The sequence below is a fragment of the Pseudomonas brassicacearum genome, from assembly GCF_000585995.1.
Taxonomy (GTDB): domain Bacteria; phylum Pseudomonadota; class Gammaproteobacteria; order Pseudomonadales; family Pseudomonadaceae; genus Aquipseudomonas; species Aquipseudomonas brassicacearum_A.
Genome location: NZ_CP007410.1, coordinates 5,806,552 through 5,921,894 on the forward strand (window position 1 = coordinate 5,806,552; position 115,343 = coordinate 5,921,894).

A 115,343-nucleotide genomic window follows, 5' to 3' on the forward strand; every position below is an offset into this window, starting at 1 on the left:
ATCGACTTGAACTCCGGCATCCAGCCGCCCAACGGTCGCGCATTATCCTGTCCCAGGAAACCCACCGGCGCTGGCACCACTTCAAACCCCGACCGCTCGAAACTCATCACCGCCCTCGGCATGTGCCACGCCTGGGTCACCACCACGACCCGCTTGATGCCTGCCGGCAGGAGGATTTCGGCGCTCATCCGGGCGTTTTCCCAGGTCGTGCGGCTGCGTTCCTCCTGCCAACGTACGGTGACACCGAAATCGTCCAGCATCGAATCGGCCATCAACTTCGCTTCACTGGGTGGAGTGCCGTAGTGCAAGCCGCCGGTGGTCAGCACGGGTAATCCCGACGCCTTGGCCAGTCGCGCCGCGTAACGCTGGCGCTCCAACCCGATGCCGGTGGGCTGGTCGGCGCCCCAGGCCAGGTCACCGCGCTCGCGACCAGAACCCAGCACCACGATGGCATCGGCCCGCTGGGCCAGGCTCGACCATTCGCTGCGAGACAGCGGCGGTTCGCGCTCCAAGGCCTTGGCGCTCCATTGCACCACCACGGGCAGGCTCATCAGCCAGAAGCCACCCAGCCCGAGGAAAAAACACAGGCGGGCCAGGCGCGGCCGAGAGTTGCGCCACCACCAGGCGAGCGCCAACAGCAGCAAAAGAAGGCCGGGCGGCAGTAACAGTTGTTTGATGAAATAGCGAAACGGCATCGGGCATCTCCATAGATGCCCGAAGCCTAGGTGGATTGACGCAAAGCGACAACAGATTCGAAAAAGCCCTGAATCAAAAAAAGCGACACGCGTGAATCCGGCTTTACTTGAACTGCCGCGACCGGATCTTTACAGCATCCTTGTCAGGTGTCCGGTCCTTGAGCCACACAACCTTGGCCGAACGGGGCACATCGAGACGCTTGAGTACCTGGGCCCCACTGCTGGGGGCTTGATGTCCGACCTGTTCGAGGTAAGCCTTGACCAGTTCGAACTCTGCGGGGCTCAAGCCGCGCAGTTCCAGCTCTGCCGGGCGCTCATCACGCAAACGACCGGCGGTTCTTGCGGCGTCAAGGGCTGCCCCGAGACGATCGATCAGTTTTTCGTACAACTCAGGCGTCGTTACTTTTCGTTGTGATTCAACCATCCCTCACCTCATTGAAGATAAGACTCACTCCCCATTGAGAAGCTTAGCTTCGCTGGGCAAACCGGCAGGGCGCCGCGACCAACGGCCCTGAACGCGGGCTGCGGCCGATGGCCGGCAATGGCTCGACAATACCTCGGCACGCAATCAGGGTTTCCCTCGGCAGAGCGCGGTCATGTATGCTACGGCGCTTCCTGTAACTCCACTTCCAGCTCGGCTGGGCATCGAAAACGCCGCATTCGGCGTCGTTCTGCGTCCAGCATGGCAACGAAGAGGATTGGGCCACCCCATTCAGTACAAAAGTAGCCATGCACGAACACTACCAGCCCCGTGAAATCGAAGCCGCCGCCCAGTCGTTCTGGGACGAGCACAAGTCCTTTGAAGTCAGTGAACAGCCAGGCAAGGAGACTTACTACTGCCTGTCGATGTTCCCTTACCCCAGCGGCAAGCTACACATGGGGCACGTGCGCAACTACACCATCGGCGACGTGATCTCCCGTTACCAGCGCATGCAAGGCAAGAACGTCCTGCAACCGATGGGTTGGGACGCCTTCGGCATGCCGGCGGAAAACGCCGCGATGAAGAACAACGTGGCCCCTGCCAAGTGGACCTACGAAAACATCGCCTACATGAAGAGCCAGCTGCGCAGCCTGGGCCTGGCGGTGGACTGGTCCCGCGAAGTCACCACCTGCAAGCCCGATTACTACCGCTGGGAACAATGGCTGTTCACCCGCCTGTTCGAAAAAGGCGTGATCTACCGCAAGAACGGTACCGTGAACTGGGACCCGGTGGACCAGACCGTACTGGCCAACGAGCAAGTGATCGACGGTCGCGGCTGGCGTTCCGGCGCACTGATCGAAAAACGCGAAATCCCGATGTACTACTTCAAGATCACCGCCTACGCGGATGAACTCCTGGAGAGTCTCGACGAACTGACTGGCTGGCCCGAGCAGGTCAAGACCATGCAGCGCAACTGGATCGGCAAGTCCCGGGGCATGGAAGTGCAGTTCCCGTACGACGTCGCCTCCATCGGCGAAGCCGGCGCACTGAAGGTTTTCACCACTCGTCCGGACACCCTGATGGGCGCCACCTACGTCGCCGTGGCCGCCGAACACCCGCTGGCGACCCTGGCCGCCCGGAACAATCCCGAGCTGCAGGCGTTCATTGCCGAATGCAAGGGCGGCAGCGTTGCCGAAGCCGACGTCGCCACCCAAGAGAAAAAAGGCCTGCCGACTTCGCTGTTCGTCGAACACCCGCTCACCGGCGAGAAACTCCCGGTGTGGGTGGCCAACTACGTCCTGATGCATTACGGCGACGGCGCTGTAATGGCCGTGCCGGCTCATGACGAGCGTGATTTCGAGTTCGCCCACAAGTACAACCTGCCGGTCAAGGCCGTCGTGCGCACCAGCGCCGGTGACCAGACCCCGGCGCCCTGGCAGGACGCCTACGGCGAGCATGGCGAACTGATCAACTCCGGCGTGTTCGACGGCCTGGATTTCGTCGGTGCGTTCGATGCCATCGAAGTGGCCCTGATCAAGAAGAACCTCGGCGCCTCCCGCACCCAGTTCCGCCTGCGGGACTGGGGCATCAGTCGCCAGCGCTACTGGGGCTGCCCGATCCCGATCGTGCATTGCGACGCCTGTGGCGACGTACCGGTCCCGGAAGATCAACTGCCCGTGGTCCTGCCGGAAGACGTCGTCCCCGATGGTGCCGGTTCGCCCCTGGCGCGCATGCCTGAGTTCTATGAGTGCAGCTGCCCGAAATGCGGTGCGCCGGCCAAGCGTGAAACCGACACCATGGACACCTTCGTCGAGTCCTCGTGGTACTACGCTCGCTACGCCTCGCCGCGCTACGAAGGTGGCCTGGTGGAAAAATCCGCGGCCGACCACTGGTTGCCGGTGGATCAGTACATCGGCGGCATCGAACACGCCATTCTCCACCTGCTTTACGCGCGCTTCTTCCACAAGCTGATGCGCGACGAAGGCCTGGTGAGTTCCAACGAACCGTTCAAGAACCTGCTGACCCAGGGCATGGTGGTCGCCGAGACTTACTATCGTCGCGAAGCCAACGGTGCCTACACCTGGTTCAACCCGGCTGACGTCGAACTCGAGCGCGACAGCAAAGCCAAGGTCATCAGCGCCAAGCTGATCGCCGACGGCCTGCCGGTGGAAATCGGCGGCACCGAGAAGATGGCCAAGTCGAAGAACAACGGCGTCGACCCACAGTCGATGATTGACCAGTTCGGCGCAGACACCTGCCGCCTGTTCATGATGTTCGCCTCGCCACCTGACATGAGCGCCGAATGGTCCGACTCGGGCGTCGAGGGCTCGCACCGTTTCCTCAAGCGCGTCTGGCGCCTGACACAGGCCCACGTCACCCAGGGCCTGCCGGGCAAACTGGACATCAGCCGCCTGAACGACGAGCAGAAAGCCGTTCGCCGCTCGATCCACCTGGCCATCAAGCAGGCCAGCCATGACGTCGGCCAGAACCACAAATTCAACACCGCCATCGCCCAGGTGATGACGTTGATGAATGTCCTGGAAAAAGCCGCGCAAGCCACCGAACAGGACCGCGCACTGGTTCACGAAGGCCTGGAAGCCGTGACGTTGCTGCTGGCTCCGATCACGCCGCACATCAGCCACGAGTTGTGGAATCAGCTGGGTCACGCCGACCCGGTGATTGACGCTGGCTGGCCGGTGGTGGACGAAAGCGCGCTGGTGCAGGACAGCCTGACCCTGGTCATCCAGGTCAACGGCAAACTGCGCGGCCAGATCGAAATGCCCGCCAGCGCCAGCCGCGAAGAAGTCGAAGCCGCCGCACGGGCCAATGAAAACGTGCTGCGCTTCGTCGACGGCCTGACGATCCGCAAAGTGATCGTCGTGCCCGGCAAACTGGTCAACATCGTCGCAAGCTAATTGGATCGGGCGCGAGGCTTGAGCCTGGCGCCGAATATAACCTGCGAGGCCGCACCGTCGGCCCATAGGGTTCAAGGGGAGCAACAAGATGATCAAACGTAATCTGCTGGTAATGGGCCTGGCGGTCCTGTTGAGCGCCTGCGGCTTCCAGCTGCGCGGCACCGGCACCACCGAGCTGGCCATCACAGAGCTGGACCTCAGCGCCCGGGACGCTTATGGCGACACCGTTAAAATGCTGCGCGACACCCTGGAAAACAGTGGGGTCCGGATCTACAGCGGCGCCCCCTACAAGCTGATATTGACCCGTGAACAGCAAAACCAGCGGAGCCTGAGCTATGCCGGCGCCGGTCGTTCGGCGGAGTACGAACTGACCAACGTGCTGAACTATGAGATCCGTGGTCGAAATAACCTGTCGCTGCTGGACGACAAGCTGCAAGTGCAGAAGGTCTACCTGCACGACGGCAACAACATCACCGGTTCCGACCAGGAGTCGAGCGAAGTGCGCGTTGAAATGCGCCGTGACCTCGTCCAGCGCATGATGCTGCGCCTGCAACAACTGAGCCCGGCCCAGTTGGAGCAGTTGCAACAGACCGCCGACGCTCGCGCCAAGGCCGAAGCCGACGCGCAGGAAGCGGCACGCAAGGCTGAGGCGGAAACCCCGCAGCAGTCGCCGATGCAAATCCCGGCTCAATAAGCCTTGCGGGGCGCTCCGGCGCCCCGCTCGCCCTCTCTTATGAAACTGCCCCCCGCCCAACTCGGCAAACACCTGCAAGGCGCCCTCGCGCCGGTCTACATCATCAGCGGCGATGACCCGCTGCTGTGCCAGGAAGCCGCCGACGCCATCCGCTCTGCCGCCCGCCAACAAGGCTTCGACGAACGCCAGGTGTTCGCCGCCGACGCCAGTTTCGACTGGGGTACGCTGCTGCAGGCCGGAGCGAGCATGTCGTTGTTCGCCGAAAAACGCTTGCTGGAGCTGCGCCTGCCGTCCGGCAAACCCGGCGACAAAGGCGCTGCCGCCCTGATCGAGTATTGCTCGCGGCCGGCCGAAGACACGGTGCTGCTCATCAGCCTGCCGAAACTCGACGGCAGTGCGCAGAAGACCAAATGGGGCAAAGCCCTGGTCGAAGGCCAGCAAACCCAGTTCGTGCAGATCTGGCCAGTGGACGTCAGCCAGTTGCCGAGCTGGATCCGCCAACGCCTGTCCCAGGCCGGCCTCTCGGCCAGCCAGGACGCGGTGGAGCTGATCGCTGCCCGGGTCGAAGGCAACCTGCTGGCCGCCGCCCAGGAGATCGAAAAGCTCAAGCTGATGGCCGAGGGCGGCCAGATCACCGTGGAAACGGTGCAGGCCGCCGTGGCCGACAGCGCGCGCTTCGATGTCTTCGGGCTGACCGATGCGATCCTCAACGGTGAAGCCGCCCATGCCCTGCGCATGCTCGAAGGCCTGCGGGGCGAAGGCGTCGAGCCGCCCGTGATCCTCTGGGCCCTGGCCCGGGAGTTGCGCCTGCTGGCCAACCTGTCGCTGCAATACAGCCAGGGCGTGCCGTTGGACAAAGCCTTCAGCCAGGCTCGTCCGCCAGTGTGGGACAAACGCAAGCCGCTGATGAGCAAGGCCCTGCAACGCTACTCGGCACCGCGCTGGGCGCAATTGCTCCTCGAAGCCCAGCGCATCGACGCGCAAATCAAGGGCCAGGCCGCCGGCTCGCCGTGGATGAGCCTCAGTCGGTTGTCGTTGTTGATGGCCGGTCAGCGGCTGACTCTGCCAGCAGAATAAACCCACCGTTTCAGGCCTGAGGGCGCTCTTGTGGCGAGGGAGCTTGCTCCCGCTCGGCTGCGGAGCAGTCGTCTGGATGTCTGGGACCGCTTCGCGGTCCAGCGGGAGCAAGCTCCCTCGCCACAAAAGTCTTTTTGCCGCAAATCCCCCACCATAAAACGACATTTCCTACTCGATACAGGACTGGACAGCCCCCCAACTCTGCCCCATGATTTGCCCCGCAAAACCACCCCAACGAGAGATCCCATCATGAGCAAAAAGCCATCCAAGCATGGCCCCAACAAGGCCAAGTCCATCATCGCCCAGCCCCTGTTCCGCAGTCGTCAGGAACGACCCAACAAGGGCAAAGGCAGCTACCGCCGCGAAGCCTTCCAGTCTGACAACTGGGAGGCTTCTTGCTTTGTGGCAGCTTGAAACACCCGGACAAGCCCTACACCCCTTTCGCATGATAAGGTCAGCACCTGATTTGTATTTCTGGACCCGTGCATGCCCTTTTGTCTTTCCCGTCGCTGGCCACTGCGCCAGATGATCGTTGCCGCAAGCGTCGCCCTGCTCGTCGCCTGCGCCGAAAAACCTACCGCCGCCGACGCCCAACCGCTCCAGACAGTCCCTGCCGTCACGGCTCCAGCCGTCGTGCCACCTGTGGTGCCGACCGGTGATGACCTGGCCATTGCGCCCACCCAGACCTTCGCCGAATGGCAGGCCGGGTTCCGCAAGGAAGCACTGGCCGCCGGGATCCGTGCCGACCTGTTCGACCGCGCCTTTATCGGCGTCAGCCCGGACATGAGCGTGATCAAGGCCGACCGCAGCCAGCCGGAATTCACCCGCCCCGTGTGGGAATACCTCGACGGCGCGTTGTCGCCGCTGCGGGTCCGCAAGGGCCAGGCCCTGATCGACCAACATGCGCAAATCCTGCAAAGCATCGAGCAGCGCTATGGCGTCGATCGCCAGGCCCTGGTGGCGGTGTGGGGCATGGAAAGCAACTTCGGTCAGTTCCAGGGCACCAAGTCGGTGATCAACTCCCTGGCGACCCTGGCCTATGAAGGACGGCGCCCGGGCTTTGCCCATGCGCAACTGATCGCCGCCCTGCAGATCCTGCAACAGGGCGATATCACGCCGGAAAAAATGCTCGGTTCGTGGGCCGGCGCCATGGGCCAGACCCAGTTCATCCCCACCACCTACAACACCCATGCGGTGGACTTCGACGGCGACGGTCGCCGCGACATCTGGGGCAGCGCAACCGATGCCCTGGCCTCGACCGCGCACTACCTGCAAAGCTCGGGCTGGCAACGCGGCCAGCCGTGGGGGTTCGAAGTGCGGCTCAAAGCGCGGTTCAACTACCCTCTCGCCGATGGCACGATCCGCAAGCCTGTCTCCGAATGGCTGCAATTGGGCGTCAGCCTGCCCAACGACGGTCAGGTTCCGGCCGGCTCCGAACACTTGTCGGCGTCCCTACTGCTGCCGGCCGGCTATCGTGGCCCGGCGTTCCTGGTGCTCGACAACTTCCGCGCGATCCTCAAGTACAACAACTCTTCGTCCTATGCATTGGCAGTCAGCCTGCTGTCCGAGCGCTTCGCCGGCGCCGGGTTGATCGACGGCCAATGGCCCAAGGACGACCTCCCCCTGAGCCGCAGCGAACGGATCGAATTGCAGACACTGCTCAGCAAGCATAACTACGACGCCGGCAACCCGGACGGCATCATCGGCGCCAACACCCGCAAGGCCATCCGCAGCGCCCAACAGTCGTTCGGCTGGCCGGCGGATGGGTATCCGACGCACCAATTGCTGGAAGGGCTGCGTAGCCGCTGATTCGCCTTATGGCGGCTGCCGCTATCGCGAGCAAGCTCGCTCCCACAATCGACCGCGTTCCTTCATTGGAAACCCGATCAAATGTGGGAGCGAGCTTGCTCGCGAAGGCTGACTTGCAGACGCTAGATGACTAGCGGCTGACGACCACATCCTGCTCCAACACCAACACCTTCTCCCCCGCATCCAGCTTCACCAGCGCCCCATGGGCAAGGTCAGGTTCGGATCGCAGTGCCCGCTACGCCAGCCGGACAACACTGGAATGCGCAACGGTTCGAAGGTTTGCTTGAGCAGCTGGTTCAACGCTTCAACATCGACCCCGGCCACATCCCCCACCAACACACCGCGCAGCTGTGCCAACGTGCCGGCCAGGCGCAGTTGGGTCAGCAGGCGGTCGATGCGATACAGGGGCTCGTTGATGTCTTCGATGAACAGGATTACCCCTTCGGCGTCGATCTGGTAAGGCGTGCCCATGGTCGCGGCAATCATCGACAGGTTGCCCCCCAGCAGACGACCGTGGGCGATGCCTGGTTCGACGGTGGTCAATGGGTATTCAGCGGGGTGGTTCAGCGTGCTGCCGGCCTTTAACTGGCCACGCAACAGGCTGAAAAATGAGGTGACGGTGGGGGGTTGCTTGTCGCCCAGCAGGTCGGCGTTGAGCAGCGGGCCGTGGAAGGTGACGAACCCGGCATAACGGCTGATGGCCAGGTGTAGGGCGGTGATGTCGCTGTAGCCTACGAATGGCTTGGGGTTGCGTTTGAGGAGTTCGAAGTCGATGCGGTCGAGTAGGCGTGGTGTGCCGTAGCCGCCGCGTAGGCAGATGATCGCTGCTACTTCAGGGTCGGCGAAGGCGGTGTGGAGGTCGTTGAGACGTACTTCGTCGCTGCCGGCGAGGTAGCCGGTCTTTTCGTAGACGCCTGGGAGTATTCGCAGCTCGTGGCCTTGGGCGCGCATCCATTGGATGGCTTTTTCCGTGTCCAGGGGGGCGGGGCCGGCGGGGGCGATCACGGCGATCACGCCCTTGGGTGGGAGTGCTGGGACGGGGTGATTTGGGGTTAGGTCCATGCGTTTCCCGCTTTGTCGGCTTGCTGTGTGTATATCCGTTTTTTGTGTAACGGCTGCTTATGGTTCCGCTCTTACAGCGGCTCACTTTTGAAAAGCGCAAAAGTAAGCAAAACGCTCTTGCCCCACCACTCGGTGCCTCGCCTAGGCTCGGCATGCCCGAACGCAGGCATTGCTCCGTGGGCCGCCGCGAAGGGCCATCCATGGCCCAGCGCGGCTATCCCGGCATCCATGCCGGGATGCCCACTGCGCAATGCCTGCGTTCGGCCAGCGTGGTTTAACGGGGCGCCTAGATCAAGATCAAGATCAAGATCCAAAGCAAAGCAAAGCAAAGCAAAGCAAAGCAAAGCAAAGCAAAGCAAAGCAAAGCAAAGCAAAGCAAAGCAAAGCAAAGCAAAGCAAAGCAAAGCAAAGCAAAGCAAAGCAAAGCAAAGCAAAGCAAAGCAAAGCAAAGCAACAGCGCGGCATATCCAGCATCTATGTAACTGAACCACCGCCATCGCGAGCAAGCTCGCTCCCACATGGCTTGGTGGCGCTCACAATATCTGGGTAGGTGCAAAACCTGTGGGAGCGGGCTTGCTCGCGAAGGCGTCGGCACATCCAACATCATCACAAACTGATACACCGCTTTCGCGAGCAAGCCCGCTCCCACATGGGGTTGCGGGTAATCACAACATCTGCACACGACACAAAAACCTGTGGGAGCGAGCTTGCTCGCGATGACTTAAGCACAGCCAACATCACCGCAAACTGATCCTCCGCTTTCGCGAGCAAGCTCGCTCCCACATGGCTTGGTGGCGCTCACAATATCTGGGTAGGTGCAAAACCTGTGGGAGCGGGCTTGCTCGCGAAGGCGTCGGCACATCCAACAACATCACAAACTGATACACCGCTTTCGCGAGCAAGCCCGCTCCCACATGGGGTTGCGGGTAATCACAACATCTGCACACGACACAAAAACCTGTGGGAGCGAGCTTGCTCGCGATGACGTCAGCACAGCCAACATCACCGCAAACTGATCCTCCGCTTTCGCGAGCAAGCTCGCTCCCACATGGGGTTGCGGGTAATCACAACATCTGCACACGACACAAAAACCTGTGGGAGCGAGCTTGCTCGCGATGACGTCAGCACAGCCAACATCACCGCAAACTGATCCTCCGCTTTCGCAAGCAAGCCCGCTCCCACATGGGTTACGGGTAATCACAGCATCTGCACACGACACAAAACCTTGTGGGAGCGAGCTTGCTCGCGATGACGTCAGCACAGCCAACATCACCGCAAACTGATCCTCCGCTTTCGCGAGCAAGCCCGCTCCCACATGGCTTGGCGGCGCTCACAATATCTGGGCAGGTGCAAAAACCTGTGGGAGCGGGCTTGCTCGCGAAGGCGTCGGCACATCCAACAACATCACAAACTGATACACCGCTTTCGCGAGCAAGCTCGCTCCCACATGGGGTTACGGGTAATCACAGCATCTGCACACAACACAAAACCTTGTGGGAGCGAGCTTGCTCGCGATGACGTCCGCACAGCCAACATCACCGCAAACTGATCCTCCGCTTTCGCGAGCAAGCCCGCTCCCACAGGAGGAACGCGTTCACTCTAAGCCAGGTCGGCTATAAGGCCGCCTCGCGGGTGCTTTTGATCTTAGGCGCCCCGTTAAACCACGCTGGCCGAACGCAGGTATTGCGCAGTGGGCACCTCGGCATGGATGCCGAGGTAGCCGCGCTGGGCCATGGATGGCCCTTCGCGGCGGGCCCACGGAGCAATGCCTGCGTTCGGGCACACCGAGCCTAGGCGAGGTGCCGAGTGGTGGGGCAAGAGCGTTTTGGTTACTTTTGCGCTCTTCAAAAGTGACCCGCTGTAAGAGCGGAACCCTAAGTAGCCGTTACCGCAGCAACGGATATTCACACCACCCAAAAAACCAACGCTAAATCAGGACCCCAAAAGCTCAGCCTTGACCAACTTAGCCTGCTCATCCGCATGATACGAAGACCGCACTAACGGCCCCGAAGCCACGTTCTTGAACCCCATCTTGTACCCTTCCTCAGCAAACCAGGCAAAGGTATCCGGATGCACAAAACGCTGCACCGGCAAGTGACTACGCGAAGGCTGCAAGTACTGCCCCAAGGTCAGCATATCAATGTCATGCTCACGCATACGCTGCATGACCTCGATGACTTCCTCATCGGTCTCACCCAAGCCCAGCATCAAGCCAGACTTGGTCGGGATATGCGGCATCATCTGCTTGAAGCGCTGCAGCAGCGTCAGCGACCACTGGTAATCCGAACCCGGACGCGCAGCCTTGTACAGGCGCGGTACGGTTTCCAGGTTGTGGTTGAACACATCCGGTGGCTCGGCGGCGGTGATTTCCAGGGCGATGTCCATGCGCCCACGGTAATCGGGCACCAGGGTCTCCAGCTGCACGTTCGGCGACAGCTTGCGGATTTCACGGATGCAGTCGGCGAAGTGCTGGGCACCGCCGTCACGCAGGTCGTCGCGGTCCACCGAGGTGATGACCACGTACTTGAGCTTCAGGTCGGCGATGGCGATGGCCAGGCTTTCTGGTTCGTTCACGTCCAATGGCTTCGGCCGACCGTGGCCGACGTCACAGAACGGACAGCGCCGGGTGCAGATGTCGCCCATGATCATGAACGTGGCGGTGCCGCCGGAGAAGCATTCGCCCAGGTTCGGGCAGGAAGCTTCTTCGCAGACGCTGTGCAGCTTGTGTTTGCGCAGCAGGGCCTTGATACGGTCGACTTCCGGAGACACCGGGATGCGTACGCGAATCCAGTCGGGTTTCTTCGGCAATTCGGTGGTCGGAATGATCTTCACCGGGATGCGTGCAACCTTTTCGGCGCCGCGCAGCTTGACGCCGGCCTCTACCTTGGCACGCGGGGCCGGACGCTCGGTAACATCCAGCGTCGGGATCATGGTTTGCACTGCATCAGTAGTCATATCAGTCGATTCCGCCCGTAAGGGTCGTCTGCTCAGCATAGTCGAGGTGTTTGACGAGCTGCGCGCGCAGCCGGGCACTTACCTCGGCAAATTCAATCGATCCTGTGTGATCGCGCAGCTGGGTCATTGCCAGCCCCGCGTAACCACAGGGATTAATCCGTCGAAACGGCGAAAGGTCCATGTCCACGTTCAACGCCAGGCCGTGAAACGAACAGCCGTGGCGGATCCGCAGGCCCAAGGAAGCGATTTTCGCCCCGTCGACGTAGACACCCGGCGCATCCGGCTTGGCTGCCGCGGTCACGCCATAGCTGGCCAGCAGCTCGATCAGGCATGTCTCCATGCGCGTGACCAGCTCACGTACGCCAAACCCCAGCTTGCGCACGTCCAGCAACAGGTAGGCGACCAATTGGCCAGGGCCATGGTAGGTCACCTGCCCGCCCCGGTCGACCTTCACCACCGGAATATCCCCCGGCAGCAACAGGTGCTCGGCCTTGCCGGCCTGGCCCTGGGTGAACACCGGAGGGTGTTCCACCAGCCAGACTTCATCGTCGGCGGTGTTGCCGCGCTCGTTGGTGAAGCGTTGCATGGCATGCCAGACCGGCTCGTAAGCCATCCGACCCAGCTCGCGAAAGCCCAGCGTGCACGACATCACAACACCATGTGCACGAAACCGGTCGCGCGCAACTCGCTGTTGATGTCGTACAGCTGTTCCTGGCCAGTGGCGATAATGTGCAACTGGATCGTCGTGTACTTGCCGTTGGTACTCTGGCGTTCGGCCAGGGTCTTGTGATCAACGGTGGCATGTTTTTCAAGGATCGCGATGATCCGGTCCTTGAAACCCACACCGGTGTCGCCGATTACCTTGATCGGATAATCCGCGCAGGGGAATTCGATTTTTGGCGCGTTTACTTCGGAGTCTGTCATGGCGTAACGGCCTCGTAAGCCGTGGTAACGAACATGGCCCCGCACCGGATAGGAACGGGGCCATGCAGGTCAACACTTAAATCAGTTGAACAAGCCGTAGAAGAATAGACGGATGCTATCCCACATGCGGCGGAAGATACCACCTTCCTCGACCGCGTCCAGAGCGATCAGGTCAGCGCTGTGCACCACTTTGTCGTCCAATTTGACTTCGACTTTACCGATCACATCGCCCTTGGCGATGGGGGCGGTCAGTTGCGGGTTCATGGTCATGCTGGCAGCGAGCTTCTTGAGCTGGCCTTTGGGCAGGGTCATGGTCAGGTCCTGGGCCAAGCCGGCCTTCACCTGGTTGGTGGTGCCTTTCCAGACCTGGGCCTGGGCCAGTTCGGTGCCCTTCTGGTAGAAGGTCTGTGTTTCGAAGAAGCGGAAACCGTAGGTCAGCAACTTCTGGGTCTCGGCGGCACGGGCCACTTCGCTGCTGGTGCCGAAGACGACCGCGATCAGGCGCATGCCGTCACGAACAGCCGAAGACACCATGCAATAGCCGGCTTCGTCGGTGTGACCGGTCTTCAGGCCATCGACGGTCTTGTCGCGCCACAGCAGCAGGTTGCGGTTAGGCTGCTTGATGCCGTTCCAGAAGAACTCTTTCTGGGAGTAAATGGCGTAGTGAGCCGGGTCTTCGTGGATGATCGCCCGCGCCAGGACCGCCATGTCGTGAGCCGACGAGTAATGCTCGGGGTTCGGCAGGCCGGTAGGGTTCATGAAGTGGCTGTTGGTCATGCCCAGGTCAGCGACGGTTTTGTTCATCATGTCGGCGAACGCATCTTCGCTGCCGGCAATGTGCTCGGCCAGGGCGACGCTGGCGTCGTTGCCGGACTGGATGATGATGCCGTGCAGCAGGTCGCTGACGGTCACTTGCGAACCGACCTTGATGAACATCCGCGAACCGCCGGTACGCCAGGCGTTTTCGCTGACGGTCACCGGATCGTTTTCACCGATCTGGCCGCGACGAATTTCCAGGGTCGCGATGTAGGCGGTCATCAGCTTGGTCAGGCTGGCCGGCGGCAGGCGCTGGTCACCGTTGTTCTCCACCAGCACCTCGCCGCTGCTGGCATCCATGAGTACAAAGGATTTGGCAGCCAGTTGAGGAGGAGCCGGCATCATCTCGGCCGCGAACGCGGCCGGTGAGAGAAGCAGCGGGACTAGCAGGCAAAGGCGTTTGGCAAAGGTGGTGATGTTCATCCGTCTCTCGAAATCGCTAATGGGACTGCCCGAAGGCAAAACTAAAACAGGCAGCTTTCTAACGAGCTGCCGCGTATTTAAGTTGCTCACTCACTGCCCTTGCCGGGCTTTTATTATGCGTGGAGCCAACAACCTGACCCGCTCCAACCGCAAGCGGGCCTCATTCAATTATTCAGCGGTGACCAGGCTCGGCGAACCGAGATTGGCCAGGCGCACACTGTTCTGCACTTGCTGGACTTCACCCGGAGAACCGATCGGCCCCAGGCGCACCCGATGCAGTGTCTGCTGGTTGCGCACGATCGAACTGATGAACACCGGGGCGCTCACCATCGAGCTGAGCTTCGACCTCAGCAGCTCGGCAGCGTCCGGGTTGGCGAACGCGCCCACTTGCAGATACTGGCCAGACGCTGTTGCAGAAGCGTTTTTTTTTGCGTCCAGCTGCATAGGCACCACGGCTGCGGCGTGTTGCTGCGGCGGTGGCGTCCATTGCTCGACCGTACCGGTGGACGCCGTCACGGTCGGCGCGGCATTTTGCGCCACTTTCGGCTCGTTGAGCATCAAAGGCGCCGGACGGCCGCGCTGGGCCCACCATTCCTGCGGGTCGATGCCTTCGACCTTGACCCGCGCGGTGCCGATTTCAGCGTAACCGAGTTTTTTCGCCGCCGCATACGACAAGTCGATGATGCGGTCGGAGTAGAACGGCCCACGGTCGTTGACCCGCAGGATCACGCTCTTGTTGTTGTCCAAGTTGGTCACCCGCACGTAGCTGGGCAGCGGCAAGGTCTTGTGGGCCGCGCTCATGCCATACAGGTCATACACCTCGCCATTGGCGGTGTTCTGGCCGTGGAACTTGGTGCCATACCAGGACGCCGTGCCCGAAGCGACGTAGCGCTTGGACTCGGACAACGGGAAATAGGTCTTGCCCAGCACCGTGTACGGGTTGGCCTTGTAGGGGCCGGTGTGCAGGGTTGGCGTCGCGTCGGGAATGCGCGAGACGTCCACGTCCCACCACGGCGCGCCGTCCTTGTGGGCACGGTTGATGTCCAGGCCCGGCGTGGCGCGCACGGCGGTGGTGTTTTTCTGGGCCGGGGCGCGGCTGGTCGAACAACTGACGACCAACAGCGACAGCGCGGCCAATGCCACGAGCTTCAGGGGTTGATAGGTAGGCAATGCCCGCATTATTTGACGCCCCGTGCTTTGACCAGCTCTTCAGACAGTTGATGTACGGCCATGGCGTACATCACGCTGCGGTTATAACGCGTAATCGCGTAGAAATTCTTCAGGCCCATCCAATATTCGGGGCCCTGCTCGCCTTCCAGGCGGATCGCGGTGACCGGCATGTCATCACGCAGCGCATCATGACTCGACCAGCCCAACGCCCGCAACTCCCCGACGGTTTTCGTCGGCTCCAGGCCTTCGGTCAGGCCCTCGTCGACGCGGTCGCCACGCACGTCGGCGCGGCTGACCACCGGCTGCCCGGCTTCCCAGCCGTGGCGCTTGAAATAGCTGGCAACACTGCCGATGGCGTCGGTCGGGTTGGTCCAGATATTAATGTGGCCGTCGCCATCGAAGTCCACCGCGTAGGCGCGGAAACTGCTGGGCATGAACTGCGGCAGGCCCATGGCCCCGGCGTAGGAACCCTTCAGCGTCAGCGGGTCGACCTGCTCTTCGCGGGCCAGCAGCAGGAATTCACGCAGTTCCTTGCGGAAGAACTCGGCGCGGGGTGGGAAATCGAAGCCCAGGGTCGACAGCGCGTCGATCACGCGGAAATTCCCGGTGTTGCGGCCAAAAAAGGTCTCGACGCCAATGATCGACACGATGACCTGGGCCGGCACGCCGTATTCCTGCTCGGCACGGGCCAGCGCGGCCTCGTGCTGGCGCCAGAAGTCCACGCCCCGGGCAACGCGGGCCTCGGTGATGAACATCGGCCGGTACTCGCTCCACTGCTTGACCCGCTCGGCGGGCCGGGAGATCGCATCGAGGATCGACTGCTTGCGTTCGGCCTCGCGGAACACCCCCATCAGCTGTTCACCGGCAAAACCGTAGTCGCGGGTCATTTCACCGACGAATTCGGCCACTTGGGGCGAGCCTTCGTAGTCGCCGGCCAAGGCCTGCGGCGCAGCGCCCAGGAAGCCGACCAGGCCAATCCACGGCGCATGCCGCGTCGACCAGCCACGCATTGCTTGCATTAAACTCTTCACCTTATTCAAACCTGCGCGATCCACTTACGATGGGTATGGATCGACATCAAAACCCCAAACGCTGACAGTAGCGTCACCAGCGAAGTTCCTCCGTAGCTAATGAATGGCAACGGCACCCCCACAACCGGCAACAGGCCACTGACCATACCGATGTTGACGAAAACATAAACAAAAAACGTCATGGTCAGGCTGCCCGCGAGCAACTTGCCGAACAATGTCTGGGCCTGGGCCGTGATCACCAGCCCGCGGCCGATCAGCAGCAGGTAGATCAACAGCAACACACAAATACCCACCAGGCCGAACTCCTCGCCCATCACCGCGATGATGAAGTCGGTGTGGCTTTCCGGCAGGAAGTCCAGGTGCGACTGGGTGCCCATCAGCCAGCCTTTGCCGAATACCCCGCCGGAACCGATGGCCGCCTTGGACTGAATGATGTTCCAACCGGTGCCCAGCGGATCGCTCTCGGGATCGAGGAAGGTCAGGACGCGCTGCTTCTGGTAGTCGTGCATCACGAAGTACCACATGGCCACCGACACCGGCACGGCGGCGGCGATCACGCTGAGAATCCAGCGCCAGCGCAACCCGCCCATGAACAACACGAAGGCACCGCCAGCCAGGATCAGCAGCGAGGTACCGAGGTCCGGCTGGCGCACGATCAGGATGAACGGGATGCCGATCAACAACAGGCTGATGCACACGTGCTTGAGCTGCGGCGGCAAGGAACGCTTGGACAGGTACCAGGCGATGGTCGCCGGCATGATGATCTTGAGGAATTCCGAAGGCTGGAAGCGGATCACCCCGGGGATGTTGATCCAGCGCGTAGCGCCCATGGCGTTGTGGCCCATCACGTCCACCACCACCAGCAGGCACACGCCCACCACGTAGGCCACCGGTACCCAGCGCGCCATGAACCGCGGCTCGAGCTGGGCGATGACGACCATCGACACCAGGCCGATACCGAACGAGGTGGCTTGCTTGGCCAGCAAATCCCAGCTCTTGCCGCTGGCCGAATACAGCACGAACAGGCTGCCGGCGGCCAGCGTCAGCAGCAGGATCAGCAACGGCCCATCGATGTGCATGCGCTGCAACAACGTGGCGCGACGGCGCATCACGTCTTCGCTGGAGAGGATCCGGTCGAAATTATTCTTCACGGGCCGTAGCCTCCGCAGTGGTGGGGCTTGCGTATTCAGGCTTGAGCTGGCCGTGCTCATCCAGCAGCCAGGCGTCCATGATCTGGCGCACCACGGGCGCGGCGACGCCGGAGCCCGACTCACCGTTCTCGACCATCACCGACACGACGATTTTCGGGTTGTCGGCCGGCGCGAAACCGACGAACAAGGCGTGGTCGCGGTGGCGTTCCTGGACCTTGGAGCGGTCGTACTTCTCGCCCTGCTTGATCGCGACGACCTGGGCCGTACCGCTCTTGCCGGCAATGCGGTACTGCGCGCCGATGGCCGCCTTGCGCGCGGTCCCCCGGGCGCCGTGCATCACCTGCTGCATACCGTTGTTGACCTTTTGCCAGTCCGACGGATTGCGCAGGATGATGTCCGGCATCGGGTTCGGATCCACCGGCTTCTGGCCTTCGATGGTCTTGGCCAGGTGCGGGCGATACCACTTGCCCTTGCTCGCCACCAGGGCCGTGGCCTGGGCCAGTTGCAGCGGCGTTGCCTGCATGTAGCCCTGGCCGATCCCCAGGATCAGGGTTTCGCCGGGGAACCAGGCCTGGCGCCGGGTCGCGCGCTTCCACTCCCGGGACGGCATCAGGCCGGGGGATTCTTCGAACATGTCCAGGGAGACTTTCTGGCCGATGCCGAACTTGCCCAGGTAGGACGACAGCCGATCGATCCCCAGCTTATGGGCCAGGTCATAGAAGTAGGTGTCGTTGGAGCGCATGATCGCCGTTTCCAGGTCCACGTAACCGTCGCCGGTGCGGTTCCAGTTGCGGTATTTGTGATCGTAGTTCGGCAGTTGGTAATAGCCGGGGTCGTAGACCCGGCTCGAGGCGTTCACCACGCCAGAGTCCAGCCCGGCAATCGCCACGGCGGGCTTGATGGTCGAGCCCGGCGGATACAGGCCGCGCAGCACGCGGTTGAACAAGGGCCGGTCGATGGAATCGCGCAGCTCGGAGTAGGCCTTGAAACTGATCCCGGTGACGAACAGGTTCGGGTCGAAACTCGGCTGGCTGACCATCGCCAGGACCTCGCCGGTGTTCGGGTCCAGCGCCACCACGGCGCCACGGCGCCCGCCCAGCGCCGCTTCGGCGGCTTCCTGCAGCTTGATGTCCAGGCTCAGGACGATGTCCTTGCCGGGAATCGGGTCGGTGCGCTTGAGCACCCGCAACACTCGGCCACGGGCGTTGGTCTCGACCTCTTCGTAACCCACCTGGCCATGCAGTTCAGGCTCGTAGAAGCGCTCGATGCCGGTCTTGCCGATATGGTGGGTGCCGCTGTAATTGACCGGATCGAGGGTCTTGAGCTCTTTCTCGTTGATCCGCCCCATGTAGCCGACCGAGTGGGCAAAGTGCGGCCCCTGGGGATAATGCCGCACCAACTGCGCCACCACCTCGACGCCGGGCAGGCGGAACTGGTTCACGGCGATCAGGGCGATCTGCTCTTCGGTCAGTTCGAACAGGATCGGCACCGGCTCGAACGGGCGCCGCCCCTGGCGCATGCGCTTTTCGAAAATCGCCCGGTCCTCGGGCGTCAGCTGCAGCACTTCGACGATCACGTCGAGCACATGCTGCCAATCGCCGGAGCGTTCACGGGTCATGCTCAGGCTGAAGCTGGGCCGGTTATCCGCCACCACCACGCCATTGCGGTCGAAAATCAGCCCGCGGGTCGGCGGAATCGGCTGCACATGCACGCGGTTGTTTTCCGACAGGGTCGAGTGGTACTCGTATTGAATCACCTGGAGGAAATACAGCCGCGCGATCAGCACGCAGATCAGCGTCACCACCGTAATGGCACCGAACACGACGCGGCCCCGCACCAGGCGGGCGTCTTTTTCGTGGTCCTTGATGCGGATCGGCTGAGGCATGAGGGCAGGGTTACTTGTGGTAAGGGTGCCCGGACAGGACTGTCCAGGCACGATACAACTGTTCGCCGATCAGAATCCGCACCAGTGGGTGCGGCAACGTCAACGGCGACAACGACCAACGTTGATCGGCCCGGGCACAGACTTCCGGCGCCAGCCCTTCCGGGCCACCGACCATGAAATTGACCGTGCGCGAGTCCAGCCGCCAGCGATCGAGTTCGACCGCCAGTTGCTCGGTGCTCCAGGGCTTGCCGTGGACTTCGAGGGTGACGATCCGCTCGTTCGGCCCGACCTTGGCCAGCATGGCTTCGCCTTCCTGGCGGATAAAGCGCGCCACGTCGGCATTCTTGCCACGGGTGTTGAGCGGAATTTCCACCAGTTCCAGGGCCAGCTCGGAAGGAAGACGCTTGGCATATTCATGCCAGCCTTCTTCCACCCACTTGGGCATGCGAGAACCGACGGCGATCAGGCGCAGTCGCACAGCGGTCCCTTATTGCTGGTCTTTGTTGAGCTTGGTGAAGTGCTCATGGCTGTTTTCCGGGCTGTGGTGCGCGGCGCTGGCCGAACGGCTCTGCTCGGCACCGGCCCACAGGCGTTCCAGGTCATAGAACTGGCGCGCCGAGGCGGTCATCATGTGCACGATGACATCGTCCATATCCAGCAGGACCCAGTCGCTGTCGCCCTTGCCTTCTTCACCCAGTGGCTTGACGCCCTGGGCCTTCACCGCTTCGCGGACCTTGTCCAGCATCGCGCCGATCTGGCGGTTGGAGGTACCGGTGGCGATGATCATGTAGTCCGTGATGCTCTGCTTTTCACGAACGTCGATCACCTGGATGTCCTGGGCCTTGACGTCTTCCAGGGCGGCCACGGCGACCTTGACCAGCTCTTCGCCCGCCAGGACCACGCCGGTATGCGCCTCTACGGGCAGCGGGGCGCTTTTGAACGTGCCTTTGCGCTTTACTTTGCTTACGTCTTTGTCAGTCATATAAAACTCGTTTTGCTCGTATGTTCGGGCGCTTCGCTACACGCATTCACGTGCCTTGAAGCGCGCCTTTTTCAGTTCGACGCACGGTACAGCCCGTGCGCATCGATGTAGGCCAGGACCGCGTCGGGCACCAGGAAACGTACCGACTTACCGCTGGCCAGCAGTTGACGGATCTGGGTGGCGGATACCGCGAGCGGCGTCTGCCAGACGAATGCAATCTGTCCGCTCGGCCCTTTCAGGGCCAGCGGGTCGCTCACCGAGCGGGCCGCCAGCAGGTTGCGCAAGGCATCCGGCGGCTCGCTGTCGGCATCCGGGCGTTGCAGCACCAGGATGTGGCAATGCTGGAGCAACTCTTCCCAGCGATGCCAAGTGGGCAGGCCGCAAAATGCGTCCCAGCCCAGAAGCAGAAAAACCTGGGCATCAGCGGCCAGCTCGGCGCGCATCAGCTCCAGGGTATCGATGGTGTAGGACGGTTTGTCCCGCTGCAATTCGCGGGCATCCACCACCAGCGGCGCCACACCGGCCACCGCGCACTCGACCATCGCCAGACGGTCTTGCGCCGACACCTGCGGCGTATCCCGGTGCGGCGGCCTGGCGCTGGGCGTCAGGCGTAGCTCATCGAGGGCCAAGGCATCGGCGACTTCCAGCGCACCGCGCAAATGGCCGATGTGCACCGGGTCGAACGTGCCGCCCAGGATACCGATGCGCCGGGGCGGGGTTGTCGTCACAGCGGCTGACGGGTCGAGGTCGCCCAAGTCAGACCGGCCCCTGTCCGCGCAACTGGCCGTCACCGACCACGATGTACTTCTCGCAGGTCAGGCCTTCGAGGCCCACCGGGCCGCGGGCGTGCAGCTTATCAGTAGAAATGCCGATCTCGGCACCCAATCCGTATTCGAAGCCGTCGGCGAAGCAGGTCGGGGTGTTGATCATCACCGACGCCGAGTCCACTTCGGCCACGAACCGCCGGGTTTCACCCAGGTTTTCACTGACGATGGCGTCGGTGTGGTGCGAGCCGTGGCGATTGATGTGCTCGATGGCCTGGTCCAACCCGTCGACCACGCGGATCGACAGGATCGGCGCCAGGTATTCGGTGTTCCAGTCTTCTTCAGTGGCGGCCGCCGCCTCGATGATCGCCCGGGTGCGCTCGCAACCGCGCAGCTCGACGCCTTTTTCGCGGAACTGGGCGGCCATCGACGGCAGGAAGTCCTGGGCAACGGCCTGGTCCACCAGCAAGGTTTCCATCGCGCCACAGATGCCATAACGGTAGGTCTTGGCGTTGAAGGCGATACGCTGGGCCTTTGGCAGCTCGGCGTGGGCGCTGACGTAGACGTGGCAGATGCCGTCCAGGTGCTTGATCACTGGCACGCGAGCATCACGGCTGACCCGTTCGATCAGGCCCTTGCCGCCGCGAGGCACGATGACGTCGACGAACTCGGGCATGGTGATCAGCGCACCGACGGCGGCGCGATCGGTGGTTTCCACCACTTGCACCACGGCGGCCGGCAAATCGGCTTCGGCCAGGCCGCGCTGGATGCAGGCGGCAATGGCACGGTTGGAATGAATGGCCTCGGAGCCGCCGCGCAGGATGGTCGCGTTGCCCGACTTCAGGCACAGGCTGGCGGCGTCGATGGTCACGTTCGGCCGCGACTCGTAGATGATCCCGACCACGCCCAGGGGCACGCGCATCTTGCCGACCTGGATGCCCGACGGCCGATAACTCATGTCGCGGATCGCCCCGACCGGGTCCGGCAGCGCCGCGACCTGACGCAGCCCGACGATCATGCCGTCGATGCGGGCCGGCGTCAGCGCCAGGCGCTCGAGCATGGCCGGCTCCAGGCCGTTGGCCCGACCGGCGGCCAGGTCCAGCTCATTGGCGGCGGACAACTCGGCGCGCGCAGCGTCCAGCGCATTGGCGGCGGCCTGCAGGGCGCGGTTTTTCTGCGCGGTGCTGGCACGGCCGATGATGCGCGACGCTTCGCGAGCGGCGCGACCCAGGCGGGTCATGTAGTCAAGAACGGACTCAGTCATGGTCTGTGTGGTCTTGGCAAAGAGGAAAGCGGCAGATTATAGCTGTCGTAACCCTCGACTAACAGCGTGGACTCACGGTGGTGACCGGCGGAGGAGCAAATCCTGCAGAAATTGTCAGTGTTCAGCGGTGATTAAGCTTTCCATTGCTATCATCGCGCTTCCTTTGGCCTCCCTTTGTTTATCGCCATGACCGATTCACCTCGTCCGCCAAACGCCCTGCCCCACGCTTTTTTTGACCGTGATGCCCAAGTGCTGGCCCAGGACCTGCTGGGCAAAGTCATTCGCCACAAGGTCGGCGACCTGTGGCTCAGTGCGCGGATCATCGAGACCGAAGCCTATTACTTCGCCGAAAAAGGCAGCCATGCCTCGTTGGGCTATACGGAAAAACGTAAGGCTTTGTTTCTGGATGGCGGGCACATCTATATGTACTACGCCCGGGGTGGCGACTCGCTGAACTTCAGCGCCCAGGGCCCCGGCAATGCGGTGTTGATCAAATCGGCCTACCCCTGGGTCGATACGGTCTCCGGCCCGGCGAGCCTGGCGCAGATGCTGCTGAACAACCCCGACGCCCAGGGCCGCCCGCGCGCGTCGCAGAAACTCTGTGCCGGCCAGACCTTGCTGTGCAAGGCCTTGGGGCTGAAAGTGCCGGACTGGGACGCCAAACGCTTCGACCCCGAGCGCTTGCTGGTGGAGGACGTGGGGGTGCCGACGGTCAACGTGATCCAGACCACCCGCCTGGGCATTCCCCTGGGCCGGGACGAACACTTGCTCTATCGCTTCGTCGACGCCGCCTACGCGCCGTGGTGCACCCGGAACCCGCTGCGTCGTGGGCAGGTCGAAGGGCGCGATTATTTTTTGCTTTGATGAAATACCGCAGCCCCCTGTGGGAGCGGGCTTGCTCGCGAATGCGGTGTGTCAGTTGACATTGATTTATCTGACACACCGCATTCGCGAGCAAGCCCGCTCCCACAGTTTGAATCTTCAGTAATCTTGAATTTTCATTCACAGCAGGCTCGCTCACACAGAAAACTGCATGCCAATCAATCTTCAATGGAGTTGTTTTTATGGGCCCATGGCTCGATAGCATCACCGGCTGGCTGACCGCCAACCCGCAATGGCTGGCGGTGGCGGTGTTTATCGTCGCCTGTGTGGAGTGCCTGGCCATCGCCGGGCTGATCGTGCCGGGCACCGTGTTGTTGTTTGCCATCGCGGTGCTGGCCGGCAGCGGGGCGTTGTCCCTCGGTGAAACGCTGTTGCTGGGCCTGCTCGGTGGGTTGCTGGGGGACTTGGTGTCGTATTTCCTCGGCCGGCATTTCCACCAGAACATCCGCCGCCTGCCTGGGCTGCGGCATCATCCGGAATGGATGAGCGCGGCGGAAAACTATTTCCAGCGCTACGGCATCGCCAGTTTGCTGGTGGGCCGTTTTATCGGCCCGCTGCGGCCGATGCTGCCGATGGTGGCCGGGATGTGCGACATGCCGTTCCCGCGCTTCGCCGCTGTCAGCCTGTTGGCCGCGACAGGCTGGACCGTGGCGTATCTGCTGCCAGGCTGGGCCACCGGGGCGGCGTTCCGCCTGCCATTGCCCGAAGGTTTCTGGCCACAGGCCGGCGTCGTCATCGGCAGCATCGCGGTGATGATCGGCTTGAGTGTCAACAGCAGCCTACGTCGCCATCGCCACGCCTCCGCGCTGATCGCCGGCATCGGCCTGGTGATCCTGATCGGGTTGTTCATCGGTTTTCGTTACCTGACGGCGTTCGACCAGGGGCTGGTGGCCCTGGTCCAGGAACACCGCAGCGCAACGCTGGACGAGATCGCCGTGACCTTCACGCTGATCGGCGAATTCCGCAACATGCTGATTTTCAGCGCCCTGCTGACCGGCCTGCTGCTGTTGGCGCGTCAATGGCGCCAGGCTATCTTTGCCGGTGGCACGATGTTGCTGACCTCCCTGGCCAATACCGGCAGCAAGCATTTCTTCGCCCGCGTGCGCCCGGAAATCCTCACCGACCCACTGACCAGCTACAGCATGCCCAGCGGCCATGCCTCCGGTGCATTCGCGCTGTTCCTGAGCCTCGCCATCCTGGCCGGTCGCGGACAACCACCGCGCATGCGCCTGACCTGGTTGTTGCTGGCCTGTCTGCCGGCGCTGGCCATTGCCCTGTCGCGGGTGTATCTGGGGGCCCATTGGCCGAGCGACGTCGTCGCCGGGGCCATGCTCGCCGCCTGCATCTGCGCCGCCGTGTTGTGGTTGAGCCAGCGCCAGACACCGCTGCCGGCCATGCCGCCGAAAATCTGGTGGTTGATTCTGCCGGCGATGGTGGCGATGTTCAGCTTCTTTGCGTTGCGGCACCTGCCCCATGCGATGTTGCGGTATGCCTATTGAGCGGCGGACCAATGAACACTGGAGATCCATGTGGGAGCGGGCTTGCTCGCGAATGCGGTGGGTCATTTAACACCTGTGTCGGATGACACTCCGCATTCGCGAGCAAGCCCGCTCCCACAAGGGATCAGTGTTATTCAGTGAAATATGAGTTGAGTCAGGCAAACAGCTCGCCCTGCAACTCATCGAGCAAAGCCTGGATCGCATCCAGGCGCTGCTGGGGGTCATCGAGTTGCAGCAGGTCGATCTTGTCCAGTTCATTGAACGGCAGCAGGTAGGCCAGTTGATTGGCCAGCGATTGCTGGCCGGTCGCTTCGGTGCCCATGTTCAGCGCCTCGACCATCGGGTGCTCGGCCAGGGCCTTGAGCAAGGCCACCAGGTCGGCATCTTCGTCCTGTAGCGGTTGTTCCGGTTCATCTTCGAGCCACTCGACTTCAGCGACCGTCAATTGATCCGGCTGGACGCTGCTGCCGTGCACGATAAAGCGCCGTCCACCCTGCACACGAATGCCCAGCAGGCCGTTGTCCTGCTGGGAGAAATCGGTGATGCGTGCTTCACAACCGACCCGCGCGTAACCGTCAGGCGCGATGCCGACTTCCTCGCCATCGAGGATGCACACCACCCCGAACCCTTCGCCCTTTTTCATGCAGCGACCGATCATGTCGAGGTAGCGCGCCTCGAAAATCTGCAAATCGAGGATGCAACCGGGGAACAGTACGGTGTTCAACGGGAAAAGCGGCAAGCTCATAAACAGTTCCTTAGACCGTCATCGACACCACCAACGGCAGCAACACCGCCGTGGCCACGCCCATCAGACTCATCGCCAGCGCCGCAAAGGCACCGGCCTCTTCGCTTTCCTGCAACGCCACCGACGTGCCCACCGCATGGGCCGTCAGCCCCAGGGCCATCCCCCGGGCCTCCGGGCTATGGACACCCAACCGGTTCAGAATGCTCGGACCGAGGATCGCCCCGAGTACGCCGGTAATCAACACAAACACCGCCGCCATGGCCGCCACGCCACCGATCTGCTCGGCCACCAGCATGGCAATCGGCGACGTCACCGACTTGGGCGCCATGGTCATCAGAATCATATGCTCGGCGCCAAACGCCCAGCCCAGCACCACCGCAGAGCCGGTGGCGAACACCCCGCCTATCACCAGCGTAGTAAAAATCGGCCAGAACAATTGCCGGATCCGCCGCAGGTTCAAATACAACGGCACCGCCAGGGCGACCGTGGCCGGGCCCAGCAGAATGCTGAGGATCTCGGTGCTCTTGCGGTATTCGGCGTAGCTGATGCCACAACCGACCAGCACGCCGATCAACAGCACCATCGACATCAGCACCGGTTGCAGGAACACCCAGCGGGTCTTTTCGAACGCCGCCAACACCAGTTGATAGGCGCCCAGGGTAATGCCGATGCCGAACAACGGATGATGGATCACCGAACTCCAGGCGCCCTGCCAGTCGAGCATCATTGGCCGTCCTCCGGCGTGGGCGCGTGACGCCGGGCCAGGCGCTGCATCAGCACACCGGTAAACGCCATGGACAGCACCAGCGACAACACCAGCGAACCGACGATGGCCCAGAAATCGGCGGCAATGTCCCGGGCGTACACCATCACCCCCACCGCCGGCGGCACCAGCAGCAACGGCAGGTAACGCAGCAGGCTGCCGGCGGCCAGGTTCAATGGCTCGCCGACTTCGCCGCGCAGGATCAGATAACCCAGCAACAGCAGCAGGCCAATGATCGGCCCCGGCAGCACCGGCAAGAACAAATGATTGATCGCTGTGCCCAGCAATTGGAACAGCACCAGCCAGGTCAGGCCCCGTAGCAACATCCGCTCTCTCCCCTGCAACACCTACCCATTGAATGCGCCCGCATTATAAGCACGCCGGCGCTATGGGTCGGCATTCGTAAAAAGCATGGTCGGTGACCTTCCCTGCGCGTCATGTTGATCTACAGTGGTTCTCCGGGGACGCCGATCCCCGTCAATAAAGACAAAACAGATCAACCAAGGAGAGTCTCAATGCCCTATGTGCCCGTTGCAGCGCTCAAGGATTACGTCGGCAAGGAACTTGGACGTTCCGATTGGCTGACCATCGATCAGGACCGTATCAACCTGTTCGCCGAAGCCACTGGCGACTTTCAGTTCATCCACGTCGACCCGGTCAAGGCCGCGCAGACCCCGTTCGGCAGCACCATTGCCCACGGTTTCCTGTCGCTGTCGCTGATGCCCAAGCTGATGGAAGACATCCTGATCTTGCCCGAGGGCGTGAAAATGGTCGTCAACTACGGTCTGGACAGCGTGCGTTTCATCCAACCGGTGAAGGTTGATTCCAAGGTCCGGCTCAAGGTTGACCTGGTGGACGCCACCGAGAAAAAGCCCGGCCAATGGCTGCTCAAGGCCACCGCCACGCTGGAAATCGAAGGCTCGGACAAACCGGCCTACATCGCCGAGCCCCTGTCGCTCTGCTTCGTGTAAACCTTAGCGGTCGCGAAACCGCTCGTGCAGTTTCGCATCGCTTCGCTGTATCTCACGCGCCTAGCTGCGGCATACTCGTCGTCTGATGACCTGGATCCCGTTATGCGCTTACTTGTCCCCCTGGCTCTGACCCTATTGCTGACCGCTTGCGGTGATGGCGAATCGCTGCTGCCCACCGATGCACGCCTGCCCGACGGCGGACGTTATCGCGGCGACCTGGTGGACGGCCTGCTGCAAGGCCAGGGGCGCATCGATTACCCCAACGGCAGCTGGTACGCCGGGCAGTTCGATAAAGGCCAGTGGCACGGCAACGGTGAATGGCATGGCAGCAATGGCGAGGTCTATCGCGGCCAGTTCCAGAACGGCCTGTTTCAGGGCCAAGGCAGCCTGACCACGCCGACCAGCAGCTACACCGGCGGCTTCAAGCAAGGCCGACGGGACGGTGAAGGGACCCTGAAAGAAAACGGCATGACCTACCGCGGCGAGTTCAAGGCCGATAAGTATTCCGGCCTCGGGCGCCTGGAGCTCGACGACGGCAGCCAGTACCAGGGCCCGTTCACCAACGGCAAGCCCAACGGTGAAGGCCAGCGCTTCGATGCCAGCGGCAACCAGTTCACCGGTCACTTCGTCGATGGTCAACTGCAAGGCAAGGGCACCTTCAACAGTGCCGATGGCGATGTCTATGTCGGTGGCTTCAAGAACAACCAGCTCAACGGTCGCGGTCGCTATGAAAACGCCGACGGCGATGTCTGGATCGGCCAGTTCAAGGAAGGCGCGCTGATCGGCAAGGGCGAACTGATCGGCGCCGATGGCAGTCATTACCTCGGTCAATTCAGCGACTGGCGCTTTACCGGCCAGGGCCGCCTGAACTTGCCCGACGGCAGTTTCTACATCGGCCAGTTCGAAAGCGACAGCTATCACGGCCGCGGCACCCTGGTGCTGACCGACGGCACTGTGCAAAGCGGCACCTGGGCCAAGGGCCAGCGGGTGCGCGATGCGGACGGCCGGCTGCTGCCGGATGTGCTCGAACTCGGCCTGCTGGCCCAGGGTCGCCTGCTGGAGGATGCCCTGGCCAATATCCCGGCTTCTACACCGGCGGTGGAGTTGTACAGCCTGACCCTCGGCGGCGATGGCAAGCAAAGCGTGTTCCTGCGTGAATCCGACTATGTCGCCAACATGCTCGCCAGCCGTTTCGGCGCGTTCGGGCAGATTCGCCTGGTGAACCACCGCGATCACCTCGGCGACCGGCCCATGGCCAGCCGCGAAAGCCTGCGCCGCGCCGCCGCGACCCTGGCTGAGCGCAGCGGCCCGGAAGACCTGATCTTCATCTACCTCACCAGCCACGGCACCAGCGAGCATGAACTGGTGCTCGACCAGCCGCGCATGGAACTGGCGGACCTGCCCGCCGATGAACTGGCCGTGGTGCTGGCACCGCTGAAGAACCGCGACAAGATCGTGGTGATCTCGGCGTGCTACTCCGGCGGTTTCATCCCGGCGCTCAAGGATGAACGCACGCTGATCATGACCGCGTCCCGGGCCGACCGGGTGTCCTTCGGTTGTTCCGAGGAGGCCAATTTCACCTATTTCGGCGATGCCCTGTTCGCCCAGGCATTGAACCAGACCGACGACCTGGAGCAAGCCTTCAAACGGGCCAAGGCCACCGTCGCCGAACGGGAGCAGGCGGACAATTTCGAAGCCTCCGAACCGCAGATGTGGGCGCCCAGGACCGTCCTTTCCCACTGGCAGCTGCTGCGCAAACAACAAGCGCGAAAAGCATTGCAAAGTGCTGCATTGAACGACGAGGCCATAAAGAGCAACTAAGCTGAACCGTATCAAGGGGGAAACACCATGTACTTGACGCCTCAGCATGTTTTGCTCGCCGGAGCCACCGGGTTGACTGGTGAACACTTGCTTGATCGGCTGCTCAACGAGCCGACCATCACCCGGGTCCTGGCACCCACTCGCCGGCCACTGGCCGAGCATCCACACCTGGAAAACCCGGTCGGAGAGCCGGCCGAGGTGTTGCCTCGGCTCAGTGGCCAGGTGGACATCGCCTTTTGCTGCCTCGGCACCACCATCAAGCAGGCCGGCTCCGAACAAGCTTTTCGCGCGGTAGACCTGGACCTGGTCGTGGCGTTTGCCAAGCGCGCCCGGGAATTGGGCGCACGGCACCTGATCGTGATCAGCGCCCTGGGGGCCGACGCAAAGTCATCGATCTTCTACAACCGGGTCAAAGGCGAAATGGAAGCCGCGCTCAAGGCCCAGGACTGGCCGCAACTGACCCTGTGCCGGCCTTCCCTGCTGCTGGGCGACCGCGTCGAACCACGCCTGGCCGAGCAACTGGCCGGACCGTTGTCGAGGCTGATCCCAGGCAAATACCACGGCATCGAAGCCTGCCAACTGGCCCGCGCCATGTGGCGCCTGGCGCTGGAAGAGCAGAATGGGGTGCGGGTGGTGGAGTCGGATGAGTTGCGTAAGCTCGGCAAATAATTCTGCAGCGCCTGACTGGGCCTCATCGCGAGGGAGCTTGCTCCCACAGTTGACCGAGTTTCGTCAGGAAGAATGAGGTCGAATGTGGGAGCGAGCTTGCTCGCGATGGGCGCACCACCAATCCAAAGCCAGGCCCACATTGTGGCGAGGGAGCTTGCTCCCGCTCGACTGCGCAGCAGTCGCCTTCGGATTTGAATCAAGCCCAGAAGATTGGGGCTGCTGCGCAGCCCAGCGGGAGCAAGCTCCCTCGCCACGGGGTTCCGTGGTGTTTGTTACAACCCGCCCGTCGCCTGAAACCCTACCCCTATCGCCGTCAACAACGACAACGGCAACAACAAGGTATCGAGCAACGCACTGCCCGGCAGGTCGACACCCGGATAGCTCGGGGCCTCGGCGCCAAAGCGGTCCTTGGCGCAGCAGCCGCCGTTGAGGGCGTAGAGATCCAGGCGCGTCCCCGCATACACCACCGGCGCCCCAGGCTTGGCGGCGTCGAGGGTGCGGGCGGTGGCGCAGCCGGTCAGCTGCAGCGCCAGCAGCACGATCAGCAGCTTATTCATCGCTGCTCAAATGATGCTCGCCCCAGCGCGGCAACATGTCTTGAGGGATGTTCAGCAGGTTGAGAATCCGCGCGACCACGAAATCGATCAGATCGTCGATGGTCTGTGGCTGGTGATAAAAACCCGGCGACGCCGGCAGGATGGTCACGCCCATGTTCGACAACTTGAGCATGTGCTCCAGATGAATGCTCGAATACGGCGCTTCCCGCGGCACGAGGATCAACTGGCGGCGCTCCTTGAGCGTGACGTCCGCGGCCCGCTCGATCAGGTTGTTGCAGGCCCCGGTGGCAATCGCCGACAGCGTCCCGGTGGAACACGGCACCACCACCATGGCCGCCGGCGCGCCGGAACCCGAGGCCACCGGCGACATCCAGTCTTCCTTGCCATACACCCGGATCTGCCCCGCCGCCGCCCCGGTGTATTCGGTGAGGAAGGCCTGCATCATCTGGGTCTTGGACGGCAGGGTCACGTCGGTTTCGGTAGCCATGACCAGCTGCGCCGCCTTGGAAATGAGGAAGTGCACCTCACGGTCTTCCCGTACCAGGCAATCGAGCAGGCGCAGACCGTACGGGGCGCCGGAAGCCCCGGTCATCGCCAGCGTGATGCGTTCCGGGCCATTGCTCTCCAACAGAGTGTTCATCGCAGCGCCTCGGCCAGTTTGCCGTGCAGGCCGCCAAAGCCGCCATTGCTCATGATCACCACGTGGGTGCCGGGCTGGGCCTGGCTCTTCACGCGTTCGATGATGCCTTCCAGGGAATCGCTGACAATCGACGGCACGGTGCACAGCGCGGCAGTGGCACCCAGGTCCCAGCCGAGGTTGGCCGGTGCGTACCAGATCACCTGGTCGGCATCGACCACGCTTTCCGGCAAACCGTCGCGGTGCGCGCCAAGCTTCATGGAGTTGGAACGCGGCTCGATGATCGCGATCAGCGGCGCATCACCGATGCGTTTGCGCAAACCGTCGAGGGTGGTGGCGATAGCGGTCGGGTGGTGGGCGAAGTCGTCATAGATAGTGATGCCACGCACCTCGGCGACTTTCTCCATCCGCCGCTTCACGCTTTTGAACGCGCTCAACGCGGCAATGCCCATGGATGGCACCACGCCGACATGACGGGCCGCCGCCAGGGTCGCCAGGGCGTTGGCGACGTTATGCTGGCCGGTCATGTCCCACTCGACCACACCTTGGGACACGCCTTCGAACATCACTTCGAACTGCGAACCGTCGTCCTTGAGCAACTTCACTTGCCACTGCCCGCCCACGCCGGTGGTTTGCACCGGGGTCCAGCAGCCCATCTCGATGACACGCTGCAACGCCGGTTCGGTGGTCGGATGGATGACCAGGCCTTCGCTGGGGATGGTGCGTACTAAGTGATGGAACTGCCGCTCGATGGCTGGCAGATCGGGGAAGATGTCGGCGTGATCGAACTCAAGGTTATTGAGGATCGCCGTGCGCGGACGGTAGTGGACGAATTTCGAACGCTTGTCGAAAAACGCGCTGTCGTATTCGTCCGCCTCGATCACGAAGAACGGTGTGCCACCCAGCCGCGCCGACACCGAGAAATTCTGCGGCACGCCGCCGATCAAGAAGCCCGGGCTCATGCCCGCGTGCTCCAGCACCCAGGCGAGCATGCTGCTGGTGGTGGTCTTGCCATGGGTGCCGGCCACGGCCAGGACCCAACGGCCCTGCAACACGTGATCCGCCAGCCACTGCGGCCCGGACACGTACGGCAAGCCCTTGTTAAGCACGTACTCCACCGCCGGGTTGCCCCGGGACATGGCGTTGCCGATGACCACCAGGTCTGGCGCCGGATCCAGCTGCGCCGGGTCATAGCCTTGGGTCAGCTCAATGCCCTGGGCTTCCAGCTGCGTGCTCATCGGCGGGTAGACGTTGGCGTCGGACCCGGTGACGTGATGGCCCAGCTCCTTGGCCAGGACAGCCATCGAACCCATGAAAGTGCCGCAAATACCGAGAATATGGATGTGCATAGTCGACCTCGTAAAACATGGCCGCAGGTTAGCGTAGGGAGGGGGAAATCGCACCTTGTGTTTCGAACGGCAGCCATCAGGACACTGCAAATCCCCTGTGGGAGCGAGCTTGCTCGCGATAGCGGTGGGTCAGTTTGCGGCGATGTTGAATGTGCCGCCGCCATCGCGAGCAAGCTCGCTCCCACAGTTGAATGTACAACCCGGCTTTTGTGGCGAGGGAGCTTGCTCCCGCTGGGCTGCGAAGCGGCCCCAAGCTTTCTTTCCACCCCTGAAACCGAAGGCGACTGCTGCGCAGCCGAGCGGGAGCAAGCTCCCTCGCCACATGAAGCCGGTTTGACTGGGGGATGGTGGTTGTCATCGGTCAGCGGGCGATGGCGTGTTTGCGCAGCTTCCGGTAGAGGGTGTTGCGGCTGATGCCCAGTTGCTCGGCGGTGTGGGTCATGTGCCAGCGCTGGCGTTCCAGTGCGTCGATCAAGGCCAACCGCTCAGCGTCGTCCAGCGGCCGCTCGGCCGGCGTTTCAACCATCACCGCGGCCGGGCGCTGGCGGATCATCGCCGGCAAGTCTTCCAGCCCAATCCGTCCGCCATCGCACAGCGCGGCCAGGGTCCGCAGCACGTTACGCAGTTGTCGCACGTTGCCCGGCCAATCAAACCCCAGCAGTGCCTGGCGCGCCGGCTCGTCGAGGGTCACCACTTCAGCGCCTGCCTCTTCGGCCAGCAGGAAGTCCAGCAACTGCGACTTGTCACTGCGCTCACGCAACGCCGGCAGTGGGATTTCCAAGCCGTTGAGGCGGTAATACAAATCCTCGCGAAAACTGCCATCCCGCACCCGGTCGAGCAACTGCCGGTGGGTGGCGCTGATGATGCGCACGTTCACCGCCTCAGGTTCACCGCCGATGGGCACCACCTGGCGATCCTCCAGCACCCGCAGCAAACGGGTCTGCAAGGCCAGGGGCATGTCGCCGATTTCGTCGAGGAATAGCGTGCCACCGTCGGCCTGTTGCAGCTTGCCACGCATGCCTTCCTTGCGCGCCCCGGTGAAGCTGCCGCCGCGATAACCAAACAGCTCGCTCTCGATCAAACTTTCCGGAATGGCCGCGCAGTTGAGGGCCACGAAATGCTTGCCGGCGCGCTGGCTGGCGTGGTGCACGGCCTTGGCGAAGGCTTCCTTGCCGGAGCCGGTTTCGCCGTGGATCAGCAGTGGCACATCGCGCTCGAACACCCGCAGGGCCTTGCGAAAATGCTCCTGCAATGCCGCATCCCCCAGACAGATGCCTGGCAGTCGTGCAGGCTCGATGACTTTGAGCGCCGGGGCGAGCGGAACCGGCACGCTGCGGGGCTGGCCACGCAACACCGCGAATAAATGCCGACCGTCCCGGGTGCGCAACGGCCAACTGGCGCTGGCCTGGGGGCTGGCGCGGCCGAGCAGCTCGTCCAGCGAACAGTCGAAAAAGTCTTCCACCCGCTGCCCTAGCAAGCTGCCGCGAATATGCCCCAACAGGTTCAGTGCGCTCTGGTTGACGGCGCTGATCCGCCCTTCGCCGTCGAACGCCAGCAACCCTTCGCTGAACAGCCCCACGGATTCGGCCTGCAAATGAAAGCGCAGCAGCCATTGGTTGTCGAAGCAACGGAGGAAATAGCAGCTCTCGATCATCTTTGCCGAGAGGTTGACCAGGGCCATGGTGTGGAACTGGCTCTGGCGCGACACGTCCGGCCGGGCCGAGGACACATCAAGCACCGCCAGCAGTTCGCCCTGGGGGTCGAAGACCGGGCTGGCCGAGCAGGTCAGGCCGGTGTGGCGGCCACGGAAATGTTCTTCCTGGTGGATGGTCAGGGCCTGGCGTTCCACCAGGCAGGTGCCGATGCCGTTGGTGCCTTCGCAGGCTTCGCTCCAGTCGGCGCCGAGCCAGAGGCCGGCCCGTTCGAAAATCTTGCGCTCGCTGGGGGCGGTGACGCAGTTGAGGATCACGCCCCGGGCGTCGGTCAGCAGCACCGCGTGGCCGGCGCCGGAGAGTTGCTGGTGCAGGCTGGTCATTTCCGTGCCGGCGATGTGCAGCACCTGCTGCAGGCGTTCGCGGCTTTCCAGCACCCGGCCATGTTCGAGCACCGTTGGCGCCAGGTTCTGGGCCGGGTCGAGGTGATAGTCCTCGAGGCAGCGCAGCCAGGAACGGGCAATCGACGGATCGCTGCCAGGGCCCTGCAGGTGGGCCTTGCCCTGGGTGACCGTCAGGACTTGCTGGGCATGGCGACTCAAGTGGTTGCTGTGCATTTCTTATTATTCTCCCCGAAGGACCTTTGGACCTGCCAACACATACCCCGTGGCGAGGGAGCTTGCTCCCGCTGGGCTGCGCAGCAGCCCCAAAACCTGAGTTTGCGGTGTATCAGGCTGACCGAGTTGGCTGCCTTGGGACCGCTTCGCGCTCCAGCGGGAGCAAGCTCCCTCGCCACAAAAGCCGTCCTGCCACAAAAATACATTTGCCAGAGATTCCAGGATCGAAGCCCAGCATCCTCCAGCCCAACCGCCTTTGCAATGCTGGCGCGACCTGTCAGTCACAGACCGTCTCGTATCTGGCACAAACTGTCACACCCGCTGTATCACAAGCGTCACACCCCCATCCGTTTGTCCGACCAACTCCTCCTAAAGTCTTGATTTACGGGCCCTGCAAGGCAATGGCCCAACCTTTGCTCTAGGCTTAGATACCAGCGCTCGATTTTGCGCGGCTCCCTTATAAGCACAAAAGCCAAGGAGAACTCATCATGCGTTACGCTCACCCCGGTACTGAAGGCGCTATCGTTTCGTTCAAGAGCAAATACGGTAACTACATCGGCGGCGAGTTCGTCGCGCCTGTCAAAGGTCAGTACTTCACCAATACTTCCCCGGTCAATGGCCAGCCCATTGCCGAATTCCCGCGTTCCACCGCCGAAGACATCGAAAAAGCCCTGGACGCCGCCCACGCCGCCGCCGATGCCTGGGGCGCCACCTCGGCCCAGGCCCGCTCGCTGGTCCTGCTGAAAATCGCCGATCGCATCGAGCAGAACCTCGAAGTGCTGGCGATCACCGAGTCCTGGGACAACGGCAAGGCTGTGCGCGAAACCCTCAACGCCGACATCCCCCTGGCCGCCGACCACTTCCGCTACTTCGCCGGTTGCCTGCGGGCCCAGGAAGGCGCGGCCGCCGAGATCGACGGCAACACCGTGGCCTATCACATCCATGAACCCTTGGGCGTGGTCGGGCAGATCATCCCGTGGAACTTCCCGCTGCTGATGGCCGCCTGGAAACTCGCGCCGGCCCTGGCCGCCGGTAACTGCGTGGTGCTCAAGCCGGCCGAGCAAACCCCGCTGGGCATTTGCGTGCTGATGGAGCTGATCGGCGACCTGCTGCCACCTGGCGTACTGAACGTGGTGCAAGGCTTCGGCAAAGAAGCCGGTGAAGCCCTGGCCACCAGCAAGCGCATCGCCAAGATCGCCTTCACCGGTTCCACCCCGGTGGGCTCGCACATCATGAAATGCGCCGCCGAGAACATCATCCCGTCCACCGTGGAGCTGGGTGGCAAGTCGCCAAACATCTTCTTCGAAGACATCATGCAGGCCGAACCGAGCTTCATCGAGAAAGCCGCCGAAGGCCTGGTGCTAGCGTTCTTCAACCAGGGCGAAGTCTGCACCTGCCCATCCCGGGCGCTGGTCCAGGAATCGATCTACGACGAATTCATGCAAGTGGTGATGAAGAAAGTCCTGCAGATCAAACGTGGCGACCCGCTGGACACCGACACCATGGTCGGCGCCCAGGCGTCCGAGCAGCAATTCGACAAGATTCTTTCGTACCTGGAAATCGCCAAGGGCGAAGGCGCCGAGCTGCTGACCGGCGGCAAGGTGGAAAAACTCGAAGGCAACCTGGCCAGCGGTTACTACATCCAGCCGACCCTGCTCAAGGGCACCAACAAAATGCGCGTGTTCCAGGAAGAAATCTTCGGCCCAGTGGTGAGCATCACCACCTTCAAGGACGAAGCCGAAGCCCTGGCGATCGCCAACGACACCGAGTTCGGCCTCGGCGCCGGCTTGTGGACCCGCGACATCAACCGCGCCTACCGCATGGGCCGGGCGATCAAGGCCGGTCGCGTCTGGACCAACTGCTACCACCTGTACCCGGCGCATGCCGCGTTCGGTGGCTACAAGAAGTCCGGTGTCGGCCGTGAAACCCACAAGATGATGCTCGACCACTATCAGCAGACCAAGAACCTGCTGGTGAGTTACGACATCAATCCGTTGGGGTTCTTCTAAGCCCTTGGGGCAAGGCAGGTTCTCCTGCTTTGCCCCTTCGATAGCCATCGCGAGCAAGCTCGCTCCCACAGGGATCTGTGGATAACTCGTTTTCCAGGGTTGGCAACAAATCCACTGTGGGAGCGAGCTTGCTCGCGATGGCGCCCTCACTGACAACATCAATTTACCGCCCCACCGCTCTGGCATGAGCTTTGCGTGCCCGCTCCACAGCAAACCCGAAAGTCCAATAGATCAAACAATAAAAAAGACAGAGAGGACTTATGACTTCTACCACCCAACTCAAACCCACACTCGGCACCCTGCATTTATGGGGCATCGCCGTCGGCCTGGTGATTTCCGGCGAGTACTTCGGCTGGAGCTACGGCTGGGGCACCGCAGGGACCCTGGGCTTTCTCGTCACCGCCCTCATGGTGGCGTTGATGTACACCTGCTTCATCTTCAGCTTCACCGAATTGACCACCGCGATTCCCCACGCCGGCGGGCCTTTTGCCTACAGCCGACGGGCCTTTGGCGAGAAAGGCGGGTTGATCGCCGGCATCGCCACCCTGATCGAATTCGTCTTTGCGCCCCCGGCCATCGCCATGGCCATCGGCGCCTACCTCAACGTGCAATTCCCGGAACTGGACCCCAAACTCGCGGCGGTCGGCGCGTACATCGTGTTCATGACCCTGAACATCCTCGGCGTCAGCATCGCCGCCGCCTTTGAGCTGGTGGTCACCGTGCTGGCGGTCGCCGAGTTGCTGGTGTTCATGGGCGTGGTCGCGCCGGGCTTCAGCTTCAGTAACTTCGTGCTCAACGGCTGGTCCGGCTCCAATGAATTCACCCTCGCCTCGATCCCCGGCATTTTCGCGGCGATCCCCTTCGCGATCTGGTTCTTCCTCGCCATCGAAGGCGCGGCCATGGCCGCCGAAGAAGCCAAGGACCCGAAACGCACGATTCCCCGCGCCTATGTCAGCGGCATCCTGACCCTGGTGTTCCTGGCCATTGGCGTGATGATCATGGCCGGCGGCGTGGGCGACTGGCGCACCCTGTCGAACATCAACGACCCGCTGCCCCAGGCCATGAAGGCGGTGGTCGGCAACAATTCAACGTGGATGCACATGCTGGTGTGGATCGGCCTGTTCGGCCTGGTGGCGAGTTTCCACGGCATCATCCTCGGCTACTCGCGGCAGTTCTTCGCCCTGGCCCGGGCCGGTTACCTGCCCCGTGGCCTGGCGAAACTGTCGCGCTTCCAGACCCCGCACCGGGCGATCCTGGCCGGCGGCGTCATCGGCATCGCGGCGATCTACAGCGATGGCCTGGTGAACCTGCAAGGCATGACCCTGACCGCCGCGATGATCACCATGTCGGTGTTCGGCGCCATCGTGATGTACATCATCAGCATGCTCAGCCTGTTCAGATTGCGTAAGACCGAACCGAACCTGGAACGCACCTTCCGCGCCCCAGGCTACCCAATCGTGCCGGGCATTGCGTTGTTCCTGGCGGTGGTGTGCCTGGTGGCGATGGCCTGGTTCAACATGGTGATTGGCTTGGTGTTCCTCGGTTTCATGATTATCGGCTACCTGTATTTCCAACTGACCGCCAAGCAACGCTCCGATGCACCGGCGGACGCTATGCTCACAGGTATCTGAAAATTGCACTGGCGCCGGGCTGAGGGCCTGGCGCCTGCCATTTAAAAGTGCACACCAACCCTCTGTGGGAGCGAGCTTGCTCGCGATAGCGGTCTTACATCCGGCACATGTGTTGAATGACACACCGCTATCGCGAGCAAGCTCGCTCCCACAGGGTGATGGGTTGTATTTAAGTTATTTAGAGAACCAGGAGGACACCGCCCATGGCCGCATTCGCCCATTCCGTCGGCGCCCAGACCTATCGCTTCGACAGCCTCAAGGACCTGATGGCCAAGGCCAGCCCGGCGCGTTCCGGGGATTTCCTCGCCGAAATCGCCGCGCTCAACGATGGCGAGCGGGTGGCCGCGCAAATGACCTTGGCCGACTTGCCCCTCAGCCATTTCCTGCAAGAAATGCTGATCCCTTACGAGGTTGACGAAGTCACCCGGCTGATCGTCGACACCCACGATAAACACGCCTTCGCCACCGTCAGCCACCTCACGGTCGGCGGTTTTCGTGACTGGCTGCTCGGCGACGCCGCCGATGAAGACAGCCTGCGGGCGCTGGCTCCGGGCCTGACGCCGGAGATGGTTGCGGCCGTCTCCAAGATCATGCGCGTGCAAGACCTGGTATTGGTGGCACAGAAAATCCGCGTGGTGACCAAATTCCGCGGCACCCTCGGCCTGCGCGGGCGCTTGTCCACCCGCCTGCAACCCAACCACCCCACCGACGAACCGGCCGGGATCGCCGCGAGCATTCTCGACGGCCTGCTCTACGGCAACGGCGACGCCATGATCGGCATCAACCCGGCCACCGACAGCACCGCCTCGATCTGCGCCATGCTGGAAATGCTCGACGCCATCATCCAGCGCTACGACATCCCCACCCAGGGCTGCGTGCTGACCCACGTCACCACCTCCATCGAAGCGGCGAACCGCGGCGTGCCCCTGGATCTGGTGTTCCAGTCCATCGCCGGCACCGAAGCGGCCAACGCCAGTTTCGGCATCAACCTGAACGTGCTGAAGGAAGGCTACGACGCCGGGCTCAGCCTGAATCGCGGCACCTTGGGCAACAACCTGATGTATTTCGAAACCGGCCAGGGCAGCGCGCTGTCGGCCAACGCCCACCACGGCGTCGATCAACAGACCTGCGAGACCCGGGCCTACGCCGTAGCACGGCATTTCAACCCGTTCCTGGTGAACACGGTTGTAGGCTTCATCGGCCCGGAATACCTGTACAACGGCAAACAGATCATCCGCGCCGGCCTCGAAGACCACTTCTGCGGCAAGCTGCTGGGCGTGCCGATGGGCTGCGACATCTGCTACACCAACCACGCCGAAGCCGACCAGGACGACATGGACACCCTGCTGACCCTGCTGGGCGTGGCCGGGATCAACTTCATCATGGGCATCCCCGGCTCCGACGACATCATGCTCAACTACCAGACCACCTCGTTCCACGACGCCCTCTACGCCCGCCAGACCCTGGGCCTCAAGCCCGCGCCGGAATTCGAAACCTGGCTGGCGAACATGGGCATCTTCACCCAGGCCGATGGCCGGGTGCGGTTCGGCGACAACCTGCCACCGGCGTTCCGTCACGCCCTCGCGCATTTGGGATAAGTGAGCTGCCCATGGATAAAAAACCTGTCGACCCGCAAAACCCTTGGCTGAACCTGCGCAACCTCACCCCGGCGCGCATCGCCCTCGGTCGCACCGGCACCAGCCTGCCGACCCAGGCGCAACTGGATTTCCAGTACGCCCACGCCCAGGCCCGTGATGCCGTGCACCTGGCGTTCGACCATGAGGGCATTCGCACGCAACTCACTGAACGCGGCCGCGAAAGCCTGTTGCTCCACAGCGCCGCCATTGACCGCAACAGCTATCTACAGCGTCCGGACTTGGGCCGACGGCTCGACGACGTTTCTGCGCAAGTTCTGGATGACTACGCCAAGGCCCATCCCGGCGGCGTGGACCTGGCGATCGTGGTGGCCGACGGCCTGTCGGCGCTGGCGGTGCATCGGCATACCTTGCCGTTCCTGGCGCGGCTGGAAGAACAGATCGCCGCTGAAGGCTGGTCGACGTCGCCCGTAATCCTGGTGGAACAGGGCCGGGTCGCGGTGGCCGATGAAGTGGCCGAGCGGCTTGGCGCAAAAATGTCGGTGATCCTGATCGGCGAACGCCCCGGCCTCAGCTCGCCCGACAGCCTGGGGCTGTATTTCACCTACAACCCCAAGGTCGGCCTGACCGATGCCTATCGCAACTGCATCTCCAACGTCCGCCTCGAAGGCCTGAGCTACGGCATGGCCGCCCATCGCTTGATCTACCTGATGCGCGAGGCCTGCCGCCGGCAGCTTTCGGGGGTCAATCTGAAGGACGAAGCCCAGGTTCATACTCTGGATTCGGAAAGCGCTGCCGATATGAAAGGTAACTTCCTACTGATGCCGCCCCGAAGCTGACAGATGCAACCGATTGCGTTTTTGATCCGCTTTCAGGCAGCATCGAAGCACGACAGAGCACCGTCGTTGTCAGAATTTCTGTCGACCTTTGCAGACGAGACCTACCATGCGGATTATCCAAGCCACGCTGGAACACCTGGACCTGCTGACCCCATTGTTCGTCAAATACCGGGAATTCTACGGCTCGCTGCCCTACCCGGACTCGTCCCGAGCCTTCCTTGAAAAGCGCCTGCGCCGCAAGGAATCGGTGATCTACCTGGCCCTGCCGGATGACGATGACAGCCGGTTGCTGGGGTTCTGCCAGCTCTACCCGAGCTACTCGTCGCTGTCCCTCAAGCGCGTGTGGATCCTCAACGACATCTACGTCGCCGAAGACGCCCGCCGCCAACTGGTGGCCGACAACCTGATCCGCACCGCGAAAAAAATGGCCAAGGAAACCAACGCCGTACGCATGCGCGTCTCCACCAGCAGCAACAACGAAGTCGCGCAGAAAACCTACGAATCGATCGGCTTCAAGGAAGACACCGAGTTCAAGAACTACGTGTTGCCGATCAGTGAAGGCATATAACCCAACACCAATACTTCTGTGGTGAGGGAACCCTCACCACACCAATATCCCTGACACAACACCAAGCCCTTGTGGCGAGGGGATTTATCCCCGCTGGACTGCGCAGCAGTCCCAAACCTGAGCACTCGGTGCATCAGTTTGATCGAGCCGCCTACTTCAGGGCCGCTCCCCGCCCCAACGGGGATAAATCCCCTCACCACAAAAACCAACCCCACCAATCCCCCTGACACACCCCCCCCGTGGCGAGGGAGCTTGCTCCCGCTGGGCTGCGCAGCAGCCCCAAACCTGAGCACGCGATACATCAGACTGACCGAGTCAGCCGCTTCAGGGCCGCTCCGCGCCCCAGCGGGAGCAAGCTCCCTCGCCACAAAAGCCAGCGCCCCCCTGCCCCAACACCAAACCCATTGTGGCGAGGGGATTTATCCCCGCTGGGCTGCGCAGCAGCCCCAAAACCTGAGCACGCGGTGCATCAGACTCACCGAGTCGGCTGATTTAGGGCCGCTCCGCGCCCCAACGGGGATAAATCCCCTCACCACAAAACCAGCGCACATCCATCCCTCTGACACACCACCAACCCCGTGGCGAGGGAGCTTGCTCCCGCTGGGCTGCGAAGCAGCCCCAAAACCTGAGCACGCGATACATCAGACTGACCGAGTCAGCCGCTTCAGGGCCGCTCCGCGCCCCAGCGGGAGCAAGCTCCCTCGCCACAAAAGCCAGCGCCCCCCTGCCCCAACACCAAACCCATTGTGGCGAGGGGATTTATCCCCGCTGGGCTGCGCAGCAGCCCCAAAACCTGAGCACGCGGTGTATCAGATTGACCGAGTCGCCTGCTTCAGGGCCGCTTCGCGCCCCAGCGGGAGCAAGCTCCCTCGCCACAAGAGCCTTCACCCGGCCTTCACCCAACCACAACACCCCCGAAATCCCTAGCTACAAACTCACCCCGCTCCCCACCCTCCAGCCCGTATAATGCCGCTCTTCCCAGCTTGTAAGAAAAAGCTACACACTCTGTAGCCATACTCTAAGCCCGACCCAAAGCCTGCCGAGCCAGGCCACCACCACAGGTGTTATGCATGGATTTCAACCCCCTCGACCTCATCCTGCACCTCGATGTATACCTCGACCTGCTGGTGACCAACTACGGAACCTGGGTCTACGCCATCCTGTTCCTGGTGATCTTCTGTGAAACCGGCCTGGTGGTCATGCCGTTCCTGCCCGGCGACTCCCTGCTGTTCATCGCCGGCGCCGTCGCCGCCGGTGGCGCCATGGACCCACTACTGCTCGCCGGTCTGCTGATGCTCGCGGCGATCCTCGGCGACAGCACCAACTACCTCATCGGCCGCACCGCTGGCGAAAAACTGTTCAGCAACCCCAACTCAAAAATCTTCCGCCGCGACTACCTGCAGCAAACCCACGACTTCTACGACAAGCACGGCGGCAAAACCGTGACCCTGGCGCGCTTCCTGCCGATCATCCGCACCTTCGCCCCCTTCGTCGCCGGCGTCGGCAAAATGAACTACCTGCGCTTCCTCGGCTTCAGCGTCCTCGGCACCGTCCTCTGGGTCGGCGGCCTGGTGACCCTCGGCTACTTCTTCGGCAACGTACCCTTCATCAAGCAAAACCTGTCGCTGCTGGTGGTGGGCATCATCCTGCTGTCGCTGCTGCCGATGATCATCAGCCTGGTCCGCAGCAAAATGAACCAGCGTGCTTCGAAAGCCTGATCGCCCATGTGGTCCCTGAGCAGCTGGCGCCGCCAACGCACCCTCGCCAAACACCCCGTCCCCGACGAAACCTGGCAACGCGTGCGCCATCAACTGAGCTTCCTCGACGGCATCAGCGCCGCCGAGGACCAGTGGCTGCGGGAAGCCTGCGTGCTGTTCCTGCATGACAAACACCTCACCGCCCTGCCCGGCGTCGAACTGCACCAGGAACAACGCCTGCTCCTCGCCGCCCAGGCCCAGCTGCCACTGATGCACCTCGGCGACTTGAACTGGTACCAGGGCTTCCACGAAATCGTCCTCTACCCCGACGACTTCCTCAGCCCCCAGCGCTACCGCGACGCCAGCGGCATCGAGCACGAGTGGGACGGCGAACACAGCGGCGAAGCCTGGCCCCAAGGCCCGATCATCCTGGCCTGGGACGGCGTGATGGCCAGCGGCGGCTGGGACGGCTACAACCTGGTGATCCACGAACTGGCGCACAAACTCGACATGCTCAACGGCGACGCCAATGGCCTGCCACCGCTGCACCCCGGCATGCGCGTCAGCGACTGGGCCGAAGCCATGCAACAGGCCTTCGACGACCTCGACCGCCAACTGGACCAGAACCCCGACGCAGAAACCGTCATCGACCCCTACGCAGCGGAAAACCCCGCCGAGTTCTTCGCCGTCACCAGCGAATACTTCTTCAGCGCCCCGGACCTGCTGCACCAGGCCTATCCAAAGGTCTATGAACAGCTCAAGACGTTCTACCGCCAGGATCCTTTGTCCCGGCTGCGGCAACTTCAGGCCGAAGATCCGGTCTATCAGGCGTCATACTAAGGTCTCTACGACCCTGGTAACGTGGCATCAGCGGCCGAATATGCCTATAATCGCCGCCACTTTTTGGTCAATCCGACCAGTCATTTGGTCAACTAACGGGGGCACCGCCCAATGAGCTACAGCAAGATTCCGGCTGGCAAAGACCTGCCGAACGACATCTACGTCGCGATCGAAATCCCGGCCAACCACGCCCCGATCAAATACGAAATCGACAAAGACAGCGATTGCCTGTTCGTTGACCGTTTCATGGCCACCCCCATGTTCTACCCGGCCAACTACGGTTACATCCCCAACACCCTGGCCGACGACGGCGACCCCCTCGACGTGCTGGTCGTGACCCCATACCCAGTCGCCCCAGGCTCGGTCATCCGCGCCCGTCCAGTCGGCATCCTGAACATGACCGACGACGGCGGCGGCGATGCCAAAGTCATCGCAGTGCCACACGACAAACTGTCGCAACTGTACGTCGACGTGAAGGAATACACCGACCTGCCACCGCTGCTGATCCAGCAGATCGAGCACTTCTTCGCGAACTACAAAGACCTCGAAAAAGGCAAGTGGGTCAAGATCGAAGGCTGGGCCGGCGCAGACGCCGCCCGCGAAGCGATCCTCAAATCGGCCGCCGCCTACAAAGGCTGAGACCGAATTTGAAGAAGAACCCCGGTTTGCACCGGGGTTTTTTTATGCCTTAATAGAGCTTAATACATCACCGTATTAATAGTGTTTAGCAACGTTTAGCCCGCGCCTTTCAAATCCTGCAAACGGAAAGATCGTCTTATATATTTGAACGACATGTTTATTGCCGAAAACAGCGTCGTCTCTAAACTTTCCGTTTATGAAAATACTTTCCAGTGGCGACCGCTTCCGAGCCCTTCTAAAAGAAGCGAACATCCGATCCGCCGACTTCGCGAAGTTATACGGCGTGAAATCCCAGCACGTGAACAACTGGTTCAACCGTGGCATCCCAGCGAGCCGCATCTACTCCATCGCCAGCCTGCTGACCGTCAGCCCGGAGTGGCTCGCCCATGGCGAAGGCCCGCAAACCCCATTGGGCCTCGGCCCCGGCACCACCTATGAGGCGGCCGAAAACGATGGCGTCTACAGCGTGCTGGAACCCACGGACATCGAACTGCCCTTCTACAAGGAAGTCCCCATCGCCCCAGGCGAAAGCCAAACCCACATCATCGAAATACCCGACCAAACCATCCGCCTGCCCCGCAGCCACCTCGAATCCCTCGAAATCAACCCCAACGACGCCATCTGCACCACCATGGTCGGCGACAGCATGGCCGAACGCATCGAAGACGGCTCCACCCTCGCCATCGACCGCGGCCTGACCCAAATCGTCGACGGCCAAATCTACGCCGTCGAACACGACGGCATGCTTCGCATCAAATACCTGCACCGCGTGCCTGGTAATCGGCTGCGGCTGCGCAGCCACAACAGCACCGCCTACCCCGACGAAGTCTTCACCCTGGAACAGATCGAAGCGCAGAACATCAAGGTGTTGGGCTGGGTGTTCTGGTGGTCCACCCTCAACAAACAACGACCACCGGTCTGCGAATGATTCACTTGCATCACCACTCCCCCCGTGGCGAGGGAGCTTGCTCCCGCTGGGCTGCGAAGCAGCCCCCGCTTTTTCCCCGAACCACCGATAACCCAATGATTCCACACCATTTACCACTGGGATTCTGCCAAAAACCCGCGTATCCTCCGCCCCACATTTGCGAGCCCACGCCTCGCACCGACAAGGCAGATCACTTTCTGACCAAGTCCCACAGCCGGCCGCAAGAGCCGGATGTACGTTTTGAAGGCTGGTGAGGTTTGTCAAAAACGAACTGAGTTAGTCAACGAGAAGCCGGCCATAAGCCGGCTTTTTAATGTTCTATTGAAAAATATTCTCATCCTCTAGAAGCTCTGGAGCCTTACTAGATCAATGGGTGAAACTATTTTCCTCCCCAACCGTTGAGCCACCTTGCGGTTCACACTAAAGGCGGCAGCCCGAGCTCTTTGAGGAACGTATTGTGTTTGTCCCGTGCCTTCTGAATGGTTTCTTCCAGCGCGACCAGCTCGTCATTGACAGCCTTTAAGTCAACCTCTGCCTCTGCGCTTGCCGTGCTGATGTAGCGAGAAATATTCAGGTTGTAGCCGTTCCTTTCAATCTCCCCCATATCCACCCGACGAGCATAGCGGGACTCTTCTTTGCGGAATTGGTAGGTTTCGATGATCTTGGCGATGTTCTCATCGGTCAGTTGGTTCTGGCGCTTACCTTTGATGAAGTGTTCAGTCGCGTTAATAAACAACACGTCGTCCGGTTGCTTGCACTTCTTGAGCACGAGAATGCACACCGGGATTCCCGTGGAATAAAACAGGTTGGATGGCAAGCCGATCACGGTGTCGATGTGGCCGTCTTTTAGCAGCTTGGTACGGATGCGCTCCTCGGCACCGCCACGGAACAGCACCCCATGGGGCAAGATTATAGCCATCACGCCCTCTTCTTTCAGAAAGTGAAAGCCGTGCAGCAGAAAGGCAAAGTCAGCAGCCGATTTCGGGGCCAGACCGTGGTTTTTGAAGCGCACGTCGTCGGCCATGGCTTCGGTTGGATCCCAGCGGTAGCTGAAAGGTGGATTGGCGACAATGGCATCGAAAGCGGGTTTTTTTGCGGGGTTTAGCTCACGTAGAATGTCCCAGTCATTGCTCAGGGTGTCGCCGTGGTAAATCTCAAACTCGGTGTCCTTCACCCCGTGCAGTAACATGTTCATACGTGCCAAGTTGTAGGTGGTGATATTCTTTTCCTGGCCATAAATCTTGCCAATACCATGCGGTCCCATGCGCTTGCGCACGTTAAGCAGCAGCGAGCCAGAACCACAGGCGAAATCCAGCACGCTTTCCAGGCGCTTTTTTGGACCGGTTTTTGGGTCTTGGCTGTCAAGGGTGACAATGGCGGAAAGGATGTCGGAAATCTGTTGCGGAGTGTAGAACTCGCCCGCCTTCTTGCCTGAGCCCGCGGCAAACTGGCCAATCAGGTATTCATAGGCGTCGCCCAACGCATCAATATCTGTGGAGAAGTCTGCTAGGCCCTCTGCGATCTTTTGGATGATGGTGCAGAGCTTAGCGTTGCGGTCGACATAGGTTCTGCCCAGTTTGTCGGAACCGAGATTGATCTCTGAGAAGAGCCCCTGAAAGGTGCTCTCAAACGATTCGGTTTCGATGTATTTAAAGCCTGCCTGCAATGTGCTGAGCAGTTCACCGTTCTGGGTGCGGGCCATGTTGGCGATGCTGTTCCAGAGGTGTGCGGGTTCAATGACGTAATGTACCTTACGGCGCATTTGCTTTTCGAAAGCGGGGATATCCGCTTTGTTCTCCTCATACCAGACTTGTAGAGAAGTCGATACCCCCGTCCTTAGCAAAACGTCAGTGGGTAACTCTGGATAATCTTTTCCAAGTTCCTTCTTGGCTGCTATTTCATAGTTATCTGACAGATACCGCAGGAAGAGAAAGGACAGCATGTAGTCGCGAAAGTCGTCCGCATTCATGGCTCCGCGAAGTTGATCGGCGATGGCCCAAAGGGTTTGGCCAAGTTGCTTTCTATTGATATCGTTCATGTGATGGCTTCGGTTGTGGGCGCTAGGATCGGTGCGGTAACGGCTGCGGCTGATGTCGTGCCCGATTGGTCAGGCAGGGCGAATTTGAATGTGCTGATGAAGTCTTTGAGAATGCGGCGGAACAGATCCTTGTTGTCCTCGCCCATTACAGTTGGTTCATTGATGGCATATTTTCCGTGGCTCAGAAGGTTAAGTGCACGGTTGTAGAGCGCTGTGTCTTCCTCATTCGCGAGAGCTTTAAGACAGAAGGAAATGTCTGCGTGGCCAAAGAACGAGGCCGTTTTTTCCATGATGCTGCGCAACGCATTGAAGTGGAATGTGTAGAGCTTGCCTGAGTCGGGGTCGGCAGCCGCCTGTAGCTCGGCGAGTGTCGCGACGTGATGAAAAAACGGCGTGTCCTCGGTGGCCCTGAGGGAAAAGACACCTTCACCATTCGGACGGTGCAGGAAGTAGCGCTTGTGAGATACCTTCGGCTCCCCTTCCTTCGCCCTACCGATCTCATTGCACATGACGTTGAAAAAGAGGGCGTGGTGGGAGGAGAAAACCACCTTGATAGGATCGGGACCACCATTCGGGCCCGTCCGGCTTGCGGCACGGCGCAGGAGTTTGGCGAGATCGCAGGCAACAGCAATGGCGTTGTTGTCATCGAGCGAGGAGATAGGATCGTCGATGTAGAGGTATTTTTTCGACTGATAGGAGATGTGTCCATCGAGCATGCGCTCGCAGATGGCCATGAATAGGCACCAAATGAAGATGTTCTGCTCGCCTCGGGAAATCTTGATGTTCTCCGCCTCGCCTTTGCGGAAAGTTACAGTCCATATCCCGTAATCAATGTCGAAGTCAAAATCGGCATAACGGCTGAGGTAGCCCGCTATGGTTTCGTCGAGCGCAAGGTCTTTCAGGCCGTTGAAGAAAGCGGAGCCAGAATTAAGCTGCAGGTGGCGAGCTGTATCACCGGCGAGGTCATTCTCCCAAGTGAACAGGTCTTCCGTGTAGGCATTGAAGTAGAGGGTGTCAGCAATGCCGTTGTTCCTGCGCTTGCCCGCATCCTTGAACTCCATGGAGAGCCGCGTTTTGCCCGTGCGGTTATAGGCGTAAAGAAGGACAAGCGCTGTGGGCTTCGTCGGGTTATTTAAGTCGTCGCGCAGCCGTGTCACCAGCGTACGTAAACTTTGGTAAGTGCGAATACCGCTCATGCCACCACCTCAACTGGGGCTGGGAAAAGCTGCTGCATTAACCCTTTCTTGTGGTTCTTGAGGGCTTCGAGTTTTTGAGTTTGCGCGGTGATGAGGTCATCAAGAGCAGTGAGGCAGTCGGCGATACGTTGTTGCTCGGGGAGCAACGGGAGGCGGAAAAGCAGATCTATAAAAAATTGGAGTCCGATAGTTTTTATTGTGCTTCCCGTGGCTGCCCTTTCGAAGATGGGTTTGGAGTTTTGTAAAAAGTGATACAAAAACCAATTTGAAAGCAGACTAGATTTGCACGTCCATGCGATGAAATGCTGGCTCACCGCCATTGGGATACCCATGACCGCGCTCTTTCCGACTCCTGCATCACGGCTGATCAGAACCGTGCCCTCTGGATGAAGAACAGCAGAAGAGTTCTGTATGCCTTTCTCGGATATTTCTATCGCGGTGTTTGAGATTAACCCACAATCCAAACGCTTCGAATCGGCCAGTGATACCCACTTAATGCCACCGTTGTAATACTCGGGATAGCTTTTGCTTGGGGTATGGCCGGAACCTCTCTTGGCAAGGTCTTCCAGTCTCTTCTCCACCCATTCCCCTACGTTTTGGAATTCGGGGAAGCGGAGGCGAGGTTGGGTTTCGCCTTCGCGAGGGAAAAGCTGCTGCATCAGCCCTTTTTTATGGGTTTTGAGTGCGCTCACTTTGCGCCCTTGAGCTGCTATCAATTCGTCCAGTGAATTTAGGCAATCAGCAATTTTTTGTTGTTCATCTGGTGATGACGTAGGCAAAGGCATCGCCATAAAGTCTTCGCTTGATATGGCCATCCTATCGTGGCGTGCACCAGTGCTAGATGCCTGCCGCATGTAGGTATGCCAGCCGGCAGTTTTGAAAAAATGTTCGTAAAAATCGTTCCTATCGTCTTTGAATTTAAAAACCGTATACAGTGGCGACATTACTCCTGTGCCAATTTTATTCTTTGATATGGGACCTACGGGCGCTGTTGACGAAATGCGTGGATTGTAGACGTAGCTGCCCAGCGCAACAACAAGGTAACCCTCAAGCTTTCCTTGCGTAGCGATGTCCTTATCAAAAAAATCTCGCTGATCTACTACACCAAACTCAGCAGAGTTGGTCAGCACACGAACAATTTTTTCGTCTCGATTTTTCTGTTTAGCACGAAACGCCAAACGATTTAGAGGGATAGACTTCCACCTCCCCGCCTCCCGAAACTCTGGAAAGCGCAGTTTCGGCACCAGGTCGGATTCTCCGTCTTCCTTCGCGCCGGTTGTTTTTGTCTTACTGCTCATACGCGCTAAGTCCTGAGATATCGCGGCCTTGGGCGCGCTTGATAAGTAGCTCGTGAAGTTCTTTCATCAGAGCGAGTTCGGCCAGAGCACGTGCTTTCCAACCGAGGTCGAGCGGGGCCATAAGGTCACTGAGCTGTTCGCCATCGAAGATCATGCGCTGGAGAATGCCATCCACAAAGCTTTGTAAAACAGCTGGATCTAGATGATGTTTGCTTGCAATGTGGGCGAGTTCGGCGGCGTCTTTTTGTTGCTTGAAGCGGGTATAGCCGTTGCGGATAGCGGTTTCGCTCAGGCCCTCCCCCGCTTTGAGCGTGGAGATATAGGCGGCAATGTCCTCGCGCTCGTTCATAAACTTGGCATCAGCCTGGATCAGACCAATAAGCTGATCGCGACTCATCTTCTGTTTGCTAGGTTCCTGCTGCGAGAAGCGCGACATCAGCGCCACGATGTAGTCGTAGTCAATAACAGCAGAGGCGAAGAGCACGAACTCAAAATCGAGCTGGTCCAGTACGTCGGTTTTGCCATCTCCTGCATCTTTACCGTTCTTATCTTGCTGGGCCTTAAGGCGCTGGGCCGTTTCCAGGTAAGCACCGCGAAAGCCGAGGAGATTTTCCTTGGGAAGGATGTGCTCAATGGCGGCGGCGTTGTCTTCAGTGAGATCGGTGTACTGATCAAGCTGGGTTTTGAGGCGCTGCACTTCCTTGAAGTGGCTGATAAAAGCAGCGCGGGCATCGTCGCCTTTCAGGTTATGCACAGCCTCCGGTGCGCAGGCCACACCTTGCGATTGCATAAAATCATCCAGCTTTTGCACGGCAGTCCGTAGTTTTTCAATAACCACGGGGGCCTTATCCACCAGCCAGATTTCGCGAGCCTGTTTGCCGGATTGTTCGCCAGAGAACCGGGTAATGGCGATATCTACAGCTTCTTGCTGCTGGCGGAAGTCGAGAATATTACCGTAGGGCTTGGTGCTGTTAAGTACGCGGTTGGTACGCGAGAACGCCTGAATCAAACCGTGATACTTGAGGTTTTTATCCACGTAGAGCGTGTTCAGGTATTTGGAGTCGAAGCCGGTAAGCAGCATGTCGACCACGATGGTGATGTCGACTTTCTGCGTATGCGGGTGGTCGGCATTGGGCCACTGTTGGTCTTTGATGCGCTTTTGCACGTCCTGGTAGTAGAGGTCGAACTCGCTAATGTTGTAATTGCTGCCGTAGCGGGTGTTGTAGTCGGCCAGGATGGCTTTAAGCGCCGCTTTCTTGCCTTCTGGATCTTCTTCGTTGTCCTGCTTTTCTTGCGGTAGGTCTTCCTGAATCTGCTTTACGTCCGCATTGCCTTCGGCAGGCGGCGAAAATACGCAGGCGATATTCAGCGGCTGATAGTCAGGGTCGGTCAGTTGTTTGGCATGTTGCATCTCGGCAAACAGGCTGTGGTACTCGATGGCGTCGTTGATGCTCGCCGTAGCCAAAATGGCATTGAAACGACGCTGGGCGGTGGCCATGTCGTGTTTTGAGAGGATAGCTTCGATCACCGCACGCTTTGCCAAGCCTTCTCCCGGCTTGGGTGTTTTTTTGCCTTCTGGTTTGAAGTAATCGATATGGAAGCGCAGCACGTTGGCGTCTTCAATAGCGTGGGTGATGGTGTAAGCGTGCAACTGTTTCTGGAATAGTTCATCTGTGGTTTGGTACGAAGCCTGCTGATCTTCCACTTTTACTCGTGAGGCATTTTCTTCAAAAATGGGCGTGCCGGTAAAACCGAAGAGTTGAGCTTTGGGAAAAAACTCTTTGATGGCTTTGTGGTTCTCGCCAAACTGGGAGCGGTGGCATTCATCGAAAATGAACACAACGCGTTTGTTGCGCAGAGGGGCCAACTGCTCTTTGTAGGTGACATGGCCGTTTCGTTTGCGCTGCTTGTTACGTTTGCTACTTTCATCCAGGGCGAGGCCGAGCTTCTGGATGGTGGTGACTATAACTTTGTCGGCGTAGTCCTCGGACAGCAGCCGGTGCACCAGAGCAGCGGTGTTGGTATTTTCTTCGACGCAGCCTTCCTGAAACTTGTTGAATTCCTCACGGGTCTGGCGGTCGAGGTCTTTGCGGTCCACCACAAAGAGACATTTCTCGATATCAGGGTTGTCCTTGAGCAAGGTGGACGCCTTGAAGGATGTGAGTGTCTTGCCGCTGCCCGTTGTGTGCCAGATATAGCCGTTGCCGCAGTTTTGCTGGATGCAGTCGACGATGGCCTTGACCGCGTAGACTTGATACGGACGCATCATCATGAGCTTTTGCTCGCTGGCAATAAGCACCATGTATCGGCTGATTGTTTGGCCAAGCGTACATTTGACAAGGAAAGTCTCGGCGAAATGGTCGAGATAGGTAATCTTTTTGTTCGCCTCGTCAGCAAACTGGTAGATGGGTAGGAAGCGCTCATCGGCGTTGAACGAGAAGTGACGGGCGTTATTATTGGCGAAGTAGTACGTGTTGTCGCGGTTGCTGACGATGAACAACTGCAGGAAACACAGCAACGTTTTGGTATAGCCGTTACCGGGGTCGTTTTTGTACTCGACGATCTGTTCCATGGCGCGGCGCGGATTGACGCCCAGCGTTTTCAGCTCTACTTGAGCGCACGGCACACCGTTGATGAGGATGAGCACATCAAAACGGTGGTGGCTGTTGTCGGTATTGATGCGCAGCTGGTTCACCACCTCGAAGCTGTTTTTGCACCAGTCTTTGATGTTGACCAGCGTGTAGTTCAACGGGGTACCGTCTTCGCGGGTGAAGGCATTACGCTCGCGCAGGGTACGCGCCGCCGCAAACACATCAGGGGTAACGATCTCGTCGAGCAGGCGGGCAAATTCGCCATCAGTAAGGCGAACGCGGTTGAGGGCCTCGAATTTCTCACGAAAGTTGCGCTCTAGCGAGGCGCGGTCTGTGATGTCTGGGCGGTAGTTGTATTTGAGCTCAATTAGCTTGTCAATAAAGCCTTGTTCGATTATTTGCTCACTCATTGATGATGCTCTGCGATCTTCATATGGCCCGTAATAAAAAATGACTATTGTGAATCGCCACGCGAGGGCTGGAAAAGGGCCTGTGCTCGTCAGTAGCGCAGCTATGAGGAGATCGTGATTCTGCTCTCCAGCCAGCGCTGTATTGAGCAGATAGGCCTTCAGTTTGTCTACACGAACGCTCACGCCCATCCGGGTTGGACAGACTACTATAGCGACCTGACGAATCTCGACCAAATCAATTGGCCTATCATTCAACGACACGATTCCAAGCACGAACCTGGAGCGGTATCAGGCCGAAGCGCTGATCCACAATCATCTACCCATTACAGGACTCCTTGGCATCATGTGCTACACCGATGCAATGAAAGAACGCATAGAGCAGGACGTGGCCGCCAGGGGCCTGGCGCTGCCTGTCCATGCGCGTCCGGGATGGTATTTCCAATGATCCGTTTTACCCAAGGCAACCTTCTGGAAGCCAAAACCGAAGCCCTGGTCAACACGGTGAATACCGTGGGCGTGATGGGTAAAGGTATCGCGCTGATGTTCAAGGAGCGCTTCGCCGAGAATTACCGCCTGTACTTGGCTGCCTGCAAGGCTGGTGAAGTGGAGATGGGCAAGGTTCACGTGACCGCGGTCAGCGAACTGGAGGGGCCACGCTGGATTGTGAACTTCCCGACTAAACGGCACTGGCGATCACCTTCGCAGATGGCATGGATAACCGAAGGTTTGCACGACCTACGTCGCTTTCTGATCGAAAACGATGTGAAGTCCGTGGCGGTTCCACCGCTAGGCGCTGGAAACGGTGGTTTGAAGTGGCCGGAGGTTCGCGAACAGATTGTTGAGATCTTGAGTGATCTTGATGTCGATGTGCTGGTGTTCGAGCCTTCCAACCAGTATCTGAACGTCGCTAAGCGTAGCGGTGTAGAGAAGCTCACGCCTGCTCGTGCGCTGATTGCCGAACTGGTTCGTCGCTACTGGGTTCTAGGTATGGAATGCAGCCTGCTTGAGATTCAGAAGCTGGCCTGGTTCCTTGAGCGCGCCATCGAAAAGCTGCCAAACACCGAAAATCCTCTGAATCTCCAGTTCGTTGCGCATAAGTACGGGCCATATGCCAACCGGTTGGAACATCTACTCAATAACCTGGATGGCAGCTATCTGCATTGTGACAAGCGCATCAGTGATGCGGGTATTAGCGACGTGATCTGGTTTGACGAAGGACGCAAAGCTTTCCTACAAACCTATCTCCAAACGGAGGCCAAGGAGTACGCCCAGGCCTTGGAACGCACTGCCGAGTTGATCGATGGCTTTGAGTCGCCTTTCGGCATGGAGTTGTTGGCAACGGTTGATTGGTTGCTGAGCCAGGATGGGATTTCCCCGACTGTTCCTGCCGTGCGCGAGGCGTTGAAGCATTGGGATGGCGGAGCAGGTGCTGCGGCTCGTAAAAGCAAGCTATTCGATGATCAGGCGCTTGGTATCGCGCTGAAGCGGCTGACTTCCAGTAGTTTCAGGGCCGAGACGGTGACCTGCTAGGGATTGGGCAGCAGACTGCTACCCGATTCTGAGGAGCGAATCGCCCCCAGCGCTCGGCCATCCGTGCAGCTGAAGTTGTAGGGATGCCTCTTTTGTAATGATGATTTCCAGATTGAAATCTAAGGCTCGCTTGGTAACTCCACGGAAGTGTCAATTTTTTAGATCGGAGAGAAGGTCCTTCATTTTCCGCTGTAAAGTCAATTGTTTATCTTCTAGTTGCGCTTGCCGCGCGAGCAAACACTCCAGCGACTCACTCAACACCGAAGGTACTGGCACTATATATTTAGAAACTGTCAAGTCCCAGTCATTAGCCTCTATATCTTCTAGAGAAATAAGACTAGCCACCCCCCCGAGCGCTTCCCTGCCAAAAAGCAAACTAGAAAGCAGCTCCACACCGCTATGATCCAAACGATTAAGCCGCTGACTTTTAACAAAAAAACTCGAGGCATCGATAAAAAACACATTATCGCAGGAACATTCTCTTCTCAAAAACAAAATATTAGCGGGAATAGCCGTACCATAGAAAGACATTGAGGGAATAGAAATAACGGCCTCCACATTACCCGATCTAAGCATCCGCTCCCTAATCAATTTTTCACTCCCCCCCCTGAAAAGAACTCCCATAGGAACAATGATCGCCGCACGCCCTTTCTCATTCAGACTAAACAACAAATTTTGTACGAATGCAAAATCGGCACTAGCCTGCGGGGGAACTCCGTACCGAAGAAACTCATTCGATTCACCTTTATCCCAATTTTTTAGGGAAAATGGAGGATTTGCTATAGCCAGATCAAAACGACCAGAGACTTCAGCGTTATAATTTCTCCCAGAAAGGTACCTTTCAACCTCTATGCGACTTTCGCCCACACCATGAACAAATAAATTTGCTTGTGCCACAAAAGCTACGCTAGGGGACATCTCTCTCCCCAACATAAACAACTCACCCTCGGGGGAGGCTCGCCGTACGTGATTGATTGCCTCTACTAAAAATTCGCCTGAACCGCATGAAGGGTCATAGATTCCTTCCCCAGATTTAGGGTCAAGAACTTTTATCATCAAACTGACTATCCCACTCGGAGTGAAGAAATACCCTCCTCGCCCCATGTTTTCCTCTGCAAAAAAAGACAACAACCACTCAAAACACTCGCCTATCGTTCCTTCCCCTTCCCGATTGTAAAGTGGATAGCTGATAAGCTCACCCCAAAGCTCGACTAAGACCAACCCACCCCTGGAGCGAGAATCAGTCAACACATGTATTTTTTCCCAAACTCTTACAAAGTAACCCTCAAAATTTGAACATCTAGGACTCTCAACGACACTCTTAACTAACACCTCTAGTAAAGCTAAAGGATCTGCCCTTTTTATATCCTGCTCACCCACAACAAACTCATATTGCCACCTACAAATCACAAGCAAAATTAAGCTTTCAACAGCTTCAGATTCACTTATATGTAAGCGTAGCTGCTCGAACCTCGCCACAACCAATTTTCTAAAGTCTTCGACCAGAGAACCGCTCACACCAACCCCCTACTTAATATTTTTTGGGCAGCACTCGCCATAATAGCCTCCCCATTAATTATCAACTCATGTAAATTTTCTTTTTGCAGTCGCCAATTATTATAAATCGCTACAACTTCCTTTTGAGCTTCATCATCAGGGACAGGCAGCGTTATCTCAACCAAATTCCTGACACTAATATTTGGAATGGTAGCCGCGGTCCTGATCGAATCCAGAGTTAAACTCCCAATATCCGAATTAAAAAACCAGTGAAGATAATCTAGGGTTACCAGACCGTCTTTAGGCCTAATTATGGCGACCTGATTTGTGGTCGTCACATCCTCCCTAGAGCCTCCCTTCCTAAATATCATCGCCTCAGTTCGGGTCCCTCTCAGCGGCAGAAGCAGATCACCGTCAATTAATTTCACTTTGAGCTTTGAAGGCTCGATATCGGCATACGGAAGCCCTGAGACGTCCGACAGCTCGCCTTCTCTGATATCTTTTATTTGGATTAGCCTAATACCACTTATTGGTTTATCCGTTTCCGCTCGCTCGCGAAAAGTTTGCCCAAGTGACACGTCAGCGATAGTATGGAGCTTCGCCTTTCTCTCCATTACTGCACAATCTCCCCAGATTTGGCCTTCGTCAAGCCAATCTGAATATTACTAATTGCCGCCCCATCACTTTGCACCAAAGAAGAGCGGTTGAAGTCGATATGGATGTTGGGGCTGAGGGCGAGATAGACCGCAAGGATGACTGAGGTCATCGAAGTGGTTTTAGACTTATTTTTTTTCATTTTTAGCTCCTTGCGCGTCAGATGATATGGAGTCGCCTTGCTGGAAGAGCAGAATGCTTGCATACTGCTGCCAAAAGAGAATAGCAAACACTTTCGCAAACCGTCAATGCAGTATTTTATCATTCTGCAGATCGCCCACCCATAAGGCGAGCGACTCCTTTCAGCTCCCCTTCGGACAGCCAACATTCATCTGCTCACACAATCCCTCGCACCGACCCATTGTCAGTTGGGCACAAGCGAAACCTGAGTGCGACCAGCTATCTCTGAACAGTTCCGAGCCTTCCCAAGAGGTCTTGCTAATGCAAGACCCTTTATAACTCAAGGACCGACGCCCTTCCTCTACCTCACCTCAACAATATCCAAAGCCCGATTAGCCAGCAGCTCACTCACCTCAATCACCTGCAAAATCCCCAACGCAAAATGCCGTCGTGATCCCTCAAGACCAAACGCCAAATCATTGATCATGGCATTGGCCGAAGCCAGGTTTTCACTGAGATTAGCCAGCAAACATTCCGAATCAACATCCGGAGCGATACGGAAGATAGTGTTGGGTTTGTCAGACGTTTTGTTCTTCGGCGCAGGCTTCAGGTAGTAATCCAACGCCCGGTTGGCAGCGTCATCAAGCTTGTTGTTACGAGCAGACTGAGCGCGAGATACATGCTCATCTGCGGTCGGAGGGTTCGGTGTAATTTTTGCCATCGACTTAGGTTCCTGTAAGTGATGCTGCAACCACCTCGCGACTAAACGAGGGGGCGGCAGCTGTGCGCAGGTTAGTCGACCGGTGAACCTAAGAATCCCGGCGCGCCCGGGGGCGCCCTGCGCACAGCCACCATCAATACAGGAACAGCAAAGCCTGTCCGACGGAGACTTGGTACGCCTTAGGTTGAGACGGGCGACTAAACCCGATCACTGATGAGCAGTGACAGGACCCAAACTACCGACGCGACCCAAGACGCACAAGCCGGCGGATTCTGGCGTAGTTGTAGGCAATGGCGCAAGGCGATGTCGGTCTTGGCTAGTCTCGTGGAGTCACGATAAACAACTGGCCGGAATGTTGCTGATGCACCGCTATCGCGAGCAAGCTCGCTCCCACAGAGGAGCTTGTGTACATACGTCTAAGGGGAATGCATTCGCGACCGGCTGCATCCTTGCAGCCAGTCGCGAAGAGGGTTACGACTCGTTGTTCAATGGGGCTTGCGACCAACATCGCAATAAATCAGACGGGATATCTCGATCATATCCACAACGGTTTCTTCATCGACCTCAAACCCGCTGCCTGCCCCCCCTGCACTGCTATTACTTAAGCGTAACGTCAAGCATCGGCGGAATGTACCCATAGTCGTACTCGCCCACCACAAACGTCTGCTGCCCTTTTATTTTCAAACCCACCGTGGGTGCCTCAGTGCCACCCACCCGAATCTGCGTGCCGGTTTCGTCGGTCGGTACGCTGTCGATAAAGGAGGTCACCAGGCCGTTGGGCATCACATAGTGTGAGTAGGTCTGGAATGGCTGGGAGGACGGGTTGCCCAGCACCAGGCCGGAACCGTTGAGCGGCACGTAAGGGCCGAACAGCGAGTCCGCGACAAAACCGTACACGCCGTCCGGGCCGGTCACACCGTCGCCATAGGTGAAGGTATGGCTGATCGTGAACAGGTAGTACTTGCCATCCTGGAACACGAAGTGCGGGCGTTCGGTCTGGTCGTTGACGCCCACGGCGGTCAGCAGTGGCGGCAGCATTTCCCAGTCGTCACCGTCTGCGTCGCGGGCCACGGCGATGCCAACACAGGCGGTCTGGAAGCGCGAGTTGCCGACATCTTCATAACCCGGTGGCACGTCGCCGATTTCGGCCTCGCCCACTTTGTGCGAGCCGCGCTCACCGGCCACGTTGCCCTCGAACAGCATGTACAGCTTGCCGTCGTTCGGGTCGCGGAATGGCCATGGGTCACGAAAACCCCAGAAGGCGTTTTGGGCTTCGGTCTGGTACATCTTGCCGTCGGACTCGAACAGCGGCTTGACCTTCTCGAAGCCGACCATGCTGACGCCATGTTCAGTGGTCACGACCCGACCGCGCACTTTGACGATGGTCGCGCCCGGGGTGACGGCGGTGTAATACAGGTCCACTTCACCTCGGTCGTTCAACAGAATCGGCGTGCCGGCCCATTCGCGAGCGGTCGGCGAAACGCCTTCGGCCATCACACGGCCACCGAATTCCCAGTTCTTGCCGGTACGGGAAAACCAGTAGTACATCTTTGCTCGGCCGTGACGATCGTTCCAATCGCGGAGGATGTCGTAGTTACCGTCCTCGTCGAGGTACTGCGGGTCGTTTGGATGACGATCGGCCGTCAGGGTGAAGATCACCGACCAGCCATCGACGGACGTCACGTTACCGTCCAAGTCGCGTAGGGGCATGGTGTCCCAGATGAACACGTCGTTGTTCAATACCGGGAAATCCGCGCTGACCAGCGGCTGAGTGGTGGTGGGATCGTCCGCCCGGACTTTCAACGCATCAGCGCGGGTCCAGAGGCTGGGTTGATGGGGGGTTGCACCGAATTTTTCAGTGTTGGTTTTCATAAGGTAATACCTCGTCCATGAATGGATTCAAATAAATGATGTTTGGGAAATACTGGATGCGCATACAGTGAAGCCACCTTATAGAGGCTCATGCATGCGGGTCAAGCAAAAAATGCATTTGTGCATATTTTGGTTTTTTGTTGTAGCTGATACGTTTCAGCAGTGAGTGTTTGCAGAAGTTCGTTCGGGGGGAGATCGACGACGTTGGCTGCACGCTCGGTGCTCTGAATCGTTACTCGGTGGAAAGCGCGTAACTGGGCAACGGGTGGAAGCAGTGCATAGAGGGATCGGTTAACTGAGTCTGCGGGTTCTGCGCAAAGCCGATACAAGGTGGGGAGTCAGCGGTTCTGAGGTTGACTGGTGTACCGCTATCGCGAGCAAGCTCGCTCCCACAGTGGGGGGTGGAATGCTTGTTTCGGCGGTGGGTCAGTTGTTTTGATGGGGGTGATTCCGAATGCTCGGGCACAAAAAAAGGCCTTGCTGTGCAAGACCTTTTTTTCATACCTGGGGCAAGCGCTTCCCCTGATTACCGCACCTCAACAATATCCAAGGCCCGATTCGCCAACAGCTCGCTCAACTCAATCACCTGCAAAATCCCCATCGCCACATGCCGTCTTGATCCATCCAGATCGAACGCCAGATCACTGATCATGGCATTAGCCGAAGCTAGGCTTTCGCTGAGATTGGCGAGCAGACATTCCGAATCAACATCAGCTGCGATACGGAAAATGGTGTTGGGGTTATCAGACGCTTCCTTCTTGGGCTTCAGGTAGAAATCCAAAGCTCGGGTGGCAGCGTCGTCGAGTTTTTTATTTCGAGCGGATTGGACGCGGGAGACTGTTTCGTCTGTAACCGGGGGGTTCGGTGTAATTTTGACCATAGTCTTAGCTCTCTTTGGTTGAGGCTACGACCCGATCGCGACTAAACGATGGGAGGCAGCTGTACGCAGGTTAGTCGACCGACGAGCTAAGAAATCGGCGCGCCCGAGGGCGCCCTGCGCACAGCCACCATCGAGTGCAGGAATGGGAATACCTGACTGATGGACGCTTGAGCGACTTAGCAACGACGGGCGACTAAACCCGATCACTGATGAGCAGTGACAGATCCAAGTTACCGACGCGACCCAAGGCGAACAAGCCGGCGGATTCTGGCGTAGTTGTAGGCAATGGCGCAAGACAACGTCAGCCGCTCCCAGGTCTCAATCGCCCCAATAAACACCCATCCCTTTCACCCCAACGTATTCAAACAAACCACCTTCGGCTGGGTCATTTCCTCATACGCAAACCGCACCCCTTCCCTGCCCAAACTGCCGTATTTGGAACCGCCGAATGGCATCGCATCGAACCGAAAATCCGAAGAGTCGTTGATCATCACCCCGCCCGCCTCGATCCGCCGAGCAGCGCTCATCGCCGTTGCCAAGTCGTTGGTAAAGATCCCCGCATGCAAGCTGTATTCAGGTTCGTTAGCCAGCGCGATAGCCTCATCAAACGCGTCGAACGGCTGTAACACCACCACCGGCGCGAAGACCTCGTTGCGCCAGAGTCGGCTGGCATGGTCGACGTTTTCCAATACGGTCGCGGCATAGCAGGCGCCTTGGCGGCGGTGGCCGCAGAGCAAGGTGGCGCCTTGTTGCAGGGCTTCGTTCACCACATGTTCGGCGTTTTGCGCGGCTTGGTGGGTGATCATCGGGCCGATGTCGGTGGTGGCGAGCAGTGGGTTGCCGACCACGAGGGCTTGGGCCTTTTGGACGAAGCGTTCGCGGAAGGCTGCGTAGATCGGTGCCTGGATGAGCAGGCGTTGGGTGCCGATGCAGTTTTGCCCGGCGGCCCAGAAGGCGCCGGACAGGCAGCTGTCGACGGCGGCGTCGAGGTCACAGTCGGCCATGACGATGACGGGGGCGTTGCCGCCCAGGTCCATGGCGAGTTTTTTCAGGCCGGCGGTGCGGGCGATTTGTTCGCCGGTGACGAAGCCGCCGGTGAAGGAGATCATGCGTACGTCGCGGGCGGCGACCAGGGCTTTGCCGAGTTCGGCGCCGCCGGTGGCGACGGTGACCACGGATTCGGGCAGGCCGGCTTCGACCAGGCAGGCGACCAGTTTGAGCGCCGACAACGGGGTCAGCTCGGACGGTTTGAGGATCACCGCGTTGCCGCCGGCGATGGCCGGGCCGAGTTTGTGGGCCACCAGGTTCAGCGGGTCGTTGTAGGGAGTGATCGCGACGATCAGGCCCAGGGGCTCGCGGGTGAACCAGCCTTGGCGCGATTCGGCGCCTTCGTAGGCATCGAACGGCACCACTTCACCAGCGTTACGCCGGGCTTCTTCGGCGGAGAGCTTGAGGGTGTTGATGCAGCGTTTGACTTCTTTTTCCGCCTGTTTGAGGGTCTTGCCGGCTTCGTCGACGATCAGCCGGGCGAAGGCTCGGGCGTCGCGCTGGATGTTCGCGGCAGCCTGTTCGAGGACGCTGGCGCGGCGATGACGGGGCAGCGCGGCGCAGGCTCGGGCACCGCTGCGCCCGGTCTCCAGCAGTTGCGGCACTTGCGTGGCGCAGATGTCGGCCACGCTTCCGATGACGGTGCCGTCGAACGGGTTGAGGACTTCGATTTGCGGCTCGGTCACAGCCAGGGCCAGACGGGAGACGTTCATGGTTTTACTCCTGGTTGCGGGCGGCGGATTGGTGGATGTTGATGATGTCCGACAGCAGCGCGAAGGCGGTTTCGGTGCGGCCGGCGCCCGGGCCGGACACGGTGACGGCGCCGAGCAGTTCGGAGGTGAACGACACGGCGTTGGTGGCGCCGCTGATGCTGGCCAGGGGGTGGTCGTTGTTCAGCAGGCGCGGTTCGACGCGGGCGCTGATGGAGCCGTCGGCGTTGCGGGTGGCGGCGCCGATGAGTTTCCAGCGGGCGCCGTCCTGGCGGGCTTTTTCGATGTCGTCCAGGCCCAGGGCGGAGATGCCGTTGCAGGCGACGTCGTTGACGGTGAGTTTGGCGTCCAGCAGTTCGTTGGCGAGGATCACGACTTTGAGGCGCACGTCATGGCCTTCGACGTCCGCGGTTGGGTCGGCTTCGGCGTAGCCTAGTTCCTGGGCTTTTTCGACTGCTTCGGCAAACCCCAGGCCGCCTTCCATGCAGGTGAGGACGAAGTTGGAGGTGCCGTTGAGGATGCCTTCGAAGCCTGTGATCGAGCTGCCGGCCAGGGATTGTTTGGCGAGGCGAATGACTGGGGTGCCGCTCATGACTGAACCTTCGTATTCGAAGGCGACGTTGTTGCGCTGGGCCAGGGCTTTGAGTTCGGCGCCGTGCAGGGCGATGGGGCCTTTGTTGGTGGTGACCACGTGTTTGCCGCGCTCCAGGGCCCAGCGGCAGAACGAGGTGGCGGGCTCGCCGTCCACTGGGTTGGTGAAGGTGGCTTCGGCGATGATGTCGGCGCCGCTGTCTTTGATCACGGCTTCGTTGAGGGCTTCGGCGGTGCCGGTTGGCCATTGGGCGAACGCGCCTTTGGTTGCCGGCAGTTTGGCGAGCAGTGCGGCGTCGAGGCCTTCGCGGCCGATGATCGAACCGAGGAACAGGTCGGTGACGCCGACGATTTTCAGGGTGAAGCCGAGTTCGGTTTTCCAGCTGTGGTTGCGCTCGGCAATCAGTTGAGCCAATGCCCGGTTTACACCGCCGAAGCCGACCAGCGCGAGTTTGTATTCAGTCATTTTTGTTGTGTCCCTTGATCCGGGGGGTGGGGTTGTTGGGATCTAGGTTAGGGGGGTGGGGTGGGCAGTGAAATATGGCAATTTGCTCTATTTTTTGGGCGTTTTGACCAGGGGGTGGGCAAGCTGGCAGGCATGGGAAAAAGCCAATGGGGGTTGGCTTTGTAGGTCGGGTGGATGGGGTTTATGTGGCGAGGGAGCTTGCTCCCGCTCGGTTGCGCAGCGACCGCCAAAAGCGAGGGCTGCTGCGCAGCCCAGCGGGGATAAATCCCCTCACCACAGGTTAATTCTTTGCCATGAAGTGGCCGCCAAAAAGCGGGGGCTGCTGCGCAGCCCAGCGGGAGCAAGCTCCCTCGCCACGGGGTTTTGTGGGGGGCAGATGACTTCACTTGAACCCCATCATCTGAGGCGGCAGGTATGGGAAAAAGCCAATGGGGGTTGGCTTTGTAGGTCGGGTTGACGGGATTTATGTGGTGAGGGAGCTTGCTCCCGCTCGGTTGCGCAGCGACCGCCAAAAGCGAGGGCTGCTGCGCAGCCCAGCGGGGATAAATCCCCTCGCCACAGGTTAATTCTTTGCCATGAAGTGGCCGCCAAGAAGCGGGGGCTGCTGCGCAGCCCAGCGGGAGCAAGCTCCCTCGCCACGGGTTTTGTGGGGGGCAGATGACTTCATTTGAACCCCATCATCTGAGGCGGCAGGCATGGAAAAAGCCAATGGGGATTGGCTTTGTAGGTCAGGTTGATGGGATTTATGTGGCGAGGGAGCTTGCTCCCGTTCGGTTGCGCAGCGACCGCCAAAAGCGGGGGCTGCTGCGCAGCCCAGCGGGAGCAAGCTCCCTCGCCACGGGGTTTTGTGGGGGGCAGATGACTTCACTTGAACCCCATCATCTGAGGCGGCAGGCATGGAAAAAGCCAATGGGGATTGGCTTTGTAGGTCGGGTTGATGGGGTTTATGTGGCGAGGGAGCTTGCTCCCGTTCGGTTGCGCAGCGACCGCCAAAAGCGAGGGCTGCTGCGCAGCCCAGCGGGGATAAATCCCCTCGCCACAGGTTAATTCTTTGCCATGAAGTGGCCGCCAAGAAGCGGGGGCTGCTGCGCAGCCCAGCGGGAGCAAGCTCCCTCGCCACGGGGGTGGTGACTGGCTTTAGACCACCGATGACAGCACGAACGAAGTGACTGTGTTTTCTACTCCGGGCAGGGCGGATATTTCTTTCCAGACTTTGTGCACCCGCTCCGGGTTCGCCGCGCCCACCCGCAGCATCAAATCGAACTCGCCGCTCATCACGTCGCACTGGAGCACTTCCGGCATGGCGCGCAGGGCCTGGAGCACTTCGGCGCCGCGCATGCGGTCGTAGCGGTAGACGAAGATCACGGCGTTGATGTTCGACGACGCGTGCGCGCCCTCCCCGGTGCGCACGGTGTAGCCCTGGATCGCGCCGTCGCGTTCGAGGCGTTCGATGCGTTGGCGCACGGCATTGCGCGAGAGGTTGACCTTGGCCGCCAGTTCGGCGTGGGCGGCGCGGGCGTTGAGGCGCAGTTCGGCGATGATGCGTTCGTCGAGGGGGTCGAGGATTCGCTTCATGGGGCCTCCTTACAACGCGCCGAGCAGTTGATGGAGAGCACTGAGGTCGTCCGGCTGGATGCGATGGATCTGCGCCGGGCCATGCTCGGAAACGGGAGGCTGTTGCGCCGCAATGGTGATCCCCAACTCGCCCAGCAGCGCCGCCGATTTGGCCGGGGAAATTTCCCCCAGGGTCACCATCGGCGCCACCAGGCTGCGCCGGTACAAGCGCGCCGCGAGCACGCCGGTGGCGGTGTGGGGGTCGATGACATAGCCGGTGTCGCGGTACAGCGAGGTGATTTCTTCCAGGGTCTGCGCATCGCTGACCGCGTAAGAGTCGATGATCATCCGCGCCTGCAACCAGAACTCGTTGGCGATGGTCATCTCGCCGCTGCTTTCGAACGTGGCCATCAGCGCGCTCACCGCCTGGTCGTCATGCCCGTAGAGTTCCCAGAGAAACCGCTCCAGGTTGGAGAAGATCGACAGGTCCATGGCCGGCGACAGGGTCTTGTTGGCGCGCAAACGGGAGTAATGATTCTTGAGGAACAACTGGTGCAGGGCGTCATTCTGGTTGGTCGCCACGATCATCTGCGTGATCGGCAAGCCCATCTTCTGCGCGATGTAGCCGGCATAGACCTCGGCGAAACTCGCCGCCGGCACGCTGAAACCGATGGGGCGCTGACCGCCGCCCAGTTGCAGCACGGCATGGAAATAAAACACCAGTTGCGCCAACACGCCGACCCAGTTGCTGGAGTTGAAGCTGATCGCCTCGTGCCCGGCGTACGACCAGTGCCGGAACAGCCGGCTGACGAGGGTCTGGCATTCGTCGAAGCTGCCGTTGACGGCGAACTGATGAACCCTGGGATGGGCCGCCGCTTGCAGGTGCTGGAGTTGTTCGTGGGGTACGCCGGCCTCGGGGTAGATCACCACCACGACGGTTTCTTCGCAGTGTTTGAAGGCCTCGATGGCGGCCAGCCCGGTGTCGCCGTTGGTGGCGCCGATCACCACGGCGCGACGCTGGTTTTTCTCCAGGAAATATTGCACTAGTCGCGCCTGCAACTGAGCGGCGAAATCTTTCGAAGAACGGGTCGGACCGTGGAACAGCTCCAGCACCCATTCGTTGCGATCCACCTGATGCAGCGGCGCCAGGGAGCGATGGCTGAAGTGGCGGCCCGCGTCCTTGAGCAGGCGCTTGAAATCGGCCTCGGCAATCGCCTCGCCCACGAACGGGTTCATCACTCGGTAGGCCAGTTCGTCATAGGACAGGGTCGACCAGTTGGCGATTTCCTGGGGTTCGAACAGCGGCAGTTCGAGGGGCACGAACAGCCCGCCGTCCTCGGCCACGCCCGACAACACGACCTTTTCAAAATCGACCTGCACGGCCGAATTTCGGGTACTCACATAGCGCATGGTTGGCTCCGGCCAATTATTTGAAACGATGTGCCTGCTCGACCAGCCAGGTGGCAAACATGACGGCGTCGGGGTGTTGCTCGGTGCCAGAACCGCGGACGAGGTAGAACGATTCGCTGGCTTCGATGCGCTGGGCGAACGGTTCGACCAGGCGCCCGTCCGCCAGCAGGTCAGCCACCATCGACGAGCGCGCCAGGGCGATCCCCTGCCCCAGTTCGGCCATGCGTAAGGTGCACACCAGCGTGTCGAACTGCATACCCGTCGAAGAATCGACGCTGTCCGCGCCGACCATGTTCAGCCAGTAGCCCCAGCCCTCTTCGTAACCCAACACGTGGAGCAGCGGATGCTTCGCTACGTCCGTCGGCACCTTCAGCGGCGAGTTCGCCATCAGCGCTGGCGAGCAGACCGGGAACAAGGTGTCCCAGGTCAGTCGCTGTGACACCAGACCAGGCCATTGACCGTGGCCCCAGCGAATTTCCATGTCATCTTCGCCGTCCAGTTCCTTGACCCAGATGTTGCTGATGTAGCGGATGTCGACTTGGGGATGGGCCTGGCGAAAGTCCACCAGCTTGGGCGCGAGCCAGTGCACGAAAAACGCCAGGCTGCCACGCACCTTGATTGGCCGGCGTTTGTGCTGGCCAAAGATCTCGTTGGTGCCCACCGCCAGTCGCGTGATCGCGTCCTGCACCACCGGCAGGTAGGCCTGGCCTTCCTCGGTCAAGCCCAGGCCACGGGGCAAACGCTTGAACAGCGCCACTCCCAGGTGACTTTCCAGCTGACGGATCTGCTGACTGACCGCGCCCTGGGTCAAGCACAACTCTTCGGCGGCGTGGGTGAAGTTCAGGCAGCGGGCAGACACCTCGAACGCCCGCAGCCAGTTCAGTGGGGGTAACGGTTTTTGCTTCATGGTGTTGACCTCATTGACACCCCTTCCACCGAGCGCACAGGCCAGCCTCAGCGCTGGCTAGAACGCATCGGATGGCTGTGCCAAAGGGGCCACCGACAAGCGTTGCTCTCGGCTTTTGCGGGTAATGAAGTACACGAAATAGCACCAGGCGATGAATGGCAAGCCAAAGTACAGCGCCACTCGCTGTTCCGGGTCGAAGGCAATCCCGACGCAGGCCAGGCTGCAGCAAATCAACGCCCCCAGCGGCACCCACGGATAACCACGAACGCGGAACTTGAGGTCGCGCGCATCACCGCCGTGGGCGACATAGTGCCGGCGAAAGGCAATCTGGCTCGCGGCAATGCTCATCCACACCACCACCACGGCCAGGCCGGAGATCGACACCAGCGCCAGGTAGATGGTGTCGGCGGCAAACACGCTGCTGAGCAGCGAAGCAGCGCCACCGGCCATGCTGACGATGATGGCGTTGAGCGGTGTGCCCATGCGGGTCAGCGCTGAGAATTGCTTGGGCAGGTGCCCTTGGTCGCTGAGGGTCCAGAGCATCCGCGAGGCAGCGTACAGGCCGGAGTTGGCGGCCGACAGCAAGGCACTGATGATCACGAAGTTCATGATGTCCGCCGAGTACGGAATGCCGATGTAGGTGAACACGGTGACGAACGGACTCTCGACGATCCCGGCCTGCTCACGGGGCAACAAAGTCGCCAGGACGAAAATGGTCCCGACAAAAAAGATCGCCAGGCGCAGCACCGTGGTGCGAATGGCCCGTGGCACATTGCGTTGCGGGTCTTTGGTTTCACCGGCGGCGATGCCGATCAGTTCGGTGCCGGAGAAGGCAAACGAGACCGCCAGCAACGTCATGGCAATCGGCATGAAACCGGTGGGGAACAAGCCTTCGCGGGTGAAGTTGCTCAGGCCGATGCTGTGGGCCTGGTCGATGTGCAGCAACCCAAGAATGGCGCCACCGCCAATCAGCAGGAACACCACCACGGTCAACACTTTGACCAGCGACAACCAGAACTCGGTCTCGGCGAACAGACGCACGGAGATCACGTTGGTCAGGAACACCAGGCCGGCGAACAACGCACTCCAGATCCATACGGGCGTGTCCGGGAACCAGCGCGTCATCAAGATACCGGCGGCGGTGAATTCCGAGCCGATCGCCACGGTCCAGGTCAGCCAATACAACCACGCCACGGTGTAGCCGGTACCCGGGCCGAGAAAGCGCGTGGCGTAGGTGCTGAACGAACCGGTTTCGGGCATCTGCACCGCCAGTTCACCCAGGCACATCATCACCATGTACACCATGAGTGCGCCGATGATGTAAGCGATCACCGCCCCCAAGGGGCCGGCTTGGTTAACGGTGTAGCCGGACGTGAGGAACAGCCCGGTACCAATCACGCCGCCCAATGCCAGCATGACGATGTGCCGCGTTTGCATTTCCTGTTTGAAGCCGGCACGCGTGTTGAGTTGTTGTTCTTTTATGGACATGGTTGTTGTTCTCATGAAAGTTGTTAGGGCGCGTCTTTACGTCTGCGATGAATAACAAGGCAGAGTCAAAACGGGTCGCCGCTACGCTTTATTATTATTCCTATTCATGAACGCCCCACTGACCGCCTTGTCGTGGGGTATTAACGTTAAAACTTCAACTGGCTGTTTCGGTGCACGCTTTATTTGTTGAGGTTGTCTGCGTCAGTTCATCCCGCAGTTTTTTGACAAAGGCGAACGCTTGCTTCAGGTCGTCGACAAGATCATCGGTGTCTTCGATGCCCACGGAGACCCGCACCAGCCCTTCGGAGATACCCAGGGCCAGGCGTTCTTCCAGGGTGTTTTCGACGTGGCTGGTGGTGCGCGCCGGGCCGTAGATGGTTTCCACCGCACCGAGATTGCCGGCGCAATGGGCGAAGCGCAGGCGCGGCAGAAGCAGCTTGACCGTGTCCATGCCGCCGACCAGGACAAAACTGACGATGGCGCCGAAGCCCGACATCTGCGCGCAGGCCACGGCGTGGTTCGGGTGGCTGGGCAAGCCGGGGTAATTGACCGACTCCACCAGCGGTTCGGTGCAGAGGAACTGCGCCAGGGCACGGGCGCTGGATTGTTGCTGACGCATACGCAGCACCAGGGTTTTCATGCCACGGATGATCATGTAGGCCGAGAACGGGTCGAGCGTCGCGCCGTTGATTTCCCGGTAGTGCCGAACCTTGGCCATCAAGGCTTCGCTGCCGCAGACCAGGCCGCCGAGCACATCACCGTGGCCGCTGAGGAATTTGGTCGCGCTGTGGATCACCACGTCCACGCCCAGGGCCAGGGGGTTCTGATTCAGCGGTGTGGCGAAAGTGTTGTCCGCCACCACCACGGCGCCAACGCGCTTGGCCGCCGCGACCAGGCGGGGGATATCGAGGATTTTCAGGGTCGGGTTGGTGGGCGTTTCCAGATACAGCAACTGGCAGCCCTTGGCGATTTCCCGCTCGATTTCTTCGTGGTCGAAGGTCTCGCACAAGGTCACGTCCACGCCCATGCGCGGCAGGAACTCTTCGAAAATCTTGTTGGTGCCGCCGTAGCTGTCCTTGGTCGAGACCACCCGGTCGCCATGAGACAGAAAGGTGTAGAGCACGCTGCTGATCGCTGCCATGCCGCTGCTGAACGCCACGGCGGACTCGGCCATTTCCATCTCGCGGATCTTGGCTTCGAGGGTCTCGACGGTGGGGTTGCTCATGCGGCTGTAGATAAAGCCCGGGGCCTTGCCCAAGGCGACGTCGTACCAGACGTCGATGTCGTCGTAACCGTACGCGGCGCTGACCACGATGGGGGTTTGCGTGGCGTTGTAGGGATGCCTGACTTGCTCCCCACCCCAAACCGCCCGGGTTCCCGCTCCCGCGTTATCAAGCCCTGCGCTGTCAGGTTTGTTATTCATTGGGACTACTCGCACTGAGGGGGCGGATGTGGAGCCATCCGCCGGATCTGAGGGCCAATATAGGGAAAAGCTGCGGGGGCGAGAAACGATGTTATTGGTGCCAAAGGGGTGGTTTTTTTAATGGCTGGGGGTGAGTAACGGCCGGCGAATCACCGATAAACCTGTGGGAGCGAGCTTGCTCGCGATGGCGGTGGGTCAGTTGCCATTGATGTGGCTGACACTCCGCTATCGCGAGCAAGCTCGCTCCCACATTGGAACTTCAATTTTTATGAACAAGAGATCGAAGGCCTCAGTTTCAACTGTCAACCCTAGAACTTAGCCTGCGAGCAATATGACGTAACCATTCCTCGCCCGTCTCCCATGCTATCCAGTAACTGTAATAACAACTCAGCTCCCTCAATAAATACGCCCTCAATTCCGACTCATCTTTCCTTCGTTCAATTAGGTCGTTGAGCTCTTGTTGAATAGCCCTCAAATCATCAACATCAGACTCTGCCAGGAAGGCGTCGAGGACTTCCTCAGCCGCTCCATGTTCATCAGGCCAATCCTGATGAAAATAAGCCCCAAAAAAATCATGTAATTCAGGAAATTCTGTACTCATACTTCCGGGAATCCTGTTAGCAAAAAGTACCCCAAGGGTCTTCGTTCGTCTTTTTTCAAGACTAATAAAATTTTTGATGCCGGCAGATAGTCGGTACGACCATTTAGCAAGCTAGTCCCCACGGGACGGGTAAAAGTATGTGTAATAGTCGTCTTATCTTTCTTACTAGCTAAGAATTTTTCAATTCTCTTTTCATTCGCCGCCAATGCCCTTGCTGCCGACAACTCAGCAGTAGGCCGATCTGGGAACGTGGAGGCCGCTGGGATATGTGGCTCCGCCTCTAGCCTCTGGGCTAGCTGTGCATCTGTTCTACCAATATGTTTTTCAATCAAATGCCCACCGCGAGCCTCATGCGCAGCCAACCCTCCCCCCGGGACAATCTCACTGAACGGCCCATCAGCCTCGATATCACCAGGGCACTTGCATGCCAACCCCAACGGATCCACCCACCCCGTCGGGTTCACCGTATAGCGATACCCATTGAGCCCACCCGCCAGCTTGCTCGGGTCGGGCGTCAAATAGCGGCCGGTGCCGGGATTGTAGTAGCGGTGGCGGTTGTAGTGCAGGCCGCTTTCCGGGTCGAAGTATTGGCCCTGGAAGCGCAGCGGTTGTTCAAGTTGCTCGCCGCCGCCGTGGACCAGTTCAGTGGTTTTGCCATAGCCGCTGTAGCGTGCCGACCAGACGATCTGGCCGCCGTAGTTGGTCAGTTCCTGCGGCGTGCCCAGGTGGTCGAGGTGGTAGTAGAACGGGCAGGCGTTGAGGCCTTTGCCGTCGAGCATTGCCAGCGGGCGGAAGGTGCCTGGTTCGTAGAGGTAGCTGCGGTGGTGACGCGGGCTGCTTTCGGCGACGAGTTGGTCGCCTTGCCAGAAAAATTTCGTGGTCAGGCCGTCCACGGTCTTGCTGATGCGTCGGCCGAAGGCGTCGTAGCGGTAGGACGCTTCGCGACCGTCCGGCTGGGTCACGCCGATCAGGCGGTGTTGGCTGTCGTAGCGGTATTCGCTGACGAGGCTGTGGGCCTTGCCGCGGCGTTCGCGGATCAGGTTGCCGAAGGCGTCGTAGTCGTAGTGGCGGTCGCCCTGCATCAGCAGGCGGTTGCCCTTGACGGTGGTCGGGCCGGGGCGGTCCAGCATCAGCAGGTTGCCGGCCGGGTCGTGGGCGAAGTGTTCCGGTGGTTCGCTGTGGGAAGAGTCGATGCGCACCAGGCGATCCAGCGGGTCGTACTGGTAGCTGCGGCGGTTGCGGTTGTCGGAAAGGGCCTCAAGGTTGCCCTTGGCGCTGTAGGCATAGTCGCGCCAGAACAGTTGCTGCTGGTGCTGCCACACCGTCTGGGCCTTGAGGCGGCCCTGTTCGTCGTAGTCGTAGTGGCTGCGCAGCAGGCCCTGTTGCCGCTGTCGTTCGCGAGCGCCGTCAAACTGATGCTCGGTGAGGCGTGTGCCGTTCAGGTCAATCGCGCTCAGCACACCGCCCCGGGCGTGGTGGTAGTCGAGCGTGCTGTGGTCCGGCAGGCGCAGGTGCTTGAGCCGGCCGCAGGCGTCGTAGCCATAGCGCAGGGTGCCCCAGCCTTGGTGCTCGGTGATCAGCCGGTCCTGGGCGTCGTACTCGAAGGCCAGCGGATGATCGCTGCCGTCATTGACGTGGACCAGCCGACCGAGCCGGTCGTAGCGGTACTCGATCGCCTGGCCGTCGGGCAGGGTCTTGACCTGCAACCGCCCGGTCGCGTCGCGTTGGTAAGCGGTGACAAGCTGGCTGCCGTCGTCGCCGTATTCGGTTTTCTCCAGCAAGTGGCCGTTGAGGTCGTAGGCGTAGGCGGTGCGTTGGCCGTCGAAGCCGATCTGCTGTCGGATTAATCCATTGGGTGTGTAGTCCAGCTGATATTTTTCGCCGGATTCGTTTTCGATCTCGGTCAGCAACAGCCGCGCCGAGTCGTAGCGATACTTCAGCTCGGTGCCGTCGGGGTTGAGGCGGCGGCGGACCAGGTGCAGGTCGTCGGCGTATTCGTAGCGGGTGACGCGGCCCTGCTCGTCGCGCTCGCTGGTGACCTTGCCGTAGGCGTTGTAAGTCCAGGCCCGGGTCGCCCCGCTCGGCAAGATGGTCTGGAGCAGGCGGCCGACGGCGTCCCATTGGTAGTGCGTGAGGGCGCCATGTTCGTCCTGGCGGGTCAGCAGACGCCCCAGGGCGTCGTAGGAAAAACACCGGCGGCCGCCGTCGGGCAGGGTTTCTTCCGTCAACTGGCCCAGGCGATCCCAGGTAAACCGATGTGCGCTGCCGTCCGGGTAATCCACCGACAGCAGTTGCCCCTGGTCGTCGTAGGCATATTCCGTACGCTGACCATCCGGATCGATGCGCTCGGTCACGTCACCTTGGGCGTTACGCCGATAGGTCCACACGGCTTTGCCGCGACAGCGGGTATGTAGGAAACCGTTGCGGTATTCGTAGGACGTGGGCTCATCCAGGGGTGGAATCAGCGCCACCAGCCGGCCGGCTTCGTCGTAGCGGTATTCGGTGACGGCGCCCAGCGGGTCCTGCTCGGCGATCAGCCGGCCCTGTGCGTCATAGGCCTTGAGGTGCTCGCCGCCATCGGGCTCGACCTGGCGCACCAGCCGCGCCCGGTCGTCGTGGACATACACCTCCTGGCTGCCATCGAGGTGCTGGACCGTGACGCTGCCGTCTTCATCCCAGCGGTAATGGCTGTCCATCTGCGCAAACGAGGCCCAATGCCTGACGCAGCGCGCCGCCCGCCCGACGCCTTGCCACTCCCAGAAAAAACTCGCCCCGCCGGCCAATTGCCGCTGGAGGATGACGTGCTGGTCGTCGTAGTCGTAGCGTTCGCTTTCCCCGGCGGCGTTGGTCGCTTCGATCAGTCGGAAACGTGCGTCATAGCGGTAGGAAACCAGCGTCTGCTCGGTGCGCCAGGCGTCGTCCAGGGTCAGGGCCGGGTGGAAGCTCTGGTAGTCGATGGCGACCAGGTGGCGCTGCTCGTAGCGCAAGCGCAGGGCGCGCCCGGCGCCGTTGTCCAGGCGACAGATGTCGCCATGGATATTGCGCTGCAGGGTCAGGCGGTTGTTATAGCGGTCGCTGAGGGCGGTCAGATGACCGTCGCGAAAGTGTAGGAAAGCTGCGTTTTCGCCGGGCTGGGCGATGATCAGTTCGTCCGGCTCGGCGCCCAGGTAAATGGCCGCACGGGCCAGGCTGTTGTGGATCGCCGGGCGCTGGGCGTTGGGCAACGGAAAGGTCGTGCGGCGGTTTTCCTGGTCGATCCAGATGACCTGCTCGCCTTCGAGCAACAAGCGCTGCGCCAGGGCATGGCTCCAGCCGCGCCCGAGGCCGACGTCCAGGTCCACCGCACTGGTGCGGTACAGGCGGGTGAAGACGAATGGCAGGCGCCCATCGAGGGTGCCATCGTCCAGGGTCAGCAGTTCCTCGCCGGTGACCATCGACACCGGGCAGCCGCTGGTTTGGGTCTGGGCCGCGGTGTCGGCGCTGTCGCCGTTGGGGTTTTTCGATTGCGCCGGAGCGTCGTCGTGGGGTTCGTGTTTGCTTAACCGGGTTGAACCCTGGGATTTTTCCCGCGCCACGGCGGCCGGATTGCTGACCGCCAACGGGGCAGAATGCTCGGGGGTGATGTGCAGAGGTCCGACAGGCGTCGGCTTCAACGGCGCACGCTGGGCGCTGACCACCAGCGGTTTCAGCACATCGGCATGCTGGTTGAGCCGATCGGTGGAGCGTTGGGCCAGCCTCAGGCTTGATGCCTGCAACCACTCTCGAGCCCGCTCTGAGCGGAGCTGGCCAAGTACCTTGCCGCTCATCCGCACGCCCATGCCCAGGGCGCCGGTCAAGCGCATCAACAGGAAATTGATCAGCACCGAAGCGCGCATTTCGCCCACGACTTCGGCCATGTACTGAGGCGGCAACATCCGCAGCCAACTGACGAATGCCACCATGTGAACGAAGAGCAACGGCTCGTCACTCAACACCATCAACCCTTTGGCGATGGCCGCGGATGAAGCGTTCAGTAACTGCTCGAGTTCAACCTGGGTCAGGTATTCCAGGAGCTTTTCGCTGCTGGCTTGCAGGTCGGCCAGCAGCTCGAAAACCTGTTTAACGTCATCCCATAGCTGCTGCAGGGCGTTTTCAAAACCGCGCCAATCGGCCTGCTGCAACAGGTCATAACGGTCGCGAAACCCGGCGTCGGAAAACTCCGCCCACAGGGGTTGAAACTCGTCCCACTCGGCCTTCAGCCACCCCTCAAGTTCATCCATCACCCCTTGGTAAGACGCATACAGCGCCTTGACGTGATCGGCCGTCACACTGGGAAAAAAAGTGATGCGGTAGCGCCCGCCACGCCAGCATTCGGGGATTTCCAGGACGCCGCTGGGGCCAATGACGTGGTGCACCGGCTCGCCAAACGTTTCGTTCCCGGGCTCGCCTCCGATGACGGGCTCCAGCATCACCGGGGTGTCGCCAATCGGCACAAAGCGCGCCGCCTGGAACATGTGCACCAACGTCAGCGGACCACCCGCCGGACACGCGGCCACCGTGGCACTGATGGGTTGATCGAGATTCTTCGGCGCCGCCAGCGACACCTCGTTGCCGACCTTGAATACCTGTTCAAGGTCCAGCGCCCAGCCGGCCCAGAAGTTTTCAGCCCAGGCGTCGTAGTCGTTCAGGCAGGTGCGAAAGTCCGCCAGTACCGCTTCGACATCCGGCCGCTCGGGGTCCATGGCCGCCACTACCAGCAAGCCAATAGTGTTGTTCAGGGCCAGGAGTTTGTCGGGGGCAAACATGCAGGAATCTCGCGATGCGGGGACGAACGCGAGACTTTGCCGGGGATGACAGGGGAATTAAGTCAGGGGAAGGGGACAGAGGATGTAGGACGATTCGCTAAATTTAAACGTTAAGGCGTGCACACCCCGGCGGCGGCTATAAACACCGCGCCATCAGCCATTGCTCTTTCCCCCAAGCCTCAAAGCGCTCCAGCACGTCCCAACCCAGCTTGGCGTAATAATCACGCTGGCTGTGGGTGTGCAGGAATAAGGTGGTAATTCCAGCCTCTCGCGCATGGCTGCAGATGCCTTCGATCAACTGCGCTGCCAGCCCTCTGCGTCGGGCACTTGGGGCGACGAGTACGCACGCCAGCCACGGGCCCAGCTCAGGCCGCTCATCCAGATCGTGACTGGCAAGTGAAGCGCCACCGAGCAACTGGTCGTGCTCCATTGCGATCAGGCATTTCCAGCGACCGTCACGCTGCCCGGCAGCAAACTCCTGCTGCCAACTGGCCAAGGATTGCTGGGCAAATTCATAACTGAACTCCCGATGGAGCCACTCGGCCATCTGGTCGCATTTATCCATGTGGCTATCGAGCCAATCCACTCGCAGCATTTGAAACACTCCTTATGTATGCGGTCCTGAAGGGAGGTGGGGTTAGGAGACTACTGGCATATTCTGATGTGCCGCTATCGCGAGCAAGCTCGCTCCCACAGGATGTTCTTCATTTGACCCTGAATTGAGCCCGCTCACAGGTGGTTTCCACCGCTAAATCCCGTTTCAGATGCCTACCCGCGCTCATTCTAAAGAAATACCCGCCAGCAACCCCTCAACCTATCGTAATCTCGCATCTGCATACGCCCTGCCCCGAAACCGGCCGAGATCTCATCCCAATGCCTTCCATTTACCAACTCAAACCCGCCTTCCAAAACCTGCTGCGTCCCACGGTCCAACGGCTCTACGACAAGGGTGTCACCGCCAACCAGGTCACCCTGTTGGCCGGCGTCATTTCGGTGTTGGTGGGGGCGGTGATCGCCTGGTTTGCCGGTCACCCCTGGGTGTTCGTGCTGGTGCCGATCTGGATGTTCCTGCGCATGGCGCTGAACGCCGTGGACGGCATGCTCGCCCGGGAGTTCGGCCAGCAATCGCATCTGGGCGCCTATCTGAATGAGCTATGCGATATCATCGCCGACGCGGCCTTGATCCTGCCTTTTGCCCTGATTCCCGATGCCAGTCTGTTGCTCGTGTTGTTGGTCACGCTGTTGGCGTTGTTCAGCGAATACGCCGGCGTGCTGGGGGCGATGGTGGGAGCTTCGCGGCGGTATGACGGGCCGATGGGGAAAAGTGATCGGGCCTTTGTGTTTGGCGTGTTGGCGACCGGTATTGCCCTGGGTTGGCTCGGGGCGCTCTGGGTCGATGGTGTGATGGCGGTGGTTGCCGCCCTGCTGGTTTATACCTTGGTCAATCGTGTCCGTCATGGCCTGGACCAAGTGACGGAAAACACCCCCTCAGCATAAGGAAGTTGCAATGCGCGAAGCCCAACACCAGACATTCACCACCCATGATGGCGTGGAACTGTTCTACCAACACTGGCCGGCTGTCGATGCCCCGGCGGGTGAACCCCGCCAGGCCATATTGTTGTTTCACCGTGGGCATGAACACTCCGGGCGCATTGCGCACCTGGTGGATGAGCTGAACCTGCCCGGCTTCGACTTCTTTGCCTGGGATGCACGCGGCCACGGCCAGTCCCCCGGCGCCCGTGGCGACAGCCCGAGTTTTGCCACCAGTGCGCGGGATGTGCAGACCTTCTGCGATCACATCGGCGCCACGCACCAGATCGACGAGGCGAACATCGCGGTAGTGGCGCAAAGCGTCGGCGCGGTGATCGCGTCGACTTGGGTCCATGACTACGCGCCGCGCATTCGCTCGCTGGTGCTGGCCTCGCCGGCGTTCAAGGTCAAGCTCTACGTGCCCTTCGCCCGTCCGGGCCTGGCGTTGATGCGCAAGTTTCGCGGCAATTTTTTCGTCAACAGCTACGTCAAGGCGAAGTTCCTCAGCCATGACCCGGAGCGGGTGGCGTCCTATGACAGCGATCCGCTGATCACCAAGGCGATTTCGGTGAACGTGCTGCTGGGCCTGTACGAAGCCGCCGACCGCGTGGTCGCCGATGCCCAGGCGATCCAGGTGCCAACCCAGCTGTTGATCTCCGGTTCCGACTTTGTCGTGCACCGCAAACCCCAGGAGCAGTTCTTCGAACGCCTGGGCAGTTTGCATAAGGAGAAGCACATTCTGCCGGGGTTCTTCCACGACACCCTCGGCGAGAAGAACCGTGCGCCGGCCATTGCCAGTGCCCGCCGCTTCATCCTGCAGAACTTCGAGCGGCCGCTGGACCGCCCTTCCCTGCTGGACGCCGATCGCCTGGGCGCGACCTGCGCCGAAGCCGAAACCCTGGCCACGCCGCTGCCGCACAACTCGTTGCGTGACCTGTACTGGCGCATGACCCGTGCCAGCATGCGCTTTGGCAGCAAGCTGTCGGCCGGGGTGAAGCTGGGCTTCGACACCGGTTTCGACTCCGGTAGCACGCTGGATTACGTCTACCGCAATCGCCCCACCGGCACCTCGGCGCTGGGCAAGATGATTGACCAGAATTACCTGAACTCCATCGGCTGGCGCGGCATTCGCCAGCGCAAGTTGAACGTCGAAGAACTGCTGCGCCTGGCCATGGGCAAGTTGCGCGAAGAGAACCGCGAGGTGCGCATCGTCGACATCGCCGCCGGCCATGGCCGCTACATTCTCGAAGCGCTGCAAGGCGTCAGTCCGTTGCCGGAGTCGATCCTGCTTCGCGACTACAGCGACATCAACGTGCGCGATGGCAGTGCGCTAATCCTCGAAAAAGGGTTGGGTGACATTGCCCAGTTCGTCAAAGGTGATGCCTTCGACCGCCAGGACCTGGCGGCACTGGAGCCAAAGCCGACGCTCGCCGTGGTCTCCGGTTTGTATGAGTTGTTTGCCGATAACCAGATGGTCGGCGGTTCCCTCGCGGGCCTGGCCGAAGCGGTGGAGCCTGGCGGTTTCCTGGTCTACACCGGCCAACCGTGGCACCCGCAGCTGGAACTGATCGCCCGCGCCCTCACCAGCCACCGCGCCGGACAGGCTTGGGTGATGCGTCGGCGCACCCAGGCGGAAATGGACCAATTGGTTGAAGCGGCGGGCTTCCGTAAGATCACCTTGCGGGTCGATGAATGGGGCATCTTCAGCGTTTCGCTGGCTCAGCGAGTGCAGTAATGAGCGCCGTCATCGCCCCGGCCCGCGAGCCTGCCCTGCTGAAACCGGCGGTGCTGTGGCTGCTGTTGTTGGCGCCGCTGTTCTTCAGCACCTATGGCTACGCCACCTGGGTGACGGCGCAGCGTGACGACGTCGGCACGCTGGTGTTCGACTGGGAGCGTCATATGCCGTTCATGGCCTGGACCATCGTGCCGTATTGGTCGATTGATCTGCTGTACGGCCTGTCCCTGTTGCTGCCCACCAGCCGCGAAGAACTCAAGCGCCATGCCTTGCGCCTGCTCACGGCCCAGGTGATCGCGGTCAGTTGCTTTCTCCTCTGGCCGTTGCGCTTCACCTTCCCCCGGCCAGAAATGGATGGGGTATTCGGTTGGTTGTTCGAGGTGCTGGCCGGTTTCGACAAGCCGTTCAATCAGGCGCCGTCGCTGCACATTGCGTTGCTGGTGGTGCTTTGGGTTTGTTATCAGCGACACCTGCGGGGAATCTGGCGTTGGGTGATGCACGGTTGGTTCGCGCTGATCGGTGTGTCGGTGTTGACCACTTACCAGCACCATTTCGTTGACCTGCCTACCGGTGCCTTGGCCGGTTGGCTGTGTGTTTGGTTGTGGCCGCTGGATCGACCCAGTCCACTGCTGAGTGCGCGTCTGGCGGCGGATCCTGCTCGCCGACGCTTGGCCTTGCGTTATGGCCTGGGCGCGGCGGCGCTGTTCATTCCGGCGTTTGCTCTGGGCGGCGCGTGGCTCTGGCTGATCTGGCCGGCGGTCGCGGTGCTCAAGGTGGCGCTGAATTACCTGGTGTTCGGTGCCGACGGTTTCCAGAAGCGTGCCGACGGTCGCTTGAGTCCGGCAGCGCGCTGGTTGCTGGCGCCTTATCTGGCGGCGGCGTGGATCAATTCTCGCGGGTGGACGCGCAAGCATCCGCAGCCGGATCAGGTGGCGGATAACGTCTGGCTGGGGCGAATCCCCACGCCGATGGAATTGAAGGACAGTGCGTTTACCGGAGTGCTCGACCTCTGCGCGGAACTGTCCATGGACAGCTCGGGCATCGCCTATCGCTCATTGCCGGTGCTCGACCTGACGGCGCCGACCGCCGAACAATGCCTGAAAGCGGCAGAAGCCATTGAAAGCCTGCGCCAGCACGGGCCGGTGCTGGTCTGCTGCGCCTTGGGTTATTCGCGTAGCGCCACGGCGGTGGTGGCCTGGCTGCTGCACAGCGGCCGGGCGGCGAACGTTGATGCGGCGATCGTGCAAATCCAGCGCGCCCGGCCGCGCATTGTCTTGCATGCGGCGCACCGTTGGGCGCTGGAACAGTTATCCACAACCCGGGGAATTGTCCATGATCAGTGATATGGAACTGCACACCGTGGCGAGTCTGTTGCGTCGGGGTCACTCGCTGGATCAGCTTTCCACCGGGCTGACGCTGCTGGCGGTGCTGCTGGGGTTCGGGCAGTGGCTGGTGGGCGTTATCGATCCGTGGTTGCTGCTGTTGAGTGCCACACTGATCGTCCTCGGCGTGCTGGAAAAATACTGGGCGTTGCGCGTGGCGTTCGATGCCGATCTGTTCCAGCGCATGGCTGACAGTACGCAATCGCTGGCCGAGCGCACCTACACCTTGGATCAGGCCCTCACCTCCCTGGGCCTGCAACCGGCCGCACGTGCAGGGCGTCTGTGGACCGAACGCCGGCACGGCGCGTTGTTGCTGCTACGTCGGCAGTCGCGATTGCTGGCGGCACAAGTTGTCTTGACGCTGGGCTTCATCCTGGCCAGTCCCTGGCTAGCCTTTTCAGGATAAGGAATCCTCATGTTCGAACCCGTGGTCGCCAACCTCATCACCTCCGCCGCCCGCATGGTCACCGGCGCTCGCAGCCTGTGGCTCGGCTGCGCGCCGCAACCGGTGCAGCGGATCTACTTCGCCAACCACAGCAGCCACGGAGACTTCGTGTTGCTCTGGGCTTCGCTGCCACCGGCGCTGCGCAAGCTCACCCGCCCGGTCGCAGGCGCCGATTACTGGCAAACCAGCCCAGTGCGCCGCTACATCATCAACCGCGTGTTCAACGGTGTGTTGGTGGACCGCGAGCGCAAGGATCCTTCCTACAGCCCATTGCAGCCGATGCTCGAAGCGCTGGAGAACGGCGACTCGCTGATCATCTTCCCCGAGGGTACGCGCAATCCGGACGAAGGCCTGTTGCCCTTCAAGAGCGGGATCTACCACTTGATGAAGGCTCATCCCGAGGTCGAGGTGATCCCGGTGTGGATCGCCAACCTCAACCGCGTCATGCCCAAGGGCCGCGTGTTGCCTTTGCCGCTGTTGTGCACCACCAGTTTCGGTGCGCCGCTGTGCATCGAAGAGGATGAAAGCAAAGCGGATTTTCTAGAACGCAGCCGCGCCGCGCTGCTGGCACTGGCCCCGGAGCACGTCTGACATGGATCGATATACCCTGATGTTGTTTGGCGGGATTGGCGCCATCCTGGTGCTCGCTTCGCTGATCGGTTTCATTCTCAAGCTGCGGACTAAAGGCGCGCCGAATTCGGTCATTGAAAACCTCAATGCGCGGATCAACGCCTGGTGGATCATGGTGCTGGTGATCGGCGTGGCGTTCTGGCTCGGCAATGCCGCGGTCATCCTGTTGTTCTACGCGGTGTCGTTCTACGCCCTGCGGGAATTCCTCACCCTGACGCCAACCCGACGCAGCGACTACCCCGCGTTGGTGGCCGCGTTCTACCTGGCGCTGCCGCTGCAATACCTGCTGATCTACTACGACTGGTACGGGCTGTTTTCGATCTTTATCCCGGTGTACGTGTTCCTGCTGCTGCCGATCCTGGCGTCCTTGGGGGCGACAGCACGCACTTTTTGGAGCGCGCTTCCAAGGTCCAGTGGGGCTTGATGATCGCGGTGTTCTGCATCTCCTTCGTCCCGGCGCTGCTGACGCTGGACATCGCCGGTTTCGAAGGGCGCAACCTGTTGCTGATCGCGTACCTGGTGATCGTGGTGCAGCTCTCGGATGTGCTGCAGTACGTGTGCGGCAAGCTGTTCGGCAAACACAAGATCGCGCCGAACCTGTCGCCCTCGAAAACCGTGGAAGGGTTTGCCGGCGGTATTTTCCTGGCCTCGCTGATCGGTGGCGCGCTGTGGTGGATCACGCCGTTCAATCCCTGGCAGTCATTCCTCATCGCCTTGCTGATCAACCTGCTGGGGTTTGCCGGCGGCATCGTCATGTCGGCGATCAAGCGCGACCGCGGCGTCAAGGACTGGGGCCACATGATCGAGGGCCATGGTGGCATGCTCGATCGGTTGGACTCGGTGTGCTTCGCCGCGCCGATCTTCTTCCATCTGGTGCGGTACTGGTGGACCTGAAAAAGCCTGCGGCGAACATCTAAACCTGTGGGAGCGAGCTTGCTCGCGATAGCGTCAGGTCAGTCAACATCGATGTCGGCTGATCCACCGCTATCGCGAGCAAGCTCGCTCCCACAGAAGTTCGTCGCTTGAGCTTGGCACTTCAGCTGGACACATAACCCGTGGCGAGGGAGCTTGCTCCCGCTGGGGCGCGCAGCGGCCCCTAAACCAGCCGCTGCGGTGTGTCAGTCAGAACGGCATTCAGCTTGGAGGGGCTGCTGCGCAGCCCAGCGGGAGCAAGCTCCCTCGCCACAGGTGTGCAGTCAATCAGTCAAGGATCAGATGCGGCAGGAACCGGCTGGAATCCTTGGTGATCAGGCTGTTGTCTTCCCGCACGCCAATGCCGGCCGCCTGGTCGCCAATAACCCAGGAGCCGATCAGCGTGTAGCTGTCGTCAAACTTCGGCAACGGCGCGAATTCCTGGAGGATGAACGGGGCGTCGGTGTAGGGGCCGTCTTCTTTGACGATCAAGCCGTCGGCGGTTTGTAGCTCGATGTTGGCGCCTTCCCGGGAAAAGAACGGCTTGCGCACCCAGCCCTTGGGCACGGCTTTGCTGGTGTCGGTATCCAGGTGAGCCGCAAGCAGGTTCGGGTGACCTTTGTTGAATTCCCAGAGCAGCGGCAGGATGCCTTTGTTCGAGATGATCGACTTCCAGGCCGGCTCGAAAAACTGCGTATCGCACTGGGCAATCGCGGCGCCAAAGGGCTCGTGGAAGATGAACTCCCAGGCATGCAGCTTGAACAGGTGCGGAATCCAACGCTCTTGCAGGTCGACAAACCGCCCTTCGCTGTTGAGGCCGATGTCCTCGATATCGATATGCCGCGACTCGATGCCGACTTTTTCCGCGATCAGCCGCAAGTAGTCCGTGGTGCCTTTGTCTTCGACCGAGTCTTTCATCGAGGCGAAATAAAACGGCTGGGTGAGCTGCAACTGGGCGAAAGCCTGGTGCAGCTTGGTGTCGATGCTGTTGAACTGGTCGGCATGGGCCGGCAGTAAACCGCGTTCGATGCATTGTTCCAGCCAGCCCCACTGGAACGCCGCCGCTTCGTAGAGGCTGGTCGGCGTGTCGTAGTTGAGTTCCAACAGCTTGGCCGGGCCGCTGCCGTTGTAGGAGAAATCCATGCGCCCATACAGGTGCGGGTGGCCTTCAAGCCATGAAGTGCGCACCAGGTCGAAGAACGGCGCGGGAATGCTCAGGCGCTCCAGCAGCTCTTCGCTCTGGACCACGCGGGCCACCAGGTCCATGCACATGTCATGGATCTCGGTGGTCGGGTCTTCCAGGTCGTCCTCGATCTGCTTGAGGGTGAACTGGTAGTACGCGCTTTCGTCCCAATAGGGTTCGTCGTCGATGGTGTGGAACAGAAAGCCGAGCTGCTCGGCGGTCTGCTTCCAATCAGGACGCTCGGCGCAATGGATCTTCTTCATGGCGCTGGTTCCTCAACCGCCGGAGCTGCTCGAACCGCCCCAACCGCTGCGGGCGCTGGACTTGCTGCCGAAGCCGCCACGGGAGGTGGATGAGGCAACGGACATCGGCTTGCTGCTGGACTTGATGGAGTCGGTGTAGCTGCCGTATCGCGCCTGGTTGGACTTGGTAAACGTCGAGCCAGTCGACACCCGCTGGCTGAGCGTGGAGGAGCCGAAGCTGCCACGATCATCGCGGTAACGGTAGACCGGCTCGGAGAAATAGCTGTTGCGGTTGCCGCTCAGCATGTTGCCGATCAGCAGTCCGGTCAGCAGGTTACTGAAACCTCCACCGGTGTTCATCGCTTCCGAGGCCGGCAATTGGGCCTTGGCCGCGTCCACTTCCGATTGCGTAACCTCACCCTCGGCGCTCAGTTCGAAACCACCCAGCTTGGGGATGAACTTGCCGGCGGAGTCCTGCTGGCACCAATCGGGGACAAAATCGGCATCGCAATCGGCCTGGTTGTCGTACACCGGCGCAATGCGGCGATGCTCCGTCATGGCGGTCATGTAGGCGTCGGCGCAGATGTCGACCGGCAGCTTTTCATCGACACATTGCTGCACGGACTGGAAGTTGTACTTCTTTTTCAACTCGTAGGTTTTTTCCGTCGGCCCGCAGCCTGATATCGCCATGGCGACCGACGCGGCCAGCGAAAGCTGAACGTACTTGCTTCGTTTCATCGGGTTCTCCGTGGCGCAATCAGTTCGTGGAAGGCGTCATGCATGCGGCGTTCAACAGGCCGACGCTGATGGCCACGGCGGCGATGTAGATACCAGCGGCGATTTCACCCTTCTTGATCCGCTCGGACGCGCCCTTGAGCACCAGGCTGGTCACCAGGAACGCCAACAACTGAACGACAGCGGCGATCACCGTCCAGACGACGAAATCCAGCATGCTGATCGAGTAGGCAATCACGTTGCTGGCCGGGATGGCGAAACCAATGAGGGCACCGCTCAGGGCGATCGCCGCCGCCACGTTGCCCGAGCGGATCAGTTCGAACTCTTTGTGCGGCGTGACATGGATGTAGATGAACTGAAACAGCGCGAACAGCACGGCGGCGCCGAGGATGTACAGGGCGAAGCCAAACACGGCGGCCTTGTTCAGGGAAATGGAGAGCGCTTCAAGCATGGACTTCTTCCTTATTCAAAGAGTGTTCAGGTCAGTGGTGTACAGCGAAATACCCAGCGAAGTGCTCAAGCTGACGCTGCCTTCGGCGTCCTCTTCGACGGAGAACAACAGGAACTCGCGGCGATCCGTCAGGCCAGTGTCGCGGGCGTACAGCATCGAACGGTGCTCGACGCTGTAGGACTCGTCCGGATTGCTCACGCGCTCGCTCAACGTTACCAATTCTGTCTGGCCCGCCTCGGTGCCCCATTCGCGGGTGTACTCGACGCCGTCGTGGGTGTAGGTCGGCAGGCCGATCAGGCTTTCAGGGCCGGCCAGGCGACGCAACTCCGCTTCACTGTTGATCGTGACGTAGCTGAGGTAGTTGAACAGGATCACCGACTCGACCTGCCCGGCGATGTCGCCGCTGGTGTGCACTTGCAGCCAGTAGTCTTCGTCGTTCATGTAGCAGCGTGACAGCCAGTTCGACTGCCCGAGGTCGACGATGCCCAGGCTCCAGATCTGTTGGGAACCCGGGATGACCACGGTGCTGTTACCGTCGAGCAACAACTTGAGCGTGGCATCGAACATGACCTGCTTGCCGGAGGCCAGGCCCAACGGCCCGGCAACGGGCGCGCCATGGCTGGCTGTCGTGTTCGCGTTCGGGGCCTCAAGCCCCATCAACTGTTTAAACCACCCCATGGGAAATTTCCTTCAGACGCGTGGAGGCGATGTAGAAGAGATCTCCGCCCACGACGCGCGTGGCGCCGGGCGGGTTGATCGCTGGGTGTCGGGCGCCCTGGGCGCGGTAGCCGATCAGCGTAGCGTTGTGCTGCTCTTTCATTCGGGCGTAGAGGTCGCCGAACGTCGCTTCAAACGCCTCGGGCAGTTTCATCAGGTACTGGGTGGCGCCTTGACCGACGCAGAGCAGTTCATTGATGACCACTGACGAGCCCGGATCCTGGGAGGCGCGTACCAACATTTCGATGGCCATGCTTGAAGTGCATTCCAGGCTGGGCGCATAGGCGCTGGCGAGGGCGGCGATCTCACTGTCATTGAAGTGGGCGACCACATGCCCGGTCGGCCCCAGTTGATTGACCGCCAGCACGGTGGCCAGGGTCAGGTCGTCGGAATGGGTGCGCACCAGCACGCGTTCGGCGCCCGGCACGCCGGCACGCTGCAACAGCGCAACGGAGGACAGGCTGTCGCCCTTGATGAAGGATGTCTTGCCGGGCATGGGGTTTTCTTCGAGATCGCAATCGCAGATGACGATCAGGTTGTCGTTCGACGTTTCGTCCTGCAGCAGCAATTCAATGACCCGCTCGCTGGAGGCGCCCTCCCAGCCGATGAGAACGGTGTGGCCGGTCTTGCCGGTGAAATCGCCCTTGCCCTTCATGCCTTTTCTCCAAACATCGATGACGCTGCTGGTGGTTTTGCCGATGGCTGCCGTCAGCAGCGCAATGCCCCCGAGCATGACCCAGGACGCGACGAAAATTCGCCCGGCGGATGTCTGTGGCAACAGATCGCCATAGCCGACGGTGAGCGTGGTGGTGAGATAGAAGTAGATAAACGTGGCGGCGGCGATGAGGTGCTGCTCGCCCAGGAGCACCAGGCCGATCCAGGCCGTCGACAAGTGCACGCCCAACGCAATGACCAGGCCCGCCCAACCGAACCGATGGAAGAAGGACGATGCGTACGTGCGCAACAAAAGGAAAATCGACATTTCGTCCCTGACTCCGTGGGGCTTTGTTCCTGGCGGGAAATCGCTCTGGTGTCTGAATGCTTGAGCGTAGTGGCCGGACAGCATTAAACCTGTTGCGGGGCTTGGATAAAAGTACTTCGGTGACAATAAACCCGGTGACTTCCAGGAAAGCAGGACTCACGCACAAAACCTGATGACGAGCACAAACCTGTGGCGAGGGGATTTATCCCCGCTGGGCTGCGTAGCAGCCCCAAAGCAGCGAACACCATCCAACTGACACACTGAGGCGTCAGGTTTTAGGGCTGCTGCGCAGCCCAGCGGGGATAAATCCCCTCGCCACAAGGTGTGTGCCTGGTCTGCCTTAGCTTGCCTTGCCTTGGCTGGTCTTCACCAAGGCAAGGCCCAGCCCGTTACTCAGCCGATTTTTTCTTCAGGCGTTCCAGGATCGCATTGGCGCTGCCTTCGTTCGGCGTGATGCCGGCGTCGCGCAGCTTGCGCTCCAGGTCGGTGCCGGTCGAAGCGTCGGCCAATTCGTCCTGGGCTTGCAGTTCAGCCGCGCGTTGCTGTTGCTTGGCCTGCAGGCGGTTGAGCGTGCCGACAGCCGTTTCCAGCTTGCCGTTGGCACCGCCACTGGCGATTGAAGCACTGACCTGGGCTTTCTGTACGCTTTCACGGGCCTTGGCCATGTCCACCTGCTGACGCAGGCTTTTGATGCGGCTTTCGGCCTTGGTGATGTCTTTGCGCATGTTGTCCGCGTAACCACCGAATTCGGTCGCGTGCTTTTGCTCGGCGTCCAGTTCATTGGTCAGGGTCGAAATGGCTTCGGCCACTTCCAGCGCCAGGTCTTCACGGTTGGCCTGGATCGCGGCCAGGGCCTTGGCTTCCAGGTCCTTGATCTTGGCGTTGTACTCGCCCACGCGATCCGTCGACAGTTTGTGCTTGGCCATGATGGTGACCAGCTCACGCTTGGCGTTGGCCAGCGCGGTGTCGGCATCGCGAATTTCCTGGTCGAGGATGCGCAAGGCCTGTTGGTCGACGATCGATTCGCCGACTTCGTTGGCACCGCCACGCAGGGCGGTGAACAATTTGCTCCAGATGGACTGAGTCATGGGACAGTTCCTGTTCGGCGAAATTAAATGAAGAAGCGTTCGAAGGCTTCGCTGGCGCGCTGGACGTTGTCGACGAGGGTTTTCACCTCGGTCACGACGTTGGTCAGGCTGGAATCGGAGCTCAAGGCGCCGAACATGTTGTAGACGACCTGCCCGTTGGGCATGGACTCGATACCGATCGAGGACAGCGGGAACATTTCCCGGCTACGCAGCACGGCATCATTGAAGGCCGCAACGTCGTTGATCGACTCGACATCCACCAGGACGGTATCGACGATGACTTGATCGCCCACCACCGCGATGTAAATCGGCAAACCACCAAAATCGTTCATTTCCAGCTTGATGCTGGACTCGGAACCTTGAACGAGGGAGAGGGTGATTTCGTTCGCCACCACTTCATCCAGGGCCTGAAGGGCGCTGTAGAGGCGGTCGATGTTCCAATTGTTACCTGCGCTCATGTAATTCTCCGACATGAATGAGCCAGCCAGAATCGGTTGGCGTAGCTGTTTCTCCATCTGCTTGAGCAGGCTTCGGTTTTCGGGAAGCACCCAAGTCTCGTGTTTCACATACCCGGCGGCACTCAAGCCCGCGCGCATCTGCTTCATGTAGAAGCTCGACGGTTTTTTCGCGGAGGATTTCGATCGCTCTCCCTTGCGGCTCGCTGAATCGGTCACAGGTCCGTCTGGCGGATCTGCTGGAGAGCTACTTGGCATGGTGCGGACCTCACTGTGAAAAACTCACGCGTGAGAAACACTACAGGTAGTTTTAAAAGCCCACAATAGCTCACGCGTGAGATTTTATTGATCACAAGCACCGACCGCTCTTGTGGCGAGGGAGCTTGCTCCCGCTGGGGCGCGAAGCGGCCCCTAAGCCCAGTACCGCGGTGTGTCAGTTAAACGTGCACTCAGCTTTTGATGGGGCTGCTGCGCAGCCCAGCGGGAGCAAGCTCCCTCGCCACAGGGGACCGGGATGGCCTTATGGGTAACTGAAGCTCTTGACCAGCGTCAGCTCGCCCACTGCCCGCATCGGCACCAGGAAGGTTTCCATCTTTTCGTTTGGCGTGCCTTCTTCCGTGATGATGGTCACCTGCGCCGTGGTCAGGGCTTGTTGCGCTTGCTCTCCACCGCCCTCACCCTCTTCGTCGCCCTCCTCACTGCGATAACCGCCGCCGTAGTAGTTCACGTACACCAAGTACTGGCCTTTGATCGGCGCGGGCATGGCGAAGATTTCCGGGCCGTAGCCGGTGGTGACGTCAACATCGAGCGCGGCGCCGTTGGGAACGACGCGGTCGCCGTACCAGATGTGGGCGCCGTCGGGGGTGACGAGGTGCAAGTCCAGGTCGGTGCCATCGCTGTCCCAGGTCAGCAAGACCCGCAGCTTGGCCGGGGTGGCGCCACCGCTGGTGTTGAGGAACTGCGTACGGTGGCGCTGCTGGCCATCGGGGCTGCGCACTTCAACGCTGTTGCTGCCGTTGGGGAACGAGAACGGCCGGTCGAAGCGACCTTCCTCATCCAGCTTCAGCGGCAGGCTGACGCCGTTGACGATCAACTGGCCCGGCGCATTGCTGTCCTTGGGCGCGCTTTTGATCTGCCCAGTGATGCGGGCGGTGTTGGCCTGGCCTGGGGGCGTATTGACCGACGAGGCCGGGTAGTTGACGGTCTGGCTGAAGCTTTCGCCTTCACCGCCCGGCGCCCCGCTGCGCCAGCCGCCAATGGGGGTGTCGAGCTTGATGGAGTCAGCGGCCATGGCCGGTGGCAACGCGGTCAGGGCGCAGAGCAACAGCAAGACCTGTGGATAACGGAGTGTCATGGTCTATTCCAGCAAGAGGTGACGGGCGAGCCCTTCGATATAGGTTTCGTCCTGGCCGTTGGGGTGAGCTTCAAAGGCCAGGTGCAGATATTCATGGGTCAGGTCGAGGCGGTCCTGCAGCGACAGCACGCCGCGCACATAGATGCGCTGGCGCTCGCGGTCGACGTAAGGCCGGCCGAAGGCGACGCGGCAGACGGCGAAAGAACTGATTTCGTTGTAGCCCACTTCGCTTTCCAACCGCGAACGCCAGCCGCGCCGTTGTTTCAGCAGCCAATCCTGGGCGGCGGGCAATGCCTCGCAAGACGCCACCGGATTGTCCCAGCGGCTGAGGCTGGCGCGTGGGTAGGCATGCAGCAGGATGGCGTCGTAACGCTGGCCGCCGTTGGCCTGTTCGACGGCTTGCAGCCAGGACAGCTTGTCCGGGCCGGCCTGGTCGGAGTGATAGGTGACATCGGTGCCGGCCAGGACCAGATCACTGGTCCAGGCCGCAATCGCACGGGTTTCAGCCGTCGCCGGGCGTGGCGCGACGCGCTGGCGATGGCTGCTGTCGTCGATGCTCAGGCAATCGCCGTGGCGCTGGGCGTTTTGCAGCAGGTAGGTGCGGATCGCCACGGCCAAGGCCTTGGCGGCTTCGACGGGCTCGGCCTTGGCTTCGCGTTGCAGGACCCGGGCGACGTATTCCTCCCGGTCCAATCGCGCCACCAGCTTGCCGGGCATCAGGAACAGCTCGCCGTCGCTGTGGATATCCAACTGATTGCCGTTGGCGAATTCGACGCGGTAGTCACCGCGCAGTTGCCCCGGCGCGGCCGGGCGGTCGCCCGACATCACCCGTTGCAAGGGATAACGGGCAAACAGCCCCACTTCCACGCAACGCCCGGTTTCCGCTGGCCAACGCGACGGTAGCGCCGCCGCCAAACCCTCACCATAGACCTTCAGCACCTGCTGGCTGGTGCCGCGTCCACCGGCCCACACCGGAGTACCGTCCGCCAGCCAACCGGCGAAACCGCCCTGACGGGACGACGGCCCCTGATTACCCAGCCAGCTCCAGGTCTTGACCCGCAGACGGCTGCCCAACTCGCCGACCAGTCGCCCGTCCGCCGCGTTGAGCACCACGTCCAGCAGCACCCGCCGCGCTTGATCCTGGGCCGGCAGCGTGGCCAGGGTCTTGAGCAGTTCAACGACGGGCACCTGGGTCTGGGGTTGCAAGGCCGGCAAGTCCAACAGCCATGCCGGCGCCTGGCGGGCCTGCCAATAGTCGCGCCAGTTCGAGGCCGAAAGCCCGAGCCGCTGAGGTTCGAAATACAAGCCGCAGGATTTCACCAGCGCCTGGTCGCGTCCAATGCTCTGCCCGGCATTGCAGCAGTAGACCTCTTCCTTGGACTCACCCCGGCATTCATAGACCGGTTCACGGGCGTCGGTGTCCACCAGCCAGGCGTAGACAAAGATCTTCCACAGACTGCCCAACGGCGCCTGCAAGGAATCCGGCAGCGGCTGGCGGTCGAGCACCTGGGTCTGGCTGACCCGCAACAGTTGCCCGTCGAAGGCCAGGCGCAACGGCTCGTCCTGCGCTGTCGCCAGCGCAGGAATCAAGCACAACAACCACCCAAGCCACCGCCTGCGCATGTCAGTTAACCGTGATCTGACCAAGCGCCGGTTTCTGTTCCCGTGCCTGATGCTGTGGCGCGTAGACCTGGGTGAAGCGCACCGGCGGCAAAGTGAACTGGCCCTTCTGGGAGAAGCGCACCAAGTGCCGCAGGCGCAGCTCGCCACTGAGGGCATCCACCGGCACTGCATACGCCATCTGGCCCGGTTCGAAGCGCGCCCTTTCCAGGGAAGTCGGTTCGCTGTCGGCCTTGCCCATCAACTGGATGCCCCAAGTGGTGCGCTCCACATCGGCGCCCGGCGGCAACGGCACTTCAAGCATGCCGTAGCGCAGCGGTGTCGGCGCCTTGCTGTTGATGATGACTTCATCCAAGTAGAGGCTGTCGCTGGACAACGGCTTGTTGCCCACGGCTTCGAGCTTGAAGGTGAACGCCTCGTCGCCCGGCACCAAACGCGACAGGCGCCGGGTAATGGACACGGCCATCGGCGCCAGCGGCGGTTGCTGGCTCTGGAAGCTCAGTGCGGCTTGCAGTGGACGCTCCTGGGCACCGGTGAGGGTCAGTTGGGTCGGCAACTGCGCGCCTTGCCATTGCCAGTAGGTTTCACCGGTCGCGCCTTGCTGGGCTTTCCAGCCTTCGCCCGGGGCCAGGGCCACGGCTGGCGCGGCCTGTTCGATGCTGCGCTGCAGCCAGGTCAAGGCCAGGGCCCGTTCCAGGGTCGACTGTTGCGGCAGCACACGTTCCAGCAAGGCGCTGGCGCGGGCCTGGTCGAAGGTTTGCAACGACAGGACCAGGGCTTCGACGAATGGCTGCGAGCTGAGTTCCAGCTGCTGTTGCGCGGCGTCCACCTGACGGCTGAAGGCGGCCGGCAACGGCACCTTCGCCTGCTTGGCGAGGGACGCGGTCAGTACGCGGGCGCTAGCCAAGCCAAGGGCTGAATCCGGCGCGCTCATGACCAGGCTGTCTTCACCGCTGTCCAGCACGCTTTCGGTAGTGTCTTCACTGGCCTTGGCCAGATCGTCCATCAGCCCGCTGAGCAGGGTGTTCACCGGCAATTGCATCTGCTTGGCGAACGACAGGATCAACGCCCGTTGCAGCAGCGGCGTATCACCGGCCTGCTTGGCGTAGACCTCCAGCACCCGCTGCCAGTGTTCCGGCGGTAGGCTCAGGTCCAGGGCCTTGCTGGCGTGCCAGTCGGCGTAATAGGCGTAGGCCGTGAGGAACGCATCCGGCTCACCGTCCTGGCCCCACCAGGTGAAGCTCGCCGACGGCCCGGCCATTTGCACCAGGCGCAAGCGGCTGTTTTGCATGATCAGGCGCAAGCGATCGCGGATCTGCGGGTTCGCCGCCAGGGTCGGGTAGGCGATGCTCAATGGCAGCAGACGGCTGGCGGTCTGCTCGACGCCACCGTAGGGGTAGCTCAACAAGTCATCCAGGGCCGAACGGAACAACGCTTGCGGGCTGTCATCCAGGCGCAGGCGGATGTCGCTGGCGTCGGCCGGCAGGGTCAGCGGGGTCTCGCCACTCGCTACGTCGAAGCGCTGGCTCTGGGTGACTTGCCAACCATTGCCGCTGGCGTTCAGGCGCACCGCCAAGGTGTCCTGGGTTTCGCCGTTCACTTGCAACTGCACGCTCAGGTCGCCGCTGCTCAGTTCGATTGCCGGCAGCGCCACATAGTTGATGCCGTTTTTCAGCTCTGCCACCACCCGTTGTTCAGTACCGGCATAGCGGATCAGCAGTTCAGTGGTCAGCGGCTTTTCCGCCTGGCTGAAGGCGAACAGGCCCAGTTGCGGCTTATCGCCCGTGCGGAAGCGGGTCGGGCCGCTCCACTTCAGGTACAGCGGTTTTTCCGAGGCGATGAATTGTTTCTTCTGCCCCACCTGGCCGTCGTCAGAGATGGCCCGGGCGGTGATGCGCCAGCGGGTCAGGGAATCCGGCATCTTGAAGGTGAAGCGGACCTTGCCGCTGGCGTCGGTGACCAGCTCCGGTTGCCACGCAGCCGTGTCGACGTCTTCACGCCGCGGCCGCTCCAGCACCTTGACGCCACGCTCGCTGCGGTTGGCCTTGCCCGGCGCGCCAGGGCTGCCCGGCAGCGCCACGTCGTAGCTGATGAACGACAGGCTGGCGCTAGTGCGCACGTTATTGCGACGCGGGTGATAGAAGAACTGGTCGATGGTCGGCGCCACTTCCGGTTGCAAGGCATAGACCATTTCGTCGACGACGCTGACGGTCAGGTGCGCCGGAATCGCCTTGCCGGCGAACTGGGTGCTCAGGTCCACGGTCACCGTGTCGCCAGGGCGGTAGGTGGCTTTGTCAGTGACGACCGCCACATCGATCTGCGGTGCAACCACCTTGATACCGGCGTTCTGGAAGCTGTACTGGCCGCCCTTGGTGTAGAGCACCGAGAACGTCAGGTTCGGGGCGAAGGCGTCCTTCACTGGAATGCGCGCGCGATATTGGGTGTCGCTGAGTTTTTCCATCTTCAGCCAGTCACTGCCCTTGGACAACAGCGCCGTGGCCTCGACCTTGTCCCGCTCAAGGGACAGCAGCGCATCGCTGACCGGTTCCGGGAAGGTGATCAGGGCCAGCGCTTCGTCACCGGCCTTGTATTCGGCTTTATCGAGGACGATCTCGACCGTGCCCGGCACGGCCTTGATGCCTTCACCGGTCACCGCATGGGCGGCGGCGCCGATGACCCGGCCGTGGTCGTCCTTGAGCGTCAGGTTGTAGGTGCCGGGACGATCGAAGGTCAGGCTGAAGCCCTTGTCCTTGGCCGTCAGCTTGCCTTCACCCGTAGTCTGGTCTTCCAGGCGCACCCAGGCGTAGCTGCCCGGGGTCACGGCTTTGGCTTGTTCGTTGCCGCCTTCGTTGGCGTAGCTGAACGCCACTTTCTGGCCAACGGCGCTGAAGCGCTGGGGTGCGCTCAGGCGGAAATTCGCCGCGCCACGGTCGATGAGGATTTCCTTGGTGGTCTTGACCCGATACGCCGCGCCATCGCTGGCGAACACGGTGAGGGTGTAGCGGCTCGGCTTGTCGGCGGCCGGCAGGTCGAGGGTCGCGTTGCCCTTGGCGTCGGTGGTCACTTCGCTACTGGTCAGCTCGACCGGGAATTGCCCCAGGTATTGCAGCTCGTTGTCCACCATCGACAGTTGCTGGGCCCGCAGGCTCAGGCTCACCGTGGCGTTGACCACCGGCTTGCCATCCGGGTATAGCAGCACCAGGTTGCCCTTGACCGGCTCGCCAGTGCGGTAATCCTGCTTGGCCAGGTTCAAGGCGATTTCAAAGTGCGGCTTGATGTACTCAGCCACGCGGAAGGCGCTGCTGTAGAGCTGGTCCTTATAGCTGAAGCGCAGCTCGTAGCCGCCGGCCACGGCGTTTTCCGGCAGTTGGAAACGGCCCTGGGTACCGGCCTTGGAATCCAGCTTCAGAGCCAGGGTTTGCAGGGCGGTGCCGGTGGCATCCAACACGCTGACATTGACGTCGGCGGCCGCCGGTTGCACCGAATCACGGGCGTTCTTGAACTCACGGCCGACGATTTTCAGCGACACCCAATCCCCCGGGCGATACAGCGGCCGGTCGGTGAAGGCATAGAGCTTGGTGTCGTAGATTTCGCTGTCGTAGTAGAAGTTCTCGGAGACGAATACGCCGCCCTCCTCGTCTTCGCCAATGACGAACGAGCGTTCCGGACTGACGTGCTTGAGGCGCAGCAAACCGTCTTCATCGGTGGCACCGCTGCTCATCACACCCAGGCCGTCGGTCCACAGCACATTGACCTTGGGCACCGAACGCCCTTCATGCTTGCGTGCGGCCCAGACCAGCAACTCGTCGCCGGCAATCTTGCTCACCGCCACGGTGTTGGAAACGAAGACCATGGTGGTCGCGCGGTACTTACCAATCAACGCCTCCACCAGGTACAGGCCCGGTTTCAACTGGCCCAGCGGCACATAGACATTGCCCGGCGCGACACTGACGAACTCACTGGACGAACCGGCCAGGTTGACGCCCGCCGGCGGCTGGATCGGCTTGGCCTGCCACAATGGATAACGGAACTGGCTGACCACCGGCAAACCCGGGATCAAGGCAAATTGTGCCGGTGCGTCGTACGGCGTCGGCGCCACCAGGGCGTCGCCGATCTTCAGCTCCGGCACTTCTTCGGTCACTTGCTGGCGGGACTCGTAGGAGAACGCCCGCTGCATCACCCGACGGGACTTGCGGTACCAGTTGTCCCACAGGTACGCGAGGGTGTTCGACAGGCCTTCGCCTTTGAACTGGCCGTCGCTGACCACGCGGTGCAGGTTCTTCTGGCGCTTGAGAAAGTCCAGCGGCTTGTCGATGCGATAGACGCGGATATCGGCACCGCCATAGGGCTCCATGCGGAACCGGCGATAGTCGCGGCCCGGCGCTTCGAGGCGAACCATGGCCTGCTCATCGCTGGCAAAGCTGCTGTCGGCCAGCAGGAAGAAGCTTTCACCGGCCACCGGCGTGTAGCCGCTGGGCTCCACCGTGTCTTCGGCGTTCACGAGAGGGGCCAGCAACAGGGCAAACAGCAGGGGCAATTTTGAACACAAGCGCAGCATGCGGGCACCGGTCATTGGGAGAGAAAGTTGAGTCGATAGACGCCGATGAAGTTGGGGTTGGCTGCGTCGGGTATCCATCGGGTGTCCTTCCAGTTCATGAGTTGTTGCAGGCTTGCGGAGCGCATGCCGTTGTCGGTAGGGGTTGTGGTGCCGGTGTGATAGGCGATGTAGCGGCCCATCCAGATCATCAGGTGCTGGTCGTCGCCCTGATCGAAGAACATCAGGTCGCCGGGACGGGCCTGGGCGACATCGCGGCCCACCAGGCGACTGTTGAACTGGATCAGCTTGATGGCGTTGACGTAGGGCCCGACCTTGCCGCCGCCCTGCTGCCATTGCTGGGCGAGGCGCCGTTGCGCATCGCTGAGGGGCAATTCCGGTGGCAGGTAGCGATTGGACAGGCCATTGCTGCGCAGCCATTTGTCATCGTGGACCTTCAGCGCTTCATTGGCGGCAAAGCGCACCAGCCCGGCGCAGTCTTGCTGATACCAACGCGGGCTCGGGCCTTTGGTCAGCTGTTCCTGGGCAATGCGCACGAACCAGGCACGAAACACCTGGGACTGCTGCACATCCAGCGACGGTGCCTCGACGGCCAACGCCGGCCCGCCCAGCAGCAGCGCCAGCAGCAGCGCCCATCCGGGATTTCGAATCAGTCCTGTCACAGGGCTTTCCATTCCAGCGGCAGCCATTGCCAGTGACCGTCCGGCTCGCTGCCTTCGGGCAACGTCAGGGCGTATTTGCCGTAGCCGCCGAGGGTGCGCAGTTTCGGGATCAGGTAGGTTTGCGCGGCGTTGTAGAACACCGGTTCCATGTCCTGGGGCAGGCTGTCGAGGGTTTCGCGCTGCATCAGTTGCGCCATGGAATCCGGGCCGAAGTAGAACGGCATCAGCAGGTCCTTGGGCACCACGTCAGCCATGGGCGGGAAGCGCTTGTCGAGGGTGCCGAGGGCTTTGTCCACCAGCTTGTCGTCGAGGGAAAACAGCAACGTCGAACCGTGGCGCGCCAGACTGACCCGCAGGAACGCCTTGCCGGTAATCGCGTCAGGCTGCTCCGCTTCCTTGGCCAGGTAGGGGCCGAAGTTGGAGCTGACCTGGCGCAGCCACTGGTGCGTCGGGCCTTGCTGCTTCTCGACCACCGGGAAGGCATGTTCGGCGACGTTGTTTTCATAGGCGCCCACCATCGAACCGAACAGGTTGCCCAGGTCGGCGTCGAGCTTGCCGTCGTCTTCGTTCAGGCTCGCCACCAGCAGCGGCGTGTACAGGCGCGAATCGGCGTACCAGCACAGGCCCGCCGCGCCGGCCATATGGTCGACCATGGCCTGGGCGGCCTTGTCGTCGGCGCCGAGTTTTACCAGCAGCGGCTTCTGTTGTTCGGCCGCCAGGGGCAAGGTTACGCAGGCACTGGCGCCCATGGGCATGGCTTGCCAGATCGGCTTGAAGTCGAAGTCCGGCTGGTTTTCCAGCTCGTCCATGGCCAGGAAGCTGTGCCAGCCCTTGTCGTCCATGTCGAAACGCAACCCGGCGAAGTTCGGGATGAAACGCTGGTAGCCCATGGCGAGCACGCTGGCGTTGACCGAGATGCGTTGCTTGACCTCCGGTGCCTTGGACGGCAGGCCGAAGGCTTCGGGGAAGAGTTTGTCGCCGTTGAGCAAGGCGGCCAGGGCGGTCGTCGAAACGCTGCCCGGTTCAACTGCGGACCCGCTGGCCGGGTCGTACAGCTTGGTCGGGTTGGACAGCACGACCAGCTTGTCGCCATGGGAGGCGAAGAGCAGGGATTTGCTGGCGTTGTAGCTGAGTTGGTAGAGCGCGACGTCATCGCCGCCGACTTTCAGGTCGCTGAGTTTGCTCAGCTGCGTATCGTCCAGGGCAACTTTCGCCAACGGTTCGAGCATCTTGGCCAGGCCACCGCGGTCCATCACCAGCAGGAAATCCTTGAGACGACCGTCGGCACCGCGCCACAGCGCCACATCGGCCGGCTGGTCGAAAATCTCCTCGATCAGGCTGTCCTGCAACTTGAGGTCATGCTCGTAGATGATCCGGCGCAGGCTGCCGATCAGCCCCAGGCGGTCGGCGTGGGCCTCGTAATAGAAGACGAAGTCCTCGGTGAGCGTGGCCTTGAGGAACGGCACCGCCAACAGGTCCTTGGGCAACTGGCTCAGGGAATGCGCCTCGAGCAAGCCGTCGGGCCGGCTCAGGCCGAGCTTGTCCAACGCCAACTCCATGGGCGGCGCCTTGGGCTTGGTCATGAACCAGCCCAACCCGGCGGCGACACCGGCCACCAGGCACAGCCCGATCAGCAGCGCCGGCCAGCGGCGTACAGGTTTGGCGACAGGGGTCGGCGTGGTCGGGGAAGCAGTGTTGTCGCTCATATTCACAAGGGCCTGTTCATCCGTGGAGCGGATACTTAGTAGTTGAAAGTCTTGACCAGCAACAGATCGCCAATGGCGCGCAGGGGCACGACAAAGGTCTCGCGTTTTTCATTGACGGTGTTTTCGTTGAGCACCAGGTTGATCTGCGAGGTAATGACCTCGTTCTCGTTGCTGGTTTCGTCGAAGTTATAGCCGCCGTTGCCGTAGTTGCCCCAATAGTTCACGTAGACCAGGTAAGTGCCGTGCATCGGCGCGGTCATGGTGAACATTTCAGGGCCGGGGCCATCGACACCATCCGGGTCAAGGCCGCCGCCGTTGGTCAGCGCCGGTTGGCCGAAGAACGCATGCTGGCCGTCGGGTGTAATGATGTGCAGGTCCAGTTCGGCCTTGGGGTCGTCCCAGCCCAGCACCACGCGGATCTGCGCCGGGGTCCGCAGGTTGTTGGCCTCATAGAACTGCACCCGCTTGAGGGACTGGCCCTCGGAGCTGCGCACTTCGACGCTGTTGGAACCGGCACCGAACGCATACGGTCGAGCGAAACGCCCCTCGTCGTCGGTGTAGAGATTAAGTGGATTGCCGTTGACCGCCAGGCTGTGGGGCGGACGGGCGGCGCCCATAGCCTTGAGTCGGCCCTCGATCATCGTGCGGTTGCGCTGCACGCCCCGGTCGATGGGCGGTGTGGGGTAGGCAACTTGCGGGTTTTCAGTGCGATCGAGCAGGCCGCTGTAGCGCCAGCCCCCCACCGGTTCCGACAGCTCAGCCGAAGGCTGCGCCCACGCCATCGGCGCGCCCATGAGCACGATCAACAATGAAAGAAAACGCACGTATGCCTCCTGCCATGCATGACGCCACCCGGCGCCAATCCTCAGCGCAGCTTGTCATTATTCGGGTTTCGTCTGAAGGCCCCGTCGCAAGGGGGCCGTAGATGGCGCGAAGATTAGCTATTCGGCAGTTTTTCCACAATCGGTGAACGCGCGATTATGTGTGGGAAATCACGTACTGAAAGGTGCGTGAGCCGAATAGAGCCGTTATTCGGCTCACGAAATGAGCCGAATACGGAAACTGACGTTTATTTCGCAGGCAAACCCGCGGCGAGGGAGCTTGCTCCCGCTGGGCTACGAAGCAGCCCCAACCTGCTGGGGTTGAACCGGATTGCGACTGCTGCGCAGTCGAGCGGGAGCAAGCTCCCTCGCCACAAAAGCAGGTCGGTGCAAGCCCACCGTCGCGCTTCGGTTTGCCCCGCCCTGATTTGCCCCAAAACCCCATGTCTGCTAGTGTCGCGCCCGTTTAACAGTCAACCGGAATCGCCGCCATGGCCCGTAAAAAAGCTGCACTGGACTTCGAACAATCTCTGGCCGACCTGCAAACGCTGGTCGAACGGCTGGAGAACGGCGAATTGTCGCTGGAAGACTCGCTGACCGCCTTCGAGCAAGGCATCGGCTTGACTCGCGACTGCCAGGCGGCGCTGGCCCAGGCCGAACAGAAGGTGCAATTGCTGCTCGAACGTGACGGTGAATTGACCGAAGAGCCTTTCGACGCGGAACAGCCTGAATGATCGGCGCTTATCAGGCCGGCAGTCAGGCCCGGGTCAATGCTGCACTGGACACCTTGTTCAGCGCCCCGAGCCCTGAGCTTTCGCGGCTGTACGAAGCCATGCGCTACAGCGTGATGAACGGCGGCAAGCGGGTGCGTCCACTATTGGTCTACGCCGCGTGCGAAGCCTTGGGCGGTCAGGCCGAACAGGGCAATGGCGCGGCCTGTGCGGTGGAGCTGATCCACGCCTATTCGCTGGTCCACGATGATTTGCCGGCCATGGACGACGACGACCTGCGCCGCGGCCAGCCCACCACCCACAAGCAATTCGACGAAGCCTGCGCGATCCTCGCCGGCGACGGCTTGCAGAGCCTGGCCTTCAGCGCCCTGGTGGACCCGGCCCTGAGCGATTGCCCGGCGCAGATTCGCCTGGACATGGTCAGCACCCTGGCGCTGGCGGCGGGCCCCGCCGGAATGGTCGGCGGCCAGGCCATCGACCTCGGTTCAGTGGGCCTGAAGCTGGACCAAAGCGCCCTGGAGTACATGCACCGGCACAAGACCGGCGCCTTGATCGAGGCGAGCGTGCGCCTCGGCGCCCTGGCCAGCGGTCGGGCCACGCCGGCACAATTGCAAGCCTTGCAGACCTACGCCCGGGCCATCGGCCTGGCGTTCCAGGTGCAGGACGACATCCTCGACGTCGAAAGCGATACCCAAACCCTGGGCAAGCGCCAGGGCGCCGACATCGCCCGGGATAAACCGACCTACCCAGCCCTCCTCGGCCTCGACGCAGCCAAGGCCTACGCCCTGGAATTGCGCGACCTGGCCCTGGCGGCGCTGCGACCCTTTGACGCGGCGGCCGAGCCGTTGCGCGACCTGGCGCGCTATATCGTCGAACGACGCAGCTGATACGGGGTCAACCCCTTTAGACTGCGTATCGGCCAAGTTCCGGCCAACGCGTGGGCAGCTTGCGATGCATAAGGTAAACTGCCGCCTCTTTCTATACCTATAACGATTCGCCTGATGCCCACGACGTTTCAAGAGATTCCCCGCAAGCGCCCGACCACGCCCCTGCTGGACCGCGCCAACACGCCGGACGGCTTGCGTCGCCTGGGTGAAGCCGAGCTGGAAACCCTGGCCGATGAGTTGCGCCTGGAACTGCTCTACACGGTCGGCCAGACCGGCGGGCACTTCGGTGCCGGCCTGGGCGTCATCGAGCTGACGATCGCGTTGCATTACGTGTTCGACACCCCGGACGACCGGCTGGTATGGGACGTCGGGCATCAGGCCTACCCGCACAAGATCCTCACCGGTCGGCGCGAGCGCATGGGCACGCTGCGTCAGAAGGACGGCATTGCCGCCTTCCCGCGCCGTTCCGAGAGCGAGTACGACACCTTTGGCGTCGGCCATTCCAGCACCTCCATCAGCGCCGCCCTGGGCATGGCGATTGCCGCCCGCCTGCAAAACAGCGAGCGCAAGGCCATTGCCGTGATCGGCGACGGCGCACTGACGGCAGGCATGGCCTTCGAGGCGCTGAACCATGCGCCGGAAGTCAACGCCAACATGTTGGTGATCCTCAACGACAACGACATGTCGATCTCGCGCAACGTCGGCGGGCTGTCCAACTACCTGGCGAAAATCCTCTCCAGCCGCACCTACGCCAGCATGCGCGAAGGCAGCAAGAAGGTCCTGTCGCGCCTGCCCGGCGCCTGGGAAATCGCCCGTCGCACCGAGGAATACGCCAAGGGCATGCTGGTGCCCGGCACGCTGTTCGAAGAACTCGGCTGGAACTACATCGGCCCCATCGACGGCCATGATTTGCCCACCCTGATCGCCACCTTGCGCAACATGCGCGATCTCAAGGGCCCGCAGTTCCTGCATGTGGTCACCAAGAAAGGCAAAGGCTTCGCCCCGGCGGAAGTCGATCCCATCGGCTACCACGCCATCACCAAGCTCGAACCCCTGGACGCCCCGGCCGCCGCGCCGAAAAAGGCCAGTGGACCGAAGTACTCCAGCATTTTCGGCCAATGGCTGTGCGACATGGCCGCCGCCGATCCACGCCTGGTGGGCATTACCCCGGCGATGAAGGAAGGCTCGGACCTGGTGGCCTTCAGCGAACGCTACCCGCAACGCTATTTCGACGTGGCGATTGCCGAGCAGCATGCCGTGACCCTTGCCGCCGGCATGGCCTGCGAAGGCGCGAAACCGGTGGTGGCGATCTATTCGACCTTCCTGCAACGCGGCTACGACCAGTTGATTCATGACGTCGCGGTGCAGAACCTCGACGTGCTGTTCGCCATCGACCGCGCCGGCCTGGTGGGCGAAGACGGCCCGACCCACGCTGGCAGCTTCGACCTGTCGTTCCTGCGCTGCATCCCCGGCATGCTGGTGATGACCCCGAGCGATGAAAACGAATTGCGCAAAATGCTCACCACCGGCCACCTGTTCAATGGCCCGGCGGCGGTGCGCTACCCTCGTGGCACTGGCCCGAACGCGACCCTTTCGACCGACCTCGAACCCATCGAGATCGGCAAGGGCGTGATCCGCCGCCAGGGCAAGCAGACCGCCCTGCTGGTGTTCGGCGTGCAACTGGCCGAGGCCTTGAAAGTCGCCGAAACCCTGGACGCCACCGTGGTGGACATGCGTTTCGTCAAACCTTTGGACGAAGCCCTGGTGCGCGAGATGGCCGGCAGCCATGACCTGCTGGTGACCATCGAGGAAAACGCCATCATGGGCGGCGCCGGTGCGGCGGTCAGCGAATTCCTGGCCCGGGAGAACATCCTCAAGTCGGTGCTGCACCTGGGCCTGCCGGACCACTACGTCGAACACGCCAAGCCTGCGCAGATGCTGGCCGAATGCGGGCTGGACGAGGCTGGGATCGAAGCGGCGGTGCGGCTGCGTTTGCAGTTGTTGGGCCGGTAATTTCCAGACCACACAAGCCCCTGTGGGACACAATCCCCTGTGGGAGCGAGCTTGCTCGCGATAGCGGAAGATCAGTCAAGTAATCCATTGGCTGACACACCGCTATCGCGAGCAAGCTCGCTCCCACAGGGGTTCTGTGCGAACCAGAAATTTGCGGAACGCCCATGAAACTGCGCCTCACCCTCGCCCTTTCCCTACTCCCCGCCCCCGATCTGCTCGCCGACACCTTCGAACGCGACCAGGCCCTGAAGCTCCCGGACGTGGTCATCAGCGCCAACCGCCAGGTCGAAGCGCGCAACGACAGCAGCGCCGCCAATACGGTGTTCACCCGCGACGACATCGAGCGCCTGCAACCGGTCAGCGTCACGGACCTGCTCAGCCGCGTGCCGGGGGTGCAAGTGGCGCCGCTGGGCGGACGTGGCAGCCTGCCGGGGATTTACATACGCGGCACCAAATCGGCCCAGAGCCTGGTGCTGGTGGACGGCCAGCGCATCGGCAATTCCACCTCCGGCGACAGCAACCTGCAACGCCTGAACATCAACCAGATCGAACGGGTGGAAGTGCTGCGCGGTTCACGCTCGGTGATCTACGGCGCCGATGCGGTGGGCGGGGTAATTCAGATCTTCACTCGGCGCGGCAACGAACAAGGCCTGCAACCGCGCCTGCATGTCGGGTTCGGTAGCCACCAGACCTGGGAGCGCAGCCTGGGCCTGTCCGGCGGCGATGACCAGACCCGCTTCAACCTCGGCGCCAGCCTGGATGACTCCGCCGGCGCCAATCGTACCCATGAGTCCTATGCCAGCGACCGCGACGACGATGCCTCCCGCAACCAGTCTTTCAGCCTGAGCCTGAGCCACAACGTCAACGATGACCTGGAAGTCGGCCTGAACCTGCTGGATAACCGCGGCAAAAGCGAGTTCGACAACCCGTTCGGCCGCTTCGACCCGACCACCTTCGAATCCCTGCCCCAGCAGCCCTACAGTGAGTTTGCCGTGAGCAGTTTCAGCAGTTATGTGGACGGAAGGATCAACGACGCCTGGAAATCCCGCCTGGAGCTGGGCCACAGCGAGAACCGCGAGAAAACCTTCGACAAACTCAGCGACGTCCGCGAAGTGTTCAACACCTACCGCGACTCGCTGACCTGGCAGAACGACGTGACGCTGGACGATCGCAACAGCCTGATCGTCGGTGGCGATTGGTATCAGGACCGGGTCAACAGCAGCACGCCGTTCGATGAAGACAGCCGCTGGAACCGTGCGGCGTTTATCCAGCACCGGTTCCAGGCCGAAACCTTCTCCACCGAACTGGGCCTGCGCCGCGACCAGAACCAGCAGTTCGGCGGCCAGAACAGTTGGAGCGGCACCTTCACCCTGCCGGTGAACCCGGACAACGACCTGTTGCTGACCTACAGCGAAAGCTTTCGTGCACCGACCTTCAACGACCTGTATTACCCGGAGTTCAGCAACCCGAACCTCAAGCCCGAGACGGCCAAAAGCTACGAGCTGCAATGGCGTAGCCAACTGACCGACAACGCCCGCCTGGAGGCTTCGCTGTACCGTACGGACTTGGAAGACGCGATCATTTTTGGCAGCAACTCACGCCCGCAGAACGTCGCCTCGGCGCGGATCAACGGGTTTGAAATGGCCCTCATGCAGGATTTGTTCGGTTGGCAGAGCAACCTGGGCCTGGCCATCATCGACCCGCGAGACCGCGACAGCGGCCATACCCTCGCCCGCCGCGCTCGCCGGACTTTGAGCCTGGACCTGGACCGGCAATTCGACCGCCTGGGCCTGGGCGCCACCTGGCAAGCGGTGAGCAGCAGCTACGACGATGAAAACAATCGCAATGCCCTGGGCGGCTATGCCCTGCTCGGGTTGCGCGGCAGTTGGGCACTGACCCGCGAAGTGAAGCTGGAAATGAAGCTGGATAACCTGCTGGACAAGGGTTACAACCGGGCGCTGTACAGCCATGACGGGGCGCAGTATGGGTATCGGGAAGAGGGGCGGACCTGGTTGTTTGGGGTGACTTGGACGCCCGCACTATGATCCGGGATTTTCGGTGCTTGGACTGGCCTCTTCGCGGGCAAGCCCGCTCCCACAGTTGATCGATGTTGCCCGCTAGTACGCGGTCAAATGTGGGAGCGAGCTTGCTCGCGATTGGCCGCGCCGCGGTCTACCGGTCCGGCGCAATCAATCCGCACAACCGCGCCGTCGCCTCGATCATCTGCCCACTGGGCCGCTCCAGCCCTTTGTCACTGACTAACAACAACCGCCCTTGCGCTACCGCCGCCAACTGCGGCCAGGCTTTCCAGGCGTCGAGCTGGGCCTGGTCCGTCGCCAGGATAATCTGCGGATTGCGCTGCAACACCGACTCCACACTCACCTGAGGTGCCGGCAGGTTCAAGTCGGCAAAGACATTACGCGCCCCGCACACCGCCAGCGCATCGCTGATGATCTGTCCGCCACCCACGGTATACAACGGCCGATCCCAGACCTGATAGAACACCGACAACGGCGTGTCACGCCGGTAACGCTGACGCAACGCCTCAAGGCGTACGCGCAGTTGTGCCGCTCGCGCCACGCCCCGCTCCGGACGACCGAGTTGCCCAGCGATGTCTTCGATTTGCGTGATGAGTGCGTCGAGGCCTCGGGGGTCGGCGACGTAGACAGGGATGTTCAAGCCCTTGAGCTGCTCGCGCTGGGCCTGCCCCACACCGCCGGGCCAGAGCAGCAATAGATCAGGCTTTAGACTGAGCAAACGCTCCATGTCCAATTGCCCGTAACGGCCTACCGAGGGCAGATCTTTCAAGGCTTCGGGGCGATCACCGGCATCCAGCACGCCCACCAGCAGGTCGGCAGAGTCCAGTTCAACGACGATTTCAGAGAGCGACGGCGCCAGGCTGACGACACGCGGGGCCGCCACCGCCGAGACGCTGACGGCCAGCAGTAGGACCGCCAGCCAGCGGTTCATCAGCCGAGTTGACGCGGAATACGATACAGGTAGAACAACACCACGGTGGACAACGCCAGCAGCATCAACGGCACCGCCTCCAGACCGACGAATACGGCCAGTGCGCCAATCCAGGCCGGCAAACCGGCGACCAGGAAGGCGGCACGGCGGCGAGCGGCCAGGGTAATCCAGGCCTGGGGCTCTTCCGGTGTGTCGAGGGCTTTCTGGGTGGCAACCAAGGCGTGCTTATAGGGCCCGAAGAATCGCAGGCTGACAAACATCGAGGCCACGCCAGCAATGAACAGCGGCATCGCCAGCACGGGAAGAATCGCTTCGCCCTGGCCAAACACCGCGTTGATCACAAACAGTGGCACCACGGCCAGCGCCAGGTATTGCCACCAACTGACGGCCAGTCGCCGCCGAACCTGGCCGCGCGTCACGCCCGGTCGACCTCGCCCTGGTGCTCGTTACCCATCATGTGGTCGAGCTTGCTGGCCTTGGTCGCCAGATACAGTTTGTTGTGCGGGTTGTGACCGGTGTGCAGCGGCACACGCTCGGCGACCACGATACCCATGTCGGTCAACGCCTTGACCTTGCGTGGGTTATTGGTCATCAAGCGCAACGACTGGATGCCCAGGTGCTCGAGCATCGGCAGGCAGATGCTGTAGTCACGCATGTCGGCGGCAAACCCGAGGCGCTCGTTAGCCTCCACGGTATCGGCGCCACCGTCTTGCAACTCATAGGCGCGGATCTTGTTCAACAGGCCAATGCCGCGGCCTTCCTGGCGCAAGTACAGCAACACGCCACGGCCTTCGCGGGCGATGGCCCGCAGTGCGGCTTCGAGTTGCGAACCGCAGTCGCAGCGCTGGCTGAACAGGGCATCGCCCGTCAGGCATTCGGAGTGCAGGCGGCCAAGTACCGGGGCTCCGTCGGCGAAATCACCCAGGCTCAACACAACGTGCTCGCGGCCGGTGGCTTCATCGAGAAAACCATGCATGGTGAATTGCGCAAAGGGCGTTGGCAGCTTGGAAGCGGCAACAAAAACGACAGGCACCGGTGTGCTCCTGATCTAGTACTGGAGTTTCGCAGAGGCGGGCATTGTAACAGCACGTCCCGACAGACGCTTAGGCTGAATTGTCGGCCATAAGATTACGGCTTCGGTGGCTTGCCATGCTCGTCGAAAGGATAAGGTTGGTCCCAGCGTTCGAAAATCGGTTTCAGTTGGCCAGTTTTCACCAGCACCTCCATGCGCCGGTCAAACAGCGCCATCAACGCCTTTCCATTTTCGGTGTTGGCAAAGCCCAGGTACAACGGCAGATTGATCAGCGGCGAGAGCCTGAACTGATGGGGATTGTCGGCCTTGGAAAGCACCTCTTCGATTTCCGTCGACGCATCGATATAAAAATCCGCCCGCTCATGAATCAGCATCGGCAAGATACCCACAGAGCGGTGGATTTCATTGAAACGGCGGATGTTGGGCAGGTAGTTGTTGTATTCGTATCCGCGCATCCACACCAGGCGATAATTGCCAATTGTCGCCAGCGTGGGCGTCGGCTTGGAGGCCAGCCCCAGGGCATACAGGTGATCGACGTCGTAGTGCCACTTCGGGTAAAGCACACCTTCGGACTCATCACGATAGGCACCGACCTGCACCTCGACTTCGCCGCGCTGCACCAACCCGATCGAGCGGGTATAGGGCACGCTACGGACTTCCAGCTTGACGCCTTCAGGCTCGAACACCTCGCGCAAAATGTCCCAGGCCATGCCCCGGCCGTCGGCCTGGGTGTAATCGGTCCATTCCTCGCTGGCTGCCCGGATCTTGCCCGGCAGCGGCGCGGCGTCTGCCACCCGGGCACCGAGGAAGCCCCCCAGACACAGCAATAGCAACAGTGCGCGGCTTACGCCCATTCCTGGATCCCTCAGGTAAAACACCACACCAACCCCTGCATTGCCAGCCAGGCGAAGACCCCGGCCAGTACATCGTCAAGCATGATGCCGACGCCTCCGTGCACATGCCGGTCTATCCAGCGGATCGGCCATGGTTTGAGGATATCGAAGAAGCGGAACACCAGGAAACCCGCCAGCAGCCAGTACCAACCTTCCGGTACCAGCCACAGGGTGATCCACATGCCGACCATTTCATCCCAGACAATGCCTTCATGATCGTGCACCCTCAGGTCATCCGCCACTTTGCCGCACAGCCAGAAGCCGAAGAGCATGGTGATGCCCAGCATCACCCAATAGCCCCAGTCCGGCAACATCTGCCACAACGGTATGAAGGGTAGCGCAACCAGCGAACCCCAGGTGCCCGGCGCTTTAGGCAATGTACCCGAACCGAAGCCAAATGCCAGGAAATGCCAGGGATTGCGCCAGACCGAGGGTGGAACGAACTCTGCCGGGACCTGGTTGGGATGATCTGTCACGGTGTCTCCCGAAAATGTTGATAGCCCCGTACTTTCGGGGTGATGTTGCGCCCGTCGCAGTCGAGCAGCATGACACCTTGCCCGGCCATGACGCTGCCGATCACATGGATCGGCCAGCCTGCGGCTTGTAACGCCGACAATCGGACCGGTGGCAAGGTGAATAGCAACACGTAATCGTCACCACCGCTCAGTGCGGCCTGGGCAGCCCCCGGCCGGCCAAGGAAGGTTATCAAAGCGTTGGACAGCGGCAGTCGGTCCCGTTCAACGTTTAATGCCACGCCGGATGCCTGGGCGATATGCCCGCAATCGGCCAACAGGCCATCGGAAATATCCATCGCCGCAGTGGCTTTGCCCCGCAACGCCAGGCCCAGCTCGATCTGCGGTCGCGGCGACCAATAATGCGCCAGCAAGGGTTCGGCGACGGCAGGTTCGGCGTGCCGCTGGCCGAGCACCAGCGGCAATGCGCCGGCGGCATTGCCCAGTTCGCCGCCGACACACAGCAAATCGCCAGGCTGCGCGCCGCTCCGGGTCAGGGCCTGGCCGGACGGTACACGACCGAACACGGTCAGGGTCAGGCTCAACGGCCCACGGGTGGTGTCACCGCCCACCAGCGCCACGCCGCAGGCCTGGGCCATGAGGTCAAGGCCCCGGGCATAGGCTTGCAGCCAATCGGCGGTCACCGTCGGCAAGGTCAGGGCAAGGGTAAACGCAACAGGAGTGGCGCCCATGGCGGCCAGGTCGCTGACCGCCACGGCCAGCGAGCGCTGGCCGAGCAGGAACGGGTCGCAAGGGTCTGGAAAATGCACACCGGCCACCAGCGTGTCGGTGGACACCGCCAGCTGCTCCCCGGGAGGCACGGCCAGCACGGCGCAGTCGTCGCCAATCCCCAGTGCAACGCCCTCGCCGCCCTGCGCACATGGCGCGGCGGCGAAGTAATTACGGATCAGCTCAAACTCACCCATTGGGATAACAAGCGCCGATCAGCGCTTGAACGCCTTCACTTCAGCTTCACGCAGACGCGGGGCGAGTTTGTCGAGCACACCGTTGACGAATTTGTGGCCATCGGTGGAACCGAAGACTTTCGCCAATTCGATCCCTTCGTTGATCACCACGCGGTATGGTACGTCGACGCGCTGCATCAACTCCCAGGTGGACAGGCGCAACACCGCCAGTTCAACCGGGTCCAGCTCTTCGATGGTCAGGTCCAGGCAAGGTGCCAGGGCAATGTCGATCTCGGTCTTGTGGGCCGGGACGCCGTGGAGGATCTCGCGGAAATACGCGCTATCGACATCACTGAAATCGTTGTCGACCCGAAACTGCGCTTCGATCTCGTTCAGCGACTGCTTGGCCATGTGCCATTGATACAGCGCCTGGGTCGCGAGCTGACGGGCTTCGCGACGCTTGACGCTCTTGGACGGCTTTCCGGCATCGGCGGGCTTGGGATCGCGCGGGTTGAAACGATCGCTTTCGTCGCTAATCACTTGGCCTCCAACTGCGCCAGCAGGCTGACCATTTCCAGGGCGGACAGGGCAGCTTCGGCACCTTTGTTACCGGCCTTGGTGCCGGAACGTTCGATGGCTTGTTCGATGGAATCAACGGTCAGCACGCCGAAGGCGACCGGCACGCCGAATTCCATGGACACCTGGGCCAGGCCCTTGGTGCATTCGCCGGCCACGTATTCGAAGTGCGGAGTACCGCCACGAATGACCGCGCCGAGGGCGATGATCGCCGCATATTCGCCCTTTTGAGCGACTTTCTGCGCAACCAGCGGAATTTCGAAGGCGCCAGGCGCGCGGATGATGGTGATGTCGCTTTCGCTCACGCCATGGCGAACCAGGGCATCGACCGCACCGCCGACCAGGCTTTCAACCACGAAGCTGTTGAAACGGCCCACTACCAGAGCGTAGCGGCCTTTGGGGGCGATGAAGGTACCTTCGATGGTCTTCAGGGTCATTCGTCAGATCTCTTAAAGAGCCAGAGCGCGTTCTATACGCGCTCCTTCAGTGATATTAGCCACGAATTACAGCACTCGCAGATCCCGTCATGCTGTTCATTTCAAGCTTTTGTGGCGAGGGAGCTTGCTCCCGCTGGGCTGCGAAGCGGCCCTATTGTGGGTGCTGCGCACCCAAGCGGGAGCAAGCTCCCTCGCCACAATGAATCTAACAAGCCTCAAGTGAACAATAATGCCGGAATCCGCAGGCCATTATTCGGAGGGCACGTATTCTACAACTTCCAGATCGAAACCGGATATCGCATTAAATTTCATCGGTGCGCTCATCAGGCGCATTTTACGCACGCCCAGGTCCCGAAGGATCTGCGAACCAGCACCGACGATGCTGTAGGTGGTCGGTTTTTTCACGGCGGTTTGATCCGCGGTTTCGCGGATGTGCGCCAGCAGCACGTCGCCATCGAGCGGGTGCCCGAGCAGCAGCACCACGCCGCTGCCGGCCTCGGCCACCGCGACCATGGCGGCCCGCAGGCTCCAGCGGCCGGGCTGCTTGACCATCAGCAGGTCGCGCAGCGGGTCCATGTTGTGCACGCGCACCAGGGTCGGTTCTTCGGCGCACACGGTGCCCAGGGTCAGCGCCATGTGAACGTCGCCTTCCACCGAATCACGGTAGGTCACCAGGTTGAACTGGCCCAGTTCGCTGTCCAGGGGCTGCTCGGCAATCCGCTGAACGGTACGTTCGTGGATCATCCGATAGTGGATCAGGTCGGCGATGGTGCCGATCTTGATGTTGTGTTCGGCGGCGAAGGTTTCCAGTTCCGCACGACGGGACATGGTGCCGTCGTCGTTCATCACTTCACAGATCACGCCGCTGGGCTCGAAACCGGCCATGCGGGCCAGGTCGCACGCCGCTTCGGTGTGGCCGGCGCGGGCCAGGGTGCCGCCGGCCTGGGCCATCAGCGGGAAGATGTGGCCGGGGCTGACGATGTCCTCGGCCTTGGCGTCTTTCGCGGCGGCGGCCTGGACGGTGCGCGCACGGTCAGCGGCGGAGATACCGGTGGTCACGCCCTCGGCGGCCTCGATGGACACGGTGAACTTGGTGCCGAAACCGGAGCCATTACGCGGCGCCATCAGCGGCAGCCTCAACAGCTCGCAGCGCTCGCGGGTCATTGGCATGCAGATCAACCCACGGGCATGCTTGGCCATGAAGTTGATGTGTTCGGCCTTGCAGCACTCGGCGGCCATGATCAGGTCGCCTTCGTTCTCGCGGTCTTCGTCATCCATGAGGATGACCATCTTGCCTTGGCGGATGTCTTCTACCAGTTCTTCGATGCTATTGAGCGCCACGCGGCACCCCCTTGGGTCAGGATTTGAGGTAGCCGTTGGCGGCCAGAAAACTTTCGGTGATGTTACCCGCAGCAGGCTCTGCGGCCTTGTCACCCAACAGCAGACGTTCCAGGTAACGGGCCAGCAAGTCGACTTCCAGGTTGACCCGGCGACCGGGCCGATACGAAGCCATGATGGTTTCGCTCAGGGTATGGGGAATGATCGTCAGCAGGAATTCGGCGCCATCCACTGCGTTGACCGTCAGGCTGGTGCCGTCGACGGTGATCGAGCCTTTATGGGCGATGTACTTGGCCAGTTCTTTCGGGGCGCGGATGCGAAACTCCACGGCCCGGGCGTTATCGCTGCGCGAGACCACTTCGCCAACGCCGTCGACATGGCCGCTGACCAGGTGGCCGCCCAGGCGAGTGGTGGGGGTCAGGGCTTTTTCCAGGTTGACCGGGCTGCCACTCTTGAGGTCGTTCATGGCCGTGCAGTCGAGGGTTTCACGGCTGACATCCGCCAGGAAACCATTGCCCGGCAGTTCGACGGCGGTCAGGCACACGCCGTTGACCGCGATGCTGTCGCCCAGCTTGACGTCGCTCAGGTCGAGCTTGCCGGTTTCGACGTAGACCCGCACATCGCCGCCCTTGGGGGTGAGTGCACGGATGCTGCCGATGGATTCGATGATGCCGGTAAACATGGAGTCCTCCTCGAGAACGGGCCGCCGCTTGAGCGAAAGCCGGGAATTATACGCTCGCCTGCGCGACGGGAACGGCGATGACTCGCCAGTCATCGCCCACGGCACGAATTTCGATGATTTTCAGTTCTGGAGCGTCTTTCATCTGCGCCAGCGGCCAGTCCAGCAACGGCCGCGCCGAAGAGCCTAGGAACTTGCCGGCGATGAAAATCTGGAATTCGTCCACCAACCCTTGCCGGGCGAAAGCCCCCGCCAGGCGCGGACCGGCTTCCACCAGCACTTCATTGACATCCCGGGCCGCCAACGCCATCAGCAGCCGATGCAGATCGACCTGTCCGTCATCGCCAGCCACGATCATGCATTCGGGGCCGTTGGCGTACTGTTCTTCCACCGCCATGCAAGTAGCGACCAGCGCCGGGCCAGCCTTGAAGAACGGCGCATCCAGCGGCACCCGCAGGCGACCGTCCACCAGCACCCGCAGCGGCGGGCGACTCATGACCAGCGCGGTCTGCTCGGCATCCAGGCCGAGTTCATCGGCGCGCACGGTCAGCCGGGCATTGTCGGCCAGCACCGTATCGGCGCCGGTCAGTACCACATCGGCCTGGGCTCGCAGGCGTTGCACCGCCGAACGTGCGGCGGGGCCGGTGATCCACTGGCTTTCGCCGCTTTCCATGGCCGTGCGGCCATCCAGGCTCATGGCCAGCTTGACCCGCACGTACGGCAAGCCGTGCTCCATGCGCTTGAGGAAACCCTGGTTGAGCAGGCGCGCCTCGCCTTCCAGCACGCCACTTTCGGTAGCGATACCGGCCTGGGCCAAGCGTTGCAGGCCGCGACCGGCGACATCCGGGTTCGGGTCCTGCATCGCCGCCACCACCCGCGCCAGGCCCGCGTTGACCAACGCATCGGCACACGGCGGCGTACGCCCGTGATGGCTGCAGGGTTCGAGGGTCACGTAGGCCGTGGCGCCCCGGGCCTGCTCACCAGCGGCGCGCAGGGCATGGACTTCGGCATGGGGCTCGCCGGCGCGGATGTGCCAGCCTTCGCCGACAATCTGCCCGTCACGCACGATCACGCAACCGACCCGGGGATTGGGGTGGGTGGTGTAGTGACCGCGCCGCGCCAACTCCAGGGCACGGGCCATGTAGTGGGCGTCGAGGACGGCCTGCTGCGCCGAGACGGTCATGGTTTCACCGGTTCGCGGGCCAAGCGGTCGATTTCTTCACGGAATTCGTTCAAGTCCTGGAAGCGCCGGTACACCGAGGCGAAACGGATGTAGGCGACTTCATCGAGCTTCTGCAGCTCGGCCATCACCAACTCACCGACCACGAGGGATTTGACCTCGCGCTCGCCGGTGGCCCGCAGTTTGTGCTTGATGTGCACCAGCGCCGCCTCCAGGCGCTCGACGCTCACCGGGCGTTTTTCCAGGGCGCGCTGCATGCCGGCGCGCAGTTTTTCTTCGTCGAACGGCTGGCGGCTGCCGTCGGTTTTGATCAGGCGCGGCAACACCAGTTCAGCGGTTTCGAACGTCGTGAAACGTTCGCCGCAGGCCAGGCATTCGCGCCGGCGGCGGACCTGTTCGCCCTCGGCGACCAGTCGCGAGTCGATGACCTTGGTGTCGTTGGCACCGCAGAAGGGACAGTGCATGGTGGCAGGCAACAAAAAAAGGGAGGGCCATGGTAGCGCATCCCACTGGCAAGACAAGCCATAGGGTTTACGGTATACAGACGGGCTTACCGTCAGATCCATGGAATTCACCTTGCTGGAGCCACACATGCCGCTACGATCGCTCGTTTTGCTCAGTCTTTTCAGCCTGCTGATGGCGTGCAGCAGCGACGCCCCCAAGCCCGCGGCGCCCGCACCGGCCCCGGCGCCGAAACAGGCCCAGGAAAAAGCCCGCCAGGCCGCCGAGCTGGGGCCGTTGCCGGCGTACCAGCGCGAAATCAGCGGCACCTTGCAGGGCGTTCCGGCCGGGGCCGAGGTCGAACTGGCGTTGCTGGTGATCGATGACAAGGACCGTCCGCAACAATTGCTCGCCAGTTCCAGCCTGATCGGTACCCACCAGGCCCTGCCCTTCCGCCTGCGCTTCAACCCCGACGCCTTCCCGGTTGGCGCTCGCGTGGAACTGCGTGGCCGCGCCAGCCAGTCCGGCCAGTTGATCCTGCACTTGCCGGAACAACGCATCACTCAACCGACCACCCAGGTGCTGGGCGCCCTGCAATTCGTCAAAGCACCATGACGGCACCGCAGGACCTGCAACACGCGTTGGGTGAGTTGCTGGGCGACGCGCGCCTGGTGGCCTGCCCGCTACCCGGCACCGACCTGAAACTGTGGCTGATCGACGGCGACAACATGGACCGTGCCTTCAGCCCGGAGGAAACCCGCCGCATCCTCCATGAACCGCCTTACTGGAGTTTCTGCTGGGCCAGCGGCCTGTCGATGGCCCGCTACCTAGCCGAACAGCCGCAGTGGGTCGAAGGCAAGCGGGTGCTGGATTTCGGCGCCGGTTCCGGCGTCGCGGGCATCGCGGCGATCAAGGCCGGAGCGTCGGAAGTGGTGGCCTGCGACTTGGATCCGCTGGCGATTGCCGCGTGCCAGGCCAATGCCGCGCTCAATGGCGTAGAACTGGGTTACTCGACGGATTTCTTCGCCGAAGCCGACCGCTTCGACCTGATCCTGGTCGCCGACGTACTCTACGACCGAGCCAACCTGCCACTGCTCGATCACTTCCTCAGCCGCGGCCGTGAGGCGCTGGTGGCCGATTCCCGGGTGCGGGACTTCCAGCATCCACTGTACCGGCGCATCGCAATGCTGGAAGCCATGACCTTGCCGGACCTGGCCGAGCCTGAAGAGTTTCGCCATGTGAGCCTGTACCACGCGCGGCGCTGGCCCTGAAAGCATCGCGAGCAGGCTCGCTCCCACAGGGGGGCGCATGAGCACTTGAGATCCCTTGTGGGAGCGAGCTTGCTCGCGATGGGGCCCTGCCAATCAACACATCTCTTACCGCCGCCCCGCTTTCAGCCACCCCCACCACGCCGTATAGTTGCCCCATTCAAGCGTTCTACGAGATCCCCCATGACCCAGGACACGCCCTACATCTTCGACGCCACCACCGCCGATTTCGACCAGTCGGTGATCGCGAACTCCTTCCACAAACCGGTACTGGTGGATTTCTGGGCCGAGTGGTGCGCACCGTGCAAGGCCCTGATGCCGATGCTGCAAACCATTGCCGAGAGCTATCAAGGTGAGTTGCTGCTGGCCAAGGTCAACTGCGACCTCGAGCAAGACATCGTCGCCCGCTTCGGCATTCGCAGCTTGCCCACCGTGGTGCTGTTCAAGGACGGCCAGCCGGTCGATGGCTTTGCCGGGGCCCAGCCGGAATCGGCGGTGCGCACGATGCTCGAGCCTCATGTGCAGATGCCGCCACCGGCCGCCGCCGACCCGTTCGAACAGGCCCAGGCGCTGTTCGACGATGGCCGCTTCGCCGACGCCGAAGCCCTGCTCAAAGTCTTGCTGAGTGAAGACAACACCAACGCCAAGGCCCTGATCCTGTACGCCCGTTGCCTGACCGAACGCGGCGAGCTGGACGAAGCGCAGACAGTACTGGACGCAGTGAAAAGCGATGAGCATAAAGCCGCGCTGGCCGGCGCCAAGGCGCAGATCCAGTTCCTCGGCCTGGCCAAGCACCTGCCGGACGCCGCCGACCTCAAGGCGCGCCTGGCGAAAGACCCGCAGGACGATGAAGCGGTGTACCAACTGGCGATCCAGCAACTGGCGCGCCAGCAGTACGAAGCGGCCCTGGATGCGCTGCTCAAGCTGTTCATGCGTAACCGCAGCTACAGCGAAGGCCTGCCTCACAAGACCTTGCTGCAAGTCTTCGAACTGCTGGGCAACGATCACCCGTTGGTGACGACCTATCGCCGTAAGCTGTTTGCGGCGTTGTATTAGAGGAGCAGCTACAAGCTACAAGCTACAAGCGGCAAGATTGCTTCAGCTTGAAGCTTGCGGCTTGTGGCTTACTGCTTCTTCTCCCACCCAACTATAGAGCGGCGTGTCCCCGCCGCTCAGCACCTTGACCTCGGCGCAGTGACGCAGGCGCACCAACAAGCGCTTGCCCGCCGAGGCACCGCCGGTCAGGCCTTCGAGCTGTTCCAGCAGGTCCGGACCGCTCAGTTGCCCGGCCTTGCGCAGCAAATCCTTGGCGATCTGCCACTGGGCATCGTCCTGGTTCGCCGGCTTGGCCGCCGGTGTCGCCGTGCCTTCGGATTTGGCTACTTGCAACTGCGCGCCAAGCTGCGCCCAGTCGCCTTCATCCATTTCGATCGACAAGTCCACCGGCCAATCGCCGACCGTTCCGCGTATCCGCAACATCACCGTGCTCCCGAAGATTTCATGTACCCATGCTCCCATGGGCCTTGCGCGACGCCAAGCAG

General features: G+C 61.2%; 101 protein-coding genes and 3 pseudogenes (1 of these 104 running past the window's edge). 36 read left to right on the top strand and 68 right to left on the bottom strand.

The window, feature by feature from the left end; all coding sequences use genetic code 11:
- Together CD58_RS24920 and CD58_RS24925 are read right to left on the bottom strand one after the other, a co-directional pair.
- Positions 1 to 695 carry the 5' portion of a YdcF family protein gene (locus CD58_RS24920; protein ID WP_025215636.1) on the bottom strand. The gene continues 67 nt to the left of window position 1, outside the view, so the window shows 695 of its 762 coding nt (coding positions 1-695); the start codon lies at positions 693 to 695; the stop codon falls past the left edge of the window.
- A gap of 103 nt (positions 696 to 798) precedes the next feature.
- Positions 799 to 1,119 (bottom strand): hypothetical protein, encoded by a 321-nt coding sequence (locus CD58_RS24925; protein WP_025215637.1) that lies wholly within the window; start codon positions 1,117 to 1,119, stop codon positions 799 to 801.
- Positions 1,120 to 1,424: 305 nt separating this feature from the next.
- On the opposite strand from CD58_RS24925, the gene leuS reads away from it, so the two are divergent.
- The 5 genes from leuS to CD58_RS24950 all read left to right on the top strand — a co-directional run bounded on the left by leuS (position 1,425) and on the right by CD58_RS24950 (position 7,611).
- Positions 1,425 to 4,031 (top strand): leucine--tRNA ligase, encoded by a 2,607-nt coding sequence (leuS, locus tag CD58_RS24930; protein ID WP_025215638.1) that lies wholly within the window; start codon positions 1,425 to 1,427, stop codon positions 4,029 to 4,031.
- An 88-nt stretch (positions 4,032 to 4,119) separates the two neighbouring features.
- Complete coding sequence (lptE, locus tag CD58_RS24935) at positions 4,120 to 4,725, top strand: LPS assembly lipoprotein LptE (RefSeq protein ID WP_025215639.1); 606 nt, start codon at positions 4,120 to 4,122, stop codon at positions 4,723 to 4,725.
- A 39-nt stretch (positions 4,726 to 4,764) separates the two neighbouring features.
- On the top strand, positions 4,765 to 5,802 hold the full coding sequence (holA, locus tag CD58_RS24940; protein WP_025215640.1) for a DNA polymerase III subunit delta: 1,038 nt from the start codon (positions 4,765 to 4,767) through the stop codon (positions 5,800 to 5,802).
- A 249-nt stretch (positions 5,803 to 6,051) separates the two neighbouring features.
- The gene (gene arfA, locus CD58_RS24945) at positions 6,052 to 6,216 is read left to right on the top strand and encodes an alternative ribosome rescue factor ArfA (RefSeq protein WP_003185764.1); all 165 of its coding nucleotides are present in this window, start codon (positions 6,052 to 6,054) and stop codon (positions 6,214 to 6,216) included.
- 72 nt (positions 6,217 to 6,288) lie between these two features.
- On the top strand, positions 6,289 to 7,611 hold the full coding sequence (locus CD58_RS24950) for a lytic murein transglycosylase (RefSeq protein ID WP_025215641.1): 1,323 nt from the start codon (positions 6,289 to 6,291) through the stop codon (positions 7,609 to 7,611).
- 130 nt (positions 7,612 to 7,741) lie between these two features.
- Here CD58_RS24950 and CD58_RS24955 read toward each other — a convergent pair.
- Positions 7,742 to 8,673 (bottom strand): annotated as a pseudogene (locus CD58_RS24955) (S66 peptidase family protein).
- A gap of 152 nt (positions 8,674 to 8,825) precedes the next feature.
- Between CD58_RS24955 and CD58_RS31625 the strand changes: the two are divergent.
- A complete protein-coding gene (locus CD58_RS31625) occupies positions 8,826 to 8,951 on the top strand; it encodes a hypothetical protein (RefSeq protein WP_256572709.1) in 126 nt (41 codons plus the stop codon).
- Positions 8,924 to 9,223, top strand: coding sequence for a hypothetical protein (locus CD58_RS30930; protein ID WP_144238629.1), 300 nt, complete (start codon positions 8,924 to 8,926; stop codon positions 9,221 to 9,223). The genes CD58_RS31625 and CD58_RS30930 overlap by 28 nt, the downstream gene beginning before the upstream one ends.
- Before the next feature lie 1,382 nt (positions 9,224 to 10,605).
- Here the strand turns inward: CD58_RS30930 and lipA are convergent.
- The 12 genes from lipA to CD58_RS25015 form a co-directional block, all read right to left on the bottom strand.
- Entirely contained in the window at positions 10,606 to 11,628 is a 1,023-nt protein-coding gene (gene lipA, locus CD58_RS24960) for a lipoyl synthase (protein ID WP_025215642.1), read from the bottom strand.
- 1 nt (position 11,629) lies between these two features.
- Positions 11,630 to 12,277 (bottom strand): lipoyl(octanoyl) transferase LipB, encoded by a 648-nt coding sequence (gene lipB, locus CD58_RS24965; RefSeq protein ID WP_025215643.1) that lies wholly within the window; start codon positions 12,275 to 12,277, stop codon positions 11,630 to 11,632.
- Entirely contained in the window at positions 12,277 to 12,552 is a 276-nt protein-coding gene (locus CD58_RS24970) for a DUF493 domain-containing protein (protein WP_025215644.1), read from the bottom strand. The genes lipB and CD58_RS24970 overlap by 1 nt, the downstream gene beginning before the upstream one ends.
- Before the next feature lie 81 nt (positions 12,553 to 12,633).
- Positions 12,634 to 13,791 (bottom strand): D-alanyl-D-alanine carboxypeptidase family protein, encoded by a 1,158-nt coding sequence (locus tag CD58_RS24975; RefSeq protein WP_025215645.1) that lies wholly within the window; start codon positions 13,789 to 13,791, stop codon positions 12,634 to 12,636.
- A gap of 168 nt (positions 13,792 to 13,959) precedes the next feature.
- On the bottom strand, positions 13,960 to 14,970 hold the full coding sequence (locus CD58_RS24980) for a septal ring lytic transglycosylase RlpA family protein (protein ID WP_025215646.1): 1,011 nt from the start codon (positions 14,968 to 14,970) through the stop codon (positions 13,960 to 13,962).
- Positions 14,970 to 15,980, bottom strand: a complete 1,011-nt coding sequence (gene mltB / locus CD58_RS24985) for a lytic murein transglycosylase B (protein WP_025215647.1) — start codon at positions 15,978 to 15,980, stop codon at positions 14,970 to 14,972. The genes CD58_RS24980 and mltB overlap by 1 nt, the downstream gene beginning before the upstream one ends.
- Positions 15,981 to 15,997: 17 nt before the next feature.
- Entirely contained in the window at positions 15,998 to 17,101 is a 1,104-nt protein-coding gene (gene rodA, locus CD58_RS24990) for a rod shape-determining protein RodA (RefSeq protein WP_049867000.1), read from the bottom strand.
- A gap of 31 nt (positions 17,102 to 17,132) precedes the next feature.
- A complete protein-coding gene (gene mrdA, locus CD58_RS24995) occupies positions 17,133 to 19,028 on the bottom strand; it encodes a penicillin-binding protein 2 (RefSeq protein WP_025215649.1) in 1,896 nt (631 codons plus the stop codon).
- A gap of 10 nt (positions 19,029 to 19,038) precedes the next feature.
- Positions 19,039 to 19,506, bottom strand: coding sequence for a 23S rRNA (pseudouridine(1915)-N(3))-methyltransferase RlmH (rlmH, locus tag CD58_RS25000; RefSeq protein ID WP_003185785.1), 468 nt, complete (start codon positions 19,504 to 19,506; stop codon positions 19,039 to 19,041).
- Between the two features lie 9 nt (positions 19,507 to 19,515).
- On the bottom strand, positions 19,516 to 20,010 hold the full coding sequence (gene rsfS / locus CD58_RS25005) for a ribosome silencing factor (RefSeq protein ID WP_025215650.1): 495 nt from the start codon (positions 20,008 to 20,010) through the stop codon (positions 19,516 to 19,518).
- A 71-nt stretch (positions 20,011 to 20,081) separates the two neighbouring features.
- The gene (nadD, locus tag CD58_RS25010; protein ID WP_025215651.1) at positions 20,082 to 20,765 is read right to left on the bottom strand and encodes a nicotinate-nucleotide adenylyltransferase; all 684 of its coding nucleotides are present in this window, start codon (positions 20,763 to 20,765) and stop codon (positions 20,082 to 20,084) included.
- Position 20,766: 1 nt separating this feature from the next.
- Positions 20,767 to 22,038 (bottom strand): glutamate-5-semialdehyde dehydrogenase, encoded by a 1,272-nt coding sequence (locus tag CD58_RS25015; protein WP_025215652.1) that lies wholly within the window; start codon positions 22,036 to 22,038, stop codon positions 20,767 to 20,769.
- Positions 22,039 to 22,224: 186 nt separating this feature from the next.
- On the opposite strand from CD58_RS25015, the gene CD58_RS25020 reads away from it, so the two are divergent.
- Together CD58_RS25020 and CD58_RS25025 are read left to right on the top strand one after the other, a co-directional pair.
- Entirely contained in the window at positions 22,225 to 22,902 is a 678-nt protein-coding gene (locus CD58_RS25020) for a DNA-3-methyladenine glycosylase (protein WP_025215653.1), read from the top strand.
- A 200-nt stretch (positions 22,903 to 23,102) separates the two neighbouring features.
- A complete protein-coding gene (locus CD58_RS25025) occupies positions 23,103 to 24,419 on the top strand; it encodes a bifunctional DedA family/phosphatase PAP2 family protein (RefSeq protein WP_025215654.1) in 1,317 nt (438 codons plus the stop codon).
- Between the two features lie 154 nt (positions 24,420 to 24,573).
- Here CD58_RS25025 and CD58_RS25030 read toward each other — a convergent pair whose 3' ends face one another.
- From CD58_RS25030 to CD58_RS25040, 3 genes are read right to left on the bottom strand one after another with little or no spacing between them, the layout of a single operon-like run.
- Positions 24,574 to 25,164 (bottom strand): LON peptidase substrate-binding domain-containing protein, encoded by a 591-nt coding sequence (locus tag CD58_RS25030; protein ID WP_025215655.1) that lies wholly within the window; start codon positions 25,162 to 25,164, stop codon positions 24,574 to 24,576.
- A 10-nt stretch (positions 25,165 to 25,174) separates the two neighbouring features.
- Positions 25,175 to 25,891: an LrgB family protein gene (locus tag CD58_RS25035; protein WP_025215656.1), complete on the bottom strand. Its 717-nt coding sequence runs from the start codon at positions 25,889 to 25,891 to the stop codon at positions 25,175 to 25,177.
- Entirely contained in the window at positions 25,888 to 26,253 is a 366-nt protein-coding gene (locus CD58_RS25040; protein ID WP_025215657.1) for a CidA/LrgA family protein, read from the bottom strand. The genes CD58_RS25035 and CD58_RS25040 overlap by 4 nt, the downstream gene beginning before the upstream one ends.
- Positions 26,254 to 26,442: 189 nt before the next feature.
- Here CD58_RS25040 and CD58_RS25045 point away from each other — a divergent pair, with 189 nt between their 5' ends.
- The 3 genes from CD58_RS25045 to CD58_RS25055 all read left to right on the top strand — a co-directional run bounded on the left by CD58_RS25045 (position 26,443) and on the right by CD58_RS25055 (position 29,388).
- The gene (locus tag CD58_RS25045) at positions 26,443 to 26,898 is read left to right on the top strand and encodes a MaoC family dehydratase (protein ID WP_025215658.1); all 456 of its coding nucleotides are present in this window, start codon (positions 26,443 to 26,445) and stop codon (positions 26,896 to 26,898) included.
- A gap of 102 nt (positions 26,899 to 27,000) precedes the next feature.
- Positions 27,001 to 28,719, top strand: a complete 1,719-nt coding sequence (locus CD58_RS25050; RefSeq protein WP_025215659.1) for a C13 family peptidase — start codon at positions 27,001 to 27,003, stop codon at positions 28,717 to 28,719.
- A gap of 27 nt (positions 28,720 to 28,746) precedes the next feature.
- Positions 28,747 to 29,388 (top strand): oxidoreductase, encoded by a 642-nt coding sequence (locus tag CD58_RS25055; protein WP_025215660.1) that lies wholly within the window; start codon positions 28,747 to 28,749, stop codon positions 29,386 to 29,388.
- 272 nt (positions 29,389 to 29,660) lie between these two features.
- Here the strand turns inward: CD58_RS25055 and CD58_RS25060 are convergent, their stop codons facing one another.
- The 4 genes from CD58_RS25060 to CD58_RS25075 form a co-directional block, all read right to left on the bottom strand.
- Positions 29,661 to 29,945: a YceK/YidQ family lipoprotein gene (locus tag CD58_RS25060; RefSeq protein WP_025215661.1), complete on the bottom strand. Its 285-nt coding sequence runs from the start codon at positions 29,943 to 29,945 to the stop codon at positions 29,661 to 29,663.
- Complete coding sequence (gene ubiX, locus CD58_RS25065) at positions 29,938 to 30,585, bottom strand: flavin prenyltransferase UbiX (protein WP_038436728.1); 648 nt, start codon at positions 30,583 to 30,585, stop codon at positions 29,938 to 29,940. The genes CD58_RS25060 and ubiX overlap by 8 nt, the downstream gene beginning before the upstream one ends.
- Positions 30,582 to 31,931, bottom strand: coding sequence for a UDP-N-acetylmuramate:L-alanyl-gamma-D-glutamyl-meso-diaminopimelate ligase (gene mpl, locus CD58_RS25070; RefSeq protein ID WP_025215663.1), 1,350 nt, complete (start codon positions 31,929 to 31,931; stop codon positions 30,582 to 30,584). The genes ubiX and mpl overlap by 4 nt, the downstream gene beginning before the upstream one ends.
- Positions 31,932 to 32,292: 361 nt before the next feature.
- Positions 32,293 to 34,200, bottom strand: coding sequence for a sigma-54-dependent Fis family transcriptional regulator (locus CD58_RS25075; protein WP_025215664.1), 1,908 nt, complete (start codon positions 34,198 to 34,200; stop codon positions 32,293 to 32,295).
- Between the two features lie 488 nt (positions 34,201 to 34,688).
- Here CD58_RS25075 and CD58_RS25080 point away from each other — a divergent pair, with 488 nt between their 5' ends.
- The 9 genes from CD58_RS25080 to CD58_RS25120 all read left to right on the top strand — a co-directional run bounded on the left by CD58_RS25080 (position 34,689) and on the right by CD58_RS25120 (position 44,946).
- A complete protein-coding gene (locus CD58_RS25080) occupies positions 34,689 to 36,209 on the top strand; it encodes an aldehyde dehydrogenase family protein (protein ID WP_025215665.1) in 1,521 nt (506 codons plus the stop codon).
- Between the two features lie 260 nt (positions 36,210 to 36,469).
- Positions 36,470 to 37,840, top strand: a complete 1,371-nt coding sequence (gene eat, locus CD58_RS25085; RefSeq protein ID WP_025215666.1) for an ethanolamine permease — start codon at positions 36,470 to 36,472, stop codon at positions 37,838 to 37,840.
- Between the two features lie 203 nt (positions 37,841 to 38,043).
- Positions 38,044 to 39,438 carry an ethanolamine ammonia-lyase subunit EutB gene (locus CD58_RS25090; RefSeq protein WP_025215667.1) on the top strand — a complete coding sequence of 465 codons (1,395 nt, stop codon included), beginning with the start codon at positions 38,044 to 38,046 and terminating at the stop codon, positions 39,436 to 39,438.
- Positions 39,439 to 39,449: 11 nt separating this feature from the next.
- Positions 39,450 to 40,274, top strand: a complete 825-nt coding sequence (gene eutC, locus CD58_RS25095; protein WP_025215668.1) for an ethanolamine ammonia-lyase subunit EutC — start codon at positions 39,450 to 39,452, stop codon at positions 40,272 to 40,274.
- Between the two features lie 106 nt (positions 40,275 to 40,380).
- Complete coding sequence (locus CD58_RS25100; protein ID WP_025215669.1) at positions 40,381 to 40,842, top strand: GNAT family N-acetyltransferase; 462 nt, start codon at positions 40,381 to 40,383, stop codon at positions 40,840 to 40,842.
- Positions 40,843 to 41,912: 1,070 nt separating this feature from the next.
- Positions 41,913 to 42,560: a DedA family protein gene (locus CD58_RS25105; RefSeq protein ID WP_025215670.1), complete on the top strand. Its 648-nt coding sequence runs from the start codon at positions 41,913 to 41,915 to the stop codon at positions 42,558 to 42,560.
- 6 nt (positions 42,561 to 42,566) lie between these two features.
- Positions 42,567 to 43,379 carry a zinc-dependent peptidase gene (locus tag CD58_RS25110; protein WP_025215671.1) on the top strand — a complete coding sequence of 271 codons (813 nt, stop codon included), beginning with the start codon at positions 42,567 to 42,569 and terminating at the stop codon, positions 43,377 to 43,379.
- A 111-nt stretch (positions 43,380 to 43,490) separates the two neighbouring features.
- Complete coding sequence (gene ppa / locus CD58_RS25115) at positions 43,491 to 44,018, top strand: inorganic diphosphatase (RefSeq protein WP_003185828.1); 528 nt, start codon at positions 43,491 to 43,493, stop codon at positions 44,016 to 44,018.
- A 196-nt stretch (positions 44,019 to 44,214) separates the two neighbouring features.
- Positions 44,215 to 44,946: a LexA family transcriptional regulator gene (locus CD58_RS25120; protein ID WP_025215672.1), complete on the top strand. Its 732-nt coding sequence runs from the start codon at positions 44,215 to 44,217 to the stop codon at positions 44,944 to 44,946.
- A 415-nt stretch (positions 44,947 to 45,361) separates the two neighbouring features.
- Here the strand turns inward: CD58_RS25120 and CD58_RS25125 are convergent, their stop codons facing one another.
- Genes CD58_RS25125 through CD58_RS25140 form a run of 4 tightly spaced genes read right to left on the bottom strand, consistent with a single transcriptional unit; the run spans position 45,362 to position 52,479 of the window.
- Positions 45,362 to 46,984 (bottom strand): type I restriction-modification system subunit M, encoded by a 1,623-nt coding sequence (locus CD58_RS25125; protein ID WP_025215673.1) that lies wholly within the window; start codon positions 46,982 to 46,984, stop codon positions 45,362 to 45,364.
- Entirely contained in the window at positions 46,981 to 48,180 is a 1,200-nt protein-coding gene (locus CD58_RS25130) for an AAA family ATPase (protein WP_025215674.1), read from the bottom strand. The genes CD58_RS25125 and CD58_RS25130 overlap by 4 nt, the downstream gene beginning before the upstream one ends.
- Positions 48,177 to 49,478: a restriction endonuclease subunit S gene (locus tag CD58_RS25135; RefSeq protein ID WP_025215675.1), complete on the bottom strand. Its 1,302-nt coding sequence runs from the start codon at positions 49,476 to 49,478 to the stop codon at positions 48,177 to 48,179. Before CD58_RS25135 ends, CD58_RS25130 begins: the two co-directional genes overlap by 4 nt.
- Positions 49,468 to 52,479: a type I restriction endonuclease subunit R gene (locus CD58_RS25140; RefSeq protein WP_025215676.1), complete on the bottom strand. Its 3,012-nt coding sequence runs from the start codon at positions 52,477 to 52,479 to the stop codon at positions 49,468 to 49,470. Before CD58_RS25140 ends, CD58_RS25135 begins: the two co-directional genes overlap by 11 nt.
- Before the next feature lie 96 nt (positions 52,480 to 52,575).
- Here CD58_RS25140 and CD58_RS29600 point away from each other — a divergent pair.
- Together CD58_RS29600 and CD58_RS25145 are read left to right on the top strand one after the other, a co-directional pair.
- Positions 52,576 to 52,924: pseudogene (locus tag CD58_RS29600) on the top strand (DarT ssDNA thymidine ADP-ribosyltransferase family protein); the annotation flags it as partial.
- Positions 52,921 to 54,009: a macro domain-containing protein gene (locus tag CD58_RS25145; RefSeq protein ID WP_025215677.1), complete on the top strand. Its 1,089-nt coding sequence runs from the start codon at positions 52,921 to 52,923 to the stop codon at positions 54,007 to 54,009. The pseudogene CD58_RS29600 and the gene CD58_RS25145, both read left to right, overlap by 4 nt.
- Before the next feature lie 150 nt (positions 54,010 to 54,159).
- Here CD58_RS25145 and CD58_RS29605 read toward each other — a convergent pair whose 3' ends face one another.
- The 16 genes from CD58_RS29605 to CD58_RS25230 all read right to left on the bottom strand — a co-directional run bounded on the left by CD58_RS29605 (position 54,160) and on the right by CD58_RS25230 (position 75,329).
- Positions 54,160 to 55,527 (bottom strand): N-6 DNA methylase, encoded by a 1,368-nt coding sequence (locus CD58_RS29605; RefSeq protein WP_080712616.1) that lies wholly within the window; start codon positions 55,525 to 55,527, stop codon positions 54,160 to 54,162.
- Positions 55,524 to 56,120: a restriction endonuclease subunit S gene (locus CD58_RS31305; RefSeq protein ID WP_025215679.1), complete on the bottom strand. Its 597-nt coding sequence runs from the start codon at positions 56,118 to 56,120 to the stop codon at positions 55,524 to 55,526. The genes CD58_RS29605 and CD58_RS31305 overlap by 4 nt, the downstream gene beginning before the upstream one ends.
- Positions 56,120 to 56,302 carry a hypothetical protein gene (locus CD58_RS25160; protein WP_025215680.1) on the bottom strand — a complete coding sequence of 61 codons (183 nt, stop codon included), beginning with the start codon at positions 56,300 to 56,302 and terminating at the stop codon, positions 56,120 to 56,122. The genes CD58_RS31305 and CD58_RS25160 overlap by 1 nt, the downstream gene beginning before the upstream one ends.
- Positions 56,303 to 56,641: 339 nt before the next feature.
- Entirely contained in the window at positions 56,642 to 57,001 is a 360-nt protein-coding gene (locus tag CD58_RS25165) for a DUF6124 family protein (protein WP_025215681.1), read from the bottom strand.
- A 597-nt stretch (positions 57,002 to 57,598) separates the two neighbouring features.
- Complete coding sequence (locus CD58_RS25170; RefSeq protein ID WP_025215682.1) at positions 57,599 to 58,873, bottom strand: glycoside hydrolase family 68 protein; 1,275 nt, start codon at positions 58,871 to 58,873, stop codon at positions 57,599 to 57,601.
- Positions 58,874 to 59,399: 526 nt separating this feature from the next.
- Positions 59,400 to 59,753, bottom strand: coding sequence for a DUF6124 family protein (locus tag CD58_RS25175; protein WP_025215683.1), 354 nt, complete (start codon positions 59,751 to 59,753; stop codon positions 59,400 to 59,402).
- A 347-nt stretch (positions 59,754 to 60,100) separates the two neighbouring features.
- Positions 60,101 to 61,513 (bottom strand): aldehyde dehydrogenase family protein, encoded by a 1,413-nt coding sequence (locus tag CD58_RS25180; RefSeq protein ID WP_025215684.1) that lies wholly within the window; start codon positions 61,511 to 61,513, stop codon positions 60,101 to 60,103.
- A 4-nt stretch (positions 61,514 to 61,517) separates the two neighbouring features.
- Positions 61,518 to 62,567 carry a homoserine dehydrogenase gene (locus tag CD58_RS25185; RefSeq protein ID WP_025215685.1) on the bottom strand — a complete coding sequence of 350 codons (1,050 nt, stop codon included), beginning with the start codon at positions 62,565 to 62,567 and terminating at the stop codon, positions 61,518 to 61,520.
- A gap of 1,137 nt (positions 62,568 to 63,704) precedes the next feature.
- The gene (locus tag CD58_RS25195) at positions 63,705 to 64,142 is read right to left on the bottom strand and encodes an Lrp/AsnC family transcriptional regulator (RefSeq protein ID WP_025215687.1); all 438 of its coding nucleotides are present in this window, start codon (positions 64,140 to 64,142) and stop codon (positions 63,705 to 63,707) included.
- A gap of 9 nt (positions 64,143 to 64,151) precedes the next feature.
- Entirely contained in the window at positions 64,152 to 65,531 is a 1,380-nt protein-coding gene (gene thrC, locus CD58_RS25200; protein WP_025215688.1) for a threonine synthase, read from the bottom strand.
- Positions 65,532 to 65,547: 16 nt separating this feature from the next.
- Positions 65,548 to 66,438, bottom strand: coding sequence for a LysR substrate-binding domain-containing protein (locus tag CD58_RS25205; protein ID WP_025215689.1), 891 nt, complete (start codon positions 66,436 to 66,438; stop codon positions 65,548 to 65,550).
- Between the two features lie 57 nt (positions 66,439 to 66,495).
- Positions 66,496 to 67,926 (bottom strand): amino acid permease, encoded by a 1,431-nt coding sequence (locus CD58_RS25210; protein ID WP_025215690.1) that lies wholly within the window; start codon positions 67,924 to 67,926, stop codon positions 66,496 to 66,498.
- Between the two features lie 154 nt (positions 67,927 to 68,080).
- On the bottom strand, positions 68,081 to 69,349 hold the full coding sequence (locus tag CD58_RS25215) for a cystathionine gamma-synthase family protein (protein ID WP_025215691.1): 1,269 nt from the start codon (positions 69,347 to 69,349) through the stop codon (positions 68,081 to 68,083).
- 295 nt (positions 69,350 to 69,644) lie between these two features.
- A complete protein-coding gene (locus CD58_RS25220) occupies positions 69,645 to 69,950 on the bottom strand; it encodes a contact-dependent growth inhibition system immunity protein (RefSeq protein ID WP_025215692.1) in 306 nt (101 codons plus the stop codon).
- Positions 69,947 to 74,734: an RHS repeat protein gene (locus tag CD58_RS25225; protein ID WP_025215693.1), complete on the bottom strand. Its 4,788-nt coding sequence runs from the start codon at positions 74,732 to 74,734 to the stop codon at positions 69,947 to 69,949. Before CD58_RS25225 ends, CD58_RS25220 begins: the two co-directional genes overlap by 4 nt.
- 136 nt (positions 74,735 to 74,870) lie before the next feature.
- Positions 74,871 to 75,329, bottom strand: a complete 459-nt coding sequence (locus CD58_RS25230; RefSeq protein WP_025215694.1) for a GNAT family N-acetyltransferase — start codon at positions 75,327 to 75,329, stop codon at positions 74,871 to 74,873.
- A gap of 278 nt (positions 75,330 to 75,607) precedes the next feature.
- Between CD58_RS25230 and CD58_RS25235 the strand changes: the two genes are divergently transcribed.
- From CD58_RS25235 to CD58_RS25260, 6 genes and pseudogenes are all read left to right on the top strand, one after another.
- Positions 75,608 to 76,231 (top strand): CDP-alcohol phosphatidyltransferase family protein, encoded by a 624-nt coding sequence (locus tag CD58_RS25235; protein ID WP_025215695.1) that lies wholly within the window; start codon positions 75,608 to 75,610, stop codon positions 76,229 to 76,231.
- 10 nt (positions 76,232 to 76,241) lie between these two features.
- A complete protein-coding gene (locus CD58_RS25240) occupies positions 76,242 to 77,999 on the top strand; it encodes a bifunctional alpha/beta hydrolase/class I SAM-dependent methyltransferase (protein ID WP_025215696.1) in 1,758 nt (585 codons plus the stop codon).
- Entirely contained in the window at positions 77,999 to 79,342 is a 1,344-nt protein-coding gene (locus tag CD58_RS25245) for a phosphatase PAP2/dual specificity phosphatase family protein (RefSeq protein WP_025215697.1), read from the top strand. Before CD58_RS25240 ends, CD58_RS25245 begins: the two co-directional genes overlap by 1 nt.
- Entirely contained in the window at positions 79,332 to 79,787 is a 456-nt protein-coding gene (locus tag CD58_RS25250) for a hypothetical protein (RefSeq protein WP_025215698.1), read from the top strand. The genes CD58_RS25245 and CD58_RS25250 overlap by 11 nt, the downstream gene beginning before the upstream one ends.
- Before the next feature lie 9 nt (positions 79,788 to 79,796).
- Positions 79,797 to 80,417, top strand: coding sequence for a lysophospholipid acyltransferase family protein (locus CD58_RS25255; RefSeq protein ID WP_025215699.1), 621 nt, complete (start codon positions 79,797 to 79,799; stop codon positions 80,415 to 80,417).
- 1 nt (position 80,418) lies between these two features.
- Positions 80,419 to 81,350, top strand: a pseudogene (locus CD58_RS25260) (phosphatidate cytidylyltransferase).
- A 306-nt stretch (positions 81,351 to 81,656) separates the two neighbouring features.
- On the opposite strand, the gene CD58_RS25265 reads toward CD58_RS25260, so the two are convergent.
- From CD58_RS25265 to CD58_RS25325, 13 genes are all read right to left on the bottom strand, one after another.
- Entirely contained in the window at positions 81,657 to 82,814 is a 1,158-nt protein-coding gene (locus tag CD58_RS25265; protein ID WP_025215700.1) for a glutathionylspermidine synthase family protein, read from the bottom strand.
- A gap of 12 nt (positions 82,815 to 82,826) precedes the next feature.
- Positions 82,827 to 83,531, bottom strand: coding sequence for a DUF1190 domain-containing protein (locus CD58_RS25270; RefSeq protein ID WP_025215701.1), 705 nt, complete (start codon positions 83,529 to 83,531; stop codon positions 82,827 to 82,829).
- 19 nt (positions 83,532 to 83,550) lie between these two features.
- Positions 83,551 to 83,979: a DUF350 domain-containing protein gene (locus CD58_RS25275; protein ID WP_025215702.1), complete on the bottom strand. Its 429-nt coding sequence runs from the start codon at positions 83,977 to 83,979 to the stop codon at positions 83,551 to 83,553.
- A 15-nt stretch (positions 83,980 to 83,994) separates the two neighbouring features.
- Entirely contained in the window at positions 83,995 to 84,657 is a 663-nt protein-coding gene (locus tag CD58_RS25280; protein ID WP_025215703.1) for a DUF2491 family protein, read from the bottom strand.
- Positions 84,644 to 85,678 (bottom strand): ion channel, encoded by a 1,035-nt coding sequence (locus CD58_RS25285; protein WP_025215704.1) that lies wholly within the window; start codon positions 85,676 to 85,678, stop codon positions 84,644 to 84,646. The genes CD58_RS25280 and CD58_RS25285 overlap by 14 nt, the downstream gene beginning before the upstream one ends.
- Positions 85,679 to 86,067: 389 nt before the next feature.
- On the bottom strand, positions 86,068 to 86,766 hold the full coding sequence (locus CD58_RS25290; protein WP_025215705.1) for a PspA/IM30 family protein: 699 nt from the start codon (positions 86,764 to 86,766) through the stop codon (positions 86,068 to 86,070).
- Positions 86,767 to 86,789: 23 nt separating this feature from the next.
- Positions 86,790 to 87,371: a YjfI family protein gene (locus tag CD58_RS25295; protein ID WP_025215706.1), complete on the bottom strand. Its 582-nt coding sequence runs from the start codon at positions 87,369 to 87,371 to the stop codon at positions 86,790 to 86,792.
- 370 nt (positions 87,372 to 87,741) lie between these two features.
- Positions 87,742 to 88,575 (bottom strand): YfaP family protein, encoded by an 834-nt coding sequence (locus CD58_RS25300; protein WP_025215707.1) that lies wholly within the window; start codon positions 88,573 to 88,575, stop codon positions 87,742 to 87,744.
- 3 nt (positions 88,576 to 88,578) lie between these two features.
- Positions 88,579 to 90,198: a DUF2300 domain-containing protein gene (locus tag CD58_RS25305; RefSeq protein ID WP_025215708.1), complete on the bottom strand. Its 1,620-nt coding sequence runs from the start codon at positions 90,196 to 90,198 to the stop codon at positions 88,579 to 88,581.
- Between the two features lies 1 nt (position 90,199).
- Positions 90,200 to 94,768, bottom strand: coding sequence for an alpha-2-macroglobulin family protein (locus CD58_RS25310; protein WP_080712617.1), 4,569 nt, complete (start codon positions 94,766 to 94,768; stop codon positions 90,200 to 90,202).
- Positions 94,765 to 95,424 carry a DUF1175 family protein gene (locus CD58_RS25315; RefSeq protein ID WP_038436730.1) on the bottom strand — a complete coding sequence of 220 codons (660 nt, stop codon included), beginning with the start codon at positions 95,422 to 95,424 and terminating at the stop codon, positions 94,765 to 94,767. The genes CD58_RS25310 and CD58_RS25315 overlap by 4 nt, the downstream gene beginning before the upstream one ends.
- Entirely contained in the window at positions 95,409 to 97,118 is a 1,710-nt protein-coding gene (locus tag CD58_RS25320) for a DUF2138 domain-containing protein (protein WP_025215711.1), read from the bottom strand. Before CD58_RS25320 ends, CD58_RS25315 begins: the two co-directional genes overlap by 16 nt.
- A gap of 35 nt (positions 97,119 to 97,153) precedes the next feature.
- A complete protein-coding gene (locus CD58_RS25325; RefSeq protein ID WP_049867002.1) occupies positions 97,154 to 97,912 on the bottom strand; it encodes a YfaP family protein in 759 nt (252 codons plus the stop codon).
- Positions 97,913 to 98,430: 518 nt separating this feature from the next.
- Between CD58_RS25325 and CD58_RS25330 the strand changes: the two genes are divergently transcribed.
- From CD58_RS25330 to CD58_RS25345, 4 genes are all read left to right on the top strand, one after another.
- Complete coding sequence (locus CD58_RS25330) at positions 98,431 to 98,673, top strand: exodeoxyribonuclease VII small subunit (protein WP_003185917.1); 243 nt, start codon at positions 98,431 to 98,433, stop codon at positions 98,671 to 98,673.
- On the top strand, positions 98,670 to 99,557 hold the full coding sequence (ispA, locus tag CD58_RS25335) for a (2E,6E)-farnesyl diphosphate synthase (protein ID WP_025215713.1): 888 nt from the start codon (positions 98,670 to 98,672) through the stop codon (positions 99,555 to 99,557). The genes CD58_RS25330 and ispA overlap by 4 nt, the downstream gene beginning before the upstream one ends.
- Before the next feature lie 114 nt (positions 99,558 to 99,671).
- Entirely contained in the window at positions 99,672 to 101,570 is a 1,899-nt protein-coding gene (gene dxs, locus CD58_RS25340; RefSeq protein WP_025215714.1) for a 1-deoxy-D-xylulose-5-phosphate synthase, read from the top strand.
- Positions 101,571 to 101,734: 164 nt separating this feature from the next.
- On the top strand, positions 101,735 to 103,615 hold the full coding sequence (locus tag CD58_RS25345; protein WP_025215715.1) for a TonB-dependent receptor domain-containing protein: 1,881 nt from the start codon (positions 101,735 to 101,737) through the stop codon (positions 103,613 to 103,615).
- 127 nt (positions 103,616 to 103,742) lie between these two features.
- On the opposite strand, the gene CD58_RS25350 is transcribed toward CD58_RS25345, so the two are convergent.
- The 12 genes from CD58_RS25350 to nrdR all read right to left on the bottom strand — a co-directional run bounded on the left by CD58_RS25350 (position 103,743) and on the right by nrdR (position 112,557).
- A complete protein-coding gene (locus CD58_RS25350; RefSeq protein WP_025215716.1) occupies positions 103,743 to 104,540 on the bottom strand; it encodes a cobalamin-binding protein in 798 nt (265 codons plus the stop codon).
- Positions 104,540 to 104,959: a hypothetical protein gene (locus CD58_RS25355; RefSeq protein WP_025215717.1), complete on the bottom strand. Its 420-nt coding sequence runs from the start codon at positions 104,957 to 104,959 to the stop codon at positions 104,540 to 104,542. Before CD58_RS25355 ends, CD58_RS25350 begins: the two co-directional genes overlap by 1 nt.
- Positions 104,956 to 105,573: a GTP cyclohydrolase II gene (gene ribA, locus CD58_RS25360; RefSeq protein WP_025215718.1), complete on the bottom strand. Its 618-nt coding sequence runs from the start codon at positions 105,571 to 105,573 to the stop codon at positions 104,956 to 104,958. Before ribA ends, CD58_RS25355 begins: the two co-directional genes overlap by 4 nt.
- 95 nt (positions 105,574 to 105,668) lie before the next feature.
- Entirely contained in the window at positions 105,669 to 106,427 is a 759-nt protein-coding gene (locus CD58_RS25365; protein WP_025215719.1) for a substrate-binding periplasmic protein, read from the bottom strand.
- 11 nt (positions 106,428 to 106,438) lie between these two features.
- Positions 106,439 to 106,942, bottom strand: a complete 504-nt coding sequence (locus CD58_RS25370; protein ID WP_025215720.1) for a phosphatidylglycerophosphatase A — start codon at positions 106,940 to 106,942, stop codon at positions 106,439 to 106,441.
- Complete coding sequence (gene thiL, locus CD58_RS25375; protein ID WP_025215721.1) at positions 106,939 to 107,904, bottom strand: thiamine-phosphate kinase; 966 nt, start codon at positions 107,902 to 107,904, stop codon at positions 106,939 to 106,941. The genes CD58_RS25370 and thiL overlap by 4 nt, the downstream gene beginning before the upstream one ends.
- A gap of 18 nt (positions 107,905 to 107,922) precedes the next feature.
- A complete protein-coding gene (gene nusB, locus CD58_RS25380) occupies positions 107,923 to 108,423 on the bottom strand; it encodes a transcription antitermination factor NusB (RefSeq protein WP_025215722.1) in 501 nt (166 codons plus the stop codon).
- The gene (ribE, locus tag CD58_RS25385) at positions 108,420 to 108,896 is read right to left on the bottom strand and encodes a 6,7-dimethyl-8-ribityllumazine synthase (RefSeq protein WP_003206025.1); all 477 of its coding nucleotides are present in this window, start codon (positions 108,894 to 108,896) and stop codon (positions 108,420 to 108,422) included. Before ribE ends, nusB begins: the two co-directional genes overlap by 4 nt.
- 249 nt (positions 108,897 to 109,145) lie before the next feature.
- Entirely contained in the window at positions 109,146 to 110,237 is a 1,092-nt protein-coding gene (gene ribBA, locus CD58_RS25390) for a bifunctional 3,4-dihydroxy-2-butanone-4-phosphate synthase/GTP cyclohydrolase II (RefSeq protein WP_025215723.1), read from the bottom strand.
- 16 nt (positions 110,238 to 110,253) lie between these two features.
- Positions 110,254 to 110,916 (bottom strand): riboflavin synthase, encoded by a 663-nt coding sequence (locus CD58_RS25395; RefSeq protein ID WP_025215724.1) that lies wholly within the window; start codon positions 110,914 to 110,916, stop codon positions 110,254 to 110,256.
- Positions 110,917 to 110,962: 46 nt separating this feature from the next.
- On the bottom strand, positions 110,963 to 112,096 hold the full coding sequence (gene ribD, locus CD58_RS25400; protein WP_025215725.1) for a bifunctional diaminohydroxyphosphoribosylaminopyrimidine deaminase/5-amino-6-(5-phosphoribosylamino)uracil reductase RibD: 1,134 nt from the start codon (positions 112,094 to 112,096) through the stop codon (positions 110,963 to 110,965).
- Positions 112,093 to 112,557, bottom strand: coding sequence for a transcriptional regulator NrdR (gene nrdR / locus CD58_RS25405; RefSeq protein ID WP_025215726.1), 465 nt, complete (start codon positions 112,555 to 112,557; stop codon positions 112,093 to 112,095). The genes ribD and nrdR overlap by 4 nt, the downstream gene beginning before the upstream one ends.
- Positions 112,558 to 112,684: 127 nt before the next feature.
- Between nrdR and CD58_RS25410 the strand changes: the two genes are divergently transcribed.
- The 3 genes from CD58_RS25410 (at position 112,685) to trxA (ending at position 114,858) form a co-directional block, all read left to right on the top strand.
- The gene (locus CD58_RS25410) at positions 112,685 to 113,149 is read left to right on the top strand and encodes a YbaY family lipoprotein (protein WP_025215727.1); all 465 of its coding nucleotides are present in this window, start codon (positions 112,685 to 112,687) and stop codon (positions 113,147 to 113,149) included.
- Complete coding sequence (locus CD58_RS25415) at positions 113,146 to 113,805, top strand: class I SAM-dependent methyltransferase (protein WP_025215728.1); 660 nt, start codon at positions 113,146 to 113,148, stop codon at positions 113,803 to 113,805. The genes CD58_RS25410 and CD58_RS25415 overlap by 4 nt, the downstream gene beginning before the upstream one ends.
- A 180-nt stretch (positions 113,806 to 113,985) precedes the next feature.
- Positions 113,986 to 114,858 (top strand): thioredoxin, encoded by an 873-nt coding sequence (trxA, locus tag CD58_RS25420; RefSeq protein ID WP_025215729.1) that lies wholly within the window; start codon positions 113,986 to 113,988, stop codon positions 114,856 to 114,858.
- A 42-nt stretch (positions 114,859 to 114,900) separates the two neighbouring features.
- Here the strand turns inward: trxA and CD58_RS25425 are convergent, their stop codons facing one another.
- Positions 114,901 to 115,281: a hypothetical protein gene (locus tag CD58_RS25425; RefSeq protein WP_025215730.1), complete on the bottom strand. Its 381-nt coding sequence runs from the start codon at positions 115,279 to 115,281 to the stop codon at positions 114,901 to 114,903.
- Positions 115,282 to 115,343 lie beyond the last annotated feature (62 nt).

Coding starts and splice junctions, on each gene's coding strand:
- CD58_RS24925 (WP_025215637.1), bottom strand. CDS start 1,119: ATGGTTGAATCACAACGAAAAGTAACGACGCCTGAGTTGTACGAAAAA.
- leuS (WP_025215638.1), top strand. CDS start 1,425: ATGCACGAACACTACCAGCCCCGTGAAATCGAAGCCGCCGCCCAGTCG.
- lptE (WP_025215639.1), top strand. CDS start 4,120: ATGATCAAACGTAATCTGCTGGTAATGGGCCTGGCGGTCCTGTTGAGC.
- holA (WP_025215640.1), top strand. CDS start 4,765: ATGAAACTGCCCCCCGCCCAACTCGGCAAACACCTGCAAGGCGCCCTC.
- arfA (WP_003185764.1), top strand. CDS start 6,052: ATGAGCAAAAAGCCATCCAAGCATGGCCCCAACAAGGCCAAGTCCATC.
- CD58_RS24950 (WP_025215641.1), top strand. CDS start 6,289: ATGCCCTTTTGTCTTTCCCGTCGCTGGCCACTGCGCCAGATGATCGTT.
- CD58_RS31625 (WP_256572709.1), top strand. CDS start 8,826: ATGCCCGAACGCAGGCATTGCTCCGTGGGCCGCCGCGAAGGGCCATCC.
- CD58_RS30930 (WP_144238629.1), top strand. CDS start 8,924: ATGCCTGCGTTCGGCCAGCGTGGTTTAACGGGGCGCCTAGATCAAGAT.
- lipA (WP_025215642.1), bottom strand. CDS start 11,628: ATGACTACTGATGCAGTGCAAACCATGATCCCGACGCTGGATGTTACC.
- lipB (WP_025215643.1), bottom strand. CDS start 12,277: ATGTCGTGCACGCTGGGCTTTCGCGAGCTGGGTCGGATGGCTTACGAG.
- CD58_RS24970 (WP_025215644.1), bottom strand. CDS start 12,552: ATGACAGACTCCGAAGTAAACGCGCCAAAAATCGAATTCCCCTGCGCG.
- CD58_RS24975 (WP_025215645.1), bottom strand. CDS start 13,791: ATGAACATCACCACCTTTGCCAAACGCCTTTGCCTGCTAGTCCCGCTG.
- CD58_RS24980 (WP_025215646.1), bottom strand. CDS start 14,970: ATGCGGGCATTGCCTACCTATCAACCCCTGAAGCTCGTGGCATTGGCC.
- mltB (WP_025215647.1), bottom strand. CDS start 15,980: ATGCAAGCAATGCGTGGCTGGTCGACGCGGCATGCGCCGTGGATTGGC.
- rodA (WP_049867000.1), bottom strand. CDS start 17,101: ATGCGCCGTCGCGCCACGTTGTTGCAGCGCATGCACATCGATGGGCCG.
- mrdA (WP_025215649.1), bottom strand. CDS start 19,028: ATGCCTCAGCCGATCCGCATCAAGGACCACGAAAAAGACGCCCGCCTG.
- rsfS (WP_025215650.1), bottom strand. CDS start 20,010: ATGACTGACAAAGACGTAAGCAAAGTAAAGCGCAAAGGCACGTTCAAA.
- CD58_RS25015 (WP_025215652.1), bottom strand. CDS start 22,038: ATGACTGAGTCCGTTCTTGACTACATGACCCGCCTGGGTCGCGCCGCT.
- CD58_RS25020 (WP_025215653.1), top strand. CDS start 22,225: ATGACCGATTCACCTCGTCCGCCAAACGCCCTGCCCCACGCTTTTTTT.
- CD58_RS25025 (WP_025215654.1), top strand. CDS start 23,103: ATGGGCCCATGGCTCGATAGCATCACCGGCTGGCTGACCGCCAACCCG.
- CD58_RS25030 (WP_025215655.1), bottom strand. CDS start 25,164: ATGAGCTTGCCGCTTTTCCCGTTGAACACCGTACTGTTCCCCGGTTGC.
- CD58_RS25035 (WP_025215656.1), bottom strand. CDS start 25,891: ATGATGCTCGACTGGCAGGGCGCCTGGAGTTCGGTGATCCATCATCCG.
- CD58_RS25040 (WP_025215657.1), bottom strand. CDS start 26,253: ATGTTGCTACGGGGCCTGACCTGGCTGGTGCTGTTCCAATTGCTGGGC.
- CD58_RS25045 (WP_025215658.1), top strand. CDS start 26,443: ATGCCCTATGTGCCCGTTGCAGCGCTCAAGGATTACGTCGGCAAGGAA.
- CD58_RS25050 (WP_025215659.1), top strand. CDS start 27,001: ATGCGCTTACTTGTCCCCCTGGCTCTGACCCTATTGCTGACCGCTTGC.
- CD58_RS25055 (WP_025215660.1), top strand. CDS start 28,747: ATGTACTTGACGCCTCAGCATGTTTTGCTCGCCGGAGCCACCGGGTTG.
- CD58_RS25060 (WP_025215661.1), bottom strand. CDS start 29,945: ATGAATAAGCTGCTGATCGTGCTGCTGGCGCTGCAGCTGACCGGCTGC.
- ubiX (WP_038436728.1), bottom strand. CDS start 30,585: ATGAACACTCTGTTGGAGAGCAATGGCCCGGAACGCATCACGCTGGCG.
- mpl (WP_025215663.1), bottom strand. CDS start 31,931: ATGCACATCCATATTCTCGGTATTTGCGGCACTTTCATGGGTTCGATG.
- CD58_RS25075 (WP_025215664.1), bottom strand. CDS start 34,200: ATGCACAGCAACCACTTGAGTCGCCATGCCCAGCAAGTCCTGACGGTC.
- CD58_RS25080 (WP_025215665.1), top strand. CDS start 34,689: ATGCGTTACGCTCACCCCGGTACTGAAGGCGCTATCGTTTCGTTCAAG.
- eat (WP_025215666.1), top strand. CDS start 36,470: ATGACTTCTACCACCCAACTCAAACCCACACTCGGCACCCTGCATTTA.
- CD58_RS25090 (WP_025215667.1), top strand. CDS start 38,044: ATGGCCGCATTCGCCCATTCCGTCGGCGCCCAGACCTATCGCTTCGAC.
- eutC (WP_025215668.1), top strand. CDS start 39,450: ATGGATAAAAAACCTGTCGACCCGCAAAACCCTTGGCTGAACCTGCGC.
- CD58_RS25100 (WP_025215669.1), top strand. CDS start 40,381: ATGCGGATTATCCAAGCCACGCTGGAACACCTGGACCTGCTGACCCCA.
- CD58_RS25105 (WP_025215670.1), top strand. CDS start 41,913: ATGGATTTCAACCCCCTCGACCTCATCCTGCACCTCGATGTATACCTC.
- CD58_RS25110 (WP_025215671.1), top strand. CDS start 42,567: ATGTGGTCCCTGAGCAGCTGGCGCCGCCAACGCACCCTCGCCAAACAC.
- ppa (WP_003185828.1), top strand. CDS start 43,491: ATGAGCTACAGCAAGATTCCGGCTGGCAAAGACCTGCCGAACGACATC.
- CD58_RS25120 (WP_025215672.1), top strand. CDS start 44,215: ATGAAAATACTTTCCAGTGGCGACCGCTTCCGAGCCCTTCTAAAAGAA.
- CD58_RS25125 (WP_025215673.1), bottom strand. CDS start 46,984: ATGAACGATATCAATAGAAAGCAACTTGGCCAAACCCTTTGGGCCATC.
- CD58_RS25130 (WP_025215674.1), bottom strand. CDS start 48,180: ATGAGCGGTATTCGCACTTACCAAAGTTTACGTACGCTGGTGACACGG.
- CD58_RS25135 (WP_025215675.1), bottom strand. CDS start 49,478: ATGAGCAGTAAGACAAAAACAACCGGCGCGAAGGAAGACGGAGAATCC.
- CD58_RS25140 (WP_025215676.1), bottom strand. CDS start 52,479: ATGAGTGAGCAAATAATCGAACAAGGCTTTATTGACAAGCTAATTGAG.
- CD58_RS25145 (WP_025215677.1), top strand. CDS start 52,921: ATGATCCGTTTTACCCAAGGCAACCTTCTGGAAGCCAAAACCGAAGCC.
- CD58_RS31305 (WP_025215679.1), bottom strand. CDS start 56,120: ATGGAGAGAAAGGCGAAGCTCCATACTATCGCTGACGTGTCACTTGGG.
- CD58_RS25160 (WP_025215680.1), bottom strand. CDS start 56,302: ATGAAAAAAAATAAGTCTAAAACCACTTCGATGACCTCAGTCATCCTT.
- CD58_RS25165 (WP_025215681.1), bottom strand. CDS start 57,001: ATGGCAAAAATTACACCGAACCCTCCGACCGCAGATGAGCATGTATCT.
- CD58_RS25170 (WP_025215682.1), bottom strand. CDS start 58,873: ATGAAAACCAACACTGAAAAATTCGGTGCAACCCCCCATCAACCCAGC.
- CD58_RS25175 (WP_025215683.1), bottom strand. CDS start 59,753: ATGGTCAAAATTACACCGAACCCCCCGGTTACAGACGAAACAGTCTCC.
- CD58_RS25180 (WP_025215684.1), bottom strand. CDS start 61,513: ATGAACGTCTCCCGTCTGGCCCTGGCTGTGACCGAGCCGCAAATCGAA.
- CD58_RS25185 (WP_025215685.1), bottom strand. CDS start 62,567: ATGACTGAATACAAACTCGCGCTGGTCGGCTTCGGCGGTGTAAACCGG.
- CD58_RS25195 (WP_025215687.1), bottom strand. CDS start 64,142: ATGAAGCGAATCCTCGACCCCCTCGACGAACGCATCATCGCCGAACTG.
- thrC (WP_025215688.1), bottom strand. CDS start 65,531: ATGCGCTATGTGAGTACCCGAAATTCGGCCGTGCAGGTCGATTTTGAA.
- CD58_RS25205 (WP_025215689.1), bottom strand. CDS start 66,438: ATGAAGCAAAAACCGTTACCCCCACTGAACTGGCTGCGGGCGTTCGAG.
- CD58_RS25210 (WP_025215690.1), bottom strand. CDS start 67,926: ATGTCCATAAAAGAACAACAACTCAACACGCGTGCCGGCTTCAAACAG.
- CD58_RS25215 (WP_025215691.1), bottom strand. CDS start 69,349: ATGAATAACAAACCTGACAGCGCAGGGCTTGATAACGCGGGAGCGGGA.
- CD58_RS25220 (WP_025215692.1), bottom strand. CDS start 69,950: ATGAGTACAGAATTTCCTGAATTACATGATTTTTTTGGGGCTTATTTT.
- CD58_RS25225 (WP_025215693.1), bottom strand. CDS start 74,734: ATGTTTGCCCCCGACAAACTCCTGGCCCTGAACAACACTATTGGCTTG.
- CD58_RS25230 (WP_025215694.1), bottom strand. CDS start 75,329: ATGCTGCGAGTGGATTGGCTCGATAGCCACATGGATAAATGCGACCAG.
- CD58_RS25235 (WP_025215695.1), top strand. CDS start 75,608: ATGCCTTCCATTTACCAACTCAAACCCGCCTTCCAAAACCTGCTGCGT.
- CD58_RS25240 (WP_025215696.1), top strand. CDS start 76,242: ATGCGCGAAGCCCAACACCAGACATTCACCACCCATGATGGCGTGGAA.
- CD58_RS25245 (WP_025215697.1), top strand. CDS start 77,999: ATGAGCGCCGTCATCGCCCCGGCCCGCGAGCCTGCCCTGCTGAAACCG.
- CD58_RS25250 (WP_025215698.1), top strand. CDS start 79,332: ATGATCAGTGATATGGAACTGCACACCGTGGCGAGTCTGTTGCGTCGG.
- CD58_RS25255 (WP_025215699.1), top strand. CDS start 79,797: ATGTTCGAACCCGTGGTCGCCAACCTCATCACCTCCGCCGCCCGCATG.
- CD58_RS25265 (WP_025215700.1), bottom strand. CDS start 82,814: ATGAAGAAGATCCATTGCGCCGAGCGTCCTGATTGGAAGCAGACCGCC.
- CD58_RS25270 (WP_025215701.1), bottom strand. CDS start 83,531: ATGAAACGAAGCAAGTACGTTCAGCTTTCGCTGGCCGCGTCGGTCGCC.
- CD58_RS25275 (WP_025215702.1), bottom strand. CDS start 83,979: ATGCTTGAAGCGCTCTCCATTTCCCTGAACAAGGCCGCCGTGTTTGGC.
- CD58_RS25280 (WP_025215703.1), bottom strand. CDS start 84,657: ATGGGGTGGTTTAAACAGTTGATGGGGCTTGAGGCCCCGAACGCGAAC.
- CD58_RS25285 (WP_025215704.1), bottom strand. CDS start 85,678: ATGTCGATTTTCCTTTTGTTGCGCACGTACGCATCGTCCTTCTTCCAT.
- CD58_RS25290 (WP_025215705.1), bottom strand. CDS start 86,766: ATGACTCAGTCCATCTGGAGCAAATTGTTCACCGCCCTGCGTGGCGGT.
- CD58_RS25295 (WP_025215706.1), bottom strand. CDS start 87,371: ATGAAGCAGATGCGCGCGGGCTTGAGTGCCGCCGGGTATGTGAAACAC.
- CD58_RS25300 (WP_025215707.1), bottom strand. CDS start 88,575: ATGACACTCCGTTATCCACAGGTCTTGCTGTTGCTCTGCGCCCTGACC.
- CD58_RS25305 (WP_025215708.1), bottom strand. CDS start 90,198: ATGCGCAGGCGGTGGCTTGGGTGGTTGTTGTGCTTGATTCCTGCGCTG.
- CD58_RS25310 (WP_080712617.1), bottom strand. CDS start 94,768: ATGACCGGTGCCCGCATGCTGCGCTTGTGTTCAAAATTGCCCCTGCTG.
- CD58_RS25315 (WP_038436730.1), bottom strand. CDS start 95,424: ATGGAAAGCCCTGTGACAGGACTGATTCGAAATCCCGGATGGGCGCTG.
- CD58_RS25320 (WP_025215711.1), bottom strand. CDS start 97,118: ATGAGCGACAACACTGCTTCCCCGACCACGCCGACCCCTGTCGCCAAA.
- CD58_RS25325 (WP_049867002.1), bottom strand. CDS start 97,912: ATGGGCGCGCCGATGGCGTGGGCGCAGCCTTCGGCTGAGCTGTCGGAA.
- CD58_RS25330 (WP_003185917.1), top strand. CDS start 98,431: ATGGCCCGTAAAAAAGCTGCACTGGACTTCGAACAATCTCTGGCCGAC.
- ispA (WP_025215713.1), top strand. CDS start 98,670: ATGATCGGCGCTTATCAGGCCGGCAGTCAGGCCCGGGTCAATGCTGCA.
- dxs (WP_025215714.1), top strand. CDS start 99,672: ATGCCCACGACGTTTCAAGAGATTCCCCGCAAGCGCCCGACCACGCCC.
- CD58_RS25345 (WP_025215715.1), top strand. CDS start 101,735: ATGAAACTGCGCCTCACCCTCGCCCTTTCCCTACTCCCCGCCCCCGAT.
- CD58_RS25350 (WP_025215716.1), bottom strand. CDS start 104,540: ATGAACCGCTGGCTGGCGGTCCTACTGCTGGCCGTCAGCGTCTCGGCG.
- CD58_RS25365 (WP_025215719.1), bottom strand. CDS start 106,427: ATGGGCGTAAGCCGCGCACTGTTGCTATTGCTGTGTCTGGGGGGCTTC.
- thiL (WP_025215721.1), bottom strand. CDS start 107,904: ATGGGTGAGTTTGAGCTGATCCGTAATTACTTCGCCGCCGCGCCATGT.
- ribE (WP_003206025.1), bottom strand. CDS start 108,896: ATGACCCTGAAGACCATCGAAGGTACCTTCATCGCCCCCAAAGGCCGC.
- CD58_RS25395 (WP_025215724.1), bottom strand. CDS start 110,916: ATGTTTACCGGCATCATCGAATCCATCGGCAGCATCCGTGCACTCACC.
- ribD (WP_025215725.1), bottom strand. CDS start 112,096: ATGACCGTCTCGGCGCAGCAGGCCGTCCTCGACGCCCACTACATGGCC.
- nrdR (WP_025215726.1), bottom strand. CDS start 112,557: ATGCACTGTCCCTTCTGCGGTGCCAACGACACCAAGGTCATCGACTCG.
- CD58_RS25410 (WP_025215727.1), top strand. CDS start 112,685: ATGCCGCTACGATCGCTCGTTTTGCTCAGTCTTTTCAGCCTGCTGATG.
- CD58_RS25415 (WP_025215728.1), top strand. CDS start 113,146: ATGACGGCACCGCAGGACCTGCAACACGCGTTGGGTGAGTTGCTGGGC.
- trxA (WP_025215729.1), top strand. CDS start 113,986: ATGACCCAGGACACGCCCTACATCTTCGACGCCACCACCGCCGATTTC.
- CD58_RS25425 (WP_025215730.1), bottom strand. CDS start 115,281: ATGTTGCGGATACGCGGAACGGTCGGCGATTGGCCGGTGGACTTGTCG.